General features: G+C 39.4%; 129 protein-coding genes and 1 pseudogene (1 of these 130 only partly in view). 52 read left to right on the top strand and 78 right to left on the bottom strand.

All coding sequences use genetic code 11. The features are described from left to right. The 12 genes from bamA to CVP05_RS08940 all read right to left on the bottom strand — a co-directional run. Positions 1-2,003: the 5' portion of an outer membrane protein assembly factor BamA gene (bamA, locus tag CVP05_RS08995; protein WP_100289239.1), read on the bottom strand. Its footprint begins 439 nt before the window's first position; 2,003 of the gene's 2,442 nt are visible here — the first part of the coding sequence; its start codon is at positions 2,001-2,003; its stop codon lies off the left edge, out of view. Positions 2,004-2,060: 57 nt separating this feature from the next. Beyond that, entirely contained in the window at positions 2,061-3,404 is a 1,344-nt protein-coding gene (gene rseP / locus CVP05_RS08990) for a sigma E protease regulator RseP (RefSeq protein ID WP_100289238.1), read from the bottom strand. A gap of 9 nt (positions 3,405-3,413) precedes the next feature. Further along, on the bottom strand, positions 3,414-4,274 hold the full coding sequence (locus tag CVP05_RS08985; RefSeq protein ID WP_100289237.1) for a phosphatidate cytidylyltransferase: 861 nt from the start codon (positions 4,272-4,274) through the stop codon (positions 3,414-3,416). Positions 4,275-4,294: 20 nt separating this feature from the next. Next, positions 4,295-5,014, bottom strand: coding sequence for a polyprenyl diphosphate synthase (gene uppS / locus CVP05_RS08980; RefSeq protein ID WP_100289236.1), 720 nt, complete (start codon positions 5,012-5,014; stop codon positions 4,295-4,297). 72 nt (positions 5,015-5,086) lie between these two features. Next, complete coding sequence (gene ispC / locus CVP05_RS08975; RefSeq protein ID WP_100289235.1) at positions 5,087-6,289, bottom strand: 1-deoxy-D-xylulose-5-phosphate reductoisomerase; 1,203 nt, start codon at positions 6,287-6,289, stop codon at positions 5,087-5,089. Between the two features lie 80 nt (positions 6,290-6,369). Next, positions 6,370-6,927 carry a ribosome recycling factor gene (gene frr / locus CVP05_RS08970; RefSeq protein ID WP_100289234.1) on the bottom strand — a complete coding sequence of 186 codons (558 nt, stop codon included), beginning with the start codon at positions 6,925-6,927 and terminating at the stop codon, positions 6,370-6,372. Between the two features lie 159 nt (positions 6,928-7,086). After that, positions 7,087-7,884: a ChaN family lipoprotein gene (locus CVP05_RS08965; RefSeq protein ID WP_100289233.1), complete on the bottom strand. Its 798-nt coding sequence runs from the start codon at positions 7,882-7,884 to the stop codon at positions 7,087-7,089. Next, complete coding sequence (locus tag CVP05_RS08960; RefSeq protein ID WP_100289232.1) at positions 7,884-10,124, bottom strand: TonB-dependent receptor domain-containing protein; 2,241 nt, start codon at positions 10,122-10,124, stop codon at positions 7,884-7,886. The genes CVP05_RS08965 and CVP05_RS08960 overlap by 1 nt, the downstream gene beginning before the upstream one ends. A 267-nt stretch (positions 10,125-10,391) precedes the next feature. Next, entirely contained in the window at positions 10,392-11,108 is a 717-nt protein-coding gene (pyrH, locus tag CVP05_RS08955) for a UMP kinase (protein ID WP_100289231.1), read from the bottom strand. 137 nt (positions 11,109-11,245) lie between these two features. Then, positions 11,246-12,091 carry a translation elongation factor Ts gene (gene tsf / locus CVP05_RS08950; RefSeq protein WP_100289230.1) on the bottom strand — a complete coding sequence of 282 codons (846 nt, stop codon included), beginning with the start codon at positions 12,089-12,091 and terminating at the stop codon, positions 11,246-11,248. Between the two features lie 129 nt (positions 12,092-12,220). Then, positions 12,221-12,952 (bottom strand): 30S ribosomal protein S2, encoded by a 732-nt coding sequence (gene rpsB / locus CVP05_RS08945; protein ID WP_100289229.1) that lies wholly within the window; start codon positions 12,950-12,952, stop codon positions 12,221-12,223. Between the two features lie 239 nt (positions 12,953-13,191). Beyond that, complete coding sequence (locus tag CVP05_RS08940; protein WP_100289228.1) at positions 13,192-14,130, bottom strand: LysR family transcriptional regulator; 939 nt, start codon at positions 14,128-14,130, stop codon at positions 13,192-13,194. 93 nt (positions 14,131-14,223) lie between these two features. On the opposite strand from CVP05_RS08940, the gene CVP05_RS08935 reads away from it, so the two are divergent. Continuing rightward, complete coding sequence (locus CVP05_RS08935; RefSeq protein WP_100289227.1) at positions 14,224-14,880, top strand: RraA family protein; 657 nt, start codon at positions 14,224-14,226, stop codon at positions 14,878-14,880. Between the two features lie 23 nt (positions 14,881-14,903). Beyond that, positions 14,904-16,079 (top strand): sodium/glutamate symporter, encoded by a 1,176-nt coding sequence (gene gltS / locus CVP05_RS08930; RefSeq protein WP_100289226.1) that lies wholly within the window; start codon positions 14,904-14,906, stop codon positions 16,077-16,079. A gap of 42 nt (positions 16,080-16,121) precedes the next feature. Here the strand turns inward: gltS and CVP05_RS08925 are convergent, their stop codons facing one another. Beyond that, positions 16,122-16,823 carry a pirin family protein gene (locus CVP05_RS08925; RefSeq protein ID WP_100289225.1) on the bottom strand — a complete coding sequence of 234 codons (702 nt, stop codon included), beginning with the start codon at positions 16,821-16,823 and terminating at the stop codon, positions 16,122-16,124. Between the two features lie 255 nt (positions 16,824-17,078). Here CVP05_RS08925 and CVP05_RS08920 point away from each other — a divergent pair, with 255 nt between their 5' ends. Then, positions 17,079-17,807 (top strand): 7-cyano-7-deazaguanine/7-aminomethyl-7-deazaguanine transporter, encoded by a 729-nt coding sequence (locus tag CVP05_RS08920; protein WP_100289224.1) that lies wholly within the window; start codon positions 17,079-17,081, stop codon positions 17,805-17,807. A gap of 9 nt (positions 17,808-17,816) precedes the next feature. Then, entirely contained in the window at positions 17,817-19,127 is a 1,311-nt protein-coding gene (locus CVP05_RS08915; RefSeq protein ID WP_100289223.1) for an MFS transporter, read from the top strand. 125 nt (positions 19,128-19,252) lie between these two features. Here CVP05_RS08915 and pssA read toward each other — a convergent pair whose 3' ends face one another. Then, positions 19,253-20,611, bottom strand: coding sequence for a CDP-diacylglycerol--serine O-phosphatidyltransferase (gene pssA, locus CVP05_RS08910; RefSeq protein ID WP_100289222.1), 1,359 nt, complete (start codon positions 20,609-20,611; stop codon positions 19,253-19,255). A 152-nt stretch (positions 20,612-20,763) separates the two neighbouring features. On the opposite strand from pssA, the gene CVP05_RS08905 reads away from it, so the two are divergent. After that, a complete protein-coding gene (locus CVP05_RS08905; protein ID WP_100289221.1) occupies positions 20,764-21,789 on the top strand; it encodes a tRNA/rRNA methyltransferase in 1,026 nt (341 codons plus the stop codon). On the opposite strand, the gene CVP05_RS08900 is transcribed toward CVP05_RS08905, so the two are convergent. Further along, entirely contained in the window at positions 21,790-22,050 is a 261-nt protein-coding gene (locus CVP05_RS08900; RefSeq protein ID WP_100289220.1) for a YfhL family 4Fe-4S dicluster ferredoxin, read from the bottom strand. It lies immediately after the preceding gene. 120 nt (positions 22,051-22,170) lie between these two features. On the opposite strand from CVP05_RS08900, the gene CVP05_RS08895 reads away from it, so the two are divergent. The 3 genes from CVP05_RS08895 (at position 22,171) to fbaA (ending at position 25,383) form a co-directional block, all read left to right on the top strand. Then, positions 22,171-22,857 (top strand): ribonuclease T2 family protein, encoded by a 687-nt coding sequence (locus CVP05_RS08895; protein ID WP_100289219.1) that lies wholly within the window; start codon positions 22,171-22,173, stop codon positions 22,855-22,857. Between the two features lie 154 nt (positions 22,858-23,011). After that, entirely contained in the window at positions 23,012-24,181 is a 1,170-nt protein-coding gene (pgk, locus tag CVP05_RS08890) for a phosphoglycerate kinase (RefSeq protein ID WP_100289218.1), read from the top strand. A 122-nt stretch (positions 24,182-24,303) separates the two neighbouring features. Continuing rightward, positions 24,304-25,383, top strand: coding sequence for a class II fructose-bisphosphate aldolase (fbaA, locus tag CVP05_RS08885; protein ID WP_100289217.1), 1,080 nt, complete (start codon positions 24,304-24,306; stop codon positions 25,381-25,383). Positions 25,384-25,544: 161 nt separating this feature from the next. Here fbaA and CVP05_RS08880 read toward each other — a convergent pair whose 3' ends face one another. The 6 genes from CVP05_RS08880 to recO form a co-directional block, all read right to left on the bottom strand. Then, positions 25,545-26,039, bottom strand: a complete 495-nt coding sequence (locus tag CVP05_RS08880; protein WP_100289216.1) for a glycosyltransferase family 9 protein — start codon at positions 26,037-26,039, stop codon at positions 25,545-25,547. Next, a complete protein-coding gene (locus CVP05_RS08875) occupies positions 26,017-26,517 on the bottom strand; it encodes a tetratricopeptide repeat protein (protein WP_100289215.1) in 501 nt (166 codons plus the stop codon). Before CVP05_RS08875 ends, CVP05_RS08880 begins: the two co-directional genes overlap by 23 nt. Before the next feature lie 82 nt (positions 26,518-26,599). Continuing rightward, positions 26,600-26,953, bottom strand: coding sequence for a diacylglycerol kinase (locus CVP05_RS08870; protein ID WP_100289214.1), 354 nt, complete (start codon positions 26,951-26,953; stop codon positions 26,600-26,602). A gap of 5 nt (positions 26,954-26,958) precedes the next feature. After that, positions 26,959-29,181 (bottom strand): GTP diphosphokinase, encoded by a 2,223-nt coding sequence (relA, locus tag CVP05_RS08865; RefSeq protein ID WP_100289213.1) that lies wholly within the window; start codon positions 29,179-29,181, stop codon positions 26,959-26,961. Between the two features lie 8 nt (positions 29,182-29,189). Further along, positions 29,190-30,503: a 23S rRNA (uracil(1939)-C(5))-methyltransferase RlmD gene (gene rlmD, locus CVP05_RS08860; RefSeq protein ID WP_100289212.1), complete on the bottom strand. Its 1,314-nt coding sequence runs from the start codon at positions 30,501-30,503 to the stop codon at positions 29,190-29,192. 2 nt (positions 30,504-30,505) lie between these two features. Then, a complete protein-coding gene (gene recO, locus CVP05_RS08855; protein ID WP_243389223.1) occupies positions 30,506-31,189 on the bottom strand; it encodes a DNA repair protein RecO in 684 nt (227 codons plus the stop codon). Positions 31,190-31,326: 137 nt separating this feature from the next. Here recO and CVP05_RS12790 point away from each other — a divergent pair. Further along, positions 31,327-31,461, top strand: a pseudogene (locus CVP05_RS12790) (sulfurtransferase TusA family protein); the annotation flags it as partial. Positions 31,462-31,515: 54 nt separating this feature from the next. On the opposite strand, the gene gnd reads toward CVP05_RS12790, so the two are convergent. The 10 genes from gnd to nudE form a co-directional block, all read right to left on the bottom strand. Then, on the bottom strand, positions 31,516-32,970 hold the full coding sequence (gene gnd / locus CVP05_RS08845; protein ID WP_100289210.1) for a decarboxylating NADP(+)-dependent phosphogluconate dehydrogenase: 1,455 nt from the start codon (positions 32,968-32,970) through the stop codon (positions 31,516-31,518). A 66-nt stretch (positions 32,971-33,036) separates the two neighbouring features. Beyond that, entirely contained in the window at positions 33,037-33,729 is a 693-nt protein-coding gene (locus CVP05_RS08840; protein WP_100289209.1) for an aspartate/glutamate racemase family protein, read from the bottom strand. A 25-nt stretch (positions 33,730-33,754) separates the two neighbouring features. Next, entirely contained in the window at positions 33,755-34,675 is a 921-nt protein-coding gene (locus tag CVP05_RS08835; RefSeq protein WP_100289208.1) for a glycosyltransferase family 2 protein, read from the bottom strand. Positions 34,676-34,822: 147 nt separating this feature from the next. Next, positions 34,823-35,521 (bottom strand): 6-phosphogluconolactonase, encoded by a 699-nt coding sequence (gene pgl, locus CVP05_RS08830; protein WP_100289207.1) that lies wholly within the window; start codon positions 35,519-35,521, stop codon positions 34,823-34,825. A gap of 11 nt (positions 35,522-35,532) precedes the next feature. Then, complete coding sequence (locus CVP05_RS12840; protein ID WP_279324787.1) at positions 35,533-35,748, bottom strand: PhzF family phenazine biosynthesis protein; 216 nt, start codon at positions 35,746-35,748, stop codon at positions 35,533-35,535. Then, complete coding sequence (locus CVP05_RS08825) at positions 35,745-36,383, bottom strand: PhzF family phenazine biosynthesis protein (protein WP_279324786.1); 639 nt, start codon at positions 36,381-36,383, stop codon at positions 35,745-35,747. The genes CVP05_RS12840 and CVP05_RS08825 overlap by 4 nt, the downstream gene beginning before the upstream one ends. A gap of 18 nt (positions 36,384-36,401) precedes the next feature. Next, positions 36,402-37,106, bottom strand: a complete 705-nt coding sequence (locus CVP05_RS08820; RefSeq protein ID WP_100289206.1) for a fumarylacetoacetate hydrolase family protein — start codon at positions 37,104-37,106, stop codon at positions 36,402-36,404. A 45-nt stretch (positions 37,107-37,151) separates the two neighbouring features. Beyond that, complete coding sequence (zwf, locus tag CVP05_RS08815; RefSeq protein ID WP_100289205.1) at positions 37,152-38,654, bottom strand: glucose-6-phosphate dehydrogenase; 1,503 nt, start codon at positions 38,652-38,654, stop codon at positions 37,152-37,154. 97 nt (positions 38,655-38,751) lie between these two features. Then, positions 38,752-39,576 carry a 3'(2'),5'-bisphosphate nucleotidase CysQ gene (cysQ, locus tag CVP05_RS08810; protein ID WP_100289204.1) on the bottom strand — a complete coding sequence of 275 codons (825 nt, stop codon included), beginning with the start codon at positions 39,574-39,576 and terminating at the stop codon, positions 38,752-38,754. Between the two features lie 47 nt (positions 39,577-39,623). After that, a complete protein-coding gene (gene nudE, locus CVP05_RS08805) occupies positions 39,624-40,175 on the bottom strand; it encodes an ADP compounds hydrolase NudE (RefSeq protein WP_100289203.1) in 552 nt (183 codons plus the stop codon). A 207-nt stretch (positions 40,176-40,382) separates the two neighbouring features. Between nudE and hslR the strand changes: the two genes are divergently transcribed. Beyond that, positions 40,383-40,784: a ribosome-associated heat shock protein Hsp15 gene (gene hslR, locus CVP05_RS08800; protein ID WP_100289202.1), complete on the top strand. Its 402-nt coding sequence runs from the start codon at positions 40,383-40,385 to the stop codon at positions 40,782-40,784. Here hslR and trmL read toward each other — a convergent pair. Further along, entirely contained in the window at positions 40,768-41,253 is a 486-nt protein-coding gene (gene trmL / locus CVP05_RS08795) for a tRNA (uridine(34)/cytosine(34)/5-carboxymethylaminomethyluridine(34)-2'-O)-methyltransferase TrmL (protein ID WP_100289201.1), read from the bottom strand. The genes hslR and trmL overlap by 17 nt on opposite strands. Before the next feature lie 229 nt (positions 41,254-41,482). Between trmL and CVP05_RS08790 the strand changes: the two genes are divergently transcribed. Next, on the top strand, positions 41,483-41,821 hold the full coding sequence (locus tag CVP05_RS08790) for a P-II family nitrogen regulator (protein ID WP_100289200.1): 339 nt from the start codon (positions 41,483-41,485) through the stop codon (positions 41,819-41,821). Positions 41,822-41,845: 24 nt separating this feature from the next. Then, entirely contained in the window at positions 41,846-43,141 is a 1,296-nt protein-coding gene (locus CVP05_RS08785; protein ID WP_100289199.1) for an ammonium transporter, read from the top strand. Between the two features lie 106 nt (positions 43,142-43,247). Here CVP05_RS08785 and CVP05_RS08780 read toward each other — a convergent pair whose 3' ends face one another. Continuing rightward, on the bottom strand, positions 43,248-45,545 hold the full coding sequence (locus CVP05_RS08780) for a Tex family protein (protein WP_100289198.1): 2,298 nt from the start codon (positions 45,543-45,545) through the stop codon (positions 43,248-43,250). A 179-nt stretch (positions 45,546-45,724) separates the two neighbouring features. Here CVP05_RS08780 and CVP05_RS08775 point away from each other — a divergent pair, with 179 nt between their 5' ends. The 5 genes from CVP05_RS08775 (at position 45,725) to CVP05_RS08755 (ending at position 48,700) form a co-directional block, all read left to right on the top strand. Next, positions 45,725-45,970 carry an FAD assembly factor SdhE gene (locus tag CVP05_RS08775; RefSeq protein ID WP_100289197.1) on the top strand — a complete coding sequence of 82 codons (246 nt, stop codon included), beginning with the start codon at positions 45,725-45,727 and terminating at the stop codon, positions 45,968-45,970. A gap of 122 nt (positions 45,971-46,092) precedes the next feature. Further along, positions 46,093-46,668, top strand: coding sequence for an RNA polymerase sigma factor RpoE (rpoE, locus tag CVP05_RS08770; protein WP_100289196.1), 576 nt, complete (start codon positions 46,093-46,095; stop codon positions 46,666-46,668). A 33-nt stretch (positions 46,669-46,701) separates the two neighbouring features. Next, positions 46,702-47,253 carry a sigma-E factor negative regulatory protein gene (locus tag CVP05_RS08765; RefSeq protein ID WP_100289195.1) on the top strand — a complete coding sequence of 184 codons (552 nt, stop codon included), beginning with the start codon at positions 46,702-46,704 and terminating at the stop codon, positions 47,251-47,253. Between the two features lie 26 nt (positions 47,254-47,279). Further along, the gene (gene rseB, locus CVP05_RS08760) at positions 47,280-48,260 is read left to right on the top strand and encodes a sigma-E factor regulatory protein RseB (RefSeq protein ID WP_341476358.1); all 981 of its coding nucleotides are present in this window, start codon (positions 47,280-47,282) and stop codon (positions 48,258-48,260) included. A gap of 8 nt (positions 48,261-48,268) precedes the next feature. Beyond that, on the top strand, positions 48,269-48,700 hold the full coding sequence (locus CVP05_RS08755) for a SoxR reducing system RseC family protein (RefSeq protein ID WP_100289194.1): 432 nt from the start codon (positions 48,269-48,271) through the stop codon (positions 48,698-48,700). Between the two features lie 42 nt (positions 48,701-48,742). Here CVP05_RS08755 and greB read toward each other — a convergent pair whose 3' ends face one another. The 3 genes from greB to envC are packed head-to-tail and all read right to left on the bottom strand — an operon-like array spanning position 48,743 to position 51,309. Then, the gene (gene greB / locus CVP05_RS08750) at positions 48,743-49,228 is read right to left on the bottom strand and encodes a transcription elongation factor GreB (RefSeq protein WP_100289193.1); all 486 of its coding nucleotides are present in this window, start codon (positions 49,226-49,228) and stop codon (positions 48,743-48,745) included. Positions 49,229-49,240: 12 nt separating this feature from the next. Then, positions 49,241-50,083 (bottom strand): divergent polysaccharide deacetylase family protein, encoded by an 843-nt coding sequence (locus CVP05_RS08745; protein WP_100289275.1) that lies wholly within the window; start codon positions 50,081-50,083, stop codon positions 49,241-49,243. Further along, on the bottom strand, positions 50,083-51,309 hold the full coding sequence (gene envC, locus CVP05_RS08740; protein WP_100289192.1) for a murein hydrolase activator EnvC: 1,227 nt from the start codon (positions 51,307-51,309) through the stop codon (positions 50,083-50,085). Before envC ends, CVP05_RS08745 begins: the two co-directional genes overlap by 1 nt. Positions 51,310-51,465: 156 nt before the next feature. Here envC and CVP05_RS08735 point away from each other — a divergent pair, with 156 nt between their 5' ends. Then, positions 51,466-52,149 carry a 2,3-diphosphoglycerate-dependent phosphoglycerate mutase gene (locus tag CVP05_RS08735; protein WP_100289191.1) on the top strand — a complete coding sequence of 228 codons (684 nt, stop codon included), beginning with the start codon at positions 51,466-51,468 and terminating at the stop codon, positions 52,147-52,149. Positions 52,150-52,247: 98 nt separating this feature from the next. Here the strand turns inward: CVP05_RS08735 and CVP05_RS08730 are convergent, their stop codons facing one another. Continuing rightward, positions 52,248-53,123 carry a LysR family transcriptional regulator gene (locus tag CVP05_RS08730; RefSeq protein WP_100289190.1) on the bottom strand — a complete coding sequence of 292 codons (876 nt, stop codon included), beginning with the start codon at positions 53,121-53,123 and terminating at the stop codon, positions 52,248-52,250. Between the two features lie 158 nt (positions 53,124-53,281). On the opposite strand from CVP05_RS08730, the gene CVP05_RS08725 reads away from it, so the two are divergent. From CVP05_RS08725 to clpX, 7 genes are all read left to right on the top strand, one after another. Then, positions 53,282-53,929: an NAD(P)-dependent oxidoreductase gene (locus tag CVP05_RS08725; RefSeq protein ID WP_100289189.1), complete on the top strand. Its 648-nt coding sequence runs from the start codon at positions 53,282-53,284 to the stop codon at positions 53,927-53,929. Between the two features lie 2 nt (positions 53,930-53,931). Continuing rightward, on the top strand, positions 53,932-54,552 hold the full coding sequence (locus tag CVP05_RS08720; RefSeq protein WP_100289188.1) for a DsbA family protein: 621 nt from the start codon (positions 53,932-53,934) through the stop codon (positions 54,550-54,552). 9 nt (positions 54,553-54,561) lie between these two features. Then, positions 54,562-55,359 (top strand): 4,5-DOPA-extradiol-dioxygenase, encoded by a 798-nt coding sequence (gene ygiD, locus CVP05_RS08715; RefSeq protein ID WP_100289187.1) that lies wholly within the window; start codon positions 54,562-54,564, stop codon positions 55,357-55,359. Positions 55,360-55,583: 224 nt separating this feature from the next. Next, a complete protein-coding gene (gene lysM / locus CVP05_RS08710) occupies positions 55,584-56,027 on the top strand; it encodes a peptidoglycan-binding protein LysM (RefSeq protein ID WP_100289186.1) in 444 nt (147 codons plus the stop codon). Positions 56,028-56,222: 195 nt separating this feature from the next. Further along, on the top strand, positions 56,223-57,521 hold the full coding sequence (gene tig / locus CVP05_RS08705; RefSeq protein WP_100289185.1) for a trigger factor: 1,299 nt from the start codon (positions 56,223-56,225) through the stop codon (positions 57,519-57,521). 152 nt (positions 57,522-57,673) lie between these two features. Beyond that, on the top strand, positions 57,674-58,255 hold the full coding sequence (gene clpP / locus CVP05_RS08700; protein ID WP_100289184.1) for an ATP-dependent Clp endopeptidase proteolytic subunit ClpP: 582 nt from the start codon (positions 57,674-57,676) through the stop codon (positions 58,253-58,255). Positions 58,256-58,269: 14 nt separating this feature from the next. Next, on the top strand, positions 58,270-59,529 hold the full coding sequence (clpX, locus tag CVP05_RS08695) for an ATP-dependent protease ATP-binding subunit ClpX (protein WP_100289183.1): 1,260 nt from the start codon (positions 58,270-58,272) through the stop codon (positions 59,527-59,529). A 168-nt stretch (positions 59,530-59,697) separates the two neighbouring features. On the opposite strand, the gene CVP05_RS08690 is transcribed toward clpX, so the two are convergent. Next, positions 59,698-60,894, bottom strand: a complete 1,197-nt coding sequence (locus tag CVP05_RS08690) for an ATP-binding protein (RefSeq protein ID WP_100289182.1) — start codon at positions 60,892-60,894, stop codon at positions 59,698-59,700. Between the two features lie 323 nt (positions 60,895-61,217). Between CVP05_RS08690 and rbsD the strand changes: the two genes are divergently transcribed. The 6 genes from rbsD to CVP05_RS08660 are packed head-to-tail and all read left to right on the top strand — an operon-like array spanning position 61,218 to position 67,013. Further along, on the top strand, positions 61,218-61,637 hold the full coding sequence (rbsD, locus tag CVP05_RS08685) for a D-ribose pyranase (protein WP_100289181.1): 420 nt from the start codon (positions 61,218-61,220) through the stop codon (positions 61,635-61,637). Positions 61,638-61,649: 12 nt separating this feature from the next. Next, a complete protein-coding gene (gene rbsA, locus CVP05_RS08680) occupies positions 61,650-63,143 on the top strand; it encodes a ribose ABC transporter ATP-binding protein RbsA (RefSeq protein ID WP_100289180.1) in 1,494 nt (497 codons plus the stop codon). 8 nt (positions 63,144-63,151) lie between these two features. Beyond that, positions 63,152-64,126 (top strand): ribose ABC transporter permease, encoded by a 975-nt coding sequence (rbsC, locus tag CVP05_RS08675; RefSeq protein ID WP_100289179.1) that lies wholly within the window; start codon positions 63,152-63,154, stop codon positions 64,124-64,126. A 20-nt stretch (positions 64,127-64,146) separates the two neighbouring features. Beyond that, a complete protein-coding gene (gene rbsB / locus CVP05_RS08670) occupies positions 64,147-65,025 on the top strand; it encodes a ribose ABC transporter substrate-binding protein RbsB (protein WP_100289178.1) in 879 nt (292 codons plus the stop codon). A gap of 54 nt (positions 65,026-65,079) precedes the next feature. Further along, complete coding sequence (rbsK, locus tag CVP05_RS08665) at positions 65,080-65,997, top strand: ribokinase (protein ID WP_100289177.1); 918 nt, start codon at positions 65,080-65,082, stop codon at positions 65,995-65,997. Between the two features lie 20 nt (positions 65,998-66,017). After that, the gene (locus CVP05_RS08660; protein WP_100289176.1) at positions 66,018-67,013 is read left to right on the top strand and encodes a substrate-binding domain-containing protein; all 996 of its coding nucleotides are present in this window, start codon (positions 66,018-66,020) and stop codon (positions 67,011-67,013) included. Here the strand turns inward: CVP05_RS08660 and CVP05_RS08655 are convergent. Together CVP05_RS08655 and CVP05_RS08650 are read right to left on the bottom strand one after the other, a co-directional pair. Then, positions 67,008-67,787 (bottom strand): DeoR/GlpR family DNA-binding transcription regulator, encoded by a 780-nt coding sequence (locus CVP05_RS08655; protein WP_100289175.1) that lies wholly within the window; start codon positions 67,785-67,787, stop codon positions 67,008-67,010. The genes CVP05_RS08660 and CVP05_RS08655 overlap by 6 nt on opposite strands. 48 nt (positions 67,788-67,835) lie before the next feature. Then, positions 67,836-68,738, bottom strand: coding sequence for a PfkB family carbohydrate kinase (locus CVP05_RS08650; protein ID WP_100289174.1), 903 nt, complete (start codon positions 68,736-68,738; stop codon positions 67,836-67,838). Between the two features lie 153 nt (positions 68,739-68,891). On the opposite strand from CVP05_RS08650, the gene yihU reads away from it, so the two are divergent. The 9 genes from yihU (at position 68,892) to CVP05_RS08605 (ending at position 78,978) form a co-directional block, all read left to right on the top strand. Then, the gene (gene yihU, locus CVP05_RS08645) at positions 68,892-69,776 is read left to right on the top strand and encodes a sulfolactaldehyde 3-reductase (RefSeq protein WP_100289173.1); all 885 of its coding nucleotides are present in this window, start codon (positions 68,892-68,894) and stop codon (positions 69,774-69,776) included. Between the two features lie 22 nt (positions 69,777-69,798). Further along, positions 69,799-70,668, top strand: coding sequence for an aldolase (locus CVP05_RS08640; RefSeq protein WP_100289172.1), 870 nt, complete (start codon positions 69,799-69,801; stop codon positions 70,666-70,668). Positions 70,669-70,731: 63 nt separating this feature from the next. Next, positions 70,732-72,750, top strand: coding sequence for an alpha-glucosidase (locus CVP05_RS08635; RefSeq protein ID WP_100289171.1), 2,019 nt, complete (start codon positions 70,732-70,734; stop codon positions 72,748-72,750). 37 nt (positions 72,751-72,787) lie between these two features. Then, entirely contained in the window at positions 72,788-74,029 is a 1,242-nt protein-coding gene (locus CVP05_RS08630; RefSeq protein WP_100289170.1) for an AGE family epimerase/isomerase, read from the top strand. A 72-nt stretch (positions 74,030-74,101) separates the two neighbouring features. Beyond that, positions 74,102-75,157, top strand: coding sequence for an aldose epimerase family protein (locus CVP05_RS08625; protein ID WP_100289169.1), 1,056 nt, complete (start codon positions 74,102-74,104; stop codon positions 75,155-75,157). A 21-nt stretch (positions 75,158-75,178) separates the two neighbouring features. Further along, positions 75,179-75,922: a sulfite exporter TauE/SafE family protein gene (locus CVP05_RS08620; protein ID WP_100289168.1), complete on the top strand. Its 744-nt coding sequence runs from the start codon at positions 75,179-75,181 to the stop codon at positions 75,920-75,922. A gap of 159 nt (positions 75,923-76,081) precedes the next feature. Then, on the top strand, positions 76,082-76,597 hold the full coding sequence (locus tag CVP05_RS08615; RefSeq protein WP_100289167.1) for a TRAP transporter small permease: 516 nt from the start codon (positions 76,082-76,084) through the stop codon (positions 76,595-76,597). A gap of 12 nt (positions 76,598-76,609) precedes the next feature. Next, on the top strand, positions 76,610-77,899 hold the full coding sequence (locus CVP05_RS08610; RefSeq protein ID WP_100289166.1) for a TRAP transporter large permease: 1,290 nt from the start codon (positions 76,610-76,612) through the stop codon (positions 77,897-77,899). Between the two features lie 26 nt (positions 77,900-77,925). Then, positions 77,926-78,978, top strand: coding sequence for a TRAP transporter substrate-binding protein (locus CVP05_RS08605; RefSeq protein ID WP_100289165.1), 1,053 nt, complete (start codon positions 77,926-77,928; stop codon positions 78,976-78,978). An 83-nt stretch (positions 78,979-79,061) separates the two neighbouring features. On the opposite strand, the gene rplQ is transcribed toward CVP05_RS08605, so the two are convergent. From rplQ to rpsJ, 31 genes are all read right to left on the bottom strand, one after another. Beyond that, on the bottom strand, positions 79,062-79,451 hold the full coding sequence (rplQ, locus tag CVP05_RS08600) for a 50S ribosomal protein L17 (RefSeq protein ID WP_100289164.1): 390 nt from the start codon (positions 79,449-79,451) through the stop codon (positions 79,062-79,064). 41 nt (positions 79,452-79,492) lie between these two features. After that, positions 79,493-80,482 (bottom strand): DNA-directed RNA polymerase subunit alpha, encoded by a 990-nt coding sequence (locus CVP05_RS08595; protein ID WP_100289163.1) that lies wholly within the window; start codon positions 80,480-80,482, stop codon positions 79,493-79,495. Positions 80,483-80,518: 36 nt separating this feature from the next. Next, positions 80,519-81,139: a 30S ribosomal protein S4 gene (gene rpsD, locus CVP05_RS08590; protein WP_100289162.1), complete on the bottom strand. Its 621-nt coding sequence runs from the start codon at positions 81,137-81,139 to the stop codon at positions 80,519-80,521. Between the two features lie 30 nt (positions 81,140-81,169). Then, positions 81,170-81,559: a 30S ribosomal protein S11 gene (gene rpsK / locus CVP05_RS08585; protein WP_100289161.1), complete on the bottom strand. Its 390-nt coding sequence runs from the start codon at positions 81,557-81,559 to the stop codon at positions 81,170-81,172. Between the two features lie 14 nt (positions 81,560-81,573). Further along, the gene (rpsM, locus tag CVP05_RS08580) at positions 81,574-81,930 is read right to left on the bottom strand and encodes a 30S ribosomal protein S13 (RefSeq protein WP_100289160.1); all 357 of its coding nucleotides are present in this window, start codon (positions 81,928-81,930) and stop codon (positions 81,574-81,576) included. Between the two features lie 136 nt (positions 81,931-82,066). Further along, positions 82,067-82,180: a 50S ribosomal protein L36 gene (gene rpmJ, locus CVP05_RS08575; RefSeq protein WP_005548767.1), complete on the bottom strand. Its 114-nt coding sequence runs from the start codon at positions 82,178-82,180 to the stop codon at positions 82,067-82,069. Between the two features lie 30 nt (positions 82,181-82,210). After that, positions 82,211-83,536 carry a preprotein translocase subunit SecY gene (gene secY, locus CVP05_RS08570; RefSeq protein ID WP_100289159.1) on the bottom strand — a complete coding sequence of 442 codons (1,326 nt, stop codon included), beginning with the start codon at positions 83,534-83,536 and terminating at the stop codon, positions 82,211-82,213. 7 nt (positions 83,537-83,543) lie between these two features. Further along, positions 83,544-83,978 carry a 50S ribosomal protein L15 gene (rplO, locus tag CVP05_RS08565; protein ID WP_100289158.1) on the bottom strand — a complete coding sequence of 145 codons (435 nt, stop codon included), beginning with the start codon at positions 83,976-83,978 and terminating at the stop codon, positions 83,544-83,546. 3 nt (positions 83,979-83,981) lie between these two features. Next, complete coding sequence (gene rpmD / locus CVP05_RS08560) at positions 83,982-84,161, bottom strand: 50S ribosomal protein L30 (protein ID WP_100289157.1); 180 nt, start codon at positions 84,159-84,161, stop codon at positions 83,982-83,984. Positions 84,162-84,167: 6 nt separating this feature from the next. Continuing rightward, positions 84,168-84,668, bottom strand: coding sequence for a 30S ribosomal protein S5 (gene rpsE, locus CVP05_RS08555; RefSeq protein WP_100289156.1), 501 nt, complete (start codon positions 84,666-84,668; stop codon positions 84,168-84,170). A 15-nt stretch (positions 84,669-84,683) separates the two neighbouring features. Beyond that, positions 84,684-85,037: a 50S ribosomal protein L18 gene (gene rplR, locus CVP05_RS08550; protein WP_100289155.1), complete on the bottom strand. Its 354-nt coding sequence runs from the start codon at positions 85,035-85,037 to the stop codon at positions 84,684-84,686. Positions 85,038-85,050: 13 nt separating this feature from the next. Further along, on the bottom strand, positions 85,051-85,584 hold the full coding sequence (gene rplF, locus CVP05_RS08545; RefSeq protein ID WP_100289154.1) for a 50S ribosomal protein L6: 534 nt from the start codon (positions 85,582-85,584) through the stop codon (positions 85,051-85,053). A gap of 15 nt (positions 85,585-85,599) precedes the next feature. Further along, positions 85,600-85,992, bottom strand: coding sequence for a 30S ribosomal protein S8 (gene rpsH / locus CVP05_RS08540; RefSeq protein WP_100289153.1), 393 nt, complete (start codon positions 85,990-85,992; stop codon positions 85,600-85,602). A gap of 35 nt (positions 85,993-86,027) precedes the next feature. After that, a complete protein-coding gene (gene rpsN / locus CVP05_RS08535; protein WP_100289152.1) occupies positions 86,028-86,333 on the bottom strand; it encodes a 30S ribosomal protein S14 in 306 nt (101 codons plus the stop codon). A gap of 12 nt (positions 86,334-86,345) precedes the next feature. Then, the gene (gene rplE, locus CVP05_RS08530) at positions 86,346-86,885 is read right to left on the bottom strand and encodes a 50S ribosomal protein L5 (protein ID WP_100289151.1); all 540 of its coding nucleotides are present in this window, start codon (positions 86,883-86,885) and stop codon (positions 86,346-86,348) included. A 17-nt stretch (positions 86,886-86,902) separates the two neighbouring features. Then, positions 86,903-87,223, bottom strand: a complete 321-nt coding sequence (gene rplX, locus CVP05_RS08525) for a 50S ribosomal protein L24 (protein ID WP_100289150.1) — start codon at positions 87,221-87,223, stop codon at positions 86,903-86,905. A gap of 12 nt (positions 87,224-87,235) precedes the next feature. After that, a complete protein-coding gene (gene rplN / locus CVP05_RS08520) occupies positions 87,236-87,607 on the bottom strand; it encodes a 50S ribosomal protein L14 (protein WP_100289149.1) in 372 nt (123 codons plus the stop codon). A 205-nt stretch (positions 87,608-87,812) separates the two neighbouring features. Then, positions 87,813-88,157 (bottom strand): hypothetical protein, encoded by a 345-nt coding sequence (locus CVP05_RS08515; protein WP_133118714.1) that lies wholly within the window; start codon positions 88,155-88,157, stop codon positions 87,813-87,815. Between the two features lie 488 nt (positions 88,158-88,645). Further along, positions 88,646-88,792, bottom strand: a complete 147-nt coding sequence (locus CVP05_RS12650) for a hypothetical protein (RefSeq protein WP_165773146.1) — start codon at positions 88,790-88,792, stop codon at positions 88,646-88,648. A gap of 1 nt (position 88,793) precedes the next feature. Next, on the bottom strand, positions 88,794-89,006 hold the full coding sequence (locus CVP05_RS08510) for a hypothetical protein (protein ID WP_100289147.1): 213 nt from the start codon (positions 89,004-89,006) through the stop codon (positions 88,794-88,796). A 191-nt stretch (positions 89,007-89,197) separates the two neighbouring features. Continuing rightward, on the bottom strand, positions 89,198-89,455 hold the full coding sequence (gene rpsQ, locus CVP05_RS08505) for a 30S ribosomal protein S17 (RefSeq protein WP_100289146.1): 258 nt from the start codon (positions 89,453-89,455) through the stop codon (positions 89,198-89,200). Continuing rightward, complete coding sequence (gene rpmC / locus CVP05_RS08500) at positions 89,455-89,646, bottom strand: 50S ribosomal protein L29 (RefSeq protein WP_100289145.1); 192 nt, start codon at positions 89,644-89,646, stop codon at positions 89,455-89,457. Before rpmC ends, rpsQ begins: the two co-directional genes overlap by 1 nt. Beyond that, positions 89,646-90,056, bottom strand: coding sequence for a 50S ribosomal protein L16 (gene rplP / locus CVP05_RS08495; RefSeq protein WP_100289144.1), 411 nt, complete (start codon positions 90,054-90,056; stop codon positions 89,646-89,648). The genes rpmC and rplP overlap by 1 nt, the downstream gene beginning before the upstream one ends. 13 nt (positions 90,057-90,069) lie before the next feature. Further along, positions 90,070-90,777, bottom strand: coding sequence for a 30S ribosomal protein S3 (rpsC, locus tag CVP05_RS08490; protein WP_100289143.1), 708 nt, complete (start codon positions 90,775-90,777; stop codon positions 90,070-90,072). 17 nt (positions 90,778-90,794) lie between these two features. Continuing rightward, positions 90,795-91,127 carry a 50S ribosomal protein L22 gene (rplV, locus tag CVP05_RS08485; protein ID WP_012072223.1) on the bottom strand — a complete coding sequence of 111 codons (333 nt, stop codon included), beginning with the start codon at positions 91,125-91,127 and terminating at the stop codon, positions 90,795-90,797. 10 nt (positions 91,128-91,137) lie between these two features. Further along, entirely contained in the window at positions 91,138-91,413 is a 276-nt protein-coding gene (gene rpsS, locus CVP05_RS08480) for a 30S ribosomal protein S19 (RefSeq protein WP_100289142.1), read from the bottom strand. Between the two features lie 24 nt (positions 91,414-91,437). Continuing rightward, positions 91,438-92,259, bottom strand: coding sequence for a 50S ribosomal protein L2 (gene rplB / locus CVP05_RS08475; RefSeq protein ID WP_100289141.1), 822 nt, complete (start codon positions 92,257-92,259; stop codon positions 91,438-91,440). 19 nt (positions 92,260-92,278) lie between these two features. Continuing rightward, positions 92,279-92,581 carry a 50S ribosomal protein L23 gene (gene rplW, locus CVP05_RS08470; RefSeq protein WP_100289140.1) on the bottom strand — a complete coding sequence of 101 codons (303 nt, stop codon included), beginning with the start codon at positions 92,579-92,581 and terminating at the stop codon, positions 92,279-92,281. After that, positions 92,578-93,183, bottom strand: coding sequence for a 50S ribosomal protein L4 (gene rplD, locus CVP05_RS08465; protein WP_100289139.1), 606 nt, complete (start codon positions 93,181-93,183; stop codon positions 92,578-92,580). Before rplD ends, rplW begins: the two co-directional genes overlap by 4 nt. Before the next feature lie 15 nt (positions 93,184-93,198). Beyond that, positions 93,199-93,825 (bottom strand): 50S ribosomal protein L3, encoded by a 627-nt coding sequence (rplC, locus tag CVP05_RS08460; RefSeq protein WP_100289138.1) that lies wholly within the window; start codon positions 93,823-93,825, stop codon positions 93,199-93,201. Positions 93,826-93,840: 15 nt separating this feature from the next. Further along, on the bottom strand, positions 93,841-94,152 hold the full coding sequence (gene rpsJ / locus CVP05_RS08455; RefSeq protein WP_001181005.1) for a 30S ribosomal protein S10: 312 nt from the start codon (positions 94,150-94,152) through the stop codon (positions 93,841-93,843). A gap of 406 nt (positions 94,153-94,558) precedes the next feature. Here rpsJ and dusA point away from each other — a divergent pair, with 406 nt between their 5' ends. Further along, positions 94,559-95,533, top strand: a complete 975-nt coding sequence (dusA, locus tag CVP05_RS08450; RefSeq protein ID WP_100289137.1) for a tRNA dihydrouridine(20/20a) synthase DusA — start codon at positions 94,559-94,561, stop codon at positions 95,531-95,533. 58 nt (positions 95,534-95,591) lie between these two features. Here the strand turns inward: dusA and xylB are convergent, their stop codons facing one another. Further along, positions 95,592-97,037, bottom strand: coding sequence for a xylulokinase (gene xylB, locus CVP05_RS08445; RefSeq protein ID WP_100289136.1), 1,446 nt, complete (start codon positions 97,035-97,037; stop codon positions 95,592-95,594). 81 nt (positions 97,038-97,118) lie between these two features. Further along, on the bottom strand, positions 97,119-98,438 hold the full coding sequence (gene xylA / locus CVP05_RS08440; protein ID WP_100289135.1) for a xylose isomerase: 1,320 nt from the start codon (positions 98,436-98,438) through the stop codon (positions 97,119-97,121). 247 nt (positions 98,439-98,685) lie between these two features. On the opposite strand from xylA, the gene xylF reads away from it, so the two are divergent. The 3 genes from xylF to CVP05_RS08425 are packed head-to-tail and all read left to right on the top strand — an operon-like array spanning position 98,686 to position 102,390. Next, positions 98,686-99,684 carry a D-xylose ABC transporter substrate-binding protein gene (gene xylF / locus CVP05_RS08435; protein ID WP_100289274.1) on the top strand — a complete coding sequence of 333 codons (999 nt, stop codon included), beginning with the start codon at positions 98,686-98,688 and terminating at the stop codon, positions 99,682-99,684. Between the two features lie 60 nt (positions 99,685-99,744). Next, entirely contained in the window at positions 99,745-101,259 is a 1,515-nt protein-coding gene (gene xylG, locus CVP05_RS08430; RefSeq protein WP_100289134.1) for a D-xylose ABC transporter ATP-binding protein, read from the top strand. A gap of 3 nt (positions 101,260-101,262) precedes the next feature. Next, on the top strand, positions 101,263-102,390 hold the full coding sequence (locus CVP05_RS08425) for a sugar ABC transporter permease (protein WP_100289133.1): 1,128 nt from the start codon (positions 101,263-101,265) through the stop codon (positions 102,388-102,390). 68 nt (positions 102,391-102,458) lie between these two features. On the opposite strand, the gene CVP05_RS08420 is transcribed toward CVP05_RS08425, so the two are convergent. Beyond that, positions 102,459-102,878 (bottom strand): type II toxin-antitoxin system VapC family toxin, encoded by a 420-nt coding sequence (locus CVP05_RS08420; protein WP_100289132.1) that lies wholly within the window; start codon positions 102,876-102,878, stop codon positions 102,459-102,461. Further along, positions 102,878-103,120, bottom strand: coding sequence for a hypothetical protein (locus tag CVP05_RS08415; protein WP_100289131.1), 243 nt, complete (start codon positions 103,118-103,120; stop codon positions 102,878-102,880). The genes CVP05_RS08420 and CVP05_RS08415 overlap by 1 nt, the downstream gene beginning before the upstream one ends. A gap of 147 nt (positions 103,121-103,267) precedes the next feature. Here CVP05_RS08415 and CVP05_RS08410 point away from each other — a divergent pair, with 147 nt between their 5' ends. Continuing rightward, the gene (locus tag CVP05_RS08410) at positions 103,268-104,443 is read left to right on the top strand and encodes a XylR family transcriptional regulator (protein ID WP_423739130.1); all 1,176 of its coding nucleotides are present in this window, start codon (positions 103,268-103,270) and stop codon (positions 104,441-104,443) included. 48 nt (positions 104,444-104,491) lie between these two features. Here CVP05_RS08410 and CVP05_RS08405 read toward each other — a convergent pair whose 3' ends face one another. After that, positions 104,492-106,678, bottom strand: a complete 2,187-nt coding sequence (locus tag CVP05_RS08405; protein WP_100289130.1) for a hybrid sensor histidine kinase/response regulator — start codon at positions 106,676-106,678, stop codon at positions 104,492-104,494. A 152-nt stretch (positions 106,679-106,830) separates the two neighbouring features. Here CVP05_RS08405 and CVP05_RS08400 point away from each other — a divergent pair, with 152 nt between their 5' ends. Genes CVP05_RS08400 through CVP05_RS08390 form a run of 3 tightly spaced genes read left to right on the top strand, consistent with a single transcriptional unit; the run spans position 106,831 to position 110,266 of the window. Then, entirely contained in the window at positions 106,831-108,324 is a 1,494-nt protein-coding gene (locus CVP05_RS08400) for a sugar ABC transporter ATP-binding protein (RefSeq protein ID WP_100289129.1), read from the top strand. Between the two features lie 17 nt (positions 108,325-108,341). Then, on the top strand, positions 108,342-109,319 hold the full coding sequence (locus CVP05_RS08395) for an ABC transporter permease subunit (protein WP_100289128.1): 978 nt from the start codon (positions 108,342-108,344) through the stop codon (positions 109,317-109,319). Positions 109,320-109,330: 11 nt separating this feature from the next. Next, positions 109,331-110,266 carry an ABC transporter substrate-binding protein gene (locus CVP05_RS08390; RefSeq protein WP_100289272.1) on the top strand — a complete coding sequence of 312 codons (936 nt, stop codon included), beginning with the start codon at positions 109,331-109,333 and terminating at the stop codon, positions 110,264-110,266. Positions 110,267-110,290: 24 nt separating this feature from the next. Here CVP05_RS08390 and CVP05_RS08385 read toward each other — a convergent pair whose 3' ends face one another. After that, positions 110,291-111,007 carry a response regulator gene (locus tag CVP05_RS08385; protein WP_100289127.1) on the bottom strand — a complete coding sequence of 239 codons (717 nt, stop codon included), beginning with the start codon at positions 111,005-111,007 and terminating at the stop codon, positions 110,291-110,293. 107 nt (positions 111,008-111,114) lie between these two features. Here CVP05_RS08385 and mak point away from each other — a divergent pair, with 107 nt between their 5' ends. From mak to CVP05_RS08365, 4 genes are read left to right on the top strand one after another with little or no spacing between them, the layout of a single operon-like run. After that, a complete protein-coding gene (gene mak / locus CVP05_RS08380) occupies positions 111,115-112,038 on the top strand; it encodes a fructokinase (RefSeq protein WP_100289126.1) in 924 nt (307 codons plus the stop codon). 12 nt (positions 112,039-112,050) lie between these two features. Next, positions 112,051-112,728, top strand: coding sequence for a D-lyxose/D-mannose family sugar isomerase (locus CVP05_RS08375; protein ID WP_100289125.1), 678 nt, complete (start codon positions 112,051-112,053; stop codon positions 112,726-112,728). Then, on the top strand, positions 112,719-113,603 hold the full coding sequence (locus CVP05_RS08370; protein WP_100289124.1) for a ketose 1,6-bisphosphate aldolase: 885 nt from the start codon (positions 112,719-112,721) through the stop codon (positions 113,601-113,603). Before CVP05_RS08375 ends, CVP05_RS08370 begins: the two co-directional genes overlap by 10 nt. Continuing rightward, entirely contained in the window at positions 113,590-114,018 is a 429-nt protein-coding gene (locus CVP05_RS08365) for a carbohydrate kinase family protein (RefSeq protein WP_100289123.1), read from the top strand. Before CVP05_RS08370 ends, CVP05_RS08365 begins: the two co-directional genes overlap by 14 nt. Positions 114,019-114,094: 76 nt before the next feature. Here CVP05_RS08365 and CVP05_RS08360 read toward each other — a convergent pair whose 3' ends face one another. Then, positions 114,095-114,925, bottom strand: coding sequence for a hypothetical protein (locus tag CVP05_RS08360; protein ID WP_243389224.1), 831 nt, complete (start codon positions 114,923-114,925; stop codon positions 114,095-114,097). Between the last annotated feature and the right edge of the window lie 29 nt (positions 114,926-114,954).

Below are 114,954 nucleotides of genomic sequence, written 5' to 3'. Positions count from 1 at the left end.
ACTGCACCATAAGCAAAACCACGTAATGAGCCTAAGCCACCCGCTGTATAGTATTGATAAAATGGCAAACGCTTACCACCAAAGCCATCTGCGAAACTCGCACCAACTCGACCGGATAATACCCAAGTATGTTCACGATTCAACGGTAAGAAAGTTGTCGCATCAAAACTAATTTTATAATATTTATTATCCGATCCCGGGATACTCACTCGACCGCCTAAACTCGCTTTTGTTCCGGATGTCGGAAAGAAACCACGATTCAAGCTGTTATAATTCCAGCCTAGTGAAAAATCAAAGTCATGGGCTTTAAAATTCCAATCCTCGAAATCCATTGATTGTAAATATAATGCGCGATTATATTCCGGATCCATGTTTTTCAATTTATTAAAAGTATAACCTAAACCTAAATAGTAAGAGTTATTCTCATTAACTGGAAAACCTAATGTACCGTTTACACCATAGGTCGTACGTGAATAAGAGGATGATGTATTACTATCAGAGTTATCATAGGTCTCATAGAATATATTTCCCCCTAAACTTACGCCATCTTTAGTAAAGTAGGGTTCGTTATAGCCTAAATTAATACTTGTACCATAATCATTACGCGAACCGCCTAGACTAATGGATGACCCCATGCCTAAAAAGTTATCTTGTTTTATACTCGCTTGGTAGCTTAATCCACTTTCTGTCCCATAGCCGATACCAAAATTAATGCTACCGGTATTACGCTCTTTCACTTTATAAATCACATCAACTTGATCGTCGGTTCCTTCTACAGGTACAGTATTATATTCTACCGTTTCAAAAAAACCTGTACGATCTAACCGCACTTTTCCTAATTCGAGTAAAGTTGAAGATAACCATGCTCCCTCTTGTTGGCGCATTTCTTGACGTAATGTAGAATCGGCACTCACGTCATTTCCTTCAAAGCGAATACGGCGAACAGCATAACTGCGACCAGCCTCTACCACAAAGGTCAAACCAACTGTGTGATTAGTATCATCAAAACTCGGTGCCACATTAACTTGTGCCATCGCATAGCCACGTTCACCTAGCGTAGATTTTATTTGCGCCTCTACCGCACGCACATCGCTCCCATCAAACACTTCTCCCACATGGATTAAGTTAATTGCTGATTGCAATTGCGCTGACATTCCTGCGGTATCACCAACAATACGCGCACTGCTAACGGTATATTGAGCGCCCTCATCAATATCAACAGTGACATCAACCGATGTATCTTTCATCTTTCCATCAACTTCATGAGCCGGATTGACTTTTACATCAGTATCAACAATTCGAAACTTAGCATAACCATTATCCGTATAGAATGTACGTAAGGTTTCTAAATCTTGCTCAAATTGTTGTTGTTCAAATTTATTTCCCCACAACTTCCACCATGAATCTGGTTGTAATTGGATTTGTTCTAATAATTTGTCATTATCAAATGCATGATTACCATTAAAAGTTAACGAGCGTAAAATCGCAACATCGTCTTCTTTCACTAATAATTTTACTTCTGCTCGGTTATTTGGCAGATTATTGACTATCGCTTGTACACTCGCATCATAACGACCAACCGCACGATAATGCTCTGCTAAACTTTTACGGAATGCCTCTAATTTTTCACGGTTTAAAATTTCGCCTTTTACAATGCCATTCGCCTCTAAATTTTTAGTCAACGCGTCCGTTGGCACGGCTTTATTCCCTTCAATAACAACATCGGCAATCACAGGGCGTTCCACCACAGAAATCACTAATGTATTACCTTCCCGTGAAGCTCTCACATCTTCGTAAGCATTTTGTAAGAACATACTTCTTACGATATTTGCAATATCACTATCCGTTGCACGCTGTCCGACTTTTACCGGCAACCCTGCAATAATACTTTGCTCTGTGCTCGGTTGCACACCGTCAACTCGAATATCTCGCACAACAAAAGGTGCAGCTAATGCACTACCAGCCGTACCAAATAATAAACTTGCAATTAAAAGTTTTTTCATCGTCATTCTAACCTTGTGTCATCAATACAACATTTATTTTATCGTTTATTACAACAACTATAAACGTAAAAAATCATTAAATACGGCAAATACGGTCAACATCAACAACAAGACCGCACCTATACGGTAACTGATTTCCTGTACTCGTTCTGAAAGCGGTTTGCCTCGAACCCCTTCAGCAGCTAAAAAAACTAAATGGCCACCATCAAGAACAGGTAATGGAAACAAATTCATAATTCCTAAATTAACACTAATCAGTGCCATAAAACTCAAATAATATACTAGTCCTATTTCAGAAGACATTCCTGCGCCTTTAGCAATAGAAATCGGCCCACTTAGATTATTTAGCGATAAGTCACCAGTAAATAATTTGCCAATCACCTTAATCGTTAGCCAAGACAATTGAAATGTTTTTTCTACCCCTTTTTGTAGGGATTCAAGCATACCATATTTTAATTCGGTTCGGTACTGTTCCGCTAGAGGCTCAAAGGTAGGTGACACACCAACAAACCAGCGCTTTTGTTCATTTAAAATTGGGAAAACTGTCGTGTCATAAATTTGTCCTGCGCGTTCATATTTAATATAAAGCGCCTCTCCTTTCACGGCCTGCACCGCCTCAGCAAATTGTTGCCAAGTCACATGCTCATCATTATGCTGAATCGATAGGATCTTGTCCCCTACACGCAAACCAGCTTTTGCAGCAGGCGCAGCTTCAACAACATTCGATAAGGTCATATCGACTTTAGCTCGTACAGGTTCAATACCTAAAGCACCAAAAGCACTTTCTTTATCCGGGTCAAATCGCCATTGGCTTAAATCTAAGGTTTTTTGCATTACATGAGATTCACCAAAAGCTTGCAAAGTCAATGTAACATGTGGATTGCCGATTTTCGTCGCCAATACCATGTTGACGGTTTCCCAATCTGCGGTTTGTGTATTATCAATCGCCGTAATTTGATAACTAGGCTGAATTCGCGCTTGCGCTGCAATTGATTGTGGTTCGACATAACCTATGACTGGTTTTACGCTTGGAATCCCGACTAAATAAATTATCCAATACGCCAAAATAGCAAATAAAAAATTCGCAAGTGGTCCAGCCGCAATCACGAAGGCGCGCTGCAAAACAGATTTTTGATTAAAAGATTGAGACATTAAATGTGGTGGAACCGTTTCATTGCGCTCATCAAGCATTTTGACATACCCACCTAACGGAATCATGGACAGAGCAAACTCAGTTCCCTGTTTATCCTTACGTGACCATAATACCTTACCAAAGCCAACAGAAAAACGATGCACTTTTATACCGCACTTTCTGGCTGCCCAAAAATGCCCATATTCGTGTACAGACACCAATACGCCGATGACAATAATAAACGACCCTAAAGACCACAAAAATGACATGGTTCAATCCTATAACACAAAAAAATAAAAATAGGTGAAAAACGGTACTGCCGCAGTTAAACTATCAATGCGATCTAAAACGCCGCCATGTCCTGGAATTAATTGGCTACTATCTTTCACCCCCGCTTCCCGTTTAAACATACTTTCTGTTAAATCACCTAAAATTGAAACACCGACTGTCGCAACAGATAACCCGATAAAACGCGGCAAAGCTATATTGGCTTCAATTGACGTAAAGGCTAAAAATAACCACGCAAACAGTGCCGCTGTACATAAGCCGCCAATGACTCCTTCCCAAGTTTTACCCGGTGATACCTTTGGCGCTAATTTATGCTTACCCCACTGACGACCTGCAAAATACGCTCCAGAATCTGCAGCCCAAACTAAGACAAAGACATAAAGTAATAAAATGATTCCTTGATATGGATCAGAGATATAATGATCAAGGCGCAACATTAACACCCCGATGAAAAAAGGCACAAGCGTAAAGCCTGCAAAAATTAAATGCAATAAGGCCCTATTTTGCCAAAGTATCGTGGATTTTGGATAGGCAATCACCAGTAATAACGCCACCATCCACCAAATTACTCCGCTCAATAACAACGGTTGCGCATAATCTGTAAAGACTTTGCCAACGGCTAAATAATCCGCTTCTCCGTAAATCCATAAAAATAAAAGCGCACCCGATATACCGGTAATGACCATGCGCCAAATTGGTAATTTAAAACGTGGAAATTGCGTCCATTCCCAAACGCCTAAGCTCACTACTACCGCAATTGCTAGGGCAAAATAAAAAGGAGGAAAGAAAAATAATGCTGCAAATACTATTAAAATCAGCACAATCGCTGATAACACTCGTTCTTTAAGCAAAAGTGACTCCTGTTTCTTTGTTATTCACTACCACCAAAACGGCGATGACGCTGCTGATATGCAATAACCGCTTGTTCAAATATGGTTTCATCAAAATCCGGCCACAATACATCAGAAAAATAAAATTCTGCATAAGCCGTTTGCCACAATAAAAAATTACTGATTCGCTGCTCCCCACTTGTACGGATTAATAAATCCACAGGTGATTGCTCCCCAGTCACTAAATGCTGCTGAAATAAAGATTCAGTAATCTGATCCACCTCACATTCTCCCGCTTGCACTTTGTGAGCTAATTGCTTTACTGCCTGAACAATATCCCAACAGCCACCATAATTAGCCGCAATATTTAAGGTGAGCGCAGTATTTTTTTCTGTCATATTTTCTGCACGACGGATTTTGTTTTGTAAACTCGTACTAAATTTCGCTGTATCCCCTAAAATGCGCAAACGGATATTATTTTTATGCAGCTTACTCACTTCATGATCCAACGCTTGCATAAATAAAGACATCAAAGCATTCACCTCTGCTTCAGGACGGCTCCAATTTTCACTACTAAAGGCATATAAGGTAAGGGATTCAATGCCAATTTTGCGCGCATAAGCTACGGATTTGCGCACAGCCATTACACCATTCTTATGGCCAAAAATGCGCATTTTACCTTTTTGTTTCGCCCAACGACCATTACCATCCATTATGATGGCAACATGTTTTGGGATATTATTAGGATCCAGTTCAGTCATGCTAGTTCAAAATATTCTTCTTTTTTCAGCGGATTTTTATATAAAAATTCCCGTCACTATATCACAGCCCAATTAATGTGAAAAATTTAAAATGAGCTGCTGAGCTAATTTTCTTGCGCGTAAATCAACATCTAATACATCATCAATGCTTTCAATTAACTGTGATGGCATTTTCTCTACCGTTGATTGATTCAATTTAGCAATATCATTAAACGCAATTTGACGGTTTAAAAACGCTTCTACAGCAATTTCATTCGCCGCATTCAACGTGGTCGTCGCATACTGTCCTTCCTCAAATGCTGTCATCGCCAATTTCAAATTTGGATAGCGTTGAAAATCAACATCAAGAAAAGTTAATTCTTTGAGTTTAAAAAAGTCTAAAGGTTCAGCTCCAGCGCAAATACGTTTTGGATAGGCCATAGTTTCAGCAATTGGTGTCCGCATATCAGGGTTTCCCATTTGTGCAATAACAGAGCCATCAATATAGCGCACCATAGAATGAATAATGGATTGAGGATGAATGATTACCTCCATTTCCTCTCGACTCGCATTAAATAACCAGCGAGCCTCAATATACTCGAGACCTTTGTTCATCATGGTTGCTGAATCGACCGAAATTTTCTTACCCATTGCCCAATTAGGGTGAGCAACCGCCTGTTCTGGCGTAATTTGAGCGAATTCAGACAATGCCGTATATCGGAATGGTCCACCTGACCCGGTTAACACTATTTTACTGATCCCTAATTCCTTGAGAGAACAAAATCCAATTTGACGTTGAGCCTCCGGCGGTAAAGATTGAAAAATTGCATTATGCTCACTGTCGACGGGCAATAACTCCGCCTGATTGGACCGCACTTCATCAATAAATAACCTGCCACAGGTAACTAAACTTTCTTTGTTTGCTAATAATACCCGTTTACCCGCTTTGATCGCGGATAATGTTGGCAATAAACCTGCCGCGCCAACAATCGCAGCCATAACCTGATCCACTTCAGGCAAGGCGGCAAGCTCGCAAATCGCTTTTTGCCCCACTAATACTTGTGTGGTACTTTGATGTGCTTGTAATTTTTCTTGTAGAACTTTTGCCGAATATGCATCATCTAACGCAGCAAAGCGCGGTTGAAATTTGATACATTGTTGAAACATCAACTCTACATTTCGTCCGCCAACCAAAGCAAACGCTTGATATTTATCAGGGTTTTGTTCAATCACCGACAAAGTGCTGGTACCGATAGATCCTGTCGATCCAAGAATGGTTAATTTTTGAATATTCATAAATATGTAGGCAGGTTAGATGAGTATGTTATTCGTGATTAAGGTGAGTAATTTTTACTCACCTACTATAAAGAGAATGCTTAGAAATCCAATAATTCTTTTTCTTTATCCGCTAGCACTTCATCAACTTTTTTAATATATGAATCAGTGATTTTTTGGATTTCATCTTGTGCTTTACGCTCTTCATCTTCGCTAATTTCCTTATCTTTCAATAAGGCTTTGATTTTATCGTTAGCATCACGACGAACGTTACGAACGGCCACTTTACCTTGTTCACCTTCGCCTTTTACGATTTTAATCAAGTCGCGACGGCGCTCTTCCGTTAGAGGAGGTAGAGGTACACGAATTGTTGTCCCTGCTGAAGATGGGTTTAAGCCTAAATCAGAAGTCAAAATCGCCTTTTCTACTGCAGAAATCAATGAACGATCAAATACAGTGACCGCTAACGTGCGGGCATCTTCTGCAACCACATTTGCTAACTGACGTAATGGGGTAGCTGCACCATAGTAATCCACTTGAATACCATCTAGCAAACTCGGCTGTGCTCGCCCTGTACGAATTTTTGAAATATGAGATTTAAACGCTTCTAAACTTTTTTCCATACGCGCTTGCGTATCTTTTTTAATTTCGTTAATCACAATATTATCCCTTACTATTACTTGAAAAATAATCAGACCTAGTTGATTTTACTTGATTTTAAAAATTTTAGCTAGCTTAGTAAGTTGAGAACGGAGAAAATCCTAATTTTTCTATACCTATATCTGCCCATCAATCATCTATATCAACTCTCTGTCAGGCTATTGAGTAATCCATAAATAATCCGCATGATTAACATCTGGTAATAATTTCGATTCAACCATCATCAAGACTTTAAGTTTGCCTGAAAAATGATTATCTTGTAGGAAAAGTGGCACACCGAGTTGTTTAGATACATGGATATTTCCGGCAATCAACCAAGCGGGTTTCTTTGCCCCTTGTAATTGCCTCGCCATTTTATAATCTTTATATTGCTGTAAAGCAACGAGGTTTTCATCATTTTTATGCTGTGCTTGAATGAGTTGGGTCAAAGCCATTTTAACACTTTCCTGTCCACTGTATTTTCCAGTAGGAACAAAAGCATGATTTGCCTTGAGTTCGGCGTCATCTGGGCTGCCTGCTACAATTGCTGCGGATTGATGTAATAACATATTCATTATTTCTTTGTATTGCCGCCAATCCCACGCATGATTCCAATTAATTTTTTCCGCCAAACTACGTAATCCACTTTTCCCTCCTTGATGAAACCATTGCTGAACCTCATTAATTGCCTTTTGTTGTGAAGGCATTAGCATTTCTAATACAACACTACCGCCAGCACGCTGTTTAGCCGTTTTCTCTAACAGTAAACGCTGAGCCTCATGATGAGATCTATCATTATGAATTTCACCAAGCAATACTATATCTGCGCTCAGCAACTCCTCCACAAGCTGATCAACGGTTAAAACTTGCTGAGTTGCGGTCTTTATAATGCGATCTTTAGCATGAGCAATACTAGTATTTAATCCACATAGCATAATCAACAAGACACATGGAATACGATATAATAATTTCATCATTAAAAGTTTACCTGTAAGCCACCATAAATCGTCCTACCTCGCCCCGTTCCTTGATTGGCCCAAGTTGATGGTTGCCCCAAATTACCCACGCCTAACGTTCCGCCGCTACTCATTGGATAGTTATAAAGCGTATTGGTTAAGTTCTCGATATTAACAAAAAGCTTCATATGTTTATTCACATTATAAATGGCGTATAAATCATAGATTTTTTGTCCACCTTTTATACGATCTACTATGGCTTGATCGGAATCGAAGTCTATTCCCGCAGGGACAATGTCATCACCAATTCGTGTCATTCTCGCCCCAATAATTAAACGCTCGTCTAGCCAACGTGTACCGAGATCTAAAATAAATTTGCTAGAAGGCTGTGTTCGGGTGGTGCTGGTCATATCTGCTAAACGATCGGTAGGCGTATCAGTTGTTGTCTTTGTCCAACTCATATTGATATAAGCCTGCCCAAAATCATATCCACCTTCAAGCTCCCAACCATACATTTTTACCCGCTCTGGCTCATTAAGAAATATCCCAACTGGCGCAATAGTCGAATGATTAGATGAATCCGTATATCCATCAATTGAACAACGATGATAGGCCTGATCTATACTGCTACAAATATAAAATTGCCGCTGCGTAATATAATTTTTTATCCGATTATTAAAATAATTCACTTTTAAGCGTAGCTCATCATCTTGTTTCAATATCCCTTGCTTTAGGATATTAAAACCCACATTACGATTAATGCTTTGCTCTCCTTTGAGATAAGGATTGATAGAATAAGGGTTATTCTGTGCATTATTTGCATACATAAACTCTTGTACATTCGGCGCTCGGCTAGTATGGGCATAATTCACATACAGCTGTAACCAATCTGTTGGCAAGTAGGCCAATGAAATATAAGGGTTTAGATGATTTTCTTTACGCTTAAAGTGAATATTCCCGCCTTTTGGAAAAACAATTGCCCCGTCGTCTTCGGTTGGAGGTAAATAGCCTTGCATACCATATTGTTCATAACGTATGCCACTCAAAAACATCCATTTTTCCCACCGCACTTCTGTCTCGGTAAATAAAGAAACGCGCTGTTGTTTCCCCTCTACCAAAATCAAAGAGGGTTCTGACTGATTATGTTTATCTGCGTTATAACGAATATCATGAAAGGTCGCACCAACTTTAATGTCTAAATCCGCCTCACCTAACTCTAAACGACTATTATTACGAATATTAAACTGTAATGCTGGATTACGGGTTTTACGCCCCTGATAGCCATTATCATAGCTCTCTCGCTCAAATCGCTGACTTGAATTGGAATAGGCTAATGCAGTATGTAAATCAATATAATCAGATAATGGCTTATAAGAATATTCAGCTAATCCGCTATAAGAAGCAATATTCATTGGCGTATGGTTATTATAAGTTTTGCTATGATTTCGCAAATAAGTAAACTTAAATTCATGATACCTATTTGGGGCATACTCAAATTTCGCTAATATATTTTGTCCTCGTCCACCACTTTCCATGGGCGCTTTATCATCTAAATCATCTCCTGCAATCACCTCACCAGCCCCATTTTTATAGCCTTTTTTAATCTTCCCGCCATATGCAATTAATGCTCCCACACTACCGCCGTCGGACAGTTCTTCACGATAAGCTGTAGCAAACATACCATTTTGTCCGTATCCATTCGATCCTGTGCGTAGAATTAACCGGTTGCCAAAGCGACTATTTTTCTCAACCAAATCTTTCGCAGAAAGCGTACGAAAAGCAACACTCCCTCCTAAAGCATTTGCCCCCATATTGCCATTTGAGAAGCCTCGATTAATTTGGACGTCAGTAATAAAATCTTCATTAAGATACACGGTATTACCATTCCAACCATGAGCCGGATTCATCTGATAAAACGTTTGGCTAACGCCATCTATCGTCGTATTTACTCGCCCCAATCCTTCTAATCCCCGTAGATTGATAGCGATTCCGCCTTGACCAATATCATGTTGTGTAAATAAGCTGGGGCTTGTACGCAAATATTCATTAACGTCTCTACCAAGTGTATTTTGGGTCAGTTGGGAGGTCGCAGACGGAGTATAAAATGGCTTATTTTCCTTATTTTCTGTTGTATCCTCGACTAAAATGGTTGATAAACTATCCGTTGCTTGTGCTTGTGCTTGTGCTTGTGCTTGTGCTTGTGCTTGTGCTTCAACATGGAATATCAACATAATGAAAATCAGTGGTATCACTCTCCTCATGATATATCCTTATAGTTATGTAAATATTGAAAATTTTGAGCAGATAATCTATCATTAATGATAATTGTTATCAATATCAAGGTATAAAAAACTATATTGACTAAAAAATAAAGCGCTTTACTTGATGATTTAGAAAGTAAATAAAAATGATAAGGAAGATCATTCAGCCATCATCACTATGGCTTAATCAATCTAGGTAGAAAAAATGGAGATAAATGAGGTGGGACATGCCCACCTAAAGCAATGACATATGTGGAAAATGCAATATTAATCGCAGATCAGAGTTCCTTCCGTTTCTCCGGTAATAACACGACGTAGCGCTCCTGGTTTCCCCATATTAAACACACGAATTGGCAAGCCATGATCACGGGCTAAAGTGAAAGCTGCAAGATCCATAACTTGTAATTCTTTATCAATCACCTCAGCATAAGATAAGTGATCATACAGTTTGGCATTTGGATTTTTTGCAGGATCACAATCATATACACCGTCCACTTTTGTGGCTTTTAATACCACATCCGCTTCAATTTCAATACCACGCAAACATGCCGCAGAATCTGTTGTAAAAAACGGGCTGCCCGTACCTGCAGAAAAAATCACTACGCGCTTTTCACGTAACATTTTAATCGCTTCAGACCAGTTATAAGTATCACAAATACCGTTTAACTGAAACGCTGACATAAGCTTCGCATTCACCTCTGCGCGGTGTAAAGAATCACGCATTGCCAAACCATTCATCACCGTTGCTAACATGCCCATATGATCACCAACAACACGATTCATACCGGCTTTCGCCAATTTTGCGCCACGGAATAAATTACCGCCACCCAATACCACACCGACTTCAACACCCATCTCTAATAATTCTTTAATTTCGATTGCCATGCGATCCAAGATCGAAGGATCAATGCCAAAACCTTCCTCGCCTTGCAATGCTTCACCACTTAATTTCAATAGAATACGTTTATAGATTGGTTTGCTCATTTTTTACCCCTTTAGGACTCGGACATAAAATCCTACCTATTATACGAGATCGTGAGCTGGCTGAAAATAGAAGAAAAAGAAATGAAAGTAAAAAAGGACAAGCTAAGCTTGTCCTTCTTAATCATATAGATAGAAAATTACACTTTTTGCATTGCCGCAACTTCAGCTGCAAAATCTGTTTCAACTTTCTCAATACCTTCACCTACTTCTAAACGAATAAAGTTAGATACTGAAGTATTCACTGATTTTAAGTAATCGCCTACTGATTGAGATGGATCCATTACAAATGGTTGGCCAGTTAGTGAAACTTCACCAGTAAATTTCTTCATACGACCTTCAACCATTTTCTCTGCAATTTCACGTGGTTTACCTGATTCCATTGCAATAGCAACTTGGATTTCACGCTCTTTCGCAACAACATCTGCCGATACATCTTCTGGATTCACAAACTCAGGTTTAGAAGCAGCAACGTGCATCGCAACTTTACGTAATTCCTCTTCAGAACCTTGACCTGCTACTAATACACCAATTTTTGCACCGTGTAAATATTGAGCAATAACGTCACCATCTAGGAACTGAACGCGGCGAATATTCATATTTTCACCAATTTTAGCAACTAGTGTCGCACGTTTTTCTTCGAATTGCGCTTGTAATGCCTCAATAGACACACCTTTATTCGCCAGTGCATAATCCGCAACTTCATTTGCAAGCTCTAAGAAGCCCGCATCTTTCGCCACGAAGTCTGTTTCACAGTTCATTTCAACTAATACACCGAAACCTGCGCCAACACGAGCAAGAATAACACCTTCTGCTGCCACACGACCTGCTTTTTTCGCTGCTTTCGCTTGACCAGATTTACGCATATTGTCGATAGCTAATTCAATATCACCATTTGCTTCAACTAATGCTTTTTTACATTCCATCATGCCCGCGCCAGTACGCTCGCGAAGCTCTTTAACTAATGATGCAGTAATTTCTGCCATGTTCTAAATCCTCTATTCCGTACAATTAAAATTTTTGAAAAAATAACCGCACTTAATGATAAAAAAGCAGGGAACTTTCGCCCCCTGCTAGCCAATATATTGTAAGGGCGTTTGCCTTTACGTCAGAAATTATTCTGCCGCTGCGGCTTCAGCTGCAACTTCTTCAGTTACAACATCTTCTGAGCCTTTCCCTTCTTTCACTGCAGCAACAGCAGCAGTTAGGTATAATTGGATTGCACGTGTCGCATCGTCATTACCAGGAATCACGAAATCAACACCATCTGGGCTTGAGTTAGTATCAACAATCGCAAACACTGGAATACCTAAATTGTTTGCTTCTTTAACTGCGATATGTTCATGATCAGCACCAATAACGAAAAGCGCATCTGGTAAACCAGCCATGTCTTTAATACCACCAAGACTTAACTCAAGTTTTTCCATCTCGCGAGTACGCATTAACGCTTCTTTTTTAGTTAACTTATCAAACGTACCATCTTGAGATTGAGTTTCTAAATCTTTTAAGCGTTTGATTGATTGACGAACTGTTTTCCAGTTAGTCAACATACCACCTAACCAACGATGGTTCACATAATATTGTTGACAATCTAAAGCGGCTGCTTGAACTGCTTCAGTTGCTGCACGTTTTGTACCAACGAATAAGATTTTTCCGTTGTTGCTCGCGATACGAGTTAATTCAGCTAACGCTTCATTGAACATTGGAACGGTTTTTTCCAAGTTAATGATATGAACACCATTACGAGGTCCAAAGATGTAAGATTTCATTTTTGGATTCCAGTAACGAGTTTGGTGACCGAAGTGAACACCTGCTTGTAGCATATCGCGCATTGAAACTTGTGCCATGATATTTTCCTTTAATAAAGTTGGGTTTTGCCTCCACATATCTCATTAAATTGAACCCGAAGGCACCCCAATTTAACCTTGTTGATATGTGTGTGTTTTAGTTAGTAAATAATCTATTATTTTCACCATGAAAATAACGGCGCATTTTATACCATAAAGTGCGGTTAAAAGCTAGGAATTTTCATCATTTTGGGGAAATATTATTGATATCAAAACCACCAATTTACCTTAGAAAATGTTTAATCACCATCTCCTACATGATTCATTGGCGTTTGTAACTCACTTAATTCTGAAGCTATGTCATGCAAGATCATAAGAAAATCATGTACCAAATAATTACTTTCATGCTCTCTTGTAAATGCAATCACTGAACTCCCCTCTGATAAGTCAGTAATTGGGATAAATGCAACATCTTGTCGATTATTTTCAGCCACTGACTTCCCGACTAGGGTAATTCCTAATCCAGCCCCCACTAAAGCTAGCGCAGTATGAATTTCAACTGCTTCATATGCTACATAAGGATCTTGTTGCATTTGCTGAAAAAATGACAACATTTTTTGAGCAAAGTTACTTTTATCATCTTTGGGGTATAACACCAATGGATAATTATTTAAATCAGAGAGGCTTACACTACTTCTATTTGCCAAAGGATCATTGATTGATACAGCAAGAACGAACGGATCTTTAATAAGCACATGTTGTAATAATTTCGATTCAATTTCATGCACACCAATAAAACGGGAAATTCCTATATCAATTTCATCATTACGTAAACTTTCAAACTGATATTCTGATAAAACTTCAACCAAATCTAAATGAGCATTAGGGTGCTTTAATTTAAATTCTTGTATTGCCTTTGGTAATAAAGAGTTAATGACAGAACGGATAAATCCTACTCGCAGCCACTCTTTTTTACCTGCGCTCAAATCCTTCATTTCGCGTTCAAGCCTCTGAAATTCTTGAACTAACCCTTTTGCTTTTGGATAAAAAAATCGCCCTAATGCAGTCAACTCCATTGGCTTTTTAGATCGATCAAATAGCAGCCCACCCAGCTCCGCTTCTAATTGTAATAATTGCATGCTAATTGCTGTTGGAGCAATAAATAAAACTTCAGCTGCAGCAGTAAGCCCTTTTCTTTCCACAATTGCACAAAAAGAACGTAGTTGTTTAAAGTTCATTTTTTTTGAAATTATATCCAAAACTCGTTGATTGATGTGCAATAAAGTTTATTTAAGAATAGGGTCAATTTCAATCAAATTGAGGAAATACCTATGACCACCCATATTTCAACTATTTCACAAGAAACTATTCATAAGCTACTAGACCTAGGCGCTGCAACAATTTATGAAGCACAGGGAGCATTTGGAGCGCTGAGTAGTCAACTTAAACCTATTGATGGAACGATGAAGTTAGCTGGACCGGCTTTTACTGTGGATATGCGACCTGGTGACAACTTAATGATTCACTATGCGCTATTAAAAGCCAAACCTGGTGATATTTTGGTGCTTGATGCAAAGGGTTTCATTGAAGCTGGCGTATGGGGCGATGTTCTGACAGAACAAGCTATGAAATTAGGTTTGGGTGGACTCGTCGTAAACGGTGCTGTACGAGATGCCTCAGCGATCATTGCACATGGTTTCCCTGTTTTTTGCAAAGGATTAAGCATCAAAGGTACAGGGAAAAATCAACCCGGAAAAATTAATGAACCAATCATAATTGATGATGTGGTGATTAACGCAGGCGATATAATCGTAGGAGATCGTGACGGACTAGTTGTGATCCCTCGTGCAAATTTAAATGTTGCAATCACTCAAAGTATAGCTCGGGAACAAAAAGAAGCGATGTTCAAAGAGAAACTCAGGGAGGGAGGAAATACTGCTGAATTATTGAATCTCACAGAGACCCTCACTCGTTTACAACTTATTTAAACTCACGCTGTAAGGACACGACTATGACAATAACTTTTGACTTACTTCAAACAATGGGGATTGCAGCACTTGTCTTTTTCCTTGGTAACTATCTAAAAAGCAAAATTCAATTTCTCCAAACCTATTTTATCCCAGCCCCAGTTATTGGAGGGTTAATTTGTAGCTTACTCATTTTCTTTGCTCACAAAATGGGCGTAGAAATGAAATTTACTATGACTCTACAAGATTTCTTTATGAATATCTTTTTCACCTGTACAGGCTTTACTTGTAGTTTAGAGGTGATCAAACGCAGTGGCAAGCAAGGCGCAATCTTAGCTATCGGCGCTGTTACATTCTTAGCCGTGCAAAACCTGATCGGTATTGGATTATCTGAAGTCATGGATATTCACCCATTATTAGGCATTGCTATGGGATCGATTTCTATGTCTGGAGGAATTGGTTCAGCCGCTGCTTTTGGCCCTGTTTTAGAACAATACGGTGCGGTAGGTGGTACGACAATAGGTATTGCAGCCGCTACCTTTGGGTTATTGCTGGGCAGCTTAGTCGGTGGCCCTGTTGCCCATCGTTTAATCACACGCTATAACCTAAAATCGAGTGCACAAATTTCGACACAGGAAAACAACGAATCTTTCCACGAACTCAGTGAGAAAAAACTATTCAAAGGAACTCTAATTATATTCTTAGGTTCAATGATTGGAGTATATATTCACGAACTCCTATTACTTACTGGCTTAAAATTCCCTTATTTTGTCGGCTGCCTATTTGGAGGCATGTTGTTAAGAAACCTTTCAGATGCAGGCATTGGTCAATTAGAACATAAAGAAATTGATATTTTAGGAAATATTTCTCTCAATATTTTCCTCTCCCTCGCCCTAATGTCACTAAATATCAGCAAACTTGTGGACTTAGCCTTACCAATGATAGTCATTCTGCTTGTACAAGCAACTGTAATGGCAATTTGGGCATACTGGATTACTTTCCGTAGTATGGGAAAAGACTATGAAGCTGCGGTTATGGCTGCGGGACACTGTGGTGTTGGGCTTGGGCAAACACCGAATGCCCTTGCAAATATGAAAGTTGTCATAGAGAAACATGGAGCAGCACCAAATGCTTGGTTTGTACTACCCGTTATTACCGTAATATTTATTAATATTTGTAATCCGATAATTATTTCTTTCTTTATTGATTATTTTAAATAATTACCAATAATTAAGGGGTGAATGCCCCTTAATGATTTTAATTTATACCAAATCAAACAACAAAAATTCAGTATCTTCGCTAACTTGAATATCTAGCGCTGTTTCATTGCTGATTCCAAGTGCATCGGAAGTGGTTAATGCGATGCCGTTTACACTTAAACTGCCTTTTACCACTTGTAACCAATAACGACGACTTTCAGAAAGTTCTATATTTTTGACCGCACTTTGATCTTTACTCAGCTGCCAGCGCCACAAGCGCATATCCTGATAAATCTTAAATGCACCATCTTCACCTTCAGGCGATAAAATCAACGTTGCGCCCTCTTCATCGGGAAACTTTCCCTGTGCATAGCGAGGGGTAACGCCTTTTTGGTTTGGAATAATCCAAATTTGATAAAGGTGTAACACGTCTTCGTGGCTTGGATTAATTTCAGAGTGATAAATCCCCGTACCAGCGCTCATAATTTGAAACTCACCAGCCGCAATTTCTGTCGCATTTCCCATGCTATCTTTATGCGCCACTCGACCGTTTAACACATAAGTTAAAATTTCCATATCTGCATGTGGATGTGTTCCAAAGCCATTGTTTGGTTGAATATAATCTTCATTAATCACACGCAAATGAGAAAAATGCATATGATGCGGATCATAATAGTCGGCAAAAGAAAATGTATGATAACTGTCTAACCATTCAATCATTGGATTGCCACGTCCGCGCGCTTGCGCATATCTCACTTGTAACATAATTGTCCCTTTATCTAACTAATTTTTAATCACCATTGCCTTCCTCAAAATAAGAAAGCATAAATTCACGCTATGAATACGCAAGTAGTTTACTGAAAGTTTTTGATGGATAAAGGGGCTTCTAGTTGAAACATTTTCAACTGACAGTTAATAAATTTCATATTCTCTTCCCCTTGAATAATTTCCCGAATTCAGTATGATGACAGCTCATTTTAACTGGGTTCCCTCACCCCAATCAATCAAAAAGGATACAGCATGAATAACGTTCAAACTCAACTTTCACTATTTAACGACGCGCAAAAACGCCGTGCTTTAATTATTTTAAGTTTTTTTCATATTTTTATTATTGCCGCCAGCAATTATCTTGTGCAAATTCCCTTTGAAATAAACTTACCATTAACCCTATTAGGCGCCGCATCAGACTTCCAGTTTCATAGTACATGGGGCACATTAACCTTTCCATTTATCTTTTTAGCGACAGATTTAACTGTACGCGTTTTCGGCGCAAATCCCGCTCGTTGGATTATTTTTATTGTCATGTTCCCAGCATTAATTATCAGTTATATGTTCTCTGTCTTTTATGCGGACGGACAATTTCAAGGCATGAATGCCTTAAATACATTTAACTTATTCGTTTTCCGTATTGCCCTAGCGAGTTTCTTGGCTTATGTGTTTGGGCAATTATTAGATGTTTTTGTATTTAACAAACTGCGTCAACTAAACACTTGGTGGATTGCGCCAAGTTGCTCAATGGTATTTGGCTCTGCCGCTGATACGTTCTTATTTTTTAGTGTGGCTTTTTATCAAAGTAGTGATCCATTTATGGCAGAACATTGGTTTAGTCTCGGCTTTGTGGATTACTTATTTAAATTATTCGTGGGTATTTTATTATTTGTTCCAGCCTACGGTATCGTATTAAATATGATTTTACGCAAACTACGTTCGCTTACTCCCCAGAACCTGCGAACGATCTCAATAAAATAAGGAGATATTATGAACTTAAGGGAAACAATAGATAATAGCCCGATGAGTGGCTACCAATGGGCAATCGTCATTATGGCGGCAATCATGAATCTCCTTGATGGCTTTGACGTATTAGCCCTAGCCTTTACAGCCACTGCTATTCGTAATGAGTTCGGTTTAACCGGTGTGGAATTAGGATACTTATTTAGTGCCGGTTTATTTGGTATGACGGCAGGTTCCCTGTTCTTAGCACCATTTGCCGATAAAGTCGGGCGCCGTCCCCTCCTCTTACTTGCAGTCGCGCTTTCTGCTATCGGTATGTTTGGTTCGGCTTTCGTCTCTGATTACAAAATACTCGCTTTTTGGCGAGTCATTACTGGACTGGGTGTTGGAGGAATATTAGTGGGAACTAACGTCATTACGAGCGAATATTCCTCGAAAAAATGGCGTAGTTTTGCCATCAGTGTATATGCGGCAGGTTTTGGTATTGGCGCAATGCTCGGTGGTATGTTTGCGGTAGTATTACAAGCTGAGTACGGTTGGCGTTCGGTCTATTTAGTTGGTGCAATTTTAACCGGATTATGTTTTATTGCCTTACTCTTTTGGCTACCAGAATCCATTGACTTCTTAACCTCAAAACAGCCTCAAAACGCCAAAATCAAGCTGAATAAAATTGCAGCAAAAATGGGATTTGTCGGAGACTGGGCACTTCCACCTAAAGTTGAGCAAACTGTCAGAAGATTACCGATTTCTCAATTATTTAGCCCACAATATCTACGCTCAACCCTATCCATTTGGCTTGCATTTATCGCGATTATGTTCAGCTATTATTTCGTTAGCTCTTGGACGCCGGCTTTATTAAAAGAAGCAGGCATGACAACAGAACAAAGTGTTACTGTCGGAATGATGATATCTCTTGGCGGGACAGCCGGTGCATTATTATACGGATTACTTGCCGGTCGTTGGTCTGCTCGTAGTGTTTTAATCCTCTTTACCCTTGGCTCAGCCTTGATGTCTGTCATATTTATTTTATCTTCCGCAACTTTATGGCTTGCCATGTTATTTGGTATCTTAGTTGGAGCGTTGATGAACGGCTGTATCAGCGGACTATACACATTAAATCCCGCCATTTATGCGGCAGATATTCGAAGCACTGGTGTAGGCTGGTCAATTGGTGTTGGGCGTATTGGAGCAATCTTAGCGCCAACCGTGGCAGGCATGCTACTTGATAATGGTTGGGAAAAACAAAGTTTATATATTGGAGTGGCATTTGTCATGTTGATTTCGACCGTCGCCCTATGCTTTTTAAAAGCACAATCATCAAAAGTGCGGTCGGTTTAGAAAAAGATTTTACCCATAAATAAGACCTATCTGACTATCTTAGTATCAAAACTAACTTTGTCAGTAGAGGTCTAAACTTTGTTGTTTTTATTCGTTATTTGAGCGCAAGTCCTAGAATTCACCCATTATAAAATCATCTTCACTAACGCATCAGCTTTTACTCTGGCAAATTTTTTCAGCAATTTTTGTACTGGCTGTGGATAATGTCGCATTTCCTCTAGCTCAGAATAATGTTTCAACTGCTGGGTGTATTGACGAATACATGTTAGCTCTTGTTCAAATTGAACATGCAACTCTCCTTTTGGATCATGAATGAGCAACCCATTTTCCGCATCTAAACGCCAAGCGCGTGGATTTAAATTATTACCCGTCAATAAAATATAATTATCATCCACCCAAACACCTTTAAGGTGATAGGTATTATCGCCATCTTTCCAAGTTCTGATTGTCAACAAGCCTTGTGTGATTTCCCGAGCAAATTTTTTACTAAATGCTCGCAAATTCTTTTCATATAAATAAGGCAATGCGTCTGCCATTTTGAATGGTTGTTCTGGCGGAATATAAAAATCATTTGCAACTTTATCGCCCACAATAATCTCGACTTGTTTGCCTTGACTTAATAAGCGACGAATGCGCTGTTTCAGAGAACGGGGAAAATTAAAATAAGGCGTACAAATTGTTAATTTCTTTTGTACCAATAAAAATAAATCTTCAATTGTACGATTTAAAAGATTCTGATGTCGACCCAGACCAAATAAGGGCGAAATGGTTAATTCTCGGCCAAAATCCACCGCACTTTTCACATGATACTGCCCTAGTGCCGCCAATTCTTTACGATATACTCGAATAGCCGGTCGCAGCATTTTCGTTGTAGGGCGCTCTGTTTCATCAAGCGCTTTAACCACTTGACCATTTTGTAGGTAATGGTCAATAAAATTCACCATGCTATCTGCTAAAGCGACATTTTTGATTTTATGGTAGCGATCATATCGATATTTATCTTGATGATGCAAATACACATTATTAATGCTAGCACCACTATATAATACCGTATCATCAAAAATAAAACCTTTAATATGCAATACACCAAAGACTTCTCGCGTGTTAATCGGCACGCCAAAAAAGAAATGACCTTGTTGATGCTTAATTCGCTCCTCACAATACCAATCAGCATTAGTCGATGACTTTTCAGCCCCAAGCAAATTACGTTGCGCACGATGCCAATCCACAAAAATTTTGACATCTAATTGCGGATTTTTCATTTTTGCTTGATAAACTTCATCTAGAATTAACTGCCCAGCCTCATCGTTTTGCCAATACAGTGCTGTAATATAAATGCGATTTTTTGCCTGACGAATTAACTGAATAATCTGTTGCTTAAAGTCCACAGAACGATAAATTACCTCAACATTCGCAGCATTTTGCGCTAAGTGCGGTAGATTTTCGATATTTTTTTGTGCTCTTTTGGTTTTATTAATTAGCATATTTATTCAAAATTCATAGGATTTTAAAAGGGATAGTTTACAATTAATCGCTACTATTTAACAGTCATTCTCATTATTTTCTGAGAAAAATAGCGATTTATAAGGTTTTTTCGCTATAATAGTATCCATCTAGTGATTAACCGATCTGCATTATGAACAATAAAAAAAACATTTTTCACCAGTCAACTGACAATAAGCGCTTTCAGGAGCGCCATGTAGAGGCGAAGCCCACTTCCAAACATGCTACCTCGCGCCCAACCCACAATAAAAAGCGACCAGCGACTGCTTCATATACTGAAAAAACCTCCTCTGAGGTGACTCAAACCATATGGAACACACAGCTGCGTAAAGCGGGGCAATCAGGAACCGTGCAAGTACACATCAAAAGCAACCAAGACACACCACACGAGAAAAAAACAGGTCCACTGTCTCCTCGCGCACCTGAAAAAATCCGAAAAAATCGCGCAGAAGAAATGAAGGTATATGGTGAAAATGCGTGTTTAACCTTGTTTTCACAACGTCCTGAAGCAATCGTCCGAGCATGGGCAACAGTAGAGATGTCTCATAAAATCGGTCATCTATTCAGCTATTTAGCCAAACATAAAAAAGCGTATCATGTCGTTGATAACAAAGAACTCACCTTAGTCAGCGGAACGGAGCATCATGGTGGTATCTGTATGCTTGTCAAAAAACCGACACCGTTTACCCTTTCCGGCTATCTCGCTATCGCCAAAGAACAAGATTGCTTAGTCTTATTAGATAATGTACGCAATGCCTATAACATTGGGGGATTAGTGCGTACCTGCGCATTCTATGGTGTAAAAGGGATCATTGTAGACAATGTAGAATTGCTTAATTCCGCCTCTGCTACACGCATTGCAGAAGGAGGTATGGAATATATACACCCATTGGAAACGCCAAATACCGAAATAGCATTACAACAACTACGACAAGCGGGCTACCAAATTGTCCATATCAGTCATAACAAACAAGCGGGATCATTAGCCAAAGTGCGGTTCAAAAATAAAATTGTTTTTGTATTAAGTGAGACATCAAGTGAAGCGCTGGCTGCGCCTCAGGACACCCAAGTCGCGCTATCTACTGTCAACCCACTCAAGCACGGGTTAAATGTGACAGTAGCGGCAGGCGTATTATTGGCAACGTGGTATCAACATTAATTACAGTTTATCCGCATGATGAATCAATACAAATTTTTCCCAAAGTGTGTCATGACTTTCGATATGTTCAGGATCAGTAATAATACAATTATTAATCGGACACACTTTTTGGCAAGTTGGTTTATCATAATGCCCAACACATTCTGTACATAATTTGGGATCAATTATATAAATCTCATCGCCGACTGAAATGGCTTCATTCGGGCATTCAGGCAAACACATGTCGCAGTTTGTACATTTTTCGGTAATTAACAATGCCATGCTTTACTCCCATCGTAGAGATTGTGTCATCAATAAAAGTGGCGCATTATAAAGAATGTTGGCGGAAAAACCAACGATTAATTAGGCAAAATTATTCTCTTTCATATTAAGGAAAGTAAAATGAACCAAAAACAGATTTCTCAACTTTCACTTTTCGTTATCTGTGTTTTTATGTTATTACTCGCCGGCTGGTACTATTTTTCAGAGCAAAAACATGCCGTTGAAACCGCCGTTGAAGGCAATTATGATGTGTCACTAAAATCCGATCCTATCGGGCAAAATAAGCGTGCCCCGACTAATTATTATACTTTAGTGCTTTCTTGGTCGCCTGCTTTTTGTGAAAAACAACGTCGTCGCAATAATGACCAATTGCCAAAAGCAGTAGAATATCAATGTGGCAAAACGCAACAATTTGGTTGGGTTATTCATGGCTTATGGCCACAAAATGCCAAAGCTCGCAGAGTGTCAGAACATCCTCGTTTTTGCCAAGGTGATCTAAAAGCACTCCCACAAGAATTAATTGAACAATACATGGCAGAATCCCCTAGCGCACGTCTTTTACAAGGCCAGTGGGAAAAACACGGAGCATGTGCGTTTAAAGAGGCAAAAACCTATTTTGATAAGCAGCGTGAGCTTTATCATGCTTTAAAGCTGCCAAATTATGAGTTATCTCGCAAAGAATTATTTAACTGGTTGAAGAAAAACAATTCGCAACTACAAGGCAAAAACTTAAATGCAAGCCGTAATGAACTATTTATTTGCTATGATTTAGATTGGGCGGTGATTGATTGCCCTCGAATCCGTTAATAAATAGAATAAAATTTAATCAAGTTATTTTTGTAGAAAAAATAAATCAAAAAATAAACGAAAATAATTTGATCTAATACTGTTTTTTCTTAACAAGAACTGGTTATAATGCAAGAAGTTTAATATTTAATTTCACAATCACAGAGGATAAATTATGTCAGTAATTAAAATGACCGATTTAGATTTAGCAGGTAAACGTGTTTTTATTCGTGCCGATCTCAATGTGCCGGTTAAAGAGGGTAAAGTCACATCTGATGCGCGTATTCGTGCGACTATTCCTACTTTAAAATTAGCCCTTGAAAAAGGTGCAAAAGTGATGGTGACTTCACATTTAGGTCGCCCAACTGAAGGTGAGTTTAAACCTGAAGATTCCCTGCAACCTGTTGTGGATTATTTAAATGAAGCTTTAGATGTGCCTGTGCGTTTAGTACAAGATTATCTTGATGGCGTTGAAGTTCAAACGGGTGAAATCGTCGTATTAGAAAATGTACGCGTGAATAAAGGCGAAAAGAAAAATGCAGAAGAATTAGCAAAAAAATACGCCGCACTTTGTGATGTTTTTGTTATGGATGCATTTGGTACCGCGCACCGTGCTGAAGGATCTACCTATGGGGTTGCGCAATTTGCACCAATCGCTTGTGCGGGTCCATTATTAGCCGCTGAGTTAGAGGCATTAGGCAAAGCGCTCAAAGAACCTCAACGTCCAATGCTTGCTATTGTTGGTGGGTCAAAAGTATCAACAAAATTAACCGTATTAGACAGCTTATCTAAAATCGCAGATCAATTAATTGTAGGCGGTGGTATTGCAAATACTTTCATTGCGGCACAAGGACATAATGTCGGTAAATCTTTATATGAAGCTGATTTAATCCCTGAAGCGCAACGTTTGAGCAAAGAAACCAATATCCCCGTGCCTGTAGATGTTCGAGTGGGAACTGAATTCTCAGATCAAGCACCTGCTACCGAAAAATCCGTTACCGATGTTGCGGCTGATGAATCCATTTTCGATATTGGAGATAAATCCGCAGAAGAATTAGCTAACATTATCAAATCAGCTAAAACAATCCTTTGGAATGGTCCGGTGGGCGTGTTTGAGTTCCCTAATTTCCGTAAAGGTACAGAAGTGATTTCTCAAGCAATTGCTGAAGCAACGGCAAACGGCGCATTCTCTATTGCTGGTGGTGGCGATACTTTAGCGGCTATTGATTTATTCGGCATTGCAGATAAAATCTCTTATATCTCAACAGGTGGCGGTGCGTTCTTAGAGTTTGTAGAAGGTAAAGTTTTACCTGCGGTTGAAATTTTAGAAAAACGTGCGAAATAAATCCCTTAAATGTCTTTGTGACGAAGAAATAAAAGGGTAATTAAAGTATCCAATAACGCGTCTCTTTAATAAAGAGGCGCATTTAGGATAAGAATTCATGTTAAAACTATAGGTAACTAAAAATGGCAAAATTATTAGACATCGTAAAACCGGGCGTTGTAACAGGTGATGACGTTCAAAAAATCTTTGCTTATGCAAAAGAAAACAATTTCGCAATTCCAGCGGTAAACTGTGTGGGTTCAGACTCTGTCAATGCGGTATTAGAAACTGCAGCACGTGTAAAAGCACCAGTCATTATCCAATTTTCAAACGGTGGCGCACAATTCTATGCAGGTAAAGGCATTAAGCCAGCTAGTGGCGCACGCCCTGATGTATTAGGTGCGATTGCGGGTGCAAAACATGTTCACGAATTAGCAAAAGAATACGGTGTGCCTGTCATTCTCCATACTGACCATGCAGCCAAAAAATTATTGCCTTGGATTGATGGGTTACTTGAAGCAGGGGAAAAACACTTTGCAGAAACAGGCAAACCATTATTCTCAAGCCATATGATCGATCTTTCTGAAGAACCAATTGAAGAAAACATGGCGATTTGCCGCGAATATCTGACTCGCATGGACAAATTAGGCATGACGCTTGAAATTGAGATCGGTATTACTGGTGGTGAAGAAGATGGTGTAGATAATTCTGACGTTGAAGAATCTAAACTTTATACTCAACCAGAAGATGTATTATACGTATATGACCAATTAAACCCAATTAGCCCGCGTTTCACTATTGCCGCTGCATTTGGTAATGTGCATGGCGTATACAAACCAGGTAATGTGAAATTAAAACCATCTATTTTAGGTGAATCACAAGCATTCGTGTCTAAAGAGCGTAATATCCCTGCGAAATCTATTGACTTCGTATTCCATGGCGGAAGTGGTTCTTCTCGTGAAGAAATTCGTGAAGCGATTGGTTATGGTGCAATCAAAATGAATATTGATACGGATACTCAATGGGCATCATGGGACGGTATTCTACAATTCTACAAAGCCAATGAAGCATATTTACAAGGTCAATTAGGCAACCCAGAAGGCCCTGATTCTCCAAACAAAAAGTACTACGACCCACGTGTTTGGTTACGTAAAATGGAAGAATCCATGTCTAAACGCTTGGAACAATCTTTTGAAGATTTGAACTGCGTAGACGTTTTATAATTCCCCCTTGTGACATCTCCTCGTTTAAGGGCGAGGAAGATGTTAGTTGGTGCTAAATTAAATAATAAAATCCTCGTTAATGTATTACGAGGATTTTTATTTATGATAAGACAGTGTCATGAACCAACATGACACAATCTTTATGCTACATAACGACTGCTTTATCCATCACAAAACTCGTTTAATGCGTGGGATAAATTGTCGAAAACATCAGACCAATCCCCAAATTTAGTTTGACGAAAGAGCTTGATAGATGAATACCATATACTGTCATCTCTATCAAGTAACCACCTAAAATCTGCGTGATAACCGAGTAATAACCATGTTTTTTTACCTAATGCTCCCGCTAAATGCGCAACCGAAGTATCTACCGTAATCACTAAATCCATCTGCTCAATCAGGCCTGCGGTTTCTGCAAAACTATTTAAAGAAAAGTGATGTAAGTTTTGAAATTGAGCAAATAGACCTTGTTCATATTCGGGAATAACTTGCTGTAAACAAAAAAATTCTGCATTTTTCTCCAGTAAAAACAGAATCTCACCCAGTTTAATATTTCTATTATGAGGGACATTTTCTCGAATAGATGTCCAACACAACCCGATTTTTATTTTATGATTAAAATGCTGCTGAATATTATGCTGCCATTGCGTTATCATAGTAACCGAATTGATGGTAAAGCTCAGCCCGATTATGATAACCACCATAATTTTGAGGGTCTTGCTCTAAATAATTAGTATAAGATTGGATAGCTTGATGAAAGAGATCTAGATTACCACTCTCCTGAACCACTAATTGTTTTGCATAACATACTTTTCTAAATATGGGCAAATGTGAAGGAATAATTTTATGACCTTTTTCAAATGCAGATGACGCTAAGTCCGTTTTACCTAATCGTTCTAATGCTACTCCTTGAATATAATAAGCATAGCCATAATCAGGCGCCATTTGTAGTACACCATCAATTAAATAGAGTGATTTATCAATATCTGTATAGATCATCGCGGTTGCTATTTGGGTAATGATTTCTACATCATCTAAATTTTTACTCCAAATAGGCATCAATAAGTCAATGGCGTCTTGATATTTTTCTTGAGCAATTAATCGGTCAGATTCTTCCCATAATGAATCAAACATAAAAAATCTCCCACATTGTACTGAGGGAGATTTTAGCATGTATTTGAATGGCGCTCACCGCTTATCGCCTGTTTCACAGACATTACAAGAAAATAATAATCGCCCAAACAGCGGCACAAGTTACCATGCCAACAAATACCGCTGCAGACCCTTGATCTTTGGCTCGACCTGACAACTCATGATGTTCCGTACTTACGCGATCGACTACCGCTTCAATCGCACTATTTAACAATTCTAATGCCAATACCATTAATACTGACCCCACCATTAGCGCAATTTCCACCTTAGTGTCCCCTAAATAAAACGCCAATGGAATTAAAATAGCGGCCAAGAATAATTCATGACGAAAGGCCGTTTCCTTTAATGCACTTTTAAGCCCTTGCATAGAATAGCCAGTTGCTTTTATAACGTGTTGAAATCCTGTATATTTTTTCATTATCATTACCCTGCTAATCGCTTCGCTTCAATAACATCATCTAATTTTGCCAAGCGTGATAAAATTTTACTTAATATTTGAACATTATTTAATTCAATTTCCATATCGATCGTCGCCACTTGGCGCTTTTGATCAACCCGTGTAGCCACACCAGCTACTGAGACTTTTTCATTTGCCAATACCGTAGTAATATCGCGCAATAAGCCATGACGATCTGAAGCAACAATGCGAATTTTAAGTTGAAACCCACAATTTGACTGCTCGCCCCAAACCGAATCCACTACACGTTCCGGATTCATACGTTGCAATTCCGCAAAACGCTCACAATCGGAACGATGAATAGAAATCCCTCGCCCACGTGTAATATATCCCATGATATCGTCACCTGGGATCGGTTGGCAACAACGAGCAATATGATGCATAAGATTACCAACCCCTTCAACCACAACATAGCCTTGTTTCGCCGATTTTTGCTGAGAATTTACCGCACTTTTATGGCTAACATGACGTAAAATTTCTTCATCCACTTCCTGTGCGGTTGGTTTAATCAATTTGCTTTGTAAGAAATTAACTAAATGATTTAAACGAATATCACCGCCACCAATACCAGCAAATAAATCATCTAAATGTTTTAGGTTATAACGAGGTAAAGCATAAGGTTCCACTTGTTTGAGCGTTAAACCAATACGAGCAAGTTCATTTTCCAATAATTCCTTACCCGCTGGAATATTTTTATCTCGATCTAATTTCTTAAACCAGGCATGAATCTTCGCACGCGCTTTGGCAGTATGAGTAAAACCCAAATTCGGATTAAGCCAATCTCGACTTGGATTAGGATTTTTTTGGGTAATCACTTCAATTTGATCGCCCATTTGTAATTGATAAGTAAAAGGCACAATACGCCCACCCACTTTCGCGCCAATACAACGATGTCCAATCTCGCTATGAATCGCATAAGCAAAATCTAAGGGGGTTGAGCCAGTTGGTAAATCGATCACTTCGCCCTTTGGCGTAAACACGTAGACTCTATCATCAAATACTTGGCTACGCATTTCTGCCATCACTTCACCAGAATCTGTAATATCATCTTGCCATGCTAAAAGTTTCCGTAGCCAAATAATTTTTTCTTCATAGCCTGAACGCCCAGCAGTATTCCCCTCTTTATATTTCCAATGTGCGGCCACACCCAGTTCTGCATCATCGTGCATTTGTTGAGTGCGAATCTGCACTTCAATGGCTTTCCCACCTTTGCCTAACACAACGGTATGAATGGATTGGTAGCCATTCGGCTTAGGGTTGGCAACATAATCATCAAATTCTTTTGGTAAATGTTTAAAATGAGTATGCACGACCCCCAAAGCGGTATAACAATCTTGTAATTTGGGCACAATCACTCGCACTGCACGCACATCATACAAATCCGTAAACTGCAAATTCTTCTTTTGCATTTTGCGCCAAATACTATAGATATGTTTTGGCCTACCATAAACTTGGGCATGTTCAACATTTTCCTGCAAATAGCCTGAGAGTTCTGCCACAAAATCTGCTATATATTGTTCTCGATCTAAACGACGTTCGTCTAATAATTTGGCGATACTCCGGTAATGATCAGGGTGTAAATAACGAAAACAATAATCTTCCAATTCCCACTTTAATTGTCCAATACCTAAACGATTTGCCAATGGTGCATAAATATTGGCACATTCTTTGGCGGCTAATACTTTTTCTTCTTCCGAACAACGATTTTCCGCATCCCGTAAAAACGTAATCCGCTCAGCTAATTTAATGATCACACAGCGGAAATCATCAACCATCGCTAGCAACATTCGGCGTACATTATCCACCTGTACCGCATCTGCTGATTGGCTTATCTTTAATTGGCGAATATTATCCATCTCGGCAACACCTTTCACCAACTTACTGATTTTATTGCCAAAATCTTCTTTAATTTGTTCAAGGCTAATAATTTTATCTTTGACTAGAGGAAACAACATAGCCGTTAATAAACTGTCACAATCCATGTTCAAGCTATGTAAAATTTCCACCATCTCAATACTCGGTTGGAAAGAATATTCACTATGCTCTATGGCTTGAGCTTTTTGATGTGCATAGTTCCACGCTTCTATCAGCTTTTGAGCGGTTTGTTTCGGCAAATCCAATCCTCGACACCAATGTTCAATATCGACATCTTTCGGATCAATTAAATGTGAACCTCGAATTGCAACCATACTAAATCCTAGTTTCTTTTTTCAAATAAGGTTATGCTTTCCAAATGCCCTGTATTTGGAAACATATCTATCATCGCAACCTTACGTGGGTCATAGCCCAATTGTTGCAAAATTTCAGCATCACGCACCAAAGTAGCCGGATTGCACGATACATACACTATTTTTTCTGCTGATAAATCGCTTAAGGCGTTTAAAGCAAAATCAGCTCCAGCACGGGGAGGATCGAGCAAAATTTTATTAAAAGGCTTATCTACCCATGCCTGATCAGCAAAAGATTTTGCTAAATCCGCCTGATAAAACTCAACATTATCACATCTATTTCGCTGCGCATTTTGTCGCGCTTTTTCCACCATCTCAGCAACACCTTCAACTCCAACCGCACTTTTCACTTGTAAGCTCAAGGGCAGGGTAAAATTCCCTATACCACAAAATAAGTCTAGCACATGGTCTTGTGGTGTCAGCTCCAACCATGCTAACGCAGTCTGAATCATGGCATGATTAAGCTCCGCATTCACTTGAATAAAATCCCCCATATCAAATGTCAACTTTTGTGTCGCTATATAATAAAAAGGCTCTGCACCCTGCCAACATTGCACATTTTCCTTTTCTTGCACAAAGAGATTGATATGTTCAGATTTTGCGAAATTTAACAATAAATCGCGATCCTTTTCAGCGATTTTTTCAATATGACGAACCAATAGCGTAACACCATTATCCACTGCAACAAGTTCAAGATGCCCTAATTGTCTTGGTTGAGACCATTGGCTAAAAAGTGCGGTCAGTTTAGGTAAAATTTTATTTAACGCCGGCACTAATACATCACAGTGACGAATCGGTACGATTTGCTGAGAATGTTTTTGCCTAAATCCAATAACTAATATCTTTCGAGCCTCATCAAAACGCATAGCCAAACGCACACGACGACGATAAGCCCACTGCTCTCCTGTTATCATTGGCGCAAGTATGATATCGTCTTGTAACTTACGTAACCGGTACCAAAGCGCCTGTTGTTTGGCTGTGCGTTGCATATCAATGGGGATATGTTGGCTTTGACAACCTCCACACTGTGCATAATATGCACATTTTGGTTCTTGTCTTTTAGCATGCCCTTGTAAAATATGTTGTACAACACCTCTCCCGTATTGACGCTTTTCTTCCAATACACGAAATTGCACAATTTCTTGTGGTAAGGCATTCTCAATAAACCAAGTTTTTCCCCCAATTTTGGCCACACCTAACCCCTGATAATCTAAATCAGTAATTTGAGCGGTTAAAAAGTGCGGTGACTTTTGCACTTTTTTTGGTGTGTAATGTAAAACCATGCTTATTTTTTTAATCCTTGTTGAAGAAATAATTCTCGGCTTTTCAATGACTTACCACCAAGATAAGGTTTCAGGGCAATGCGTGTAAAACGCTTTGCGGCTTGTAAGATACTTGGATCGTGAAACTCCCGCTGTTCAAAGGCAAGGAGTTCTCGTCCATAAAAAGTCAAATTATCTTTAATTAATGAAGCAAAAAAACCCCGCTCCTCGCGATAACGGTAGGTCATATTCTCATCAACCCACTCGCCACTGCCAGCACAATGACAAAAATCCACGCCGTAGCCTAACGCTTGTAATAGCTGGAATTCAAAACGGCGCAAAACAGGTTCCACCTGATTCGGCTGGCTTGCAAGTTGGGTTAAACAATGCAAATAATCTTGAAATAATTGCGGATAAGGCGTTTCTTTTTCCAATACCCTATCGATTAATTCATTCACATAAAAACCACTGAATAAGGCAATTTGCTCTAAAGGTAGTCCAATGGCAGCCGGCTCAGCTTTCGTTAAAATTTTCAGCTCCCCACGCCCACTCCAACGTAAAAGCAACGGTGTAAAAGGTTGTAAAACGCCTTTTAATGGAGAACGTTTAGTACGCGCGCCTTTTGCAAGAACAGCTAAGCGACCTGTTTCTTCCGTAAACAGATCTACTAATAAACTGGTTTCACTATAAGGTTTGCGATGTAACACAAAACCACGTTGCCAATTTTCGATGGAAAATCCTTATGTAAACCTGAATCAATCATGTTGCTATTTTAACAGATTATTGCTTTTTTTGACCGCACTTTTAGATCAAAAGAGAATAAATTAAGCGAAAAAGTTATTGGTTAATCATTGATTTTGATTGCACCCAAGCAACCGAAGCCATTCCTAATTGGGCAGCTGAAGAGGGATATGAAGTCACTAATTTTGAACAAATTGGTGAGGCAAGTTGGACTATTACCGTTATTAAGTCACACTAAGATCCAAAAGAAAATAATGGGCGGTTCAGCACCGCCCAAAATCATCTTTATGTATTAGACATCATAAGTCGTCGAGGCTGTATTACCGCCGCGACCTGTCCAGTTCGTATGGAAAAACTCACCACGAGGTTTATCTGTACGCTCATATGTATGCGCACCGAAATAGTCACGTTGAGCCTGTAATAAGTTGGCAGGTAAACGCGCTGTAGTATAACCATCTAAGAAAGTAATCGCTGAAGCCATACACGGCATCGGAATACCAATCTCAATCGCTTTCGCCACCACTTTACGCCAATCTGCTAAACAGTTCTCTAAAATGCCTTTGAAATATGGATCTGAACCTAAGAACACTAAATCTGGGTTATTTTCATAAGCATCACGAATATTGCCTAAGAAACGGCTACGAATAATACAACCTTCACGCCATAATAATGCCGTGCCGCCATAATTGATATTCCAGTTATTATTTTCTGAAGCCTCACGAATCAACATGAAACCCTGTGCATAAGAAATAATTTTTGACGCTAACAATGCTTGACGCACCGCTTCAATCCAAACTTTTTTATCGCCTTCAACCTTTCCGACAACTTTTTTAAAGCTACTTTCTAAGGCTACACGCTGTTCCTTGAAAGAGGAAACGCAACGCGCAAAAACAGACTCAGTAATCAATGTCAATGGAATACCGAGATCTAAAGCATTAATCCCTGTCCATTTTCCCGTCCCTTTTTGACCGGCAGTATCTAAAATTTTCTCAACTAACGGTTGGCCATCGGTATCTTTGTAACCTAAAATATCTGTCGTAATATCAATGAGATAACTATCTAACTCAGTTTTCTTCCATTCTGCAAATGTCGCTTGCAATTCATCATAGCTTAAACCTAAACCATCTTTTAAGAATTGATAAGCTTCACAGATTAATTGCATATCGCCATATTCGATACCATTGTGTACCATCTTAACGAAATGCCCTGCGCCTTCGCCACCAACCCAGTCACAACAAGGCTCACCCTTATCTGTTTTAGCTGAAATAGCTTGTAAAATAGGTTTAACATGCTCCCAAGCTTCGATATTACCACCTGGCATAATTGACGGCCCATGACGCGCGCCCTCTTCTCCACCAGAAACACCAGAACCCACAAAACGAATCCCTTTTTCTGCCAATGCTTTTACGCGACGATTCGTATCAGGATAATTAGAGTTTCCTCCATCAATGATAATATCGCCTTCTTCTAAATAAGGTAATAAGCTATCAATAAACTGATCGACAACGTCACCGGCACGAACCATCAACATTACTTTACGAGGTTTTTCTAATTTATCCGCCAAATCTTGTAATGAGTAAGCCCCAATAATATTCGTTCCTTTGGCTGCTCCCTCTAAAAACTCATCAACTTTTGCTGTTGTACGGTTATACGCCACAACGTTAAAACCTTTATCATTCATATTTAAAATGAGGTTTTGACCCATCACCGCTAAACCGATAACGCCAATATCACCTTTTTTTGTCATGTTTTTCTCCTGTTGTTAAAACCTGGTTATTGTGTAATATCACTACACATAGATAAAAATAATCAACTACTTACCTAAAATAAATTGCGCAGCTGCTTGGCTATGTAAAAGTGTTGTGTCCAAAAAGGGAATGTCAGCATCTTGCTGCTGAATTAACAAACCAATTTCTGTACACCCCAAAATGACGGCTTCTGCCCCTTGTTGCTGTAGCTGCTGAATAACTTCAATATAATATTGTTTCGAATCCATAGAACATTGACCAATACAAAGCTCATCAAAAATAATCCGATGGATTTCATTTTGTATTTCCTCATTCGGCACGATAACCTCGATCCCATGAGCTTCTAATGCTTCGCGATAAAAGGTATCACTCATGGTAAACTTCGTCCCCAACAAAGCCACTTTTTTTATTTGCTTTCCATGAATGACTTCAGCTGTTACATCAATCACACTTAAAAAAGGGACACGAATAGCTGATTTAATTTGTGGCGCTACTTTATGCATAGTATTGGTTGCTAAAACAATCCCTTCTGCGCCAAAATCTTCCAGTTTTTTCGCTGCCGTCGCCAATATTTCACCGGCTTTCAGCCAATCACCAGCCCGCTGGCATTGTACGATTTCTTCAAAATTAACACTTAACATAATTAATTGCGCAGATGAGTTTCCCCCTAATGCCTGATTAATTAAGCGGTTAATCTCAAGATAATAAGTTGCAGAACTTTCTGGACTCATTCCAGCCAATATGCCAAGTGTTTTCATCTCTGAACCTTATTTTTCTACCTGATTAAATACGTGTATATAACAAATCGCCAATCGCAAAATTCAAGAATTTCACCAAATCTTTATGAATACTGTATGCTTCCGAATGTTTATCTTCAATGGCTAATGTCGCCTGAACTTGCGTATCCACTAAGGCTAATAGCATTGGAGAGAGTGTTGCTAACCCTTGCTTTTGTTTTGTATTTTCACCATGGGTCAGCCCAGTTGGGTTCTCTCGATAAAAATACAATACATCTACGATTTCTAAAACTTTTGCTTTTGGCGCCGCACAAAATGTTGCTAACTCAAATAAACCATTTTCCGCAAAATATGTTTTGGCAAATTCTAATTTATTCTCTTTCAAAAATGTTGAGGCATAAAACCCTGCACACACTTTTTGGGCTAAACCTAATTGTAATCCCATTTGGAAGTAGTTAATGGCTAAATTAGTAAAACCACGATACTCACCACTGCGAATTTCTTCTGCATATGGTAAATAGAACATATCTTCACCATTAGACTTAAATTGCATTACCCCACGCACCATCTCGACATTTTGCTCATCTGCAATATTACAAATCTCTTGCAGATTTTCACATAACAAATAATCGTCCGCATCAACAAACCAAATGTACTTACCTTTGGCCAGTTTAATCCCTCTGTTACGTGCAGCTCCCGGCCCAGCATTACGCTGAGTGACAATACGAATTTCCGCATTTTTCTGAGCATAGTTTTCTAAAATCGCTAAGCTGCCATCAGTGGAGCCATCATTAATACAAATAATTTCTTTGTCGACATTTTGCTTCAATAAACTATCTAAACATGTTGCCAAATCTTTTTCTGCGTTATAAACAGGCACAATAAATGACATCAATACTTGTTTTTTTGATGTACTACGTTTTTTAGTAGGCTGTTTTTTCGTTTTTTGTAGTGTTTCGTTACTCATTGTTAACCAACCATTGTTATATAAATTATTCAGCGAATACTTCCGCCTGCCAAGAAAACAAAGGCGCTATTCTAACATTGCCACTAGGGTTCTGTCTAAATACTATTCTGTTTTCTCAACGCGATGAAAACTTCATGTGTATGCCAACTATTTCAACAAAGCAGCAGCTTCGGCATCTAAATACCATTCTGTAATACCATTATTTGACTTAATACGCGCAGCCGGATAAGGTAAAAGCGCTGAAGTATTCTCATTAATCTCTTTTAAAATTTCTGCTTTGGCTCCCCCTGTTACTAAATAAGTAATACGTTTAGCCTGAGCAATTAATTTAGCTGTTTTAGAAATTCGTAATTGTCCTGTGTCTGGATGTTTTGCAATTACCGCAAGCTTTTCATCGGCAAAATCTGTTTGATGGGGGAATAATGAAGCCGTATGCCCATCAGTTCCCATACCTAAAATAATCCAATCGAATTCGCCATTCGGCACAGTTTTCAGTTCATCACTAAAGCGAGACAATTCATCGTTAACCTCATTTTCACCACGAATACGATGAATATTCTCTTTTGGAATTTGGATGTGGTCGAATAATAATTTTTGTACCTCACCATAATTACTTTCAGGATCATTGGGAGCAACCATACGATCATCTCCCCACCAAAAATGTAAATTATTCCATTGTACTTGCGTATTAAACGGTGATGTAGAGAGCGTTTTAAACAGTAATTTTGGTGTTGAGCCTCCAGAAAGCGAAATATGCACTGGGCGCCCTTGTTCACTATATGTCACAAATTCTTGCGCGATTTTTTCTACTGCTGCTTGAGCATTTTCAAATACTTGATAATTCATATTTTTTCCTATTATCCATTGGGTAAAATAAATGTTCCTTTACCCACTTCAATGACTTTCCCCCCCACAAAAATCCTCTGTTCTTCATCAACATATAGACTTAAACGATTTGGTCGCCCAATTTCATCGCCTTGTGTAATGCGTAAGGCTATAGGGGTTTGATTATGATGAATAAACCAGCCACCAAGATTGGCCGCTGCAGAACCTGTGCCAGGATCTTCTATCACCGTATTGCCTTGTGTAAAAACATCCTGACTTTCGCCTGCCCATTATGGGCAAACCACACATAACAGGATCCCCAAACACCACTGTCTAATTTAGTCATGAAAAGTGCGGGTGAAATTTGACAATTTTTTACCGCACTTTCGCTTTTTAAGCGAATAAGTAATTGCCATGTGCCCGTATTAATCCACATCGGTTCAGACTCAATATCGGTTTCTTGTAAACCTAAAATATCCGCCAATTCTGCATTATCTAAATGACATGGCTTGGTTTTTACCTCCTTTTTCAGCGCAAAGGTAATCTCTTCATGCTGATGCTTAATCGTCGCCAAACCAGATAAGGTCTCTATTTGATATTGATCCTTTTCGCAAAATAAGCGACGAATCACAAAACTCGCACCAATTGTAGGGTGTCCTGCAAAAGGCAATTCATAATCTGGCGTAAAAATTTTCAATTTTTTGACCGCACTTGAATGCGTAGCAGTTTGAAGAAAGACGGTTTCAGATAAATTAAACTGGCGAGCAATCAGCTGCATTTGCTCGTCATTTAATCCATCAGCAGCAGGAAAAACAGCAAGTGGATTCCCGCCAAAATGGGTTTCAGCAAAAACATTGAGCAAATAAAAATCGTAATCTTTCATTTTGTCCCCGTTACGACCTTAAACAATCAATACTTCAAGCTGCCCTAAACCATCAATACTCGCGACCAACTTATCATTTTTACCAACCGCACCAACGCCTTCTGGTGTGCCTGTAAAAATTAAGTCGCCTGGTTTTAACTCAAAAAGTTCAGACAATGCGGCTATCGTTTCTTCAACATTCCAAATTAAATGACGAATATTGCTCTGTTGTTTAATCTCGCCATTGACCGTTAAGCAAATATTGGCATGGTGTATATCCGCTGCCCGATCAACGGGGTAGATTTCACTGATGGGAGCAGAATAATCAAACGCCTTTCCTACCTCCCAAGGGCGCCCGATTTCACGCATTTGAATTTGTAAATCACGTCGTGTCATATCCAGACCAATGCCATAGCCAAAAATATGCTCTAGCGCACAATCCACTGCAATATTTTTTCCACCTTTCCCAATCGCCACCACTAATTCAGCCTCATAATGATAATTAGTAGTTTTAGCCGGATAAGGCAATTCCATTACTTGCCCAGCTCTCACCGCGACAATAGACTGAGGATCATTCGGCTTACAAAAAAAGAATGGTGGCTCGCGCGTCGGATCGGATCCCATTTCGCGAGCATGGGCTTCGTAATTACGCCCAACGCAATAAACTCGGCGCACAGGAAAAGTCAGCTCACTATCAACAATCGGTAATCCGACGAGTTGCATTGGTTCAATCGCATAGGCCATGACATTCCTCCTTTTTTGGTAAGTTTGAAGCTATTTTGCTTTATTCTACAATTCGCAATAATCCGTATTCGTTAAATTTTTACAAGGGAAACGCCATGCGCGCCCTTCTTTTTCCATAAGCTCATCTGCCGCTTTAGGCCCCCATGTTCCACAAGCATAACCATGTAACTTAGCATCTAAACCTGCTTTATAATCTAAAATAGGTTGCACAAATTTCCAACAAGCTTGCACTGCATCACTACGGGTAAACAAAGAAGCATCGCCATTTAATGCGTCCAGTAACAAACGCTCATAGCCACTTAACAAAGTGGTTTCCCCTAAGTCTTCATAGTGGAAATCCATCGCCACTTCCTGCGCTTTAAATCCGGCGCCTGGCTGTTTTAAGCCAAAGCTCATAACAATCCCTTCATCTGGCTGAACACGAATAATCAGTTTGTTTTCTGGGGCATTTTGGCTAAATACTGGGTGTGGAGTACGTTTAAAATGAATGACAATTTCGGTTACACGTGTTGGTAAACGTTTACCGGTACGAACATAAAACGGCACGCCGCTCCAACGCCAGTTATCAATTTGCAAACGTAATGCCATATACGTTTCTGTACGAGATTCTGGATTAACGCCTTTTTCTTGACGATAACCTGCTTGCTCAATCCCACGCACTTTCGAAGACGTGTATTGCCCCAATACAAGATTCTCTTCTATGGTTTCAGGATTGAGTGGATGTAGACTTTGTAATACTTTCGCAACCTCATTACGCAAAGAATCTGCATTAATTACTGCAGGAGACTCCATCGCGACCATAGCAAGGACTTGTAAAATATGATTTTGGAACATATCTCGCATTGCGCCTGAACCATCATAATAGCCCCCACGCTCTTCTACCCCAAGCGCCTCAGCTCCAGTAATTTCAACATATTCAATATAGTTACGATTCCAAAGCGGCTCAAATAAACCATTCGAAAAACGCAATACTAATAGGTTCTGAACGGTTTCTTTACCAAGATAGTGATCAATACGATAAATTTGTTGTTCTTCAAAAAAATTGTGAATTTGCGCATCTAATAAGATCGCCGACTCTAAATCATAACCAAAAGGTTTTTCCACCACTAAGCGTTTCCACCCGTGTCCTTCTTTGGTTAATCCATGTGCCGCTAAACACTCCGGAATAACCCCATATAAACTTGGTGGAGTGGACAAATAATAAAGCACATTGCCATGAGTACTATGCAAATATTCCAACTCTTCTAAACGCGTTTTAATTTTTTCATAATCTGGCGCATTGGCGGTATCTACCGCTTGGTAATACACATGTTTAAAAAACTCATCAACCAATTCAGGCTGTGTTTTTTCATGTTTTACTAACAACTGACGCAGTTTTTCACGATATTCTTCATCGCTAAACTCGGTTCGACTCACACCTAAAATAGCAAAATCGTCAGCGAGTTTATTCGCTTCAAATAAGTGATAAAGGGCAGGGATTAATTTACGATGAGTAAGATCGCCTGATGCACCAAAAATGGTAATGGTGCTGTTTTCTGGTTTGAGCATGCTGCTTTCCTTGTATCTGATTAAATGCGTAGTGGTATTACACTACCTAAAATATATTTATATTATTTGCGATTTTTCGTCTTTTCACCAATTGATTTTACCGAAAGGTGTCATTATCAAAACAAAAAATCTGTCGCCAATCTGCTTGCCGACATCCGGTCATCACAAAATGAGGATTAATCAGCGTATCACGTTGATTATAAGTTAACGGTGCGAAGTTTGGATCGAAAATCCCCCCTCCCATTTCCTGTAAAATCACCTCAGCCGCGGCGGTATCCCATTCCCCAGTGTTCCCTAATCGTACATAACAATGGCTAGTACCTTCGGCGACAAGGAGACTTTTTAAACTACTTGAGCCAAAGATCTGAAATTCATAATCAATATTTTTATGCAAAATTGACCGCACTTTATCGGCCATTTTCCCATCTCCCACCGCAATTTTAATCCGCTGAGCGCGGTCTAAAGGTTGAGGCACTAAACGTTGAACACCATGAACATCTTTTTTATATGCCCCTTGTCCTCGTATGGCATAGCATGTTTGCTGTAATATCGGCATATGGATAAGGCCAAGCACGGGACAATTATGTTGCACTAAAGCAATCAAAATCCCAAATTGCCCCGTACGTTCAATAAATTGTTGTGTGCCGTCTAATGGATCAATTAACCAATATATTGGCCATTGTTGGCGTTCTGCAACAGAAATATGGCCACTTTCTTCAGACAAAATGGGAATATCTGGGGTTAGCGCTGTCAATTTCTCACTTAAAAATTGACTCATAAATAAATCCGCTTCCGTCACAGGGGTATTATCTGCTTTGAGCTGAACCTGAACAGAACGCGTATAAAAATCACGCAAATACTCACCACCCGTCTCCGCAATCTGAAGCACATCACTTAGCAATCTAGGGGATAATATTGGCATGGTCTTTCCTTTTCAACGAACTAACAGATTATATGAGCCAATAGGGATTAGCAAGAATTTTCCAAATAATCCCGTAAACAATATAGCGCCACAAGATTGCGCGCCTCACAAAAAGCAGAATCACCTAACAACGCATTCAGTTTCGTCAGAGGAACGCGCACTAACTGCAAGGGTTCTGGTTCATCGCCTTCAAGCTTACTTGGATAAAAATCTTTGGCTAAAAAAATATGCATCGGGCTATTCATAAAATTTGGCGAAGTATTCACCGTGCGCAAATGAATAAACTCCTTAGCGCCTAAACCGATTTCCTCTTGCATCTCTCGATTCGCGCTCTCTTCTGGCGTTTCCCCTTGTTCCATCAAGCCTTTAGGGAATCCTAACTCATAACGCTCGGTTCCCATAGCATATTCTTTTACCATCAATAAATCATCACCATCAACCGGCAATATCATCACAGCGGCGCGGCTACTGGGCTTAAAACGTTCGTAAGTACGTCGTTCACCATTAGAAAATTTTAAATCGACAGATTGAATTTCAAAAATACGTGTCTTTGCCACCACGGATATTGACAAAATTTCAGGTGCTTTCAATTCATTCATACAAATCTTTTCTTCCCCGCTACAAGTATTTTAAGGCCTTATGTTTCCATTTGTTCAACTATACAAATAGATAAAAGCACGATACCATAATTCCTTAAATTGAGAAACCCATTGTGATCATGCTAGTATGATCACAAAATAAACTGAGCATGCTCGTTGATTTCCTCAATTATCCTGAATTCTATTGATTGTGTTAGAGAAAAATTTATGGCAAAAAATACACCCGTTGAAAAAGATGAACAAGTCCGTTTAGATAAATGGCTTTGGGCGGCACGTTTCTATAAAACCCGTACGCTAGCCAAAGAAATGATTGATGGGGGAAAAGTACATTATAATGGACAACGCTCAAAACCCAATAAAAATGTCGAAATCGGTGCCAAAATAAAATTACGTCAAGGCAATGAAGAAAAAGAAGTGGAAGTCGTGGCGTTATCCACTCAGCGTAGAGGCGCACCAGAAGCACAACGTTTATATACAGAAACCGCTCAAAGCCTTGAACAACGAGAGAAAATGGCACTTGCCCGAAAAATGAACATGATGCCACATCCTGAACGTCGTCCAAATAAGAAAGAACGACGAGAATTAATTCAATTTAAGAATCAGATGTAATTAAATTTACTGCACCGTCGTAGCCCAATTGTCGCCAAGCTTCATATACCACTACGGCAACAGAATTAGACAAATTCAAACTACGGCTATTTTCTGTCATCGGAATACGAATTTTCTGGGTCATCGGTAATTGATCTAAAATAGACATAGGAATCCCACGACTTTCTGGCCCGAACATTAAAAAATCCCCTAATTCAAACCGCACTTGACTATGAGCAGGCTGGCCTTTTGTGGTCAGCGCAAATAAACGTTTCGGTTGTTCACTTTGTAAAAACATCTCAAATGTTTTGTGTCTCTTAATATTCGCAAATTCGTGATAATCCAATCCGGAACGACGTAAACGCTTGTCATCCCAAGTAAATCCTAAAGGTTCAATTAAATGCAAACGAAACCCTGTGTTTGCGCATAATCGAATAATATTGCCTGTATTTTGTGGGATTTCCGGTTCATATAACACAATGTCTAACATAAATCGCTCTTATTGCAAGAAAAAAGTCTGGCTATTGTAATGCTCATATTTTTAGGTGTAAAGCCAAGAAAAAATAGATGATAACCAAAATAAACACCATTAAATTAAATATTATCTAACAAAAAATTATTTTAATTAAAAATATAACCAACAATATTGCAAATTGAATAAATAAAATATAAAAATAAATTTAACCAGATAACTGGGATATAAAAATACAGGAGGAACCATGAAACAACTTACAGCAATTATTCAACCTTTTCGTGTAGATGAAGTGCGTGATGCTTTGCATGAAATAGGCATTACAGGAATGACTATTACAGAAGTCAAAGGCTTTGGCCGACAAAAAGGCCACACTGAACTTTATCGAGGCGCGGAATATAGTATTGATTTTGTCCCGAAAATTCAAATTGATATTGTCTTGCGTGATGATGATGTACAACCCGCGATTAACGCTATTTGCCAGGCGGCACAGTCCGGAAAAATTGGCGATGGGAAAATTTTTGTCAAGCCATTAGAACATGTCATTCGGATTCGTACTGGTGAAACTGATGATAGCGCGCTTTAAAATGAAACAATGAGGGATTTAAACATGAAAAAATATTTACTACTCGGTACCGCACTTTTTCCAACTTTGGCCTTTGCCGACCTCAAAGATTGGGTTCAGCCTATGTCTGTGTTAAACGCGGGAGATACTACATGGGTAATGGTGGCCGCCATTTTAGTGTTATTTATGACCGTTCCGGGCCTCGCCCTATTTTATGCTGGCATGGTTCGCAAGAAAAATGTACTGGCGACAATGGTACAAAGCTTTGCAATTGCTTGTATGATTGCCGTTCTTTGGTTATGTTTTGGCTACAGTTTGGCATTCACGCCAAATAATGCGTTTATTGGCGGAACGGAACGTTTCTTTTTATCTGGCCTAAGCGTGTTTACCGAGCAAGAGCAGCTTACTGTTTACCCTGGTGCCGCAACGATTCCAGAATCAGTATTTATGATTTTCCAAATGGCCTTTGCCATTATTGCCGGCGCAATTATTACCGGTGCGTTTGCGGAACGTATGAAATTTTCAGCTTTAATGTTATTTGTCGGACTTTGGTCACTGCTCATTTATGTGCCTACAGCCCACTGGGTTTGGGGGTTAGATGGTTGGCTTGCTTCTGATGGTGTACTGGATTACGCTGGCGGTACGGTGATCCATATCAATGCTGGAATCGCGGGTTTAGTTGCCGCAGTCATGATAGGAAAACGCATTGGCTATGGTAAAGAAAATATGCAACCTCACAACCTAGTCCTCACCCTTATCGGCACGGCGATGTTATGGATTGGTTGGTTTGGGTTCAATGCGGGTTCTGCATTAGCGGCTGATGGACGTGCCGGTATGGCCTTAGCCACCACCCAAGTTGCAACAGCAGTCGGTGCATTAAGCTGGGTTTTATTAGAAGTTGTCCAAAAACACAAACCTTCTGCATTAGGTTTAGCCTCTGGTGCAGTCGCCGGTTTAGTGGGTATCACGCCTGCAGCTGGGTTTGTTTCCGTACAAAGCGCCTTAGCCATCGGAGCCATCACCAGTATCATCTGTTTTGTTGCAGTCACTCGTTTAAAATATTGGTTAGGTTATGATGATACACTCGATGCTTTCGGTATTCATGGAATAGGCGGTATCGCTGGCGCAATTTTAACCGGCGTCTTTGTATCAGAAGAAATATCCGGAACCCAAACAACACTTTGGTTACAAACAGAAAGTGTCCTTATCACCATAGCATACAGCGCGATCGGTAGCTTTATCTTATTGAAAATTATCGATAAACTCATTGGATTACGCGTGGCGAAAGACGATGAGCGCAAAGGACTGGATTTAAGTTCCCACGGTGAGCGAATTGAATAATTAATCACCAAACAAATAAAGCGCGGTCAAAAAAATTTAAAAAAATTGACCGCGCTTCTGCTCTACAAGCCTTTACCAATAAGGCATAAGATATGTTATGACCTAATTATTTTTTCCAATTTTTTAATGCATCTGCAAACGCATTGCCCATAACACTATTATTATGGGAATGACGTTCTGAGCGCTCATGACGCGGTTTTGCATGAGAAGTGCGGTCAGTTTTTCCCATATTTTTCACCGCACTTTCATCTAAACGCATCGTTAATGCAATCCGTTTACGCGCCACATCTACATCAAGCACTTTTACTTTGACTACATCGCCGGTTTTCACCACCTTATGAGGGTCTTCAACAAACTTATCACTTAAGGAAGAAATATGCACTAAACCATCTTGATGTACGCCAATATCCACAAAAGCCCCGAAATTGGTCACATTAGTGACCGTTCCCTCTAAGATCATACCTGATTTTAAATCACTAATCTCTTCAACGCCTTCCATAAAGGTTGCCGTTTTAAATTCACCTCGAGGATCTCGTCCTGGTTTTTCCAACTCTTTGAAAATATCTAATACCGTCGGCAAACCAAATTGTTCATCAGTAAACTGCTTGGCTTCTAATTGACGCACAGCTGAGACATTGCCCATAAGCTCTTGGATTGACTGCTGAGTGGCTTGTAAGATTTTTTCCACCACTGGATAGGCTTCTGGGTGCACCCCTGAGGCATCAAGGGGATTTTTCCCATTAGCAATACGCATAAACCCGGCACATTGCTCAAACGCTTTTGGCCCTAAACGCGGCACTTTTTTCAATTGTGCGCGGTTGTCAAAACGTCCGTTTTCATCACGGTAATCCACAATATTTTGTGCTAATGTTTTGCTCATACCGGCTACCCTGGAGAGTAAAGCGCTAGAGGCGGTATTTAAATCCACCCCAACCGCATTAACACAATCTTCAACCACTGCATCTAATTTACGCGCTAATTGTGTTTGATTAACATCATGTTGATACTGTCCAACCCCAATCGCTTTAGGTTCAATTTTCACCAACTCAGCCAATGGATCTTGCAAACGGCGAGCAATTGATACTGCCCCACGTAAAGACACATCCAAATCGGGAAATTCCGCAGCAGCCAGTTCTGAGGCTGAATAAACAGATGCTCCCGCCTCTGACACGACGACAGTTTGTGGCTTATTTGCACACTGCTTAATCACTTCTTTTGCGAAACGCTCCGTTTCACGGGAGGCTGTGCCGTTACCAATCGCAATTAACTCCACATTGTGCTGCTGAATTAACTTGAAAATGGCTACCATTGCACTTTGCTCTTGCCCAGTATGTGGATAAACCGTCTCCGTCGCAAGTAATTTCCCGGTATTGTCCACAACAGCCACTTTCACTCCCGTACGTAAACCGGGATCGAGGCCCATTGTATTTTTCGCGCCTGCAGGCGCTGCCATTAGCAAGGCACTCAAGTTACGCGCAAAGACATCAATGGCTTCGTCTTCGGCTTTTTCTCGTAACGCCCCCATCAATTCAGTTTCTAAATGAAGGGCAATTTTGATTTTCCATGTCCAACTGATGACTTGCGCACGCCAGTTATCTGCTGGTTGGTTATTAAGATGAATACCTAAATGATCACGAATAATTTCTTCACAATAACTATGGCGACTCCCTTCTTCAGCCTCAGGATCCGCATTGAGGCTTAATTGTAAAATCCCTTCATTACGACCTCGAAACATCGCTAAGGCACGGTGTGATGGCACATTACGCCACGCTTCTTGATGATCAAAATAATCTTGAAATTTCGCCCCTTCGGCCTCTTTTCCTTCTAAAACTTTTGAAACTAAGACCGCACTTTGCTGTAGATAATGACGAACTTTCGCCAAAAGCGCAGCATCTTCGGCAAAACGCTCCATTAAAATATATTTTGCGCCATCTAATGCCGTTTTGGCATCTGGCACGTTGTCATTGACAAAAGTGAGCGCAACCTGCTCTGGCTCATGTTGAGGCTCTTTCCATAATAAATCCGCTAATGGTTCCAACCCAGCTTCAATCGCAATTTGACCTTTCGTTCGGCGTTTAGGTTTATAGGGCAAATATAAGTCTTCAAGCTCAGTTTTACTTTGTGTTTGTTCGATAGCTTGGCGCAGCTCATCTGTGAGCTTACCCTGTTCATCAATAGACTTAAGAATCGTTTGACGGCGATCTTCTAACTCTCGAAGATAAATTAAACGTGTTTCGAAATGACGTAATTGGGTATCGTCTAAGCCGCCCGTTGCTTCTTTACGATAACGGGCAATAAACGGAATGGTATTACCATCATCTAATAATTCAATGGCGGCAAGAATCTGCTTTGCTTGTACCGCCAGCTCGGTGGCAATAATTTGGCTAATTTGTTGATTTAACATAAGATACTTCGTTTCATTAGTTATATTGTTTACGGCGTTAATTTGGCCCGATGACAGAGTTTATTCCCCTCACGTTTCACAGCAGGGGATAAAAAATTTTAAATAGCATACTGGTTTTAAGCAGAAGGCTCAAATTTTTATGTTAAAATATTGCACATATGGATAAGTTAGGGTGAAAAATGAGCAAATATAATAAATTACGCATTGAATGGGATTGCCGACGCGGCATGCTGGAGCTGGATAACGTTATTATGCCTTTTTATCAACAGCATTTTGAATCCCTAACAGAGCAGCAAAAACAAGCTTTTATTCGTCTACTCGCCTGTTCAGATCTTGAACTTTTTTCTTGGTTATTTAAAGGCTCTGAGCCTCAAGACCTTGAATTACGCACGATGATCACCCATATTCAAAATACACTAAAATAGCATTGCCCAATCTTTACAAAAAAGATTGAACTTTTTTTCGTTTCTTCACTCTAACCTCATATACAGGCTTGCTGTCTTGCTACGGTTAGAAGTGAAATCAAATGTAGGGAGATTCACTTTACATGAGTGAACAACTAACAGATCAAGCTTTGGTAGAAAGAGTACAGCAAGGAGATAAAAAAGCCTTTAATTTGTTGGTGTCTCGATATCAGAATAAATTGGCTGGGCTATTAACCCGTTATGTGTCGCCGAATGATATTCCCGATGTGGTACAAGAATCGTTTATTAAAGCTTATCGCTCTTTAGATTCTTTTCGCGGCGACAGCGCTTTCTACACATGGCTTTATAGAATCGCGGTGAATACTGCAAAAAATTATTTAACCGCTCAAGGTCGTCGTCCTCCGAATGAAGACATTTTAGCCGAGGAAGCGGAAACGTATGAGGCTGGTACACATTTACGGGATGTAGAGACACCTGAAAATTTAATGTTATCTGCTGAGTTGAAAAAGGTTGTGTTTAGTACCATTGAAAACTTGCAGGAAGAATTAAAAACAGCAATTACCTTACGAGAAATCGAAGGTATGAGCTATGAAGAAATTGCTGAAATAATGGATTGTCCAGTAGGGACAGTACGTTCACGAATTTTCCGAGCGCGCGAAATTATTGAAGCCAAAATTAGTCCGCTTATGCAGCGTTAACCAAGTTCAAACGAAAAACGTTGGGGTATTAAAATGCAAAAAGAGTTACTTTCAGCCTATATTGACGGCGAGAACGTCGATAACAAACTGACTGATGCGCTTTGCAAAGATGAAGATTTACAGAGAAGTTGGGCGAATTTACATGTCATTCGTACCGTTATGCGCCAAGAAAGCCAAGATATTTTTTTAGGCGCTGATTTTACTGCAAAAATGGAAAATCTTATTGCTGCTGAAGTGGGATATGAAAATCAGCCAACAATGGAGGAAGCCGAAAAATCTCCATTTATGCAAAAATTACGTTCTTGGTTAATGCCTGTTACACAAGTCGCGGTTGCTGCTGGCGTTTGCTTAGTCGCGGTTATCGGCGTACAGTCTTTTAATAATACTGAACAAGGTTTGACTGCTGATAGCGATAAACCTGTTTTACAAACCTTGCCGTTTACCAATAATGTTCAAGCAGTGAGTTATAACGCACCAACAAAAGATGTTGTCACCAACGAAGAAGTTGAACAAAAAAATAAACGCATTGAAGCTATGCTGCAAGATTACGAGTTGCAACGTCGCATGCACATGGATAAAAAATAATCTTATTATCGACTAACAGGCGAACGATGTTCGCCTTTTTCTTAGAACAAAAATTTACCATGCTAAAAATTTTTCCAAAACTTACCGCGCTTTTATTACTTTTTTCCGTATCATCGCTATCTGCTACAGAGCTGAGCCCACAGCAATGGGTCACTAACATGGTTAAATCCAATCAGCAACTTAACTATGATATGACCTTTATCACGCTAGGGCCAATAGACACGTTATCTTTACGTTATCGACATGTATTTGATGAAGATACAGTCTATGCGCAACTTTTAAATTTAGACAATAGCCCGCAAGAAATCGTCCAACGGGGTGATATTGTGAGTTATTTTGCCAATAACTATCCACCTTTTTCAATTGAATCCAACCATATTGTCGATCAATTGCCAAACATATTGCGTGTAAATATCTCAGATCTCACAAAGCACTATGAGTTCATTGATTTAGGGCGTAACCGTATCGCCAATCGAGTGGCGCAAACTATTCGTATTCAGCCCAAAGACAATTTTCGTTATCAATATGTCGTATTTATTGACGAAGAAACACAATTATTATTACGTAGTGATATGTTAGATCGCGATGGCAATCTCCTAGAACAATTTCGCGTAGTCAATATCCAGTTAAATACCGAACCTCAAACATTTACAAATTATCTGGCTTTCGCGCATTTACCTCCTTTGGTTCAGCATTCTGCGCAAGTTATAGACAAAAATGTCATCAATTGGACACCAAGTTGGCTACCACAAGGGTTTACCCAACTGAAAGCCACACGAGAAAAAATCAATAACCAATATATTGATAGTCAATTATATACCGATGGTTTATTTTCATTTAGCCTCTATGTGTCAGACTCTCCATTACCAGACAATCACGAAACGGTTTGGAAACAAGGTTCACATACTATTTACAGTGAAACCATTAATAAAAAAGAGATTACGTTAATCGGGCAAATACCACTCACCACAGCAAAACGTATTGTTCAAGATATACAATTTAAATAAGAGGCTATATGTTAACAGAAACTGCCGTTGTAGTGGCTTACGAAAAAGGTGTCGCTACCGTACAATGCCAAACCCAATCAGCTTGTGGGAGCTGTGTGGCGCGTAAGGGGTGTGGCACCTCCGTTTTATCAGAATTAACTGGAGAAAAAGGCAATCACCTTTTATCTGTGGAAAGCCTTATGCCACTTAAAGTCGGGCAAAGAGTGCAAATAGGCTTGGAAGAAAAATCCTTAATTATCACCGCACTTTTAATGTATATCGTTCCATTATTGACACTTTTAGCCACAACATTCCTCACTGATGGGATTTTTGATAATGAACTCGTGCGCGCCATGATAATTTTCATGACTACGGCGATTGCCTTTATTGCAGTACGTTATTACAGCAAACAACTTAATAAAAAACCGGCCTATAAACCGGTTTTATTGCGGGTGCTATAATCGTCCCTCTCGATTAAACGTTATATTCATTAAGCAGAAAACTTACTCCGTCGGCTTCTCATACCAAATCCGATTAATGTACAAAGAAGCTAAACCTGATGGAGTATGCACTTTAACTTCATCATCAATTTGTTTACCAATGAGTGCGCGCGCAACTGGAGAATCCACAGAAATCCAATTTTTGCCGGGATCAAATTCATCACCGCCCACAATACGATATTGTTTACATTCTCCCTCGTCATTTTCCACTTCTACCCATGCGCCAAAAAAGACCTTGCCTTCTTGGCGGGGGTGATAATCCACAATCTGCAACACTTCCAAACGTTTCATTAAAAAACGAACGCGTCGATCAATTTCACGTAAGCGGCGCTTGCCATAAATATATTCTGCGTTTTCACTACGATCGCCTAATGCCGCTGCATCAGAAACCGCTTGGGTCACTTTAGGGCGCTCTTCTTTCCATAAATACTTTAATTCTTGATCTAAAGCATTCCAACCTGCTCGAGTAATATAATTAGATTTTGCCATATTTTTCTCTCTTTATTGAGGCATTCCACGCAAACTCGGTACATGATCAAATGGTGGAACTGAGGTTGGTGCCGGTTGATCACTAAACAATAAAATAAATGGCTGTGGCGGTACCACTTTTTCTTTACGCCATAAACTCCCTATGCTCACCAGTTGAATATCTTTAGGCAAATGTCGAAGTCCCGCTTGCAAAACTGCAACGGTATTTGGTCGTGGGTGACCAATGACGATAGCAGTCCCGTGTCTACGAGCATACTGAATAGCGCGCTGAAATTGGGTTTGAACATCAGCAAATTTATCACTATCATCGAGGAAAATATGGCGATCTAATGCACTTATCCCGCGCTGCTTCGCAATTTTACCTGCCACACTGCTGCCTATGGTACGGCTATCCAAAAAGAAGAGATGTTGACGCTGTAACGCAACCATCAATTTTTCCATTAAGGGGGTATCCGCTGTCGCAGCACTGCCCGTATGATTATTCAATCCTATTGCATAAGACACAATCTGCTTTGCTCGATCCACTCGCTGATCAACTTCAAGCTGGCTCATGCCCAAATAAATTCCCCCTTCTTCCAATTTCATACCGTTTTTCGCCTGCATCGGCAAATGAATGAGAACATCTCGTCCCTGTTGCTTAGCTTGTTGATTGCGTTGCTTGGCATAAGGCGCAGAGGGAATAATCGCAACAGAAATTTCTTTTGATAAAGAATAAATAGCACTATCTTCTTTCTGACGATAACCAATATCATCAATCACAATAGCCAGTTTATTCCCATAAGCCGATAGGCTTGTCAGTATAAGTGCGGTGAAAAAAAGACTATTTTTAACCGCACTTTTTCCACATATCTTCATCATTTTAACCAACCTACCGGATTGACTGGATTCCCTTGTCGTGTAATTTGGAAAAACAGAGAAGAACGCCCCTGCCCCCCACTATTACCCACTTCAGCAATTTTTTGCCCTGCTCGAACTAAGTTTCCAACACGTACCGCAACAGATTGGTTATAGCCATATAAACTAATATCACCTTTACCATGTTCAATGGCCACCACTAAGCCATAGCCTTGTAGCCAGCTTGCCAAAATAACTCGTCCATCGGCAATGGCACTGACAGGAGTGCCGGCACTGGCACCTATTACGATACCTTTCCAGCGCACTTCTCCCGCCTGAGTTGAACCATAACTATTAAGGATTTTACCTGACACGGGATAACGATATTGTTTACGAGGTTGACCTAAACCACCAGCAGTGCGTAATAATTGCTGTTCTTGAGCAGTGGGTTGATAAGGACGATTATTTTTCTTTTCCTCATTGGCTTTTTTCTGCGCATACGCTTCTCGCTCACGTTTTTCTTGTTCACGTGCAGCGCGTTCAGCCCGTTGAATCTCTTGGCGTAATGCGTTTTCATTCGCTCGTAATGTCGCCAAACGGTTTTCATCTTTTTGCAAAGTGCGATTAATTTGATTTAAGGTTTTTTCTCGTTCATTTTTCGCGCTTTGTAATTCACGCTGTTGTTTTTTTTGTTCATTCAACTGCGCTTGTTGTGCTTTTTGTTGCTCTTGAATAAAGGCTTTGTTTTGGGCTAATTGTTCTTGTGTTTTTTTCAAATCATCAATTAATGCTAGCCGTGCTTTATTCATATGGGCATAATACACTTTCATTCGCTCGGCATTTTTAGCCTCTTCCGATAACAACTGTTCTAACAAAGCAGGGTTATTATTCGCACGATAAGCTGAATCCAACTGTTTAGCCAATTTCTCTTTTTGGGCTTTTTCTTGCTTTTCTAATTGAGTAATTTGCTTATCTGTCTCTGCGATAATTTTATTACTTTCACGAATTTCAGCTTCCGTTTTGCGCAGATCATTGATGACATTATTGATACGGTTTTCTTGGGTTTTTAATGTAGACTGCAATTTGCTTTGTTCGCGTTTTTGTTGCGCAATTTGTTGTTCTGTTTGCTTTATTTGCTGCTGTATTTTTGACAGATCATTGGCATGCGCACTCGGCAAGACACAAAGTAATACGCCCGAAAGTGCGGTCAATATCTGAAATTTTTTTTGATAAAATGACAATAACATCGCAATGCTTTCCTACCCAAAGAATAAAAATGCAATATATCATTTTTTTCCAAATTTTGCGAAAGATCAGTAATTACACAAACGTGACTTTCAAAAAGAAGCAAATTTTGTTATAAAGAACATAATATTTTATTGTTTAACTCATAGGAGAAAATCATGGAATTAGTTTTTATTCGTCACGGTTTCAGTGAATGGAATGCAAAGAACTTATTCACCGGTTGGCGCGATGTCAATTTAACAGAACGTGGGATTGAAGAAGCCAAAGCTGCAGGTAAAAAATTATTAGATGCGGGTTATGAATTTGATATTGCTTTCACTTCAGTACTCACTCGTGCAATTAAAACGTGTAATATTGTTTTAGAAGAATCAAATCAATTATGGATTCCACAAGTCAAAAATTGGCGTTTAAATGAACGTCACTATGGCGCATTACAAGGTTTAGATAAAAAAGCGACTGCGGAGCAATATGGTGATGAACAAGTACATATTTGGCGCCGTTCTTATGATATTTCACCGCCAGACTTAGACCCAGCTGATCCAAATTCTGCACATAACGATCGCCGTTATGCTGATTTACCAAAAGATGTCGTACCAAATGCTGAGAACCTCAAAATCACGCTTGAGCGTGTATTACCATTCTGGGAAGATCAAATTGCTCCAGCATTGCTATCTGGCAAACGCGTATTAGTCACAGCTCACGGAAACTCACTTCGCGCACTTGCGAAACATATTATCGGTATTTCTGATGCTGACATCATGGATTTTGAAATCCCAACTGGTCAACCATTAGTCTTAAAACTTGATGATAAATTAAACTTCGTTGAGAAATTTTATCTTTAATTCAATATCGAAGGGATAATCATTGATCTGACTCGAGAAAGTTAGACGATTACATTAAGGACTGTTTCCCATATTCAATGGGTTTCAGTCCTTTTACTTTATTTAAATCGCGTTTGTAGCCAACTCTCACAAAAAGCCAAATAAGCTCGCACAATGGTTGAAGGGTGACGATGAGCCGCATAGATTAGGTGTACATTGAGATCGAGTAGCGGGTACTCTGCGAATATCTTCACTAATCGTCCGGACTCAAGATGAGGTCTTGCAATAAACTCAGGGAGTTCAGTAATCGCCATTCCGGCTAAAGCATAGTCACATAACACATTAAAATTATTCGCAGAAAACCTTAATTCGGGTACAAATTTTTCATCTGCTAAATGCCAAAAATTTGCCATACTACGACTAAAATGCCAACCTGCTAATGCATATTCTGCTAAAGCGTTGGGCGCACTGGGCGTACCAAACCGCTCGATAAACTCGGGGCTTGCATACAAATAATGTCGAATATTCGGACACTTCTTTGCTCGCACTTTATCGGTATAAAGTTCACCAATGCGTAACGCAACATCGATTTGGTCTTGGGTTAAATCCAATAACATATCCGTATAATGGCAACTCACATCAATATTCGGATAAGCCTGTTGAAAAGCAATGATCAATTCTCCCCAAAATTCAAAGTTAGGAGGTAATGATAAACGCAATTTACCATGTAAATTTTGCAAATCGCTTTTAACATTGCGCTCTGCTTCCAGCAGGGCTTCAATGTTATAGAACGTTTGATCAAACAATCGCTGCCCTGAAGTCGTTAAGCGGACACCTTTTCTCCCACGATCCAACAACTGCGTTTTTAACTCATTTTCCAATTCTGTTAAACGCCGGCTTAATGTTGGCAGTGGCACACCTATTTTCTCCGCAGCCTTAGACAAAGAACCCGCTTGGGCAGTCGCAATGAATAAACGTAATGCATTGAGATCCATTCTTTCCTCTCATTTCTGAAAATTAATTTCTCAATTTTATCCATTCCCAACCAAAATTTAAAGGCATATACTGCATACATCTTGAAACGCAAGGTATACATACAACATATCAAGGGTTTTAAATAAATCAATGACACTTTAATGAAGAGGATTAAAAAATGAAAATTGCAGTGATTGGAGCAACAGGTACAGTCGGTCGTGGTGTGGTGCGTGAGGCCGCAAGTCGTGGACATCAAGTTGTCGCATTTGCTCGTAACGTAGATAAAGTTGAACAACTAGACAATGTACAAGCGGTCGCTTTTGATGTGAATGCTGCCGATTTCGCCGAGCAGTTAAAAGGCTTTGATGCGGTAGTCAGTGCGTTTAATGGTGGTTGGACAAACCCAAATGCGGGAGCTGATTTTGAAAAAGGGGCAAATGCCATCACCGAAGCGGCGAAAGCGGCGGCAGTGCCTTATTTATTAGTTGTGGGTGGCGCAGGTAGCCTTTATATTGAACCAAATGTGCAGCTGATTGATACCCCAGAGTTTCCAAAAGAAATCTATGATGGTGCAAATGCCGCCCGCAACTGGTTAAAGGATTTACAAAATCGTCGCGATGTAAACTGGTCGTTTATCAGCCCTCCTGCGATGTTTGAAGGTGATATTGAAACCCGCTCAGGAAAATATCGTGTAGGTAAAGACGAAGTATTATTCACGGGTGATGAACTTGCCAACATTTCTCTACCGGATTTAGCTTGTGCAATTATTGATGATGTAGAAACGAAAGGGCATTTGTTTGAACGTTTTACTGTGGCAGAAGCGTAATCATGAAAGTCATTTATTTTTGGGATGCTTATTGTGGCTGGTGCTTTGGTTTTGGCAAGGTGTTAGCCGAATTTTTGGATAAACATCCAGAACTTGAAGTGGACGTGGTTTCAGGAGGATTGTTTGTGGGTGCTCGTGTGCAACCCATGAGCAACATGCCTTATATCGCTGGAGCAAATGCGCGTATTGGCGAGATGTTTGGGGTGCAATTTGGCACGGCTTACAACCAATTAGTTGAGCAGGGTACGTATCAAATGAACTCTTATCACCCAGCGGCTGTACTGATGGAAATGAAAAAATTTCTTAAAAATCGACCGCTCTTTGATTTTGCCAAAGCAATGCAAACAGCGTTTTATCAAAAAGGTGCAGATTTGACTAAAGTAGAGAGCTATTTGCCTTTACTTGAACACTTTAATTTGCAAGATAAAATCAGCAAGGAAGCATTATCTCAATGCTTAGCAAGCCAGACAGCAATAAGTGATTTTGCCCTTACTCAACAATTTGGCGTACAAAGTTACCCAACGCTGGTACTCAAGTATGATGACAAATATTACGATCTTCGTCAAAATGCAATGGGCGTGGCAGAATTAGACAAAAACCTAACGTCTATTTTATCAATGTAAGGATAAAAAATGAAATTTCCCGCAGTATTTCTGGGGCATGGTAGCCCGATGAATGCTATTGATAACAAAAATCCGTTTAATAACGGATTTTCACAAATGGCGAAAAACATTACCGCAAAATATGGCAAGCCACAGGCAATTTTAATGATTTCCGCCCATTGGTATGGACGAGATTTTCGCGTGATGACAGGCGAAAACAACCCCATTATTTATGATTTTTATGGTTTTCCCGAAGCATTGTATCAAACGCAATATCCCGCTAAAGGATCAATAGCATTAGCCGGGCAAGTGATGTCTCTACTTGCGGATGACGGCATTATTGCAGATGATAAGCGTGGTTTAGATCATGGCGCATGGGCAGTCCTGCGACATTTTTATCCAAATGCGGATATCCCTGTTGTGCAATTATCACTTAACTTGTCCAAGCCTGCCAGCTGGCATTGGCAAATTGCCAAGAAACTCAGCGTGCTAAGTGATGCGGGCATACTCATTATGGGAAGTGGAAATATTGTGCATAATTTACATGAATTAAATTTTGCTCAAATGGATCATTCCGTAGCCTATGATTGGGCAGCGTTATTTCACCAACAAATCAATCAGGCTATTTTGACAAATGATACTCAGACACTGCTAGATTATCAAAACTTAGGGCAACATGCTAACCTTTCTGTGCCAACACCTTCTGAACATTACCTACCATTGCTATATGTAATGGCACAGCGAGAAAAAAATGATAATGTACAGATTTTTAATGATGAAATTATCGGCGGATCGCTGTCTATGACCTCTGTAACAGTGAGAATATAGTTAAACCTCAATAACCTCTAACAATTTGTTAGAGGTTTTTTAATTATTAAGCTATATTAAAACTTGTTCTAAACGAAAATTCACTTTTAATTGGAAACAAAATGAAAAAATCATCTCTTTCAACCGCACTTTCTTGCGGATTTCTAGACATTTTGTCAAAATTTCGCTATTGTGCAATTTCTAATTCAACAATTCGCTAATCAACTTAGCTAAGGAAAGATAAAATGGGTTTATTTGATTTTGTAGGCGATATCGGGCGCAAAATTTTCTCTAAAAAAGAAGAAGCCTCTGAAGCTGTAACAAACCATATTGCGGAAGATAATCCAGGCATTGAAAATGTCTCCGTAAAAGTAGAAGACGGAGTAGCAAAAATCGAAGGTACTGCGGATTCAGCTAGTGCCCTAGAAAAAGCCATTTTAATGGCGGGTAATATTGCTGGTATTACGTCTGTAACAACAGAAGGTGTAACGATTAAAAGTGGAGAAGCTTTAGCGGGTGATGATGAGTTTTATATTATCCAAAAAGGCGATACACTATGGAAAATCGCAGAAAAAAATTACGGTAACGGTGCGAAATACACTGCAATCGTGGAAGCGAATAAAGAAGTTATCAAAGACGCGGATAAGATCTTTCCAGGTCAAAAAATTCGTATTCCTAAATCATTATAAATCATTGATTGATAAAAGCGGTTTCCCACCGCTTTTATTCTTTCTATGGTTAAATTTTGCGCAAATGCTGTTTTTCTCTACCATTTTTATCGACTGACTGCCTAAGTATAGCTATAATTCAACGTCTATTAATTTTTTTATCCCGTGTTCGGTGCGGTTCGCCGAGTGCAAAGATTTATTTCGAGGTAAGCATAAATGCAATTTTCAGTAGAAACAACACAAGGCCTTGAGCGCCGTATGACTATTACCGTACCTGCAGACACTATTGAACAAGCAGTACGTGAAGAATTAAAACGTGTATCAAAGAATGCACGAGTTGACGGCTTCCGTAAAGGTAAAGTGCCTCCAAGTATTATCGAAAAACGCTTCGGTGCATCAGTACGTCAAGATGTATTAGGTGATGTGATGCAGCGCAGTTTCTTTGATGCCGTGATTAAAGACAACCTGAACCTTGCTGGTCGCCCAACATTCACGCCTGAGCAGTTTGAAGCCGGTCAAGATTTAAAATTCTCTGCAACGTTTGAAGTTTATCCAGAAGTCACCTTAAAAGGTTTAGAAAACATCAAAGTTGAAAAACCAGTTGTTGAAATTAATGAAGCCGATATCGATAAAATGATCGATGTATTACGTAAACAACAAGCCACTTGGTCAGAAACCCAAGATGCCGCTAAAGCTGAAGACCGAGTGACAATTGATTTCACTGGTACAGTTGATGGTGAAGAATTTGAAGGTGGTAAAGCAACAGATTTCGTTCTTGCGATGGGACAAGGCCGTATGATTCCTGGTTTTGAAGAAGGTATCGTTGGCAAGAAAGCAGGTGAGTCTTTTGATATTGATGTCACTTTCCCTGAAGCATACCACGCTGAGAACCTAAAAGGTAAAGCGGCTAAATTTGCCATTGTGCTGAAAAAAGTTGAAGCAATGGAACTCCCAGAATTAACTGATGAATTCGTTGCAAAATTTGGTCCAAATACCAAAACTGTTGCAGACTTGCGTAATGAAATTAGCAAAAATATGCAGCGTGAATTAAAAAATGCTTTAGTTTCACGTGTGAAAACACAAGTGATCGATGGCTTATTGGAACAAAACCCGATTGACGTTCCAGCTGCAGCGATTGATCAAGAAATTGAAGTCTTACGTGGCCAAGCGGCACAACGTTTTGGTGGCAATACACAACAAGCGGCTCAATTACCACGTGAATTGTTTGAAGAACAAGCAAAACGTCGTGTTCAAGTCGGCTTATTATTATCAAGCGTTATCACTTCAAACGAATTAAAAGTTGATGAAGATCGCGTAAACACAATGATTGAAGATATTGCCTCAGCTTACGAGCAACCGAAAGAAGTGGTTGAATACTACAAATCAAATAAAGAACTCAGTAACAATATCCGCAATGTGGTATTAGAAGAACAAGCTGTTGATGCAGTCCTTGCGAAAGCACAAGTGACTGAAAAAGCAGCCTCTTTTGATGAAATTATGAATCCACAAGCTTAATTACGTTTAGCTTAGGGTTGATAAAACTTAAAGTGCGGTCAATTTTTCGCAAGAAATTGACCGCACTTTTCTTTTAAATAGCATGAATAAAAAGCCTTTTTTCAAAAATTCATGTAAAATGCTTCAATTTAGTCATTAATTATGAGGTCATTATGAGTGTAATTCCTATGGTCGTTGACCAAACCTCACGTGGCGAACGTGCCTACGATATTTATTCTCGCCTATTAAAAGAACGCGTAATCTTTTTGAGTGGCCAAGTCGAAGACAATATGGCGAATTTGATTGTCGCCCAATTGCTTTTTTTAGAATCAGAAAATCCAGAAAAAGATATCAATATTTATATCAACTCTCCCGGTGGTTCTGTTACTGCGGGAATGGCGATTTATGACACCATGCAATTTGTCAAACCGGATATTCGAACCATCTGTATTGGACAAGCTTGTTCTATGGGCGCATTTTTACTTGCTGGTGGTACAGCGGGCAAACGTGCGGCACTGCCACATGCTCGTGTCATGATCCACCAACCACTCGGCGGATTTCGTGGACAAGCCTCTGATATTCAAATTCATGCTCAAGAAATTTTGAAAATCAAAGATACCTTAAATCAACGTTTGGCATTCCATACGGGACAACCTCTAGAGCGTATCGAACAAGACACAGATCGCGATAATTTTATGTCAGCAGAACAAGCCAAAGCCTATGGTTTAGTTGATGAAGTAATTGCAAAACGATAAAAATTGGAAAAGTTATGACTACAAAAGACAAAGAACTTTGTTGCTCATTCTGTGGCAAGCAAAAAGAAGAAGTCGGCGAATTAATTGCCGGTGAACACAACAACGGTTTGATTTGCCATAACTGTATTGAATCTTGTTATGCCTTGGTGCATGCGGAAGAAGAAACTGAAGAAGAAGCACAAGAAAGCACAGATGACATAACACAGCAACCGCTCCCCACGCCACATGAGATTCGCGCGCATTTAGATGATTATGTCATTGGGCAAGATTATGCCAAAAAAGTATTATCAGTGGCGGTTTATAATCATTACAAGCGTTTACGCTCTCAGCACAAATCTGACGATGTGGAGTTGGGCAAAAGTAATATTTTATTAATTGGCCCAACAGGTAGTGGCAAAACATTATTAGCCGAAAGTTTAGCACGTATGCTGAATGTGCCATTTGCTATGGCTGATGCGACAACGTTAACCGAAGCGGGTTATGTGGGCGAGGATGTTGAAAATATCATTCAGAAATTATTACAAAACTGTGATTACAACCCTGAAAAAGCTGAACAAGGCATTATCTATATTGATGAAATTGATAAAATTACACGCAAATCGGATAATCCTTCGATCACACGTGATGTCTCCGGTGAGGGGGTGCAGCAAGCCTTATTAAAACTTATTGAAGGCACTATAGCGTCCATTCCACCACAGGGAGGACGTAAGCATCCACAACAAGAGTTCTTGCGTGTCGATACCTCAAAAATTCTCTTTATTTGTGGAGGCGCATTTGCCGGATTAGACAAGGTAATTGAACGCCGTGTACATACCGGCAGCGGTATTGGCTTTAATGCTGAGGTCAAAGGGGAAAAAGATAAAATTAGTTTAAGCGAATTATTTAAACAGGTAGAAACTGAAGATTTAATTAAATTCGGCTTGATTCCGGAATTTATTGGGCGTTTGCCTGTAGTTGCGCCATTAAGTGAACTCGATGAAGCCGCCTTAATCCAAATTTTAACGGAACCTAAAAATGCCCTAACGAAGCAGTATCAGGCATTATTCCACCTAGAACATGTAGATTTAGAGTTCACCCTTGAGGCCTTAACTGCTATCGCGAAAAAAGCCCTTGAACGGAAAACAGGTGCGCGTGGTTTACGTTCTATCGTTGAGTCTGCTTTACTTGATACTATGTATGATTTACCGTCTCTAGAAAATCTAGAAAAAGTCATTGTAGATGAAGCGGTTATCACAGAGCAGCAACCTCCTACACTAAAATACCTCAAAGGGTAAATTCATTTATCGAATCATTTTGAGCGATCAGGGATCGCTCATTTTTTCGGTATTATGTAGCAGTTACACAAAGATTAAAACAGCTAAATACCTTAAGCTCCCCAATACAAATAGTATGGGGTGAGATTATTTAGAATATAAAATCGGGCGATTGCTCGATTTTATATTTTATTTCTCCAACCACTTCAAAAATCCCCTCAAACTCAAACAAACCACCCCTTCAAAACTATTCCCTTCAAACTCGTCCATAGTAACGACAAACTTTGGGTAGTTATCTTGAATTTTCAATAAATTACCAAATTCTCGTTCAAGGGTCTTTTCTTCGTTAATAGTTAAAGTGGCTTGAACATAAATTCGTTCACCATTTTTTTCTGCCACAAAATCAATTTCTTGGCTATTTAATCCACCGATTTTGACATTATAGCCTGCGATTTGTAGATGGTTGAAAATAACGTTTTCCAACAGTTTGCCACGATCTTGCACCCGGTAGCCAATTAAGGCATTGCGAACGCCTAAGTCTTCAAAATAGTATTTCTCGCCGATTTCAAAAATTCGTTTGCCTTCAATATCATAGCGTGGCACTTTGTGGATTAAAAATGCATTAGCAAGATATTCAGTGTAGTTTTGCACTTGTGCAACAGATGTGGAAATTTGTTGAGATTTTAGAAAATCACTGATTTTTTTAGCTGAAAATAAGTTACCTATATTGCTGGCTAGAAATTGGGTGAGCTGCTCTAAAAACAGCGTATTACGCAGAGCATAGCGGTTGGCTATATCGCGCATGGCAATGGTGGAATAAATATTACGCAAGTATTCAAACACAACATGGTCTTGCAATGGGAGTTCTTTTAAATAAGGCAATCCACCGTATTTTAAAAACAACGACATTGATTTATCGCTGTCTTCCAGGTGCATAAATTCCAAAAATTCAAAATAAGAAAGGGAATGCACGGTAATTTCAATGGAACGTCCACTTAAACTGCCAGCAATATCACGGGAAAGCAGATGAGCGTTACTTCCTGTGCAATATAAATCGAGTTCATCGTCAAGTAGTAGAGAACGCAAGGCTTGTTCAAAGCCAGCGATTTCCTGAATTTCATCAATAAACACCGCATTTTTTTGACCGCTCTTTTTCTCGGCTTGGATACAAGCATTGAGATCTTCGGCAGTTTTGATATGGCTGAAAGCAAGATCTTCTTTATTGATGTAGATAATATGATCGGTTTTGATTTCCTGCATAATCTGAAACAGCAGATAACTCTTGCCGACACGCCGTTGCCCAGTGAAGACTTTAATCAGTTTTTTACCCATAAACGGGCGAACCAGCTCTAAATAGCGTTTGCGATAGACGAAATCTGTTTTCATAGTATCCATTTTTTAATTTTATAAATGCAAGTTTTACCTTTACTCAGTAAAGTTTTAATTATAAATAAAACTTTTTATTATAGCTAGCCAAAGTTTGGCTATAATAAAAAATCCTTGTGATGTAAAAATACTCACAAGGATTATAGTAGAATTGAGCTAATCGGTCTTTGTGCAACTGCTACATAATACCGCATTTTTTTATAAAAAATTCGATCCACCTCACACTTTTACACTTTTCTCTTTTATTTTTTCCGTATTTCTCTTTAGACTAAAGCTATCGAAACGTTTCGATAGTAATTTTATCTCAACTCACGGAGAGCATAATGAAAAAAAGTGCTGTGCTGAATGCACAACTTTCCCACTTAATCGCGAGTGTTGGGCATACTGATGGTATTACCATTTGTGATGCTGGCTTGCCTATCCCAAATGATGTAGCGCGCGTTGATTTAGCCCTCACTCAAGGTGTTCCTACTTTTTTACAAACCCTTGAGGTAGTCAGCCATGAATTATTTATTGAGCGTGCATTAATCGCAGAGGAAATTAAATTAAAAAATCCTCAAATTCATACCGCACTTCTTGCGCATTTTCAAACACTTGAGCAAGTGCAGCAAAATAAAATCTTTATAGAATATGTTAGCCATGAAGAATTTAAACAGTTCGCAAATCATAGCAAAGGCATTGTACGTACTGGCGAATGTTCGCCTTATGCCAATGTGATTTTATATTCAGGTGTGCCTTTTTAACGAGAGCCAATCATGCAACATGAAATCTTATTAAAACTCAACGGAATAGACAAAAGTTTTCCTGGCGTAAAAGCATTGAATAATGCCTGCCTGTCCGTCTATGCTGGGCGCGCCATGGCGCTAATGGGCGAAAATGGCGCAGGCAAATCCACCTTAATGAAAGTATTAACGGGGATTTACAACAAAGACGCTGGCACTATCGAATATCTTGGACAGCATGTCGCTTTCAAAGGGCCAAAAGATTCTCAAGAAGCGGGAATCAGCATTATTCACCAAGAGTTAAATCTTGTCGACAATCTCACCATTGCTGAAAACATTTTTCTCGGACGTGAATTTCTAAATGCTTTCGGTGGCATTGATTGGAAACGCATGTACCGCGAAGCTGACCTATTGCTCGCGCGTTTAGGCGTACCTTACAGTAGCCACCAACTTTGCGCAGAACTGTCCATTGGTGAAAAACAAATGGTAGAAATCGCGAAGGCACTCAGTTTTGAATCTCAAGTTATTATCATGGATGAACCCACTGATGCGTTAACAGACACCGAAACCGAAGCATTATTTAAGGTCATTCGTGAACTAAAAGCCGAAAAACGCGGCATCGTCTATATCTCACACCGTATCAAAGAAATTTTTGAAATTTGCGATGATGTCACCGTATTACGAGACGGACAATTTATCGGAGAAAGTCCTGTCAGTGACCTGACTGAAGACAGCCTGATTGAAATGATGGTAGGTCGTCGTTTAGATGAACAATATCCTCATATTGAACAAGCCCAAGGTGAAATACGCCTTGAAGTAGAAAACCTCAGTGGCAGCGGAGTGCATAATATCAGCTTTAAATTACATAGCGGTGAAATTCTAGGCATCTCCGGTTTAATGGGCGCAGGGCGTACCGAGTTGATGAAAGTATTATATGGTGCGCTGCCTCGTACAGAAGGAAAAGTGCGGTTAAATAATCAAGAAATTTTTAATCGCTGTCCTCAAGATGGCCTAGATAAAGGCATTGTATATATTTCTGAAGACCGCAAAGGCGACGGCTTAATTTTAGGCATGTCGGTAAAAGAGAATATGTCACTCACGGCCTTAAAATACTTTGCTCGTTTGGGACATATCGATCAACAAGCGGAAAATATGGTAGTAAATGACTTTATTGAATTATTCAATGTTAAAACCCCAAGCCCTAATCAGCCTATAGGGTTATTATCCGGAGGTAATCAACAAAAAGTCGCAATAGCTAAAGGCTTGATGACTCGCCCCGATGTTTTAATTCTTGATGAACCGACGAGAGGAGTTGATGTCGGTGCTAAAAAAGAAATTTATCAACTGATTAACAAATTCAAACAGGAAGGCTTAAGTATCATCATCGTTTCATCTGAAATGCCCGAAGTATTGGGAATGAGCGATCGCATTTTAGTGATGCATGAAGGTCGAATTAGCGGTGAATTTCAACGTGGCGAAGCAACCCAAGAAAAACTACTCGCTGCCGCCATTGGTAAGGATAAATAGAGGAAATTATGACTAAAACTCAAACCACACAATCTTTTCAGCTAGGAAGATTCTTATTAGAACAACGTTCGATCATTGCGCTACTTGTGCTTATCGCCATTGTTTCAATGATCAACCCTGATTTTTTCAGCATGGATAATATTCTCAATATCCTACGCCAAACCTCCGTTAATGCAATTATTGCCGTCGGTATGACCTTTGTGATTTTGATTGCAGGCATTGACTTATCTGTCGGATCCGTATTAGCCCTAACTGGTGCCATTGCTGCGAGCATGGTTGGTATGGAAATGTCTATTTTTCTCGTCATTCCGCTGACTTTACTCATCGGCACTTTACTTGGCGGGGTAAGCGGTGTCATTGTGGCCAAAGGTAAAGTACAAGCCTTTATTGCTACCCTAGTCACCATGACCTTATTACGCGGTATCACCATGGTATATACCGACGGTCGCCCAATTAGCACGGGATTTTCTAATACTGCCGATGCCTTTGCTTATCTTGGTACCGGCTATTTATTTGGGATTCCATTGCCTATTTGGATTATGGTCTTCGTATTTGCTATCGCATGGTATATTTTGAAACACACCCGTATGGGACGTTATATTTATGCACTTGGTGGTAACGAATCGGCAACACAGTTATCAGGCATTAATGTTAATAAGGTAAAAATCTTTGTATTTGCCGTCAGCGGTTTCTTATCTGCATTAGCCGGTCTTATTGTCACCGCTCGCCTGTCTTCCGCGCAGCCAACTGCCGGCGTTTCTTATGAACTCGATGCCATTGCTGCGGTTGTAGTAGGCGGTACAAGCTTAATGGGGGGCAAAGGACGAGTAATGGGAACATTAATCGGAGCATTAATCATCGGATTTTTAAATAATGCTTTGAATTTATTAGATATTTCATCTTACTATCAAATGATAGCAAAAGCATTGGTTATCTTAGTTGCAGTTTTAGCGGATAACTATCTCGGCTCGAAAAGAGCATAATTATACAAGGAGAACGTTCAATGAAAAAACTCACTACCCTCGCTTCCAGCATCATGTTAAGCCTTGCTATTAGTGGCACTGCATTAGCACAAGAAACCATTGCTCTCGCGGTTTCTACCTTAGATAACCCATTCTTTGTGTCTCTACGTGATGGTGCACAGAAAAAAGCCGATGAGCTAGGCTATAAATTAGTGGTGTTAGACTCACAAAATGATCCCGCTAAAGAACTTGCTAACGTGGAAGATTTAACAGTGCGTGGCGCAAAAGTCTTATTAATCAACCCAACGGATTCCGAAGCTGTCAGCAATGCTGTTGCGATGGCCAACCGCAATAATATTCCTGTGATCACGTTAGATCGCGGCGCTGCCAAAGGTAACGTAGTCAGCCATATCGCATCAGACAATGTAGCAGGCGGTAAAATGGCCGGTGATTTTATCGCTGAGAAACTCGGTGACGGTGCGAAAGTTATTCAACTAGAAGGCATTGCTGGCACCTCTGCTGCTCGTGAACGTGGCGAAGGGTTTAAACAAGCAATTGACGCACACAAATTTGATGTATTAGCAAGTCAACCCGCTGATTTTGACCGTACCAAAGGGTTAAATGTGATGGAAAACTTGCTTGCAAGCAAAGGCGCGGTACAAGCGGTATTCGCACAAAATGACGAAATGGCATTAGGTGCTTTACGTGCAATCAAAGCAGCAAATAAACAAATCTTAATTGTCGGCTTTGATGGCACTGATGACGGCGTAAAAGCAGTAAAAGGCGGGCAAATGGCTGCAACTATCGCACAGCAACCAGAGCTGATTGGCGAGCTTGGTGTCATCACCGCTGATAAAATTATCAAAGGAGAAACCGTTGATACCAAAATCCCAGTGGATTTAAAAGTCATCACCAAATAATTGGTTATAAACCGGGCGGAAATCCGTTCCGCCCGATAATATGAGGTATAGTCTATGAAAACGTTAACGGTGCTAGGCAGCATAAATGCTGATCATGTTATTTCCGTTCCTCACTTTGTGACACCAGGTGAAACCTTGACTGGTTCAAATTATCACATTGCCTATGGGGGAAAAGGTGCAAATCAAGCTGTCGCTGCCGCACGCTTGGGAGCAAAAGTGAATTTTATTGCCTGTATTGGAGATGATGACATCGGCAAAACCATGAAGCAGGCTTTTGAACAAGATGGCATTGACACTTCAGCGATTACAACGATAAAAAATGAAATGACCGGTATCGCCATGATCCAAGTGGCGCAAAGTGGTGAAAATAGTATTGTTATTGCCGCTGGTGCAAATCGTCATTTAGATCAGGCGCTCATGGCAAACTTCACACAAGAAATTCAACAAGCAGATTGCTTATTAATGCAACTAGAAACCCCTCTACCTGCGATTATTGAGGCAGCGAAACTCGCTCAACAACATCATACCAAAGTCGTACTGAACCCTGCCCCAGCACAACAATTACCGGATGAATTATTGCAACATATTGATATCATTACGCCTAATGAAACCGAAGCAGAAATTCTCACCGGCATAAAAGTCACTGATGAAAAAAGTGCGGTAGAATCTGCAAATGTTTTTCACCAAAAAGGCATTAAAACTGTGTTGATCACACTAGGTTCAAAAGGTGTCTTTTATAGCGATGGTACACACAGTAAAATAGTGCCTGGCTTTCGAGTACAAGCTCAAGATACCACCGCAGCAGGCGACACATTTAATGGCGCATTTGTTACCGCATTATTAGAAAATAAATCGGTTGATGAGGCCATTCATTTTGCTCATGCTGCAGCGGCCATAAGCGTCACTCGACAAGGTGCACAGCCATCTATTCCAACACGCAAAGAAACTTTGGCATTTTTAACCGCACTTTAGACCATATAGGAGGTAGTAACATGGCAACGATGAAAGATATTGCAAGGCTAGCACAGGTTTCTACCTCAACGGTTTCCCACGTGATCAATAATTCACGCTATGTCAGCGACGAAATTAAAGAAAAAGTCATGGCAGTGGTGACACAATTAAATTACACCCCTTCCGCTTTAGCCCGCAGCCTTAAAATCAAAGAAACCAAAACCATCGGTATGTTAGTGACCGCAACAGATAACCCCTTTTTCTACGAAGTGATCAGTGGCGTAGAAAGTTATTGCAACCAACATCACTACAACTTGATTATTTCAAATACCTACGGAAACGAAGAACGTTTACAACAAAATGTGGACACACTAGTCCAAAAGAAAATTGATGGCTTATTATTAATGTGTTCAGAATCCACTTTCCCAGCAGGCAATCCAATCAATCTTCCCCTACCGATGGTCATTATGGATTGGTGGCCCACAGAACTCAACGCAGATAAAATTTTTGAAGATGCCGAATATGGCGGTTATTTAGCGACCAAAACCCTTATCAAACATGGGCATACCCAAATTGGCATTATCACGGGTAATCTCACCAAATCTATCGCTCAAAACCGATTAAATGGATACAAAAAAGCACTCGCTGAACATCACCTCCCCCTCAACCCGAATTGGATCATTGAAAGCCATTTTCATTTTGAAGGCGGAATAAAAGGCATGGCACAACTTTTATCTCAACCGCATCGACCGACTGCTGTTTTTGCCTGTAGCGACACCATTGCTTTTGGCGCCTATCACACCGCTTGGCAACAGGGATTATCAATCCCACAAGATATTTCCATTATCGGTTATGATGATATCCATCTCGCTCAATATATGTCCCCCCCTCTCAGCACAATTCATCAACCGAAAACAGAACTGGGTAAATTAGCCGTAGAAACCTTACTTGAACGAATAAAAAAACCAATAGAAAATTATCGTACTTTGGTATTAAAACCACAGTTGGTAGAGAGAGGGTCTATTGCAATGCTATAGCTCTGCAACATGTAACTCTATTTTATTCTCTTTTATAATCTTCATAATAGAATTAGGCGGAGGACAATCGGTAAATATTGCCGAAATTGTAGCTAAAGAACCTAGCTCAACCGCTGCAGATGTATGAAATTTTGTGTGATCAATCGCAAGTATTTTATTTCTTGAATGATCTAGCATAGCTTTCACTACCGCCACTTCATTAATATCAAAATCTAGCAATACACCATCTGCGGTAATCGCTCCCAAACTCGTAATTAAATAATCTGCTCTAAAATTATTAATAAACGAGATGACATCAGGCCCAATAATTCCACCATTATGAGCACGTAAAATACCTCCAACAGTTATAACCTCAAAATTTTTATTCTGATATAAAATATTCGCGACACGATGACTATTAGTTATAATCCTCAAATTACTTTTCGTTTCTAAAGCTTTGGCAATAAATTCAACTGTTGTGCCAATAGTAATAAACAATGTGGATCCGTCTGGAATGTATTCTGCGATTTGTTTCGCAATTGCTGTTTTTTCTTTAATATGTGTTGTTTCTCTAATTGAGAACTCAGTATTTACAATACTTGATACTCTTCCTGCGCCTCCGTGATGTCGAGAAACTAAACCTTGTTCACTAAGACTTCTAATATCACGCCTAATCGTCTGAGTGGTCACGCCTAAATTAGCCGCTAACTCCTCATTACTAATATAACCATTAGCCATCACTAATGAGATTAATTTATCTTGTCTTGGATTTCCCGTCAGACCGATATAACTCATGCTATCTCCTTTTTATTATTTAACAGCAATAAATTATAGCTAATTGTACTACGAAGTTTGATTTTGAGTAATAAATTTGTACACTTGTTCTGCGTGGGGTATTCCCTCTCTTCCCCCTTGTTTGGTGCATTTTAATGCAGCTACAGCATTCGCAAATAAAATAGTTTCCGCTAATGAGTTTTTTTGAGCTATACCAAAAGCAAATGCACCATGAAATACATCACCAGCGCCTGTTGTATCAACTACTTCGATTTGAAATCCGCTCTGTTCACAGAGTAGATCATTTTCTGTCCATATACACCCCTGACTCCCTAACGTCACGCAAGCATATCCACCACACACCTGTGATGCCTGTTTTATAGCCTCAACATTATCTGCAGCAAAAGGTAGCATCTTTTTTAATCCAGGTTCGGAAAATACTGAATATGTCGCTAATCTCACAAGAGGCTTAATATCTTGTGGAGTAACATCTGCATCTAAAACAGTAGGTATATTAAATCTTTTTCCTTGTTCCAAAGCATATTGAGCCCCTTCATGCCAACGGACATCACACAAAATGACATCATATTGAGAAAAATCAATCTGCTGTAGCCATTTTACATCTGCCAATAAATCAGGGCTTGGGTAGTTAATAATAAGTCTCTCCCCATTTTTATCCACCACAATAGCTGACTGTGATGATTTCGCATTTTGATAAACTTTAACAAAATCCGTATTTACACCATAGCGCTCTAATTCTTCTAAAATAGTTTTTCCTACCTCATCATCTCCAACGCGGCCAATAAAATCGACACGTCCTGCAAGCTTAGCAATCGCAACCGCTGCTGTTGCTGCTGGCCCTCCTCCAATATCTTTATAATCATTCGCAATAAATTTCCCACTTTGCTCAGGCATATTTTCCACATAATAAATACGATCTTGAACAGCAATTCCAACACAGGCAATTTTCATATTATCTATCCTCTTTTATTTTTAATACGTCACATTCTACTTCATTTTTATTTTTTAAAATGTGATCCATGTCACTTTACAATAACAAAAATTACAAATAATATATAAAACGAAAATAAACGAATCAAAACAAACACCAAATAGGACATAAATATGGCAAAAATCGCGTTTATCGGTTTAGGGCAAATGGGCTCACCTATGGCTACAAATTTGCTTAAAAAAGGGCATGAAGTCTCCGTTTATGATATTAACCTAGCGGCCATTGAAAAATTGACAGCACTAGGTGCGGCTTCATCACCAACGCTTAATGAAGTGGTACAAGGCTGTGAATTTATTATTACTATGTTGCCTAACGGAAAATTAGTGGAACACGTTATTTTTGGCGAACAAGGATTTGTAAATGCAATCGCACCGAATGCGTTAGTGATTGATATGTCAACGATTCATCCATTTGAAAGCGATCAAATCAGAGAAAAATTAAACGCGTTAGACATTCAGTTCATGGATGCACCGGTAGGTCGTACCTCAGATAATGCTATTGCAGGTACCTTACTAATTTTAGCTGGCGGTACTGATGAACAAATAGCCAAAGCTTCAGATATTTTGTTATGTATGGGGTCTGAGATTATTAATACCGGCGGGCCTGGACACGGAATTAGAGTAAAGCTCATTAACAATTTTATGAGTATTTCGCTTAATGCACTGTCTGCAGAAACCGCAACGCTTTGTGAAGCGTTAGATTTACCTTTTGACATTGCGATGCGGGTTATGCAAGGAACACCTGCGAATAAAGGGCATTTTACTACAACTTGGCCGAATAAAGTGTTGAAAGGGGATTTATCTCCTGCCTTTATGATTGATTTAGCACATAAAGATCTCGGTATTGCTCTTGATGTCGCCAATCAATTACATGTGCCCTTAGCCATGGGAGCAGCCTCACGAGAACTATATAGCCAAGCTAGAGCGATGGGACGAGGTAAACAAGACTGGACAGCTATTTTAGAGCATGTTCGTTTTTGTTCAGGTTTGACAAAATAATATTATTACAGAGGACATCATTATGGAAAATTATACTGTTAAAGATATTGCTCGCCCTTCAGGCGGATTTGCCATGTTGGCAGTAGATCAACGTGAAGCACTTAGACTGATGTTTACCGCAGCTGGAATGAAGCACGAGGATCAGGATTTAACGAATTTTAAAGTAAATGCCGCGAAAATCCTTTCTCCTTATGCCTCAGGTGTTTTAGTGGATAATCAATTTTGTTATAAGCAAATTGTAGAGCAAAAAGCCATCGCACCAAATTCAGCAATGATCGTAGCTGCGGATAAATTTATTCCTGGCAATGGTATTCCAGTTGATAGCGTTTGTATCGATACCGAGATTGACCCGCATAAAGCAAGAGAAAATGGTGCTAAGGCATTAAAACTACTTGTTTTATGGCGACAAGACGAAGATCCTGAACAGCGCTTGGAAATGGTTAAAGAATTTAACCAAATTTGTCATTCAGCTGGATTGGTGAGTATTATTGAACCTGTTGTTCGTCCACCAAGAGTCGGGGATAAATTTGATCGCGAACAGGCTATTTTAGCTGCCGCAAAAGAATTAGGCGATTCAGGTGCAGATCTTTATAAAGGTGAAATGCCGTTATTTGGTAAAGGGAATTCAGCAGAGCTATTAAGTGCCGCTCAAAAATTAAATGATCAAATCAATATGCCATGGGTCATTTTATCATCAGGTGTTGATGCCAATTTATTCTGCCGTTCTGTAAGGATAGCCATGCAAGCCGGTGCTTCAGGTTTTTTAGCGGGACGGGCTGTATGGTCTTCTGTTATTGGATTACCCGATACTGAATTGATGCTCAAAGATATTTCCGTTCCTCGCTTACAACATTTAGGCACAATTGTTGATGAAATAATGGCATCCAAATAGTGCTGTGAATATTCACCTACGCTTTAGTGAATACTAATTTTTATTGAATTAATGAGGTGGAAAATGAAATTAAACCAAATAGATCATGGTTTTCAAATTATTCAAAATGAACAAGTGTTATTGACTCATACAAGTTTTAATCCTGCTTTTTTTGTGGGGATTGGGAATGAAAAAATAGATATTTATCGTGGTAATTTTTCTATTGAAGATTCTGTTGTTGAACGAATTCCACTAAAATATAGCAAGGTTATAGATAATGAAATTCATCTTGCTTATGATGCGATGACCTCAACCCAATTAATCATTCGATTAGATTCATTATCCCCTCAAGATTCACAACTGTTTATTGAACAACAAAATCCACAGCTTAACCGTTTTTGGATTCGTTTAGCGGCACAGCAAGAAGATAAAGTATGGGGTTGTGGTGAACAGATGTCTTATTTTAACCTGCGTGGCAGACATTTCCCATTATGGACATCAGAACCCGGAGTTGGACGAGATAAAACGACAGAAATCACATTTTTATCTGATAAACATAATAAGGCAGGTGGGGATTATTACCATACCAATTATCCTCAACCAACTTTCATTTCTTCTCAATATTATGCTTGTCATGTGAATAGCACTTCCTATGCGGATTTTGATTTTCGCCATCCCGATTATCATGAACTACAAATTTGGGAAATTCCAAAATCTCTTGAAATTTATACCGCACTTTCGTTCTTAGAATTAATTGAAAAATTAAGTTTACGCTTCGGACGCCAACCTAAATTACCTGAATGGATTTATAACGGTGTGATTTTAGGGTTAAAAGGCGGGGAAGAAAATTCTTTTTCTCGTATGGAACATGCGATTGCGCAGGGCGTGTCGGTTGCTGGTATTTGGTGTGAAGATTGGGCAGGAATTAGACAAACTTCTTTCGGTAAACGGTTATTTTGGGACTGGAAATGGAGTAAAAAACGTTATCCAAATTTAGATAATAAAATTAAGTCATTACGGGAACGTAATATTCGTTTTCTTGCTTATGTCAGCCCGTATTTATGTGAAGACGGGGAACTCTATCCCATCGCAAAAGCAAAAAATTTATTCGCAGTAAATAAACAAGGTGAAGTGGCATTAGTCGATTTTGGTGAGTTTAATTGTGGTGTATTGGATTTTACCAACCCTGAAACGAGGGAATGGGTAAAAAAAGAGATCATTCAAAAAAATATGCTTGATCTCGGTGTATCCGGCTGGATGGCGGATTTCGGTGAATATCTTCCAACTAATGATCTCTATTTACATAATGGCATTGATGCCAAACTCATGCACAATGCATGGCCGCCACTATGGGCGAGTGTAAATGCTGAAGCGATTGCTGAAAAAGGCTTAACTGGTGAAATTATGTTCTTTATGCGAGCAGGATTTACCGGGACACAGAAATATTGTCCTATGCTTTGGGCTGGCGACCAATGTGTCGATTTTTCTCGTCATGACGGTTTGAATACAGTGATTTGCGGTGCACTATCATCAGGTTTATTGGGTAATGCTTATCATCATAGCGATATTGGTGGATATACCAGTTTATTCGGTAATCGACGGACTAAAGAAGTGTTTGAACGTTGGGTTGATATGGCAACATTTACACCGATGATGCGCACTCACGAAGGTAATCGTCCGGATGAAAATTTCCAGTTTGATCAAGATGTGAGTACGATCGCTCATTTAGCCAGAATGACTAGAATTTATCGTCATTTGACGCCTTATTTAAAACATTTGGTCAATGAAGCCAGTGAAAAAGGCTATCCAGTACAACGTCCTCTATTCGTTCATTTTGAACAAGATAAAAATACTTATGATATCCAAGATCAATATATGTATGGTGCAGATTTACTAGTTTCTCCTGTACATAAACAAGGTGTAACCGAGTGGACAGTTTATTTACCGGCACAAGAAACTTGGATAAATGTTTGGAACCAACAAGAAATTCAAGGAGGGCAGTATATTACTGTACCCGCACCAATTGGTCAGCCACCTCTGTTTTATCGTAAAAATAGTCAATGGGCTGAATTATTTACTGCAATTCCGAGTATTTCATCATAATTAATATTTGATATTTCTAGAACTATGGGGTGATTTCATGAAATGGATTAATACAAAAGCACATAATCGTTGGTTAGAACAAGAGACAGATCGTATTTTTGAATTCGGCAGAAAATCTGTTGTTCCTACAGGTTTTGGTTGGATTGGCAATAACGGTAATATTCGAAAAGAAATGGGAACCCAGCTTTGGATTACGGCTCGTATGCTACATGTTTATTCATTAGCTGCCTTAATGGGCAGACCTGGTGCATACAAATTGGTAGAACACGGCATTAATTCGCTCAATGGTGCATTACGGGATAAAAAATACGGTGGTTGGTATGCCAATGTGAATGACAAGGGCGTTATTGATGCCTCTAAACAGGGTTATCAACATTTCTTTGTTTTACTCGGTGCTGCAAGTGCTGTCACTACGGGTCATCCAAAAGCTCGTCAATTATTAGATGATGCCATTGAAGTTATTGAGAAATATTTCTGGAGCGAATCTGAACAAATGTGTTTGGAATCTTGGGATGAAACATTTACCACAACTGAAGATTATCGTGGTGGTAATGCCAATATGCACGCCGTAGAAGCATTTCTTATTGTTTATGATGTGACGAAAGATAAAAAATGGTTAGATCGCGCTGTACGTATTGCCTCTGTCATTATTCACGATGTTGCCAGAAATAATAATTATCGTGTAAATGAACATTTTGATTCTAATTGGAAACCTATTTTAGATTATAACCAAAATAATCCGGCAAGCCATTTCCGTGCTTATGGCGGCACTCCTGGACATTGGGTGGAATGGGGACGATTAATGTTACATCTTCGCGCGACATTAATTTCAATTAATGCAGATGTACCGGAGTGGTTATTAGACGATGCTAAAAATCTATTTGCAGCAGGTGTGCGTGATGCTTGGTCTGTTGATGGCGCTGAAGGTTTTGTTTACACCGTTGATTGGAATGGACAACCGGTAGTGAGGGAACGTATCCGTTGGGTGATTGTTGAAGCTATGGGTACTGCGTATGCACTTTATGTCGCAACAGGCGATACACAATATGAAAAATATTATCAAGAATTTTGGGATTATTGCCGTGAATATTTGATGGATTATGAAACTGGTTCTTGGTGGCAAGAGTTAGATACAAGTAACAAGGCATCCAGTAAAGTATGGGACGGTAAACAAGATATTTACCATTTAATGCATTGTTTAGTGATTCCAAGATTGCCATTAACTCCAGGTCTTGCGCCGGCACTTGCACTTGGATTATTAGACCATAATGTGCAGTAATTAAATATATCAATCTATTGAGAGTTCTTGTTTAGAGGACTCTCATTTTCTATTGTGACATAGGTGAAACATATGGACATCCTTATCAGAAAATTCGGCCAAGTAGATAAACACCCTGTTGATCTTATTACATTAAAAAATGCTCAAAATTTCACAATGAGTATTACTAATTACGGCTGTATCGTCACATCAATAACAATGCCTGATCGCACAGGACATATTGATGATATTGTTTTGGGTTATGATACTTTAGAACAATATTTACAAGGACATCCTTTTTTTGGTGCGATTGCCGGACGATTTGCTAATCGTATTGCAGATGGAGTTTTTCATCTTAATCAGCAAAAATATCAATTAGAGAAAAATGAGTTAGCAACTCAACAACATTTACACGGTGGAAAGAAAGGATTTGATAAATTTATTTGGGGTTATGATATTGAACAAACGGAAACTATGATTATGATTCACTTTCATCGGGTTTCTTGTGATGGTGAAGCAGGTTACCCAGGAAATTTAATGATGACACATAGTATTGGTTTAGACGAAAACAATCAGGTTCACTTTTATTTCAATGCCATTACCGATAAACCAACCATAATTAATCTTACTAATCACAGTTATTACAATTTATTAGGTCATAATAAAGGAACTATTGAAGGACACATCTTAAAAGTTTTTGCAGATTTTTATACACCTACCAATGATAATCTCATTCCCACTGGAGAAATATTAAAATTATCAGATACTCCTCTAGACTTTACTCAAGCAACCTTATTATCTAACAATATGAACAAATTACCTCGGCATGAAATCGATCATAACTTTATTCTAAGAAAGGAATATTTTGATGATACTTATCACCTAGCAGCTGAACTCTATGAGCCTATAAGTGGCAGATTTATGTCAGTCATCACAACTCAACCAGCCATTCAAATCTATAATGGCTCTAAACTATCCAATAAAAATTGGATTGGTCGTGATAGTTACAAATATGAATCTTTTTCCGGAATTTGCTTTGAAACACAACATTTCCCAAATAGCCCTAATTATGCCCATTTTCCGACGACACAATTAAATCCAGGGGAAAGATACTCACACAAAACAATTCATCAATTAAGTATTCATTAATGACAAATTAAGGGATATATCATGGACATGCTCACTATTATCATTGCAATAATTATTGCTCTAGGAAGTTTTACACAAGGATTAACCGGTTTTGGGTTAGCCCTTATTTCTGTTCCTTTACTATCATTATTTATTGATGTAAAACTTGCAGTCCCTATTGCGGGGATTTTTGGTTGGTTAGTGACTTTTCCAATTGTTTGGAAAATGCGAGCACATATTCAATGGAGAATTGCTATTGTATTATTTATCGGTTCCTTACCAGGTTCTTATTTAGGCGCAGATTTATTAAAACAGTTATCCCCCCAAATTATCTTGATGCTCATGGGAATTGTATTAATCTTTGCAAGTTTATATTCTTTATATTCTCAAAAAGTACTTTTTAAATCCTCTTCAAATTCTCTAAGCCTATTTGTAGGTTTTTGCTCTGGGGCATTAGGTGCAAGTGTTGGTGAGCCTGGCCCGCCAGTCATTGCCTATACATCAATGCTACCATTAAACAAGGATCAAACAAAATCTACATTAGTCTGTTTTTTTATGCTTCAAATGATAGGTGCAATTAGTGGTTTTTGGTCTAAAGGTCTATTAACAAATGATGTTCTTCTTTATGTAATAAAAACAATTCCTTTATTTATTATAGGGTTATATTTAGGTATGTTCATATACCAGTTATTAAATAAATATTCTATTAACTATCATAGGATCATTTATTCCATTCTTCTTATCGTTGGCGGCATATTAATCATTAAGAGCATTCTATTCACATAAATAAAATAATTATCTGTCAAATCGTTGCTTCGAGATGTAAAATTTAGAATAAAATCGAAAACAAATGAACATTAAATATTCCAATTGTGACAATAATCACAGTTTAAATACATTTTATATGTTACATTAACGACATATATAACATGAATGGAGGTAATAATGTTAAACGCATTAGAACAAGCACTCATAAAAATAAACAACCCTATTGCAAATTTTGGAAAAAAAATAGCAGGGTTCTTATTAGCTGTAATGACTATTGTCGTTCTCTTACAAGTATTCTTCCGGTATTTATTACACATACCGTTAAGCTGGAGTGATGAATTATCTACATACCTCATGATATACATGACATATTTATGTATGCCTTTGATTTATTTAGAAGATCGAAATATAGCAATGACTTTTCTTACCGAAAAAATACAAGGTAAAAAAATATATCACCTACTAATGTTAACAATTCATCTATTATCTCTATTACTCTTTATCGTTTGGATCTATTTTGGTTGGCTATTTTTCCTAAAAGGGAATGTCATGGCAAATAGTTTACCATTCAAAATGTATTATATTTATATTGTTCCCCCCGTACTATTTGCTGTGACATGCTTGTCTATTCTTCAGAAAATTGTAAAAGAATTAAATCAGCTCACACATTACCAATCACTTAAAGCTAAATAAGAGAGGATTATCATGGTTTCTCCTATTTTTATTTTATATTTCCTAATTTTTCTACTTATCGGCGTACCTGTTTTATTTGCATTAGGGTTATCCCCTGCAATTGCATTATTTCAGGATGACAAAATATTGTTCATCAATATGTTATATCAACGGCTTTATTCTGGTTTGGATAGCTTTCTTTTACTCGCATTACCATTTTTTATGCTAGCTGGTGAATTTATGGTAAATGGCGGTATTACAAGCCGCATTATTACCTTTTCTCAAACAATGGTAAGACATTTAAAAGGAGGATTAGGACATGTTGTCATTCTTGCTGCGACATTATTTGGAGCACTTACCGGCTCATCCGTTGCTGCAACATCAGCGATTGGGAATATGCTTATTCCGGAGATGGAACGTTATAAATACGACCGTACTTATGCAGCAGCATTAACTGCAGCAGCAACCGTATTAGGCACAATTATTCCTCCTAGCGGTATTATGCTTATTTATGCATTTGTCATGAATACATCTGTAGCAGCCATGTTTATAGGAGGGGTTATACCAGGAATAATCCTTTGTATAGGATTAATGCTAGTTAATAGGCTAGAAATGAGAAAGTACCCTGAAGTAGAACAATTTGAAAAAGCCACAACGGAAGAACGTTGTGCCGGATTAAAAATGGCAATTTTACCATTATTAACTCCAGTCATTATTTTAGGGGGAATTTACGGAGGAATATTTACACCAACAGAAGCAGCGGCTGTTGCCGTATTTTATGCACTTGTTTTATCCGTTTGGATAATGAAAAACTTAAAATTAAAAGATGTAATGCCCATGTTTGTTCGAGTAAGTGTAAATGCCGCTGCTATTTTAATAATTGTCGCTGCTGCTAGTGGTTTTGCTTCTGCAGTAAGCCTTTCTGGTATAGCCCGTGAAATCACTAGCTTCTTATACTCAATTACTGATAATAAATATATGCTGTTTTTTATTGTTAATATATTCCTGTTTATCATAGGTATGTTTCTAGATGCAGGTCCGGCTATTTTGATTTTCGCTCCTATATTAGCACCAATTATGACGAATGTAGGCATTGATCCTGTTCATTTTGGTGTAGTTATGGTATCTAATTTATCTATTGGATTGGCAACACCACCTATGGGATTAGTTTTATTTGTTGCTTCAGGCGTATCTGGCGTGCCACTACAAAAAATATCTAAAGCAATTCTTCCATTTTTATTTATTGAATTTGTCATTATTTTCCTAATATCCTTTTTTCCTCCATTAGTTACAGGCTTACCGCAAGTTCTAGGATTAATGTAAATTTACTATCTTACAAGGAGATAAATATGAGAATTAAAAATATTGTTTTAATTAGTACATTATTAATGGGCACTAGCGCAATCTCTCAAGCAGCAGAGTATAAATTAACTGTCCCAATTGTAACTAATACAGATAGTTATAATTACCAATCACTACTTGTCTTCAAAAATATTGCCGAAGCACATTCTAATGGAAAAATTGAAGTTGAAATTTACCCGAGTGGACAATTATGCGGCAATGCTAAAGAATGTTTAGCTGGTGTTCAAGCTGGGATGTTTGATTATTTTCAGACTACAGTTCCCGAACTAGCCTATTACTGGAAGCCACTAGAAGGCTTTGATTTACCTTATCAATTACCTAATGATCGCGTAGCTGAATGTGTTTATGATGATAGTAATTTACTATCTAATATTCGAGAAAACATACTTAAAAATACTCAAAATTTAAGATTAATGATGATTTCTAATTCTGGAGGATGGCGTAATATTGCGACAACCAAAAAAGTAGTTCACACACCTTCAGATGTTAAAGGATTAAAATTAAGAACTGTACCAGCACCAATTCAACAAGAATTAGTCAAAACTTTAGGTGGCGCCCCAACACCAATTGCATGGCCAGAAGTATATACCGCACTATCGACAGGTATGGTTGATGGAACAAAAAATGGCATTGTTGATATCGTACAAATGAAATTTCATGAAAGTTTAAAACATATTATTTTAGACGGACATGCTTATATGGGGGGCGCTTGGGTAATGAATAATGACAAATTTAATTCATTACCTGAAGATCTTAAAAAGGTAATCATTAATGCCATTACTGCTCAAAATCAATATCTAAGAGCCTACCCAAAATGGAAAGAGTTCGAAGCTTACGATGCATTTAAAAAAGCTGGCGGAAAAGTCTACTATCCAACAGAACAAGAAAAAACTGATTTTAAAAAAGCTGCTAGCACTGTACGTGACAATTATCTTGCCTCTGCCACAGCAGAAGAAAAGACATGGCTAAATAAGTTTGAAGACCAAATAAAACACTGTGAAAATAAAATAGATGAGGAAGATAAAACAGCTTTAAAGTAGCGCTATAGCTGACCATGTGATCATAAAACAAAAGCCCACATATAAATGTGGGCTTTTAATCTTATCTTTAAAACAATGAGCAATTATTCCGCTACAGCTGCTTCTTCTACAACTTCTGGACGATCAACTAGCTCAATGTATGCCATTGGTGCATTATCGCCTGCACGGAAACCACATTTTAAGATGCGAGTGTAACCACCTGCACGATTTGCAAAACGTGGGCCTAATTCATTGAATAATTTCGCAACAGTTTCAATGCTACGAGTACGTGCAAAAGCTAAACGACGATTAGCGACGCTATCAACTTTTGCTAAAGTAATTAACGGTTCAACTACACGGCGTAATTCTTTCGCTTTAGGCAATGTTGTTTTGATGATTTCATGTGTCACCAATGAACTTGCCATATTACGGAACATCGCTTGGCGATGACTGCTATTACGGTTTAGTTGACGACCACTCTTACGATGGCGCATGACCTTATCCTTCTCAGAAAAATCTTTAACCTATGACCAAACTAGTCTTCAGCAATACTTGCTGGTGGCCAATTCTCAAGGCGCATACCAAGTGACAATCCGCGTGAAGCGAGCACATCTTTAATCTCAGTAAGCGATTTTTTACCCAAATTAGGGGTTTTAAGTAACTCAACTTCAGTACGTTGTACCAAGTCACCGATATAATGAATTGTTTCTGCCTTCAAACAGTTAGCAGAACGCACTGTCAACTCTAAGTCATCAACAGGACGTAACAGAATCGGATCGAATTCTGGTTTCTCTTCCTTAACTTCAGGTTGACGAACATCACGCAAATCAACGAATGCATCAAGTTGCTCTGCTAAAATTGTTGCTGCTCGGCGAATTGCATCTTCAGGATCGATAGTACCGTTTGTTTCTAGCTCAATCACTAACTTATCTAAGTCAGTGCGTTGTTCAACACGCGCTGCTTCAACATTGTAAGCAATACGGTCAACTGGGCTATAACAAGCGTCAACTAATAAACGACCAATTGGACGCTCTTCATCTTGAGCATGTGCGCGCGCAGAAGCAGGTACATAACCTCTACCACGTTGCACTCGAATACGCATTTTAATTGATGCGTTTTCATCTGTCAGATGACAAATAACATGCTCAGGATTTACAATTTCGACATCACCATCATGGATAATATCGGCTGCAACAACAGGGCCAATGCCAGATTTGCTCAATGTCAGAAACACATCATCTTTATTTTGCACTTTAACCGCTAGACCTTTTAAGTTCAGAAGTACTTCAAGAATATCTTCTTGAACACCTTCTTTACTGCTGTATTCATGCAACACGCCATCAATTTCAACTTCAGTAACCGCACAACCCGGCATTGAAGATAAAAGAATACGACGCAATGCATTACCTAGCGTGTGCCCAAAGCCACGCTCTAACGGTTCTAAGATCACTTTAGCATGAGTTGAGCTAATTTGCTCAATATCAACTAAGTGTGGCTTTAAAAATTCTGTAACAGAACCCTGCATTTTATCCTCTCTTTGCTGCTCTAAAAGCTTTAACTATTATTTAGAGTAAAGCTCGACGATCAGATGTTCGTTAATATCTGCTGATAAATCAGAACGTTCAGGAACACGTTTGAACACACCTTCCATTTTAGCCGCATCTACATCTAACCATGTCGGTTTTTCTCTTTGCTCTGCTAATTCCAATGATGCTTTAATACGCGCTTGTTTTTTCGATTTCTCGCGCACAGCAATAATATCATCAACTGAAACTTGGAAAGATGGAATATTCACAACACGACCATTTACAACAATCGCTTTATGACTCACCAATTGGCGAGCTTCAGCACGAGTTGCAGCAAAGCCCATGCGATAAACAACGTTATCCAATCTACCTTCCAATAACACTAATAGGTTCTCACCTGTGTTACCTTTTAAACGGTTTGCTTCTTTATAGTAGTTACGAAATTGACGTTCTAAGATGCCATAAATACGACGAACTTTTTGTTTCTCACGTAATTGGCTACCATAATCAGACAAACGCAGTTTACGAGCACCATGTTGACCAGGCGCTGTATCAATTTTACATTTTGAATCAATCGCGCGGACACCAGACTTAAGAAATAAGTCAGTACCTTCACGACGGCTTAGCTTGAGCTTAGGACCCAAATATCTTGCCATTTTCTTTCTCCAACTATCCTATAGACGTGATTAAACACGACGTTTTTTCGGTGGACGACAACCGTTATGAGGAATCGGAGTCACATCAGTAATATTCGTAATACGGAAACCCGCAGCATTTAATGCACGAATAGTTGACTCGCGACCAGGGCCTGGCCCTTTAACCATAACTTCCAAGTTCTTTAAGCCGAATTCTTTTACAACTTCAGCACAACGTTCAGCTGCAACTTGCGCTGCAAACGGAGTTGATTTACGAGAACCGCGGAAACCTGAGCCACCTGCAGTTGCCCATGCTAGAGCATTGCCTTGACGGTCAGTAATAGTAACGATTGTATTATTGAAAGATGCATGAATATGAGCCACGCCATCTACGATTTGTTTTTTAACACGCTTACGTGCGCGAACTGGTGTTTTAGCCATTTAATTTACCCCGACTATTTCTTGATCGGTTTACGAGGACCCTTACGGGTACGCGCGTTAGTTTTAGTACGTTGACCACGTACCGGTAAACTACGACGATGACGTAAACCACGATAACATCCTAAGTCTAAAAGACGTTTAATGTTAAGTGTTACTTCACGACGTAAGTCACCTTCAACGGTAAATTTACCAACTTCGTCACGCAGTTTATCAATCTGCTCTTCAGACAATTCACTGATCTTAACATCTTCAGCAATTCCCGTTGCAGCACAAATACTTTTTGCACGAGTTTTACCGATACCGTAAATAGCAGTTAATGCGATCACAGTGTGTTTATGATCAGGAATGTTAATGCCTGCAATACGGGCCACTATGCACTCCTATTTTTTAACTAATTGATATACTGATCTTGAAAAGCCCGTTTCAGGATACTCAAACAGTATATCAGGACATAAATGAGCTGAGCAGTATAACTACTCAGCTGGTTCTTTGCAAGAAAAATATTTCTTAACCTTGACGTTGTTTATGTTTAGGGTCTGAACACAATACGCGTACAACACCTTCACGTTTCACAATTTTACAGTTACGACATAATTTCTTAACGGAAGCACGAACTTTCATTGCTTATCCCTTTTCTTAAAAGACAATTAATTATTGTCCAAAACCTTTTAGGTTTGCTTTTTTCAACGCAGATTCATATTGAGTCGACATCAAATGACTTTGAACCTGAGCGATGAAATCCATAATTACAACCACGACGATCAGTAAAGATGTTCCACCAAAATAGAATTGAACATTCCACGCTGACATCATAATGTAAGGAATCAAACATACAAACGTAATATACAAACCACCAATTAAGGTAAGTCGAGTCATAATTTTATCAATATAACGCGATGTTTGCTCACCTGGTCTGATTCCGGGTACGAATGCACCAGATTTTTTCAAATTATCTGCGGTATCACGAGGATTGTATTGCATCGCAGTATAAAAGAAGCTAAAGAAGATAATTGCTACTGCATATAATACAAGATATAAAGGCTGTCCTGGTGCTAATAACAAAGATAAATCTGTTAACCAATCCGCACTAGAACCTTGTCCAAACCATTGGGTAATCGTCGCAGGAAACAAAATAATACTTGAAGCAAAAATTGCGGGAATAACACCTGCCATATTCACTTTTAATGGTAAATGACTGCTATGACCACCTAAGATTTGACGACCTTGTTGACGTTTAGCATATTCAACTTTAATTCTTCTCTGTCCTCTTTCAACAAAAACGACAAAGAAAGTTACTGCAAAGACAATAACGGCAATCAATATGAGAACTAATAGATGCATTTGCCCTTGACGAGCCTGCTCAATAGTCTGACCAATTGCTGATGGTAAACCTGCCACAATACCAGCAAAAATAATCAAAGAAATACCGTTACCAATACCACGTTCTGTAATTTGTTCGCCTAACCACATCAAGAACATTGTTCCCGTGACTAAGCTAATTACTGCGGTAAAATAGAAACCGAAACCTAAGTTAGGAACAAGTCCAGGTAACATATTCGGTAAACCGGTTGAAATTCCGATCGCCTGTACTGTCGCTAATACTAACGTTGAATAACGAGTGTATTTGCTAATTTTACGACGACCAGCCTCACCTTCTTTCTTCAACTCGGATAAAGCAGGATGTACCGTTGTCAATAATTGAATAATAATCGATGCCGAGATATATGGCATGATACCTAATGCAAAAATTGACGCTCGGCTTAACGCACCACCAGAGAACATGTTAAACATATCAATGATGGTGCCTTTTTGTTGGTCAATTAACTGAGCTAAAACAGCTGCATCAATACCAGGAACCGGAATGAAAGAACCAATACGAAAAACGATTAATGCACCTAACACAAACAATAATCTGCGTTTTAATTCACCAGTGCCGTTTTGTGTGCTTCTATTTTGATAACCTGGTTGCTTAGCCATTTGTTAATTATTCCTCAATTGAACCGCCGGCAGCTTCGATAGCTGCTTTAGCGCCTTTAGTTACACGCAAACCACGAACAACAACTGCACCTTTCACTTCACCTGCTAAAATAACTTTAACAAACTGAATGTTTTTAGTGATTAAATTTGCTGCTTTGAGTGACTCTAAAGTGACTACATTTCCTTCAACTTTGGTTAAATCATTTAAACGTACTTCAGCAGTAACTGCTGATTTTAACGATGTAAAACCAAATTTTGGTAAACGACGGTATAAAGGCATTTGACCACCCTCGAAACCACGACGAACACCGCCACCGGTACGAGATTTTTGACCTTTATGACCACGACCACCAGTTTTACCTAAACCAGAGCCGATACCACGACCTAGACGTTTAGCACTATGCTTGGCGCCTTCAGCCGGAGATAGAGTATTTAAACGCATCTATTACTCCTCCACTTTAACCATGTATGAAACTTGGTTAATCATACCGCGTACCGCTGGGGTATCAATTAACTCAACAGTATGACGAATATGGCGAAGACCTAAACCACGCAATGTTGCTTTGTGTTTTGGTAAACGAGCAATCGAGCTACGAGTTTGTGTTACTTTAATAGTTTTTGCCATAATCAATTACCCCAAAATTTCATCAACAGTCTTACCACGTTTAGCGGCAACCATTTCTGGTGACTTCATATTTGCTAATGCATCAATAGTTGCACGAACAACGTTGATTGGGTTAGTTGAACCGTATGCTTTAGAAAGAACGTTACGCACACCTGCAACTTCTAATACTGCACGCATTGCACCACCCGCGATGATACCTGTACCTTCGCTTGCTGGTTGCATAAATACGCGAGAACCAGTATGAGTACCTTTAACAGGATGTTGTAAAGTACCTTCGTTTAACGCTACGTTAATCATATTGCGACGTGCTTTTTCCATCGCTTTTTGGATCGCTGCCGGAACTTCGCGCGCTTTACCATAACCAAAACCTACACGACCATTACCATCGCCAACTACGGTTAACGCAGTGAAGCTCATGATACGACCACCTTTTACAGTTTTTGATACACGGTTTACCGCGATTAGCTTCTCTTGCAGTTCACCAGCTTGTTTTTCGATGTTTGCCATCTAAAATTACCTCTATTAGAACTGTAGACCAGCTTCACGGGCAGCGTCCGCTAAAGATTGGACACGACCATGATATTTAAAACCGGAACGATCGAAAGCTACGTCTTTTACGCCTTTCGCTAATGCACGCTCAGCAATAATTTTACCAACTACTGCAGCAGCATCTTTATTTCCAGTATACTTAACTTGCTCACTAATTACTTTTTCAACAGTTGAAGCAGCGGCAAGCACTTCAGAACCGTTTGGTGCAATCACTTGTGCGTAGATATGACGTGGAGTACGGTGAACCACTAAACGGGTTACGCCTTGCTCTCTCATCATATGACGTGCACGCGCTGCACGACGGATACGAGCTGATTTCTTATCCATAGTGTTACCTTAATTATTTCTTCTTAGCCTCTTTTGTACGTACCACTTCATCAGCGTAACGTACACCTTTACCTTTATAAGGTTCAGGGCGGCGATAAGCACGAATGTCTGCAGCAACTTGACCAATAACTTGCTTGTCAGCACCTTTCAACACGATTTCGGTTTGAGATGGACATTCCGCAGTAATTCCTGCTGGTAAAGTATGCTCTATAGGGTGTGAAAAGCCTAATGCTAAAGAAACAACGTTACCTTTAACTTGTGCTCTGTAACCAACCCCAACTAATTGTAACTTCTTAGTGAAGCCTTCAGTAACACCAATAACCATCGCATTTACTAATGCACGAGCAGTTCCTGCTTGAGCATCAGCACCTACAATCCCTTCACGTGGAGAGAATGTTAATGCACCGTTATCTTGTTTTACTTCAACTGCATTATGAATTTCGCGAGATAATTCGCCATTTTTACCTTTTACCGTTAATAGCTGACCGTTGAGTTTTACCTCTACGCCGGCAGGAATATTAACGGGTGCTTTTGCAACTCGAGACATTATCCTACCTCTCTATTAAGCTACGTAACAGATAATCTCACCGCCTAAACCCGCTTGACGAGCGGCACGGTCAGTCATCACACCTTTTGATGTAGAAACTACAGCGATACCTAATCCACCCATAATTTTTGGTAATTCGTCTTTACGTTTATAAATACGAAGACCAGGGCGGCTCACGCGTTGGATACTTTCTACAACAGGTTTTCCTTGGAAATATTTTAATGTAATTTCCAACTCAGGCTTTGAGCCCTCTAAAACTTTAACGCTTTCGATATAACCTTCTTCAGCTAATACATTGGCGATTGCCACTTTTAGCTTGGATGAAGGCATACTAATCGCAACTTTGTTCGCAGCTTGACCGTTACGAATACGGGTCAACATATCTGCGATTGGATCTTGCATGCTCATTTGCTTTTACTCCGATTCCAAAATAAAGTGGTAAATTACCAGCTAGCTTTCTTAAGGCCAGGAATTTCACCACGCATAGCGGCTTCACGAACCTTAATACGGCTTAAACCAAACTTACGAAGAACTCCGTGAGGACGTCCTGTTTGGCGGCAACGGTTACGCTGACGACTTGGGCTAGAATCACGTGGTAAAGTTTGTAACTTTAATACGGCATTCCAACGATCTTCATCAGAGGCATTGACATCTGAAATAATTTTCTTTAATTCAATGCGTTTTGCATAGAATTTTTCAGCTAATTTAGCACGTTTTAAATCGCGCTCTTTCATTGATTGTTTAGCCATTTATAACCTGCCTTATTTACGGAATGGGAAGTTAAAGGCAGCAAGTAGTGCTTGACCTTCTTCATCACTTTTCGCGCTAGTAGTAATAGTAATATCTAAACCACGCACACGATCCACTTTATCATAATCGATCTCAGGGAAGATGATTTGCTCACGCACACCCATGCTATAGTTACCACGACCGTCGAAAGACTTCGCGCTTAAACCACGGAAGTCACGGATACGAGGAACAGCAATTGCAATTAATCGTTCTAAAAATTCCCACATACGCTCACCGCGTAGGGTCACTTTACAACCGATTGGATATCCCTGACGGATTTTAAAGCCTGCAACAGATTTACGAGCTTTAGTTACTAATGGTTTTTGACCGCTAATTGCTGCTAAATCTGCTACTGCATTATCTAGCAACTTCTTATCGGTCAATGCTTCACCCACACCCATATTCAGGGTTATCTTTTCGATTCGTGGGACTTGCATGACAGATTTGTAGTTGAATTTTGATTTCAATTCATTGACTACTGTATCTCTGTAGTAATCATGCAGTTTCGCCATCGCATTACTCCAGTTAATTAAATTGTTTTACCAGTTGATTTGAAGAAACGTACTTTTTTACCATCTTCAAATCGGAAACCTACACGGTCAGCTTTGTTTGTTTCTGGGTTAAAAATTGCCACGTTTGATACATCAATCGGTGCTTCTTTCTTCACTAAACCACCTGCTTTGCCTAATGCTGGCACTGGTTTTTCATGTTTAGTAATGATATTTAAACCTTCAACAATTACTTTACCATTCGGTAATACTTTTTGTACTTTACCACGCTTACCTTTGCCTTTTTCTGTGCTACCAGTAATCATGATAACTTCATCGTTTTGACGGATTTTTGCAGCCATTTTCTTCTCTCCTTACAGCACTTCTGGAGCCAAAGAAATGATCTTCATAAACTTCTCAGAACGAAGTTCACGAGTCACCGGTCCGAAGATACGTGTTCCGATTGGTTGCTCGGTATTGTTATTTAACATTACACAAGCGTTGCCATCGAAGCGAATTACTGCGCCATCTGGGCGACGAACACCCTTCTTGGTGCGCACCACAACCGCTTTTAACACATCACCTTTTTTAACTTTACCGCGTGGAATTGCTTCTTTTACAGTAACTTTGATGATATCGCCAATAGCAGCGTAACGACGGTGCGATCCACCTAGAACCTTGATACACATTACGCTACGAGCTCCTGAATTATCAGCAACATCCAGCATAGTCTGTTCTTGGATCATATTAGTGCTCCGCTAAAATTTAAAAAACACCCTTTCGGGACGAATCTACTTACCAATATAGGATAAGCAGGGGCGAATTCTATCATAAAGACATGATGGAAAACAACTGATTTTTACAAATTCTTTTCGCTAGAAATGGCAAGAAAAAGACCGCACTTTTGTTGACACAGCGCGGTCTTTCTAATGATGTCTACATAATTGTCGCTTATAAGCTGTTTACATAAATCATTCTCACCACTTCAGTAACATTCATATTACAAATCACGCTCATATTCTCACGTAATTTTTTGGGCGCCTGATCAAGCGCTTGACAAAAATTATCACTCTCGCCAAATTGCGGATGGGAACACGTCTCTACCAACATGTTCGCTACATAAGTTGCTTCCTTCACTTGATTGGAGACTCGTCCATAGTCATCAGCTGCAATCGAAACTATCTTGTCATGGTACTGTGCTGGTTCCTCACAAAATTGGCTATATTTTATCTCAGGAAAACTGATCCCTTTTACCTCGTCCCAAGTGACATCATTTGCCACTGCCGGTAAAGCCATAACAGCTCCCATCAAACCTAGTGCACATAACGCATTCTTCATATATTAATCCTTTTTAACTATTTATTGGTTATTCATTTATTTAGGTTCTAAAATTTTGTATGGATTTACTGCCACGATCATTTAAAAATGACCGTCATCAAAGTAAACCATTTAATTAGTATTCTTAAGAAGAATGGTTAATAACGCTCAGATGACCTCCAACATATTAACAATATCATTCTTAAAGAATAAATATGTCAGTCGGCCGAGCTGAAACTCGAATAGCAAAATGTAAGCTAAGTTTTACGTTGACATGATGATTATTGTTTATCATTTGATATAACAACGCACATAGACTAACTATTTTTACAAGCTAAGTCAATAACAGGAAATGGATTGCATCAATGATTGATAGAAATTACAAGCTGTGGAAATAAGATGAAAAAAACCGCACTTTTTACAAAGTGCGGTCAGATAAATATTTTTCTCTTGGAAATTATAATGCCTTAGCGACATTTTTTACACCAACTTTGATTCGTTGCTACTTTATCACTTGTAGTACGAATACCAAATTTTTCTTGTAATTCCGCTGCGGTTTTAGCCACTTCACCGCACTTAGGACAAGTATGTGGCAATTTAATAGTCCCTGACAAATTAAACCTCTCCACGTTGTTTTAATACTATATAAGCCATTTTTCTTTGTTTATCAGAAGATCCAAAAAAGCCTGTATTCTTTACAATATCTCTTAATTCACTACTTGATTTTGCCTCCATCTCTTGTTTCAAAGCCTGCATTTCTGCATTGTATTCGTTCATTGAATTTAAAGCAGATTTTGCTATTGTGCCAACAGTATTCAAAAAACTCATGATTTATTACTCCTCTAAAATTAATTCAATATGTTTTAGTTGTTATGTCAATAACAACTAAAAGGAGTATACTCCTTTACCTTTGAATAAAATTTAAGCTAAATGAAAACGATCAATTTTGGAAAGAAATTAATAAGAAATAAAAAGAAAAATGCCCTCGAAAACGAGGGCATTTAAATAGGTTTTGTTGATTAAGCGATTACTGCTTTTTCAACAACACGAACTAAAGTGTGTGATTTTGTTTTTGAAACAGGACGACATTCCTTAATTTCAACAATATCACCTACTTTTGCTTCGTTGTTTTCATCGTGTACGTGTAATTTCGTAGTACGACGGATAAACTTACCATAAAGAGGGTGTTTCACGAAACGCTCAATTGCGATTGTGAATGATTTATCCATTTTGTCACTGATCACACGACCTTGTACGGTACGAATTTTATCAGTCATTACTCACCCGCCTTTTCGGTTAATACAGTTTTCACTTGTGCGATTTGACGGCGCACTTGTTTTAACTGATGGGTTTGTTGAAGCTGACCGGTGGCTGCTTGCATACGCAACTTGAATTGCTCACCTAACAAGTTAACCAATTCAGCATTCAGCTCTTCAACACTTTTTGTACGTAGTTCTTGAGCTTTCATTACATCACCGTCTTAGTTACGAACGTTGTTTTAATCGGAAGCTTAGCCGCAGCTAATGCGAATGCATTACGCGCGATTTCTTCAGATACACCGTCCATTTCATATAACACTTTACCCGGTTGGATTAAGGCTACCCAGTACTCAACGTTACCTTTACCTTTACCCATACGGACTTCTAATGGTTTTTCAGTAATTGGTTTATCTGGGAACACACGGATCCAGATTTTACCTTGACGTTTAACAGCACGAGTCATCGCACGACGAGCGGCTTCAATTTGACGCGCAGTTAAACGACCACGACCAACAGCTTTTAAACCAAAGGTACCGAAGCTAACTTCTGTACCACCTGCAATACCACGGTTACGACCTTTGTGGACTTTGCGGAATTTTGTACGTTTTGGTTGCAACATTTAGCCGTTCTCCTTACTTACGACCTTTACCGCGAGGTGCCTTTTTAGGCGCGGCAGGTTGTTGTTCTGGTTGTTGTGCAATTGCAGCCATACCACCTAAAATCTCACCTTTGAAGATCCATACTTTAACGCCGATAACGCCGTAAGTAGTATGAGCTTCAGCAGTGCTATAATCGATGTCTGCACGAAGTGTATGTAGAGGTACTCGACCTTCACGATACCATTCTGAACGTGCAATTTCTGCGCCGCCTAAACGACCGCTTACTTCAACTTTGATACCTTTAGCTCCTAAACGCATTGCGTTTTGTACAGCTTTTTTCATCGCACGACGGAACATCACACGACGCTCAAGTTGAGAAGCAATACTATCTGCAACCAATTTTGCATCTAATTCAGGTTTTTTCACTTCAGCAATATTGATTTGCGCTGGAACACCTGCAATTTTTGCAACAGCATTACGCAATTTTTCAACATCTTCGCCTTTCTTACCGATTACGATACCTGGACGAGCTGTGTGAATAGTTACGCGGATACTTTTTGCTGGACGCTCAATTGTGATGCGTGAAACAGAAGCATTCGCTAACTCTTTATTTAAGAACTTACGTACTTTGAAATCGCCTTCTAAATTATCAGCGAAGTCTTGTGTATTCGCGAACCAAGTAGAGCTCCAAGGCTTAACAATACCTAGGCGAATACCATGTGGATGTACTTTTTGACCCATTTGCTATTCCTCTACGATTAACGATCTGACACAACCACAGTGATGTGGCTTGTACGTTTTAAAATACGATCTGCACGACCTTTAGCACGTGGCATAACACGTTTCATGCTTGGACCTTCATCAACGAAAATCTTCGCAACTTTAAGATCATCGATATCTGCACCGTCATTATGCTCAGCATTCGCAATAGCAGATTCTAAAACTTTTTTTACTAAAGCCGCAGCTTTTTTATTAGTATAAGTCAAAATCTCTAATGCAGCTGCTACTTTCTTGCCACGGATTAAATCCGCAACTAAGCGAGCTTTTTGCGCTGAAGTGCGAGCGTAACGATGTTTAGCAATAGTTTCCATCTTTTACCCCTTACTTCTTAGCTTTCTTATCCGCAGCGTGACCGCGGTAAGTACGAGTCGGTGCAAATTCACCTAATTTATGACCGATCATTTCATCAGAAATAAATACAGGAACGTGCTGACGACCATTATGGACAGCGATGGTCAATCCAATCATTGATGGAATGATCATTGAACGACGGGACCAAGTCTTAATTGGCTTTTTATCCCCGCTTTCCACCGCTTTCTCTACCTTCTTCAACAAGTGTAGGTCAAGGAAAGGACCTTTCTTGAGAGAACGTGGCATGGCTTATCCTCTTTTAATTAAAAATTATTTACCACGGCGGCGTACGATATATTTATCAGTACGTTTGTTATGGCGAGTTTTCTTACCTTTAGTTTGAACGCCCCATGGAGTCACAGGATGTTTACCAAAGTTACGACCTTCACCACCACCATGAGGGTGATCTACCGGGTTCATTGCTGTACCACGAACAGTTGGACGAATACCTCTCCAACGGCTTGCACCAGCTTTACCAAGCACACGTAACATATGCTCAGAGTTACCAACTTCACCGATAGTTGCATTACATTCTGCTAATACTTTACGCATTTCACCAGAACGTAGACGTAAAGTTACATAATTACCTTCACGTGCAATGATTTGTACATAGCTACCTGCAGAACGGGCAATTTGACCGCCTTTACCAGGTTTTAATTCAACGTTATGTACAGTTGAACCTACAGGAATGTTACGCATAGGTAAGCTATTACCTACTTTAATTGGTGCGTTAACACCTGCTTGGATTTGATCGCCAGCAGACAAACCTTTAGGTGCTAAAATATAACGACGTTCACCATCTTTATAAAGCACTAAAGCAATGTTTGCAGAACGATTTGGATCATATTCAAGACGCTCAACAACCGCAGGAATATCTAATTTATTACGTTTAAAATCAATTAGACGATAGTGTTGTTTGTGGCCACCACCAATATGACGGGTAGTGATACGACCATTATTGTTACGACCGCCCGTTTTAGATTTAGTATCTAATAACGGTGCATAAGGTTTACCCTTATGTAATTCTGCGTTAACAACTTTAACAACATGACGACGACCAGCGGAGGTCGGCTTACATTTAACGATAGCCATTTTCTTCTACTCCTCCGAATTACTCTGCCGCACCATCAAGGAAGTCTAATTCTTGACCTTCTTGAAGGGTTACATAAGCTTTTTTCCAGTCACTGCGACGTCCCATTCTTGCACCATGGCGTTTTGTTTTACCTTTCACTACCACAGTACGAACAGAATCCACTTTCACTTCAAATAATTGTTCAACTGCATTCGCAATTTCAACTTTGTTTGCATCTAATGCAACTTTGAAAACGATAGTGTTAGACTTCTCAGCGTTATTTGTTGCCTTTTCAGAGACATGTGGTGCTTTAAGCACTCTTAGCAAACGTTCTTGACTCATGCTAACATCTCCTCAATTTGTTTCACTGCATCTGCTGTCATAACTACTTTATCAAAAGCAATTAAACTTACTGGATCGATGCCTTGTACATCACGCACATCGACTTTGTAAAGGTTACGCGCAGCTAAAAATAGATTTTCATCTAAATTTGCAGTAATGATAAGCGCGTCAGTTAACGCCATATCTTTTAATTTTTGTACTAAAACTTTAGTTTTTGGCGCATCAATTTCAAATTTTTCTACCACAACCAAACGGTCTTGGCGAACTAATTCAGAAAGAATGCTCTTAATTGCGCCACGGTACATTTTTTTGTTCACTTTTTGGCTGTGATCTTGTGGTTTTGCTGCAAAAGTTACACCACCAGAACGCCAGATTGGTGACTTAATATCACCTGAACGAGCACGACCTGTACCTTTTTGACGCCAAGGTTTTTTACCTGAACCAGACACTTCAGCACGAGTTTTTTGTGCACGAGAACCTTGGCGAGCACCTGCTGCGTAAGCAACAACAACTTGGTGAACCAACGCTTCGTTAAACTCACGTCCGAAGGTAGTTTCAGAAACAGTCAATGCACCTTGTGCATCTTTTAATACTAATTCCATCTCTATCTCCTAGACTTATGCTTTAACTGCTGGTTTAACGATAACATTACCATTAGTTGCACCAGGAACAGCGCCTTTTACTAATAATAATTTACGCTCAGCATCAACACGAACCACTTCAAGGGATTGAACAGTTACACGTTCAGCACCTAAGTGACCCGCCATTTTCTTACCTTTAAACACACGACCTGGGGTTTGGTTTTGACCAATAGAACCCAACACGCGATGTGATAAAGAGTTACCATGGCTTGCATCTTGAGTACGGAAATTCCAACGTTTAACACCACCTTGGAAGCCTTTACCTTTCGATGTACCAGTAACATCAACTTTTTTAACATCTGCAAAGATGTCAACATTAATTTCTTGACCTAAAGTGAATTCTTCACCTTCAGTACGAAATTCCCATAAACCGCGACCAGCTTCAACACCTGCTTTCGCAAAATGACCCGCTTCTGGCTTAGTTACACGACTTGCTTTTTTTGTGCCAGTGGTAACTTGAATTGCAGAATAGCCATCTGTTTCAACAGTTTTAACTTGAGTAACACGGTTGGCTTCAATTTCGATTACTGTAACAGGTACAGAAACGCCATCTTCATTGAAGATACGAGTCATACCTACTTTACGACCGACTAAACCAATCATTGTAATAAACCTCTATTAACCTAGACTAATCTGCACGTCAACGCCGGCAGCTAAATCTAAACGCATTAATGCATCAACAGTTTTTTCTGTTGGCTCAACAATATCAACCAAACGTTTGTGAGTACGAATTTCGTACTGATCACGCGCATCTTTATTCACGTGTGGAGAAATCAACACAGTGAAACGCTCTTTACGAGTTGGTAACGGAATTGGGCCACGAACTTGAGCACCAGTACGTTTAGCTGTTTCTACGATCTCCGCAGTAGACTGATCAATTAAACGATGATCAAATGCTTTCAAGCGGATACGGATTCTTTGGTTCTGCATTAGACCAGAGCTCCAATAAATTTAGCTAATAATAAAACTGACACCATCACTTTTCCTACAAACAAAAAAGAAAAGGAAGTGCAGTTAACCTGTTATAGTCTCCAAATCGGAAACATTGTTAGCGCAACATATCGCTACGCCCATTTGATAAATGATTACATCAAATGACTTTCTATTCAGTAACGAATAGCAAAAGTGGGCGAATTATACGGTAGTTCATCATATTTTGCAAGTCTTTTTATGATGAGTTTTTTGAAATTTATTGATATAAAAAAACCAATAAAAATCAAAAATTTTGACCGCACTTTTTCTTTCAGATACCTTTCAATGGCTAAAAACGCTATAATCCCCCGTAAACATTAATCACAGCGCAAGCTACCAAATAGATCCATAAATTGAGGAAACTATGCATTCGCCTTATTACCGCGCCCGATTTTCCGTTGCGCCTATGCTTGATTGGACAACACGCCATTGCCGTTATTTTCATCGCCAATTCAGCCGTTATGCTTTGCTTTATACAGAAATGGTCACCACAGGTGCCATTATTCACGCAAAGTATGATCATCTTGCTTTTTCACTGGAAGAAAATCCCGTCGCTTTGCAGCTCGGCGGTTGCGATCCTGAGCAATTGGCATTTTGTGCGCAAAAAGCAGAGGGTTATGGTTATCAAGAAATCAATTTAAATGTGGGCTGCCCTTCTGATCGCGTGCAAAACGGTATGTTCGGTGCTTGTCTAATGGCAAAGGCGGACTTAGTGGCAGAATGCGTAAAAAAAATGCAAAAAACCACCGCACTTCCTGTCACAATTAAAACGCGAATTGGTATTGATGACTTAGATAGTTATGAATTTTTATGCGAATTTGTAGGTAAAACCCATCAAGCTGGCTGTAACGAATTTATCATTCATGCCCGTAAGGCTTGGTTGTCAGGCTTAAGTCCAAAAGAAAACCGTGAAATCCCACCACTGGATTATGAACGGGTTTATCAATTAAAACAGGACTTCCCGCAACTCAAAATCAGCATTAACGGCGGAATTAAAACCATAGAAGAAATGCAACAGCATCTGCAATATGTGGACGGTGTCATGATCGGACGAGAGGCCTATCAAAACCCGAGTTTACTGGGACATATTGATCGAGCATTATTTGATGAAAATGCGCCTATTGTATCCAGTCGAGAAGCGGTGGAAAAAATGTATCCATATATTGAGAAAGAATTATCTCAAGGGACGCAGTTAAATCATATTGTACGTCATATGATCGGCGCATTTCAAAGTTGTAAAGGCGCTCGTCAATGGCGACGTTATTTAAGTGAAAATGCATTCAAACCTGGCGCAGGAATTGAAGTGGTTCAACAAGCCTTAACATTTGTTGAAGCCTAATTTATTATGGCCGATATTACAGAGGCATGCGGCCAATTTAATCTGACCGCATGTTCTGTTAAATCCCTTTTAATCGCGCATAAATTTCGGCAAACCTTGCCCGTTTCTCTTGATATTGCTGATGACGAGCAAGATTCGGTTCATACACCTGTTCTAGCGGTAGCGGTTTGCATATATCCCTTAAAAGTGCGGTTGGATTTAGTGCAATTTGTGCTAATTTCGCCGCACCCAATGCCGGGCCTACATCGCCACCGGTGCGATATTCAAAGGTTCTGCCACTGACATCCGCAAGCAGTTGTCGCCAGTAAGCGCTTTTCGCACCGCCACCGATAAGCGTGATATTGCCGGCTTGCACGCCGGTTTCATGCAATACATCAATGCCTTGAGCAAGCGCAAAACTCACCCCTTCCACCACCGCTTTTGCCATGGTCGCTTGGTTATCATTATGGTTCAACCCCCAAAATACGCCTTTGGCATAAGGGTCATTATGGGGGGTGCGTTCGCCTGATAAATACGGTAAGAAAATAGCATCAGAGTTAACCGCACTTTGCTCCACTTGATTAAATAAACTCACGATATCGTTAATGCCTAGGGCTTTATTCGCCCAATCCACTGCAGAGGCTGCACTGAGCATGACTGACATTAAATGCCAACGGTTTGGCAAGGCATGACAGAAACTGTGCACGGCTTTTTCAGGGTTAGCGGTAAATTTATCGCTGACCACAAAATATACGCCGGAAGTGCCGAGCGAGAGCATGGCTTGTCCACTTTCATATAAACCGATACCGATAGCCCCAGCTGCATTATCACCGCCGCCAGCCACCACAGGAACCGCATTCATATCCCATTTTTCAGTGAGTTCAGGAAGTAAATAACCGGTAATCTGATTGCCTTCAAATAAAGTCGGCATATGTTCACGGCTTAATCCGCAAACATTCAACAATTCATCATTCCAATCCCGTTTTGCCACATCAAGCCACATTGTACCTGCGGCATCGGACATGTCCGTTGCGTATTCCCCTGTCATCAGCAGACGCAAATAATCTTTTGGTAACAATACTTTGGCTATGTTTTTAAAGCATTGCGGTTGGTTTTTCGCTATCCATTTCAGTTTCGGTGCAGTAAAACCGGGCATCATGAGATTACCGGTAATCTCACGAGAATTTGGAACCGATTGTTCCAGTTCTGTGCATTCCGCAAAACTGCGCCCGTCATTCCATAAAATTGCTGGCGCTAAAGTGCGGTCGTTTTTATCTAAAATTGTTGCACCGTGCATTTGCCCAGTTAAACCGATGGCTTTAACGGTTTTCAAATCATGCTTGCTTGCAAGCTCAAGCATAGCGGCGTTGGTGGCATTCCACCAGTCTTGTGGATTTTGTTCCGACCAAAGGGGTTGTGGGCGGGATATAGGGAGTGAATGCGTACTTGTTGCGATGATATTTTGTGCTTCATCAAGCAATACCGCTTTGACGCCGGAAGTGCCGAGATCGATACCGATGTACATAATATTTTCCTTATGTTATCGAAAACGTCAACCGTAGGGACGTATTGCATACCCCCCTACGTTGCCTTTACAGAATTAAATTTAACGATAAATATAAGAATTTACCAAATTTTCCAGATATTCTTGTTGACCGGAAACCGGTTGTGGGTTGATATTACCTTGTTCAACAGTTTTTGCCAAACTCTCCAATGAAGCCTGACCGTTCAGGATTTGTTGACCGATACCTTGATCCCAACCCGCATAACGCTGTTCAACAATATTTTTCAATAGGTCATTTTCCATCATTTTTGCTGCATTTTTCAAGGACAATGCCAACACATCAATCGCCCCAATATGGGCATGGAATAAATCATACGGATCAGTACTTTGACGACGGATTTTCGCATCAAAGTTAAATCCACCGGTAGTAAAACCGCCGTGTTTTAAGATTTCATACATAATTAATGTATTTTCTTCCACGCTGTTCGGGAATTGGTCGGTATCCCAGCCTAATTGCGGATCGCCACGGTTAGCATCAATTGAACCGAAAATATCCAACGCACAAGCAGTGGCGATTTCGTGTTGGAAAGTATGTCCTGCAAGGGTGGCGTGATTTGCCTCAATGTTGACTTTGATTTCTTTTTCCAAACCAAATTGTTTTAAGAAACCATACACGGTTGCCACATCGTAGTCATATTGGTGTTTAGTTGGTTCTTGCGGTTTCGGTTCGATTAATAATGTACCTTTGAAGCCGATTTTATGTTTGTGTTCCACCACTAGTTGCATAAAGCGACCGATTTGTTCACGCTCCCGTTTTAAATCGGTATTGAGTAAGGTTTCATAACCCTCGCGACCGCCCCATAATACATAGTTTTCACCGCCTAAACGTTGAGTGGCGTTCATGGCATGAAAAACTTGTGTCGCAGCCCAAGCAAACACTTCTGGATTTGGATTGGTAGAAGCGCCTGACATATAACGTGGGTTAGTAAAGCAGTTTGCCGTACCCCATAATAATTTTACCCCAGTTTCCGCTTGTTTTTTCGCTAAAATATCCACAATAGTGTTGAAATTGCTGATATATTCTTTGATATTGTTACCTTCTGGGGCAATATCCACATCGTGAAAGCAGTAGTAAGGCACGCCTAATTTGGACAGAAATTCAAAAGCAATATCTGCTTTTTGTTTTGCTCCGGCAAGCGGATCAGCCTGTTTTTGCCAGCTACGATCAAGGGAGCCAACACCGAACATATCGTTACCGTTCCAGCAGAACGTATGCCAATAAGCCACCGCTAAACGTAAATGTTCTGCCATAGTTTTACCGAGAATAATTTGGTTGGCATCATAATGTTTATAAGCGAACGGATTAGTTGAATCCGCACCTTCATAATTAATTTTCTCAATTTTGTCAAAATAGTGAGTCATAGTGATTACCTCGCATGAAATTAAGTTCAAGCTAATCATTTCCGAAAACGCCCTATCTATCAATTACGTTATTTTGTTTTTGCATTTCGATTATTCATTATTGTGGCATAGCTCACAAAAGTGAAAAAACGTAATGGGATTAAAAAATTTAGCAATTGAACGCTTTATTGTTCCTGTTAAAACTATGGACAGGGTGAGTTGTATTTGCTCTGAAACCAAGTTAGTTCAATTCTTAGGAGATGTCATTATGAAAATGAAAAAGGTGTTATTGTCGTTGGCTGTTGCATTCGGTTTATGTGCAGGCACTGCTATGGCAAAAGATTTAACTATTGGTATGTCCATTGATGATTTACGTTTGGAGCGTTGGCAAAAAGACCGCGATATTTTTGTGAACAAGGCGGAAAGTTTAGGGGCGAAAGTATTTGTGCAATCCGCCAACGGTAATGACCAAACCCAAGTATCACAAATTGAAAATATGATTAATCGCGGTGTGGATGTGTTGGTGATTATTCCGTTTAACGGCGAAGCATTGAGCAATGTTATTGCCGAAGCCAAACGTGAAGGGATTAAAGTATTGGCTTATGACCGTTTAATCAATAATGCGGATTTGGATTTTTATGTCTCTTTCGATAATGAGAAAGTGGGCGAATTACAAGCGGAAAGCATTGTCGCGGTAAAACCGGAAGGGAATTATTTCTTAATGGGCGGTTCGCCTGTGGATAACAATGCGAAATTATTCCGTAAAGGTCAAATGAAAGTGTTACAGCCGTTAATTGACAGCGGCAAAATTAAAGTGGTGGGCGATCAATGGGTGGATTCATGGCTGGCAGAAAAAGCCTTACAAATTATGGAAAATGCCTTAACCGCCAATAAAAATAATATTGATGCCGTCGTCGCCTCTAATGATGCCACCGCAGGCGGTGCGATCCAAGCGTTAAGCGCACAGGGGCTTGCGGGTAAAGTGGCAATTTCAGGACAGGATGCGGATTTAGCAGGGATTAAACGTATTGTCGCCGGTAGCCAAACCATGACGGTATATAAACCGATTAAAGCCCTTGCAGACAAAGCCGCAGAAATTGCGGTAGAACTCGGTAAAAATGAAAAAGTAGAACAAAATGCGGTGTTAAATAACGGTATGAAAGATGTTCCGGCTTATTTATTAAGTCCGATTGCGGTGAATAAAGCCAATATTGATGACACCATTATTAAAGACGGTTTCCATAGCAAAGAAGCGGTTTATCAATAACATTCAGTAGGGACGAGGCACGCCCCGTTCCTACGATAGAATACAGCAAGGAGTTCGGTTATGGCTCAACTATTAAAAATGGAAAATATCACCAAAAAATTCGGTGAAGTGACCGCACTTAATAAAATTTCTATTGAATTGGAAGCCGGCGAAATTTTATCCCTTTGCGGTGAAAACGGTTCAGGTAAATCCACCTTAATGAAAGTGCTGTGTGGTATTTATCCTTATGGCACTTATAGCGGCGATATTTATTTTTCCAATGAAAAACTCACCGCCAATCATATTAAAGATACGGAAGATAAAGGCATTGCGATTATCCATCAAGAATTGGCATTAGTGAAAACCATGTCGGTTCTGGAAAATATGTTTCTCGGTAATGAAATTACTCAATCAGTCATAACCGACGACAATGAAATGTATTTACGCTGTCAAACGCTATTAAAGCAAGTACAACTAGATGTCGACCCGCATACCATTGTGGGCGAATTGGGTTTAGGGCAACAGCAATTAGTCGAGATAGCCAAAGCCTTAAGTAAACAAGTTCGGTTATTAATTTTAGATGAACCCACAGCCTCACTTACCGAGAAGGAAACGGGCATTTTGCTCAATCTTATCAAAGATCTGAAAGCCCATAATATCGCTTGTATTTATATTTCTCACAAACTGAATGAGGTGAAAGCCATTTCCGACAAAATCTGTGTGATTCGTGACGGTGAACATATCGGCACACGTCGTGCGGAAGGTATGAGTGAAGACGATATTATCACCATGATGGTTGGGCGAGAAATTACTTCCTTGTATCCTCACGAGCCGCACGAAATCAAAGGCGAAGTCTTGCGTGCGGAAAATATTACGGCATGGCATCCGGTCAATACCCATATTAAGCGGGTGGATAATGCCAGTTTCAGTTTACATCAAGGGGAAATTCTCGGCATTGCCGGCTTGGTGGGTTCCGGTCGAACGGAATTGGCACAATGTCTATTCGGTTCATATCAAGGCAAATCGGCAGGCAACATTTTTATGCACGGCAATCCAGTGAAAATCAAAAATTGTGCTCAAGCCATTGAAAATAAAATTGTGATGGTGCCAGAAGACCGCAAAAAACACGGCATTATTCCCATTATGGGAGTAGGGAAAAATATTACCCTTGCTTCCCTGCGACAATATTGTTTTTCCAAACAAGTCATTAATGAACCGCTGGAAGAAACCATTATTCATCAATCTATTGCTAAATTAAAAGTGAAAACATCCTCCCCTGAATTGGCAATTGGACGACTTAGCGGCGGTAATCAACAAAAAGCCATTTTAGCTAAATGCTTGCTACTTGAACCACAGGTATTGATTCTTGATGAACCGACACGAGGTATTGATGTTGGGGCAAAATATGAAATATATAAACTGATTAATCAACTGGCTCAAGAAGGTATGGCAATCATTGTGATTTCATCGGAATTGCCGGAAGTATTGGGCATTAGCGATCGAGTACTGGTGATGCATCAAGGCAAAATCAAAGCAGATTTAATCAATAACAACCTAACCCAAGAGCAAGTGATGGAAGCGGCGTTGAAGGAGTAATTTATGTCAAAATTAAAATCAATTAATTTGCAAGTGTATATTATGTTTATTGCCATTGCAGTAATTATGGTGTTTTTCTCATTTGCTACCGACGGGGCTTATTTAAGCGCAAGAAATATTTCCAATTTATTACGCCAAACCTCTATTACGGGAATCTTGGCCATCGGTATGGTATTTGTGATTATTTCTGCTGAAATTGATTTGTCCGTCGGTTCTCTGATGGGGTTGCTCGGTGGTTTTGCGGCCATATCAAACGTTTGGTGGAACTGGCCACTCTCTCTGACGATTATCGTGACCCTTGCATTAGGTTTAGCCCTCGGCGCATGGTCAGGTTGGTGGGTCGCCTATCAAAAAGTACCGTCTTTTATTGTTACATTGGCAGGATTATTGGCATTTCGAGGAGTGCTTATCGGATTAACCAATGGCACAACCGTCTCACCAATCAGCCAAGATATGACCTTAATCGGTCAAGGTTACTTGCCTGATACCGTAGGGATGATCATCGGTATCATGGCGATCTGTGGCTTTGTGGCTTGGAGCAGCTATCAACGCAAAGCGCGTCAAAAGTTGAATTTAATTGTCCCTACCGCAGGTAAAGAAACTGTGAAATATGGTATTTTCGCTATTCTCGTATTAGGGGCAATTTATTTGCTTAACGATTATCGTGGTATTCCTGCACCAGTTTTAATTCTCTGTATCCTAGCGGTTATCGGCATGTTTATTGCACGTAAAACGGCTTTCGGTCGCCATATTTATGCTATCGGCGGCAACATTGAAGCTGCAAGATTATCAGGTATCAATGTCGAAAAAACCAAACTGATTATTTTCGCTATGAACGGTTTGATGGTGGCTATTGCAGGATTAATTCTCAGTGCGCGGCTGGGGGCGGGTGCGCCTTCTGCGGGACAAAATGCCGAGCTCGATGCCATTGCCGCTTGTGTTATCGGTGGAGCTAGTTTAGCCGGTGGTATCGGCACAGTGTATGGTGTGATTGTCGGCGCATTTATCATCGCTTTACTGGATAACGGCATGAGTATGCTGGATGTGCCAACATTCTGGCAATATATCGTCAAAGGCGGTATTTTATTATTAGCGGTGTGGGCGGATACAATCAGTAAGAAAAAAGCATAAGCCTTAAATCACTCAAACAGAAAGTGCGGTGGATTTACAAAAAATTTTGTAAAAACCCACCGCACTTTTTATTGAAACGGATCAAATAAAGGGACATTTAATGCAATAAAATCTGTTGTATTACGTGTCACTAAAGTAAGTTTATGCTGTATTGCACAAGCGGCAATCAGCGCATCATTATAAGGTCGTTTGTCCGGCACATGTAATTGAGCGCAAATCCTTACTGTATGCTCGTCGATCGATAAAATTCGTCCTTTAAATGTAGGGAGAACATATTGATCAAACCATTGTTGTAATTGAAAATATTGTGCAATATCCCCACGATGTTTAACACGCAAAATACCTTGTTCAAGCTCTAATAAAGTGATGGCACTGATATAACATTGATCAAATTCAATACTGCTTACCCATTGTATTACACCTTGATTTGCCTTGTTTTGGCTGATTTTACGCACTTCGGAAATAATATTTGTGTCCAGTAAATACATTAAAAGTCGATCTCCCGTTCAACTATTTCCGCCCGTTTAAAATCGACTTCAATTTCGTCACATTGTGGACAAGTCAGTGCCTCTAACAAGGTTTTCTTCTTACCGAGTAAATTCATATATTCTTGATAATTCAACAATACATATTCCAAATTACCTCGATTGGTAATAAATACGGGTTCCACTTGTGATTGTCTTTGAGCATACGTAGTACGCTGATTAAATTCTCGTGCAGTGACTATCATATTATCCTCCTTACCTCCACCCAATGTAGTCATGTTACTACATGATAAAAAAGTTAACAAATAAACTTTTTCAAAACTCACCGCACTTTTCTCTTAAATTATTGTTATAATTAGATAAGTCTGGTTTAAATAGGATAATGTCTACCGATGATGGAACAAAAAAACTACCGCATTGCCCTACTCTTCAATGCGAATAAGGTTTATGACCGAGGGGTAGTGGAAGGTGTCGGGCAGTATTTACAAGCCTCTCAATGCACTTGGGATATTTTTGTGGAAGATGATTTTGTATACCATAAGGAAACCATTGAAAGCCTCTCCATTGACGGTATTATTGCTGATTTTGATGATTTAGAAACAGCAACTTTATTAAAGGATCTGCAATTGCCCATTATCGGTGTAGGCGGCTCTTATCAAAACCCAGATTTTTACCCCAAGTTACCTTATATTGCCACCGATAATTATGCTTTAGTGGAAGCCGCATTTCTTCATCTTAAACATAAAGGTATTTCCAATTTTGCCTTTTACGGATTAGAAACAGAACAAGAAAAACATTGGTCTAAGGAACGCCAATCTGCTTTTTTAGATTTAATGCAACGTGATGAATATCATGGTTATGTGTATTCCTGCGGCCAAATCAATGCGACAAATTGGCTTAACTCCCAGCGCCAGCTTGGTGATTGGTTAAAAACCTTGCCGAAACATACCGGCATTATTGCCGTAACTGATGCGCGAGCAAGGCATGTATTACAGGCTTGTGAAGATTTAAAAATCGCGGTTCCCGATCAGCTTTGTGTCATCGGTATTGATAACGAAGAGCTAATCCAATATTTATCCCGTGTTTCCCTTTCTTCCGTCGCACAAAGCACCCAAGAGATCGGCTATCAAGCGGCCAAATGGCTCCATCGCCTGTTATCCGATCAACCGGTAAGCAATAAACCTCTTTTAATTCCGCCACTTAAAGTCATCGAGCGCAGTTCAACAGACTACCGCTCCCTCCGAGATCCCTTAGTCATTCAGGCCATGCACTTTATTCGCCATCGGGCTTGTCACGGGATTAAAGTGGAACAAGTATTGGATCATTTACGCACCTCTCGCTCTAATTTAGAGGCGCGTTTTAAAGGGGAAATGAACAAAACAATCCACCAAGTCATTCACGAAGAAAAAATTAACCGCGCCAAATACTTGTTATTACAAACGGATTTACCCATTCAAGAGATTGCCGATGTGTGTGGTTATCCCTCATTACAATACTTTTATTCCGTATTTAAAAAAGCATTCGACAAAACACCGAAAGCATATCGAGATATACGTAGAGTGCGGTAGATTTAAAAAATTTTTTACCAAACGACCGCACTTTATTTCAATGAGGTATTATTTAATACTCCCTAAGGTTTGTGCTAAAACCTCTAATTTAAATGGCTTGTTTAACACCGGATAAGGCTGCGATGCTAAATTGTTTGTATGATTTCCAGTCATTAATAATATTTTAATGTTAGGAAAATGTTGTTTAGCAAAATGGGCAACATCAAGACCACTCATTTTATTTGATAAAACAATATCGGATAAAAGATAGTCTATGTGACGTCCCGATTTTTCTAAAAACGCAATAGCACGTTCGCCAGAGTTTACGTCGATGACGTTATACCCCACGCTACTTAACTGCTCTACTAAGGTTTCACGTAATGTCGCTTGGTCTTCGACAAGTAATAATGAGCAAGGTTTATGTACTGCTTGCGCTGATGTGATAAGCGTTGTTTCATTAGTCTGACCACTTTCTCGTAAAATCGGCAGCTGTAAATGAATTGTCGTGCCTTTGCCTAATATGGATTCAATAAGTACTCTGCCTTTGGATTGACGAATAAATCCATACACCATGGATAAACCCAACCCATTTCCTCTGCCGTTTTCTTTGGTGGTAAAAAAGGGTTCAAAGACATGTTTTTGAATTTCTTGAGCCATGCCACACCCTTCATCAATGATAGAAAGCTGTAACATATCTTCTTGCCGGTGAGTACGCTGAACCAATAATCTTTTAGATTGAATAATAATTTGCCCCACATCATTCATGGCATCTTTCGCATTCACAATAAGATTCACTAACGCGGTCTCCAGTTGATTGCGATCCATATAGGCAGGCGGTAAATTCTCACTTAAATCTAACCGCACTTTTATCGTACTCGGGATACTGTGCTTAATAAAATCTTTAAATTCTAAAATAAATTGGTTGAGATCAATACCAGTAGGACGCAACGGTTGTTTTCTCGCATAAGCCAGTAAACGCTGAGTCAGTGTTGCACTGGTTTCTGCTGCTTTTAATGCGCGATTTAAACGTAACTGCTGTCTTTCCTGCAAAGATGCCGGATCAATCAGATCCAAGTTACCAATAATGACAGCAAGGAGATTATTAAAATCATGGGCAATGCCTCCCGCAAGTTGTCCCATCGTTTGCATTTTCTGACTATGGGCTAAATCATGTTGGAAAGAATGAAATGCCCGGGCAAGATCACCTATCTCGTCCTTTGACGATTGTTGTGGAATTTGAACTGTTTTATCACCCTCTGAAAATTTTTTTAAGGCTGACGTAATTGAGTACAGCCGTTTGCCTATGAGCGTGTAAATATAGGTACCTAAAATAATAATTAAGATAATCACAGCGCATGTAAAAACAGAAATAGACGTTGTTTTGTGGGATAAATATTGTTGGATTTCATTTGAGACGATATTGACATTTTCCACTTTATTTTTTGCAAGGGCCGTATATTCCCCATCAATTTTCTTGACTAAAGCATCGACTTTATACGTTAAAAACTTAATTCTTAGATTAACTTCTACGAGTTTTCTTGCCTCATGAATAATTTCAGTAAATTTGTTTTCCAGTTTTAAAAACTCCGCATAAATATCCGGTTGCTGACTCACCGCAGGTAGAAAAGAAAAAACTGATTGAATGCTTACAAACATTTCTGGCGAAAAAGAGGCTAAGGTCGATTGTTCTATTAATTTTTCGATTTTTTCTAGCTGCAAGATAAATGCCCGAGAGATATTAGATTTTTGCCCCAATCGTTTAACATGTCTAATATAAAGCAAACTTTGATTTAATCCACTTAAGATATCCGTATGGCTAATATGTCGTTTGTGAGACTGCTGTAACAGAGCTTGGATACTTTCTTCCAGTGAGTCAATGGTTAACATAATATTACGAAACTGTTCATCTTTCCCCATCTCGGTTTGTTTAGCTTGGGAAAGTAAGGTGTGTAATTGATTGACATGTTCAGTGAGTAAGCGAGATTCTTCTTTATATTCCAACGCATTAATAATTTGGGTTAAACGCGTAGAATAGGTTGAAATTTGAGCGGTTTTAATCCCTAAAGTCATCGTAAAAAACATTTGATTTAGTGATCTATCTCGCAAATCTGACAAAGAGTTATAAGTACTATTTAAACCAATAATCGCCGTTAAACTAATAAAAATCACGAGTAAAATCGCAGTAATCACAAAGGTAAATAATCGAGATCTCACACTGTAATATTTTGAAATTAAATATTTTTTCTGCGCTTTCATTTTGTTATACCGCAATATTTTCACACTAGATTGAATTATTTTAAAAGCCTTTAACACATAAATTATGACAATTATGAATGAAACACGAAATTTTTCATTCATATTCCTGTGTTATTAATAAGCGCATGATCAAGTTTTGAGGTGAATTCAAAATGACACATGCAACATTGCCCCTATTAGAAATGAAAGAGATTGCTAAAAAATTTGGTGATTTCTATGCATTAAAAAATGTGAGTTTAGACATTCACAAGGGAGAAATTCATGCATTAATGGGAGAAAATGGCGCAGGGAAAAGTACATTAATGAAAATTCTAGCCGGTGCTTATACTGCCACATCTGGTGAAATTAAAATTGATGGACACCCTTATGTCATTTCTTCTCCCAAAGCAGCCATTGACGTTGGTATTAGCTTAATTTACCAAGAAATTCAATTATCACCCAATTTAACTGTTGCTGAAAATATCTTTCTTGGCCGAGAAATTAAAACCCTATTCGGTCTAAATCGAACCCAAATGGAAGACGAGGCTCAAAAGGCATTAGATCGTTTAGGCGCACAGTTTAATGCATCTCAGAAAGTCTCCTCTTTAACCATTGCCGAACAACAACAAGTCGAAATTGCACGAGCCTTACATCGCAATACCAGCATTTTAGTCATGGATGAACCCACTGCTGCGCTCTCCACCCGTGAGACAGAGCGTTTATTTGACATCATAAAACGTTTACGTGATGAAGGTATGGCTATTATTTATATCAGTCATCGCATGGCTGAAATTTATGAATTAGCCGATCGCGTCAGCGTGTTACGAGATGGACTTTATGTGGGGTCATTGCAGCGCGATGAATTAAACGCGAACGCCTTAGTTCAAATGATGGTTGGTCGCTCTCTTACGGATTTATTCAATAAAGAAAAAGTCGAATATGGCGAAGAAGTGTTACGCATAGAAAACCTTGCCGATAATAATAAAGTGAAATCGGCCTCACTGACCATTCGAGCCGGCGAAATTATCGGTTTATCCGGACTTGTTGGTTCAGGACGTTCCGAATTAGCCCATTTACTATTTGGTGTTTCTCAGCCAACACAAGGCAAGATTTATTTAAATGGTCAAGCTATCAAGCTCAAATCACCAAGAGATGCCATAGACAAAAAAATCGCATTATTGCCCGAGAACCGAAAAGAAGAAGGATTATTTCTGAATCTTAATATTTTGCAAAATATTACGATGGCCACCATAGAACGCGATGCTAATTTTATGGTGATAAATCAATCTAAAGCAAAAGCCGCCGCAGATAATGCGATTCAAGGCCTGAAAATGCGTGTACCTAACGCAAATGTCAATGTCAGCAGTTTATCTGGAGGTAATCAACAAAAAGTATTGCTTTCACGTTGGATTGAAATCCAGCCCAAATTATTCATTCTTGATGAACCCACAAGAGGGGTAGATGTCGGGGCAAAAAGTGAGATATACCGCATGATGATAGAAATGGCAAAACAAGGGGTTGCCATACTCATGATATCCAGTGAATTACCTGAAATTATTGGCATGAGCGATCGCGTTTATGTGATGAGAGAAGGCCATATTGTCAGTGAATTACAACAGGACATCACTCAAGAAAAAATTATGGCCTTTGCTTGTGGCGCACAATAAGTTTGGAGGAAATAAAAATGAGTAACACCGTAGGCACTAAACCGAGTTTCAAAAAAATAGCATTTGCTGATGCTATGCAGGCAATGGGCATTTTACCTATTTTGATTTTAATTGTCGTCGTATTCTCATTCATTGCGCCCAATTTTATGACGGAAGCCAATATGATGAATATTACCCGGCAAGCCTCCATCAATATTGTATTAGCCGCAGGCATGACTTTTGTTATTTTGACCGGAGGGATTGATTTATCTGTTGGATCTATTTTGGGTGTGACCGCTGTCATGGCTCTAGTCAGTTCTCTAAATCCTATGTTAGCGGATTTCGCCGTCCCAATCGCATTAATTGCGGGATTGGGCATGGGGATATTTAACGGGATTTTAGTGGCTTACGCGGGTTTACCCCCATTTATTGTGACACTTGGAACATATACTGCGCTACGTGGAGTGGCTTATCTTGTGGCAGATGGCACAACGGTTATCAATTCAAAAATTAGCTTTTCTTGGATCGGTAATGGGTATTTAGGTTCTGTGCCTTACCTCGTGATTATTGCGTTTTCTGTCATTGCAATTTGTTGGTTTATTTTACGTCGGACGACACTCGGCACACATATTTATGCCGTCGGAGGCAATATTCAGGCAGCGCGATTAACCGGTATTAAAGTTTCCTTAGTATTGATTTTTGTGTATGCCACAAGTGGCTTGTTATCCGGTCTTGGTGGAGTGATGAGTGCTTCACGTTTATATAGCGCCAATGGCAATTTGGGCATGGGGTATGAATTAGATGCCATTGCCGCAGTGATTTTAGGCGGGACAAGCTTTGTGGGCGGTATCGGCACAATTACCGGCACATTAATTGGCGCACTTATCATCGCAACGCTTAATAACGGTATGACTTTAATGGGAGTGTCATATTTTTGGCAACTCGTTATCAAGGGTGGGGTAATTATTGTAGCTGTACTTATTGATAAATATCGTACTCGCAATCATTCAGCTTAGGAGAAACAATGATGAAATTAAAAACATTAGCAATGTCCATGATACTGGCAATTGGCATGACTTCTGTCGCCCAAACGAAAGAACTGAAATCTATTGGGATTACCGTAGGCGATTTAGCTAACCCATTCTTTGTGCAAATTGCAAAGGGTGCTGAACTGAAAGCTAAAGAACTGGCAGGAGATAAGGTCAATGTTACTGCGGTATCAAGCGGTTACGATTTAGGGCAACAAGTCGCACAAATTGATAATTTTATTGCGGCAAAAACAGACATGATTATTTTAAATGCTGCGGACTCGAAAGGGATTGGACCTGCGGTACAACGTGCTCGTGATGCGGGTATTATTGTTGTTGCAGTAGATGTATCTGCCGATGGTGCTGACGCTACTGTCACGTCAAATAATTACCAAGCGGGTGAAATCGCTTGTCAAAAAATTGTAGAAAAAATTAATGAAAAAGGCAATGTGATCATTATTAACGGCCCACCAGTCTCTGCGGTACAAGATCGGGTTAAAGGCTGTATGGATATACTCGCAAACTATAACGAAATTAATTTACTCTCCCATAACCAAAATGCAAAAGGTAGTCGTGAGGGCGGTTTGGAAGTGATGACGTCATTATTGATTGCTCACCCGAAAATTGATGCTGTTTTTGCCATTAATGATCCCACTGCTATTGGTGCAGACTTAGCGGCGAAACAAGCTCAACGTAATGAGTTCTTTATTATGGGAGTAGATGGCTCGCCTGATGGTGAAGATGCATTAAAACAAGAAAACAGTTTATTTATGGGTACACCAGCCCAAGATCCTCAAGTGATGGCTTCTGAAGCAGTGAAAATTGGCTATGACATTTTACAAGGTAAAGATGCGCCAAAAGAACCTGTTTTAATTCCTGTAACACTTATCGATCGTAATAATATCAAAGATTACAAAGGTTGGACGGTGAAATAAATCACACTAGGGCGTATTTACGCCCTATATTTTTTCGACCATAGAATTAAACAAATAACCGGTACCTCGAACCGTTTGAATAAAGGTGGGATTTTTAGGATTAGGTTCTATTTTTTTGCGTAAACGCATAATTAACACATCAATAGTGCGGTCAAAAATTTCAAAGTTTTCGCTATGTGTTAATTCTAATAATTTTTGTCTAGATAACATTTTTTGGGCATTTAATACCAGTGCATAAAGTAACGTATATTCACCTTGAGTTAAAACGACTTCATGCTTTTGTGGTGAAAATAACTTATGGTTTTCAACATCTAAAAACCATTTATTAAATAGAAATCCTGTTGACTGGTATTCAGTGGAAAATGGTAGTGGTTGGCTACGTCGAATTGCAGCCTTAACTCTTGCAACCACGACACGAGGATAAAAAGGCTTGGCGATATAATCATCTGCGCCCATTTCCAAGCCAACCACAATATCTGACTCAGAATCTAATCCGCTAAGCATAATAATAGGTAGATTCTTAATGGCCCTTAGTTGTTGTAACAATACTAAACCATTAATATCGGGCAAAATGAGATCTAATAAAATCAGTGCAATATCTGAGTTAGATTGCAGTATAGACAATGCTTCTGTCGCATTTTGTGCGACAAAAGTGTGATACCCATGTTCATCAAATATATCGGTGAGTAGCTCACAAATTTGAGTATCATCGTCAATAATGAGAATCGCGGTATGTGCCATAAATGACCTCATATCAAATCACAATGGGGCCAGTATAACGAATTTCATATTGGAATAGTATGTGCTATTCCTGATTTTGTGAATCAATTCAAATTTTAGGAGTAATTATGCGAATTGGTATTGATTTAGGTGGAACCAAAATTGAAGTGATTGCCCTGTCAGATTCAGGTGAAACACTTTTCCGTAAGCGCGTCCCCACACCAAGAGGGTCGTACTCTGATACCTTATCCGCCATTAAAATGTTGGTTGATGAGGCGGAATGCGCAACAGGACAAGTCGGCACCGTTGGAATTGGTATTCCCGGTACGCTTTCGCCCTTGAACGGTAAAGTGAAAAATGCCAATTCAGTGTGGTTAAACGGGCAAAAATTAGACCAAGATCTGACCGCACTTTTACAACGGGAAGTGCGCGTTGCCAATGATGCCAATTGCATGGCTGTTTCCGAAGCAACAGATGGCGCGGGAGCAGGCAAAGCTGTTGTACTTGCCTTGATCTTAGGCACAGGTTCCGGCTCCGGAATTGTGATTAACGGCAAACCGATTAATGGTGCGAATGGCTTAGGTGGAGAGTGGGGACATAATCCTTTGCCTTGGTTAGACGAAGAAGAGTTAGCCATAGCTAACGCAAATCAATGTTATTGTGGAAAGCATGGGTGTGTGGAGCAATTCGTTTCCGGAACAGGCTTGTGTGACGATTATGCACGTCGCGCAGGGATTCGGTTAAAGGGCGATGAGATAGTTCAATTAGCAGAACAAGGCGATCTTAATGCCGAACTTTCCTTACAGGCCTATGAACGACGCTTAGCAAAAGCATTAGCCGCATATATGAATATATTAGATCCAGACGTTGTGGTTTTTGCCGGTGGCATCTGCAATATTGAACGCTTATATACCTCAATCCCTAAACTACTACCGGAATATATTTTTGGTAAAGAATGCCATACGGAAATCAAAAAAGCAGCACATGGTGATTCTAGTGGCGTGCGTGGTGCGGCTTGGTTATGGCCACTTGACCATCAATCAGGTAAATAATAAGGAGTATACATGAAACGCTCTGACATTAATCATGCTATAGAGAAAGCGAAATTGGTCATGCAACAACATTCTTTTTGTTTGCCACCTTTTGCCTATTACCACTTAACAGACTGGCAAAATAATGTGACAAATTCACACGAAATTCAACAAGCGCATCTAGGTTGGGATATTACTGACTTTAATTTAGGGGATTTTGCCAATGTCGGGTTAAGCCTGTTCACCCTCAGAAATCAATCCCCAAATAATGACAAACCTTATGCTGAAAAAATTATGGTTGTTCATACTGGACAAGTGACACCTATGCATTATCACTGGAAAAAAATGGAGGATATTATTAATCGCGGTGGGGGGAATTTAATTGTGCAACTTTATCACCGCAATGAAGATACGGATTTATTAGATTATGAAAAACCGGTGCAAATTAGTATAGATGGTGAACAACGCACAATTAAAGCGGGAGAAAAAATTTGTTTGTCTCCGGGCCAAAGTATTTGCCTTTATCCATTGCTATATCATAGCTTTTGGGCCGAGAACGATGCGGTCTTGGCCGGAGAGGTTTCTATGGCCAATGATGATTTAACAGATAATCGCTTTTTAGAACCATTGGGGCGATTTTCTCATATTGAAGAAGATGTCCAACCCATACATTTACTTTGTAGTGATTATAAGGAGTTTTTATGTCGTTAATAAATTTAAAAGATATGTTAGCCGTTGCCGATCAACACAAATTTGCAGTTGGCGCATTTAATGCCATTGATTCGAATTTTATTGATGCTGTATTTACTGCGGCAGAACAAAGTCAGTCTCCTGTTATCATCAATGTCGCAGAAGTGCATTTACAATACATTGATTTAGAAGCAACCAGTGAATACATTAAGAAAAAAGCAACATATCATCATGTGCCGGTGTGTTTAAATCTTGATCATGGTTTAACCTTAGCTACAGTAAAACGGGCCATTGATTGCGGTTTTTCATCCGTGATGTTTGATGGTTCCCATTTACCTTATCAAGAAAATATTGAGAAAACCCGCGAAGTGGTGGAACTTTGTCGCCCTTATAATATTTCGGTGGAAGGTGAACTAGGGGCTGTAGGAGGTGATGAGGGAGGCGCACTGGAAAGCCAAGCAGATGAATCCCTCTATACCAATATTAGTCAAGCCATAGAGTTTGTTACCCAAACGGGTGTCGATGCATTGGCTGTAGCCATCGGCAATACTCATGGCAAATATAAAGGCACGCCTAAACTTGATTTTGAGCGCTTAAGCCAAATACATCAATTGGTAAATGTACCATTGGTATTACATGGCGGTTCAGGATTAAGCGAGACCGATTTTCGCACCACTATTGAACATGGTATTTGTAAAATTAACTTTTTTACTGGTATGTCACAAGCAGCCTTAACTCAAATAACCCAAGATATTCAGGCGGAATACTTAGACAATAAATATAATTACTACTTGATGATGATGGCCAATACGCAAAATGCTATTGCTCAAACAGTTTGCGAACAAATGAGAATTTTTAATAGTATCAATAAGGCGCATTTATATGGAAAAGCGTAATGGTATTTTAGCAATCGGTAACTTACTGATTGATCGAACCTTAGTTGTTTCTGAATACCCTCAGGAATCCATGCTGACAACAATTACCCATGTTGAAAAACATTGTGGAGGCGGCTGCACGAATATATTATTTAATCTGGCAAAACTGGATCCCCACTTACCATTATTTTTAAGTGGTGCCGTAGGTGATGACCCTGAAGGCGCAATGATTCTTAAGCAGGCTAAAAACAAAGCCATTGATGTCAGTCAAGTGGTAACTGTCGATCTACCCACATCTTTCACCGACGTCATGATTAACCGCCAAACCGGTGATCGGACTTTTTTCCATTATGTTGGTGCTATGGGATTATATGACGCACAACATTTTGTAAGCGAGCGGTTTTTTTTGCATAAATTAACAAGATTTTTTGCATAGATTAAAATAAAATTCTATGCAAAATAAAGTGTTAAAAAAGCCCTTTAAAATCTACTTTAAAGAGCTTTTAAATTATCTAAAACTTGTAAACCAAATTATCTTCATATTTGCCGTTATGACTGGCTGAGGCTTGAATCGCTATACGTTTATAATTTTCAAACGCCTGCCAGTTATCAGCCTTGCTCTCCATCAAATAATCAATAAAGCGAATAAACTCACTTTTTGTTGAGCTGAAGAAGATGTAAGGTGGTTCGGTTAAATGGATTAGGCGTAAAAAGTCGATTAAATCAAAATAACGCTCTTGCTTATAACTTTCCTGTCTTGTGCAAAGGTATGGTGGATCAAGCACTAACAACACTTTTTCCTTGCCCTTAAAACGAGGAATAAGGGTATGAAATGACTCTCGAATAATTGTAACACCATCTAAATATCCCCCCGCTTCAGGGTAATCACTTTGTCGGACACAATGCCAAAAATCATGACTGTATAATTCGTCTAAAGTTGCCACTTGATTACCTGAAAATAACAACCAAGAAGAAAGGCTTGCAAGGTCAATAAAACCATTAAATTCTTTGATTTTATTAATAATTTTCTCTTTCAAAGCCTTGTCTAATCGTTTATTTCTTGGTACAATACCGTCAACAATTTGAAAGATCTCTTGGCGTAGTTTATTAATGTCGTCGATGTGTTTCAGTCGTTCGCTATAACCATCAAAGTCATTGTAAATCACTTCCGCCACTGGTTTTGTGCGCTTTGCAGTTTCGCTTAATAACCCCGAACCGCCGAATACATCAATAATCGTCCAGCCCTTGCCGTCCCCTTGAATATTCTCGTTTAAAACCTGTTTAAACTGGTTTAAAAACATTCGTTTTTGTCCAACAAACGGCAGCGGAGCTTGTTTAAACATAGTACGCGCCTTGCTTGCTTGCTTGCTTG

The organism is Conservatibacter flavescens, from assembly GCF_002795425.1.
GTDB classification, from domain to species: Bacteria; Pseudomonadota; Gammaproteobacteria; order Enterobacterales; family Pasteurellaceae; genus Conservatibacter; species Conservatibacter flavescens.
The sequence above is the reverse complement of the archived record's forward strand: the minus strand, read 5'-3'. Positions and strand labels throughout refer to the sequence as shown.

Excerpts from the sequence above, each read along its gene's own strand:
- rseP (WP_100289238.1), bottom strand. The coding sequence starts at position 3,404 with ATGTCATTTTTGTGGTCTTTAGGGTCGTTTATTATTGTCATCGGCGTA.
- uppS (WP_100289236.1), bottom strand. The coding sequence starts at position 5,014 with ATGACTGAACTGGATCCTAATAATATCCCAAAACATGTTGCCATCATA.
- ispC (WP_100289235.1), bottom strand. The coding sequence starts at position 6,289 with ATGAATATTCAAAAATTAACCATTCTTGGATCGACAGGATCTATCGGT.
- CVP05_RS08965 (WP_100289233.1), bottom strand. The coding sequence starts at position 7,884 with ATGATGAAATTATTATATCGTATTCCATGTGTCTTGTTGATTATGCTA.
- CVP05_RS08960 (WP_100289232.1), bottom strand. The coding sequence starts at position 10,124 with ATGAGGAGAGTGATACCACTGATTTTCATTATGTTGATATTCCATGTT.
- pyrH (WP_100289231.1), bottom strand. The coding sequence starts at position 11,108 with ATGAGCAAACCAATCTATAAACGTATTCTATTGAAATTAAGTGGTGAA.
- tsf (WP_100289230.1), bottom strand. The coding sequence starts at position 12,091 with ATGGCAGAAATTACTGCATCATTAGTTAAAGAGCTTCGCGAGCGTACT.
- rpsB (WP_100289229.1), bottom strand. The coding sequence starts at position 12,952 with ATGGCACAAGTTTCAATGCGCGATATGCTACAAGCAGGTGTTCACTTC.
- CVP05_RS08940 (WP_100289228.1), bottom strand. The coding sequence starts at position 14,130 with ATGAACTTTAAACAACTACGTTCTTTTTGTGCAATTGTGGAAAGAAAA.
- CVP05_RS08935 (WP_100289227.1), top strand. The coding sequence starts at position 14,224 with ATGACCACCCATATTTCAACTATTTCACAAGAAACTATTCATAAGCTA.
- gltS (WP_100289226.1), top strand. The coding sequence starts at position 14,904 with ATGACAATAACTTTTGACTTACTTCAAACAATGGGGATTGCAGCACTT.
- CVP05_RS08925 (WP_100289225.1), bottom strand. The coding sequence starts at position 16,823 with ATGTTACAAGTGAGATATGCGCAAGCGCGCGGACGTGGCAATCCAATG.
- CVP05_RS08920 (WP_100289224.1), top strand. The coding sequence starts at position 17,079 with ATGAATAACGTTCAAACTCAACTTTCACTATTTAACGACGCGCAAAAA.
- CVP05_RS08915 (WP_100289223.1), top strand. The coding sequence starts at position 17,817 with ATGAACTTAAGGGAAACAATAGATAATAGCCCGATGAGTGGCTACCAA.
- pssA (WP_100289222.1), bottom strand. The coding sequence starts at position 20,611 with ATGCTAATTAATAAAACCAAAAGAGCACAAAAAAATATCGAAAATCTA.
- CVP05_RS08905 (WP_100289221.1), top strand. The coding sequence starts at position 20,764 with ATGAACAATAAAAAAAACATTTTTCACCAGTCAACTGACAATAAGCGC.
- CVP05_RS08900 (WP_100289220.1), bottom strand. The coding sequence starts at position 22,050 with ATGGCATTGTTAATTACCGAAAAATGTACAAACTGCGACATGTGTTTG.
- CVP05_RS08895 (WP_100289219.1), top strand. The coding sequence starts at position 22,171 with ATGAACCAAAAACAGATTTCTCAACTTTCACTTTTCGTTATCTGTGTT.
- pgk (WP_100289218.1), top strand. The coding sequence starts at position 23,012 with ATGTCAGTAATTAAAATGACCGATTTAGATTTAGCAGGTAAACGTGTT.
- fbaA (WP_100289217.1), top strand. The coding sequence starts at position 24,304 with ATGGCAAAATTATTAGACATCGTAAAACCGGGCGTTGTAACAGGTGAT.
- CVP05_RS08880 (WP_100289216.1), bottom strand. The coding sequence starts at position 26,039 with ATGATAACGCAATGGCAGCATAATATTCAGCAGCATTTTAATCATAAA.
- CVP05_RS08875 (WP_100289215.1), bottom strand. The coding sequence starts at position 26,517 with ATGTTTGATTCATTATGGGAAGAATCTGACCGATTAATTGCTCAAGAA.
- CVP05_RS08870 (WP_100289214.1), bottom strand. The coding sequence starts at position 26,953 with ATGAAAAAATATACAGGATTTCAACACGTTATAAAAGCAACTGGCTAT.
- relA (WP_100289213.1), bottom strand. The coding sequence starts at position 29,181 with ATGGTTGCAATTCGAGGTTCACATTTAATTGATCCGAAAGATGTCGAT.
- rlmD (WP_100289212.1), bottom strand. The coding sequence starts at position 30,503 with ATGGTTTTACATTACACACCAAAAAAAGTGCAAAAGTCACCGCACTTT.
- gnd (WP_100289210.1), bottom strand. The coding sequence starts at position 32,970 with ATGACAAAAAAAGGTGATATTGGCGTTATCGGTTTAGCGGTGATGGGT.
- CVP05_RS08840 (WP_100289209.1), bottom strand. The coding sequence starts at position 33,729 with ATGAAAACACTTGGCATATTGGCTGGAATGAGTCCAGAAAGTTCTGCA.
- CVP05_RS08835 (WP_100289208.1), bottom strand. The coding sequence starts at position 34,675 with ATGAGTAACGAAACACTACAAAAAACGAAAAAACAGCCTACTAAAAAA.
- pgl (WP_100289207.1), bottom strand. The coding sequence starts at position 35,521 with ATGAATTATCAAGTATTTGAAAATGCTCAAGCAGCAGTAGAAAAAATC.
- CVP05_RS08825 (WP_279324786.1), bottom strand. The coding sequence starts at position 36,383 with ATGAAAGATTACGATTTTTATTTGCTCAATGTTTTTGCTGAAACCCAT.
- CVP05_RS08820 (WP_100289206.1), bottom strand. The coding sequence starts at position 37,106 with ATGGCCTATGCGATTGAACCAATGCAACTCGTCGGATTACCGATTGTT.
- zwf (WP_100289205.1), bottom strand. The coding sequence starts at position 38,654 with ATGCTCAAACCAGAAAACAGCACCATTACCATTTTTGGTGCATCAGGC.
- cysQ (WP_100289204.1), bottom strand. The coding sequence starts at position 39,576 with ATGCCAATATTATCCCCTAGATTGCTAAGTGATGTGCTTCAGATTGCG.
- nudE (WP_100289203.1), bottom strand. The coding sequence starts at position 40,175 with ATGAATGAATTGAAAGCACCTGAAATTTTGTCAATATCCGTGGTGGCA.
- hslR (WP_100289202.1), top strand. The coding sequence starts at position 40,383 with ATGGCAAAAAATACACCCGTTGAAAAAGATGAACAAGTCCGTTTAGAT.
- trmL (WP_100289201.1), bottom strand. The coding sequence starts at position 41,253 with ATGTTAGACATTGTGTTATATGAACCGGAAATCCCACAAAATACAGGC.
- CVP05_RS08790 (WP_100289200.1), top strand. The coding sequence starts at position 41,483 with ATGAAACAACTTACAGCAATTATTCAACCTTTTCGTGTAGATGAAGTG.
- CVP05_RS08785 (WP_100289199.1), top strand. The coding sequence starts at position 41,846 with ATGAAAAAATATTTACTACTCGGTACCGCACTTTTTCCAACTTTGGCC.
- CVP05_RS08780 (WP_100289198.1), bottom strand. The coding sequence starts at position 45,545 with ATGTTAAATCAACAAATTAGCCAAATTATTGCCACCGAGCTGGCGGTA.
- CVP05_RS08775 (WP_100289197.1), top strand. The coding sequence starts at position 45,725 with ATGAGCAAATATAATAAATTACGCATTGAATGGGATTGCCGACGCGGC.
- rpoE (WP_100289196.1), top strand. The coding sequence starts at position 46,093 with ATGAGTGAACAACTAACAGATCAAGCTTTGGTAGAAAGAGTACAGCAA.
- CVP05_RS08765 (WP_100289195.1), top strand. The coding sequence starts at position 46,702 with ATGCAAAAAGAGTTACTTTCAGCCTATATTGACGGCGAGAACGTCGAT.
- rseB (WP_341476358.1), top strand. The coding sequence starts at position 47,280 with ATGTTCGCCTTTTTCTTAGAACAAAAATTTACCATGCTAAAAATTTTT.
- CVP05_RS08755 (WP_100289194.1), top strand. The coding sequence starts at position 48,269 with ATGTTAACAGAAACTGCCGTTGTAGTGGCTTACGAAAAAGGTGTCGCT.
- greB (WP_100289193.1), bottom strand. The coding sequence starts at position 49,228 with ATGGCAAAATCTAATTATATTACTCGAGCAGGTTGGAATGCTTTAGAT.
- CVP05_RS08745 (WP_100289275.1), bottom strand. The coding sequence starts at position 50,083 with ATGAAGATATGTGGAAAAAGTGCGGTTAAAAATAGTCTTTTTTTCACC.
- envC (WP_100289192.1), bottom strand. The coding sequence starts at position 51,309 with ATGTTATTGTCATTTTATCAAAAAAAATTTCAGATATTGACCGCACTT.
- CVP05_RS08735 (WP_100289191.1), top strand. The coding sequence starts at position 51,466 with ATGGAATTAGTTTTTATTCGTCACGGTTTCAGTGAATGGAATGCAAAG.
- CVP05_RS08730 (WP_100289190.1), bottom strand. The coding sequence starts at position 53,123 with ATGGATCTCAATGCATTACGTTTATTCATTGCGACTGCCCAAGCGGGT.
- CVP05_RS08725 (WP_100289189.1), top strand. The coding sequence starts at position 53,282 with ATGAAAATTGCAGTGATTGGAGCAACAGGTACAGTCGGTCGTGGTGTG.
- CVP05_RS08720 (WP_100289188.1), top strand. The coding sequence starts at position 53,932 with ATGAAAGTCATTTATTTTTGGGATGCTTATTGTGGCTGGTGCTTTGGT.
- ygiD (WP_100289187.1), top strand. The coding sequence starts at position 54,562 with ATGAAATTTCCCGCAGTATTTCTGGGGCATGGTAGCCCGATGAATGCT.
- lysM (WP_100289186.1), top strand. The coding sequence starts at position 55,584 with ATGGGTTTATTTGATTTTGTAGGCGATATCGGGCGCAAAATTTTCTCT.
- tig (WP_100289185.1), top strand. The coding sequence starts at position 56,223 with ATGCAATTTTCAGTAGAAACAACACAAGGCCTTGAGCGCCGTATGACT.
- clpP (WP_100289184.1), top strand. The coding sequence starts at position 57,674 with ATGAGTGTAATTCCTATGGTCGTTGACCAAACCTCACGTGGCGAACGT.
- clpX (WP_100289183.1), top strand. The coding sequence starts at position 58,270 with ATGACTACAAAAGACAAAGAACTTTGTTGCTCATTCTGTGGCAAGCAA.
- CVP05_RS08690 (WP_100289182.1), bottom strand. The coding sequence starts at position 60,894 with ATGAAAACAGATTTCGTCTATCGCAAACGCTATTTAGAGCTGGTTCGC.
- rbsD (WP_100289181.1), top strand. The coding sequence starts at position 61,218 with ATGAAAAAAAGTGCTGTGCTGAATGCACAACTTTCCCACTTAATCGCG.
- rbsA (WP_100289180.1), top strand. The coding sequence starts at position 61,650 with ATGCAACATGAAATCTTATTAAAACTCAACGGAATAGACAAAAGTTTT.
- rbsC (WP_100289179.1), top strand. The coding sequence starts at position 63,152 with ATGACTAAAACTCAAACCACACAATCTTTTCAGCTAGGAAGATTCTTA.
- rbsB (WP_100289178.1), top strand. The coding sequence starts at position 64,147 with ATGAAAAAACTCACTACCCTCGCTTCCAGCATCATGTTAAGCCTTGCT.
- rbsK (WP_100289177.1), top strand. The coding sequence starts at position 65,080 with ATGAAAACGTTAACGGTGCTAGGCAGCATAAATGCTGATCATGTTATT.
- CVP05_RS08660 (WP_100289176.1), top strand. The coding sequence starts at position 66,018 with ATGGCAACGATGAAAGATATTGCAAGGCTAGCACAGGTTTCTACCTCA.
- CVP05_RS08655 (WP_100289175.1), bottom strand. The coding sequence starts at position 67,787 with ATGAGTTATATCGGTCTGACGGGAAATCCAAGACAAGATAAATTAATC.
- CVP05_RS08650 (WP_100289174.1), bottom strand. The coding sequence starts at position 68,738 with ATGAAAATTGCCTGTGTTGGAATTGCTGTTCAAGATCGTATTTATTAT.
- yihU (WP_100289173.1), top strand. The coding sequence starts at position 68,892 with ATGGCAAAAATCGCGTTTATCGGTTTAGGGCAAATGGGCTCACCTATG.
- CVP05_RS08640 (WP_100289172.1), top strand. The coding sequence starts at position 69,799 with ATGGAAAATTATACTGTTAAAGATATTGCTCGCCCTTCAGGCGGATTT.
- CVP05_RS08635 (WP_100289171.1), top strand. The coding sequence starts at position 70,732 with ATGAAATTAAACCAAATAGATCATGGTTTTCAAATTATTCAAAATGAA.
- CVP05_RS08630 (WP_100289170.1), top strand. The coding sequence starts at position 72,788 with ATGAAATGGATTAATACAAAAGCACATAATCGTTGGTTAGAACAAGAG.
- CVP05_RS08625 (WP_100289169.1), top strand. The coding sequence starts at position 74,102 with ATGGACATCCTTATCAGAAAATTCGGCCAAGTAGATAAACACCCTGTT.
- CVP05_RS08620 (WP_100289168.1), top strand. The coding sequence starts at position 75,179 with ATGGACATGCTCACTATTATCATTGCAATAATTATTGCTCTAGGAAGT.
- CVP05_RS08615 (WP_100289167.1), top strand. The coding sequence starts at position 76,082 with ATGTTAAACGCATTAGAACAAGCACTCATAAAAATAAACAACCCTATT.
- CVP05_RS08610 (WP_100289166.1), top strand. The coding sequence starts at position 76,610 with ATGGTTTCTCCTATTTTTATTTTATATTTCCTAATTTTTCTACTTATC.
- CVP05_RS08605 (WP_100289165.1), top strand. The coding sequence starts at position 77,926 with ATGAGAATTAAAAATATTGTTTTAATTAGTACATTATTAATGGGCACT.
- rplQ (WP_100289164.1), bottom strand. The coding sequence starts at position 79,451 with ATGCGCCATCGTAAGAGTGGTCGTCAACTAAACCGTAATAGCAGTCAT.
- CVP05_RS08595 (WP_100289163.1), bottom strand. The coding sequence starts at position 80,482 with ATGCAGGGTTCTGTTACAGAATTTTTAAAGCCACACTTAGTTGATATT.
- rpsD (WP_100289162.1), bottom strand. The coding sequence starts at position 81,139 with ATGGCAAGATATTTGGGTCCTAAGCTCAAGCTAAGCCGTCGTGAAGGT.
- rpsK (WP_100289161.1), bottom strand. The coding sequence starts at position 81,559 with ATGGCTAAAACACCAGTTCGCGCACGTAAGCGTGTTAAAAAACAAATC.
- rpmJ (WP_005548767.1), bottom strand. The coding sequence starts at position 82,180 with ATGAAAGTTCGTGCTTCCGTTAAGAAATTATGTCGTAACTGTAAAATT.
- secY (WP_100289159.1), bottom strand. The coding sequence starts at position 83,536 with ATGGCTAAGCAACCAGGTTATCAAAATAGAAGCACACAAAACGGCACT.
- rplO (WP_100289158.1), bottom strand. The coding sequence starts at position 83,978 with ATGCGTTTAAATACTCTATCTCCGGCTGAAGGCGCCAAGCATAGTGCT.
- rpmD (WP_100289157.1), bottom strand. The coding sequence starts at position 84,161 with ATGGCAAAAACTATTAAAGTAACACAAACTCGTAGCTCGATTGCTCGT.
- rpsE (WP_100289156.1), bottom strand. The coding sequence starts at position 84,668 with ATGGCAAACATCGAAAAACAAGCTGGTGAACTGCAAGAGAAGCTAATC.
- rplR (WP_100289155.1), bottom strand. The coding sequence starts at position 85,037 with ATGGATAAGAAATCAGCTCGTATCCGTCGTGCAGCGCGTGCACGTCAT.
- rplF (WP_100289154.1), bottom strand. The coding sequence starts at position 85,584 with ATGTCTCGAGTTGCAAAAGCACCCGTTAATATTCCTGCCGGCGTAGAG.
- rpsH (WP_100289153.1), bottom strand. The coding sequence starts at position 85,992 with ATGAGCATGCAAGATCCAATCGCAGATATGTTGACCCGTATTCGTAAC.
- rpsN (WP_100289152.1), bottom strand. The coding sequence starts at position 86,333 with ATGGCTAAACAATCAATGAAAGAGCGCGATTTAAAACGTGCTAAATTA.
- rplE (WP_100289151.1), bottom strand. The coding sequence starts at position 86,885 with ATGGCGAAACTGCATGATTACTACAGAGATACAGTAGTCAATGAATTG.
- rplX (WP_100289150.1), bottom strand. The coding sequence starts at position 87,223 with ATGGCTGCAAAAATCCGTCAAAACGATGAAGTTATCATGATTACTGGT.
- rplN (WP_100289149.1), bottom strand. The coding sequence starts at position 87,607 with ATGATCCAAGAACAGACTATGCTGGATGTTGCTGATAATTCAGGAGCT.
- CVP05_RS08515 (WP_133118714.1), bottom strand. The coding sequence starts at position 88,157 with ATGGCTTTACCGGCAGTGGCAAATGATGTCACTTGGGACGAGGTAAAA.
- CVP05_RS08510 (WP_100289147.1), bottom strand. The coding sequence starts at position 89,006 with ATGAGTTTTTTGAATACTGTTGGCACAATAGCAAAATCTGCTTTAAAT.
- rpsQ (WP_100289146.1), bottom strand. The coding sequence starts at position 89,455 with ATGACTGATAAAATTCGTACCGTACAAGGTCGTGTGATCAGTGACAAA.
- rpmC (WP_100289145.1), bottom strand. The coding sequence starts at position 89,646 with ATGAAAGCTCAAGAACTACGTACAAAAAGTGTTGAAGAGCTGAATGCT.
- rplP (WP_100289144.1), bottom strand. The coding sequence starts at position 90,056 with ATGTTGCAACCAAAACGTACAAAATTCCGCAAAGTCCACAAAGGTCGT.
- rpsC (WP_100289143.1), bottom strand. The coding sequence starts at position 90,777 with ATGGGTCAAAAAGTACATCCACATGGTATTCGCCTAGGTATTGTTAAG.
- rplV (WP_012072223.1), bottom strand. The coding sequence starts at position 91,127 with ATGGAAACTATTGCTAAACATCGTTACGCTCGCACTTCAGCGCAAAAA.
- rpsS (WP_100289142.1), bottom strand. The coding sequence starts at position 91,413 with ATGCCACGTTCTCTCAAGAAAGGTCCTTTCCTTGACCTACACTTGTTG.
- rplB (WP_100289141.1), bottom strand. The coding sequence starts at position 92,259 with ATGGCTATCGTTAAATGTAAGCCGACCTCCGCTGGTCGTCGTCATGTT.
- rplW (WP_100289140.1), bottom strand. The coding sequence starts at position 92,581 with ATGAGTCAAGAACGTTTGCTAAGAGTGCTTAAAGCACCACATGTCTCT.
- rplD (WP_100289139.1), bottom strand. The coding sequence starts at position 93,183 with ATGGAATTAGTATTAAAAGATGCACAAGGTGCATTGACTGTTTCTGAA.
- rplC (WP_100289138.1), bottom strand. The coding sequence starts at position 93,825 with ATGATTGGTTTAGTCGGTCGTAAAGTAGGTATGACTCGTATCTTCAAT.
- rpsJ (WP_001181005.1), bottom strand. The coding sequence starts at position 94,152 with ATGCAGAACCAAAGAATCCGTATCCGCTTGAAAGCATTTGATCATCGT.
- dusA (WP_100289137.1), top strand. The coding sequence starts at position 94,559 with ATGCATTCGCCTTATTACCGCGCCCGATTTTCCGTTGCGCCTATGCTT.
- xylB (WP_100289136.1), bottom strand. The coding sequence starts at position 97,037 with ATGTACATCGGTATCGATCTCGGCACTTCCGGCGTCAAAGCGGTATTG.
- xylA (WP_100289135.1), bottom strand. The coding sequence starts at position 98,438 with ATGACTCACTATTTTGACAAAATTGAGAAAATTAATTATGAAGGTGCG.
- xylF (WP_100289274.1), top strand. The coding sequence starts at position 98,686 with ATGAAAATGAAAAAGGTGTTATTGTCGTTGGCTGTTGCATTCGGTTTA.
- xylG (WP_100289134.1), top strand. The coding sequence starts at position 99,745 with ATGGCTCAACTATTAAAAATGGAAAATATCACCAAAAAATTCGGTGAA.
- CVP05_RS08425 (WP_100289133.1), top strand. The coding sequence starts at position 101,263 with ATGTCAAAATTAAAATCAATTAATTTGCAAGTGTATATTATGTTTATT.
- CVP05_RS08420 (WP_100289132.1), bottom strand. The coding sequence starts at position 102,878 with ATGTATTTACTGGACACAAATATTATTTCCGAAGTGCGTAAAATCAGC.
- CVP05_RS08415 (WP_100289131.1), bottom strand. The coding sequence starts at position 103,120 with ATGATAGTCACTGCACGAGAATTTAATCAGCGTACTACGTATGCTCAA.
- CVP05_RS08410 (WP_423739130.1), top strand. The coding sequence starts at position 103,268 with ATGATGGAACAAAAAAACTACCGCATTGCCCTACTCTTCAATGCGAAT.
- CVP05_RS08405 (WP_100289130.1), bottom strand. The coding sequence starts at position 106,678 with ATGAAAGCGCAGAAAAAATATTTAATTTCAAAATATTACAGTGTGAGA.
- CVP05_RS08400 (WP_100289129.1), top strand. The coding sequence starts at position 106,831 with ATGACACATGCAACATTGCCCCTATTAGAAATGAAAGAGATTGCTAAA.
- CVP05_RS08395 (WP_100289128.1), top strand. The coding sequence starts at position 108,342 with ATGAGTAACACCGTAGGCACTAAACCGAGTTTCAAAAAAATAGCATTT.
- CVP05_RS08390 (WP_100289272.1), top strand. The coding sequence starts at position 109,331 with ATGAAATTAAAAACATTAGCAATGTCCATGATACTGGCAATTGGCATG.
- CVP05_RS08385 (WP_100289127.1), bottom strand. The coding sequence starts at position 111,007 with ATGGCACATACCGCGATTCTCATTATTGACGATGATACTCAAATTTGT.
- mak (WP_100289126.1), top strand. The coding sequence starts at position 111,115 with ATGCGAATTGGTATTGATTTAGGTGGAACCAAAATTGAAGTGATTGCC.
- CVP05_RS08375 (WP_100289125.1), top strand. The coding sequence starts at position 112,051 with ATGAAACGCTCTGACATTAATCATGCTATAGAGAAAGCGAAATTGGTC.
- CVP05_RS08370 (WP_100289124.1), top strand. The coding sequence starts at position 112,719 with ATGTCGTTAATAAATTTAAAAGATATGTTAGCCGTTGCCGATCAACAC.
- CVP05_RS08365 (WP_100289123.1), top strand. The coding sequence starts at position 113,590 with ATGGAAAAGCGTAATGGTATTTTAGCAATCGGTAACTTACTGATTGAT.
- CVP05_RS08360 (WP_243389224.1), bottom strand. The coding sequence starts at position 114,925 with ATGTTTAAACAAGCTCCGCTGCCGTTTGTTGGACAAAAACGAATGTTT.